This window comes from Nonomuraea sp. NPDC049309 (assembly GCF_043196965.1).
Lineage (GTDB): Bacteria > Actinomycetota > Actinomycetes > Streptosporangiales > Streptosporangiaceae > Nonomuraea > Nonomuraea fastidiosa.
Genome location: NZ_JBICSH010000001.1, coordinates 453,015 through 563,534 on the forward strand (window position 1 = coordinate 453,015; position 110,520 = coordinate 563,534).

The following is a 110,520-nucleotide window of genomic DNA, read 5'->3' on the forward strand; positions in this document are numbered from 1 at the left end:
GGCGCAGCGCCTTGATCGGGTCGAGCAGCCCGGTCTTGCGCGCCGGCTTGGGCTGTGCGCGCACCAGCGTGATCGTGGCGATGAGCGCGATCGCCATGAGCACGGCGACGCCGTAGAAGGGGCCGCGCCAGCTGATGTGGCCGAGCAGGCCGCCGAGCAGCGGGCCGACGGCGATGCCGATGCCGAGCGCGGCCTCGTACAGGATGATGGCGCCGGAGAAGCCGCCGCTGGCGGCGGCCACGATGACGGCCAGCGAGGTCGCGACGAACAGCGAGTTGCCGAGGCCCCAGCCGGCGCGGAAGCCGATGATGCCGCCGATGCTGTCGGAGGATCCGGCCAGCGCGCTGAAGACCACGATCAGCACGAGACCGGTGATGAGCGTCCGCTTGGCGCCGATGCGGCTGGAGACCCAGCCGGTGACGAGCATGGCGACGGCCATGATGACCAGGTAGCTCGTGAAGAGCAGGGTCACCTGGCTGGGCGAGGCGTGCAGGTCTTCTGAGATGGCGGGCAGGATCGGGTCGACCAGCCCGATGCCCATGAACGAGATGATGCAGGCGAAGGCCACCGCCCAGACGGCCTTCGGCTGGCGGAAGGGATTGCCGGCGCTGCCGCCGCTCATAGAGTGCCTCCAATTGCGCGAGTGACCAGTCGGTCGAGTGCGGGCAGTGCGGCGGCGATGGCGGCCTTGTCCGCCTCCGGCAACTCGGCCATCGCATCGGCCAGCCGCTTGGCCAGCGCCGTACGGCGCCTGGCCAGCTCGTCGCGGCCCTGCGGGGTGATCTCGACGAGCACGACGCGGCCGTCCTCGGGGTCGGGACGGCGCACGGCCAGCTCCTCGCGCTCAAGGCGGGAGACGAGCTGGGTCATCGCCGGCTGCGTGACGCCCTCGAGCTCGGCCAGCTCGGTGAGACGGTGCGGGCCACCGCGTTCGAGGTGGCCCAGCGTCGACATCGAGGTGAACGACCGATCCCGCGGAAAGTCGAGCAGCCGCATCATCGTCCTGACCCGCATCAGGCCGGTGGCGAGCTCCAACTCGTCCATCTGTGGAGATGGGGGATCATCTTGCATAAGGAATTTATATCACCTGCTTATGTATGTATGCGCACCTGGGCCCGCCGGGCCGGGCAGGGGAGGCTCTGAGAGGGCCCTGGTGCCGCGGCTCAGGGGCTCGGGGTCAGTGGCCCGGCGCCGGAGCCCGGGAGATCACGATGCCGCGGGGTTCACGAGGTCAAGGGGTCGATCGTGTAGTACGGCCCGATGTCCACCTTGTCGCCCGAGACGAGCAGCCGCCGCGACAGCTTGCCGTCGAAGGCCACCACACGGACCTCGTCCTTGCTCGGGACGTTGTCGTACTCCCAGCAGTACAGATGCTCCTCATCCCACCAGCCGAGGATCTTGTCGCAGTCGGAGGTGAAGCGCTGCAGCCGCGCGCCGGTGGCCACATCCCACACGCAGGTCTCGCCGTCATCGCCGTTCGGGCATTCGGTCACGAGCATCCGGCCCGACGGCGAGAAGATGTCCATCGTGCCGGAGGCCAGCGGCCCGACGCCCGGCAGGTCGCGCACGCGCTCGCCGGAGGTGTCGTAGAAGCGCAGGCCCCGGCCCTTGCCGTACTCGATGACCACGCCCTTCTCCTCGGCGTCCCAGCCGAAGTCGCTCTCGCGGATCTCGTCGTCGTTCACCCGGACGATGTTCGCCTTGGCGGTGGCCACGTCGACGATGACGAACCCGACGGTGTCCCACTTCTTGTCGTCGCCGCTCCCGACCGGCCTGCTGATGTCCAGCAGGAGCCGCGAGCCGTCCCGCGAGAAGTTGCGGATGCCGGAGACCATCGGCTTGTGCACCGTCTTCACACGGAAGCTGGAGCCGTCGCGCCGATCGGTGATGAGGATCGAGTCGTAGCCGTCGGAGGTATAGTCCTCGGGCCTGGTCGCCAGGTAGCGGCCGTCGGGGGAGACCACCGCTTCGAGCGCGCCGGAGTGCTTGTCGAACCCGCCGGTCAGCGACCGCCGGGCGTAGTCGGTGTCGCCCACCACGTACCTGGTCAGCGAGAGCGGATCGGACGGGCTCTCGTACAGGTAGATGTCTCCGCCGGGCAGCTTCAGCCTGGCCGGCGTGGCCGTGGACGCCGGGGTGGCGGAGGAGCTCGACGGCGTGGTCGAGGCGGGGGCCGGCGTGGTGGCGGCCGGGGCGGCCGAGGCCGGCGTCGAGGCCTCGCGCCCCAGGAGGGTCGGTACGGTGATCGCGGCGGTCACGGCGGCCGCCGCGACCAGCGTGCTCGCGATGACCACGACCTTGCGGCGCCGGCGCCCGGACGGGCCGGTGGGCGGCGTGCGCGGCCCGGAGGGCGTCGCGGCGACCGGACCGCCGGGCGCTCCCACGACCGGGGCGCCGGCCGGGTCCGGGGGCGGCGGGACGGTCGGGCCCGCGACCGATCCGGCGGGCGCTCCGGCGGCGGGCACGGCCTGCTTGCTGCCCTCGGCCAGCGGGTTCGCGCCGGGCGCGGGCGAGCGCAGCAGCTGCGTGATCACCTCCATGGCGGTGGGCCGCTTCGCCGGGTCCTTGTCCAGGCAGCGGCGCGCCAGGTCGGCCAGCTTGCCCTCGAGCGCCCCGAGCTGCGGGCTCTCGTTGAGCACCCGGCTCATCACGGCGTGCGTGCCGTCGCTGCCGAACGGCGCCCGCCCGCAGGAGGCGAAGACCATCGTGCCGGCCCAGGAGAACATGTCGGCCGCCGGGCCCACGCCCTGCCCCAGGATCTGCTCCGGCGCCATGTACGCGGGCGTGCCGATCTGCGTGCTGCTCGTCATCATGGCCGGGTCGATCGTGCGGGCGATGCCGAAGTCGATCACCCGCGGGCCGCTGGCGCTCATGATGACGTTGCCCGGCTTGAAGTCGCGGTGCACCACCCCGGCCTCGTGGATCGCGGCCAGCGCGGTGGCGGTGCCGATGGCCAGGCGTTCGAGGTCGCCGCCCGCGAGCGGGCCGTCCTCGCGCACCACCCGGTCCAGCGAGCGGCCCTCGACGTACTCGCTGACGATGTACGGGCGGCCGTGCTCCTTGCCCGTGCTCAGCACCGCGGCCGTACAGAACGCCGCCACCCGCCGCGCGACCTCCGCCTCCCGCAGAAAGCGCGCGACGCTGTCGCCGTCGTCGGACGGGCGCAGCCACTTGACGGCCACCCGCACGTCCATCGGGGTCTTGGCGAGGTAGACGACGCCCTGTCCCCCCTCGCCCAGCCTGCCAAGGAGCTCATAGCCGCCCAGCTGCTGAGGGTCACCGGGCAAAAGCGGCGTGAAGTCGGCCATGCGTCATTGTGATACCACGTTCGGGATCTACCACAACCTTACTTCGCGATAACCGGCGCTTGACTCGCGTGCTGTTGTAGGCGTCCTGGCCGGTCGCGGGGCATGGAATGATCGGCAGGTGACCGATTTCGCGCAGCCGCGGGCGCTCGCCCGCCGCTCCGCCGCCGCGCTCGACGCCGCCGTCGCGGCCGGGCGCGAGCTGGGGCTCACCGTGACCGGCGCCGAGGTGCTGCACGACCTGTTCTCCGTGGTCGTGCACCTCGCGCCCGCACCGGTGGTGGCGAGGGTTCCGGTGGTGTTGCCCGCGTACGTGACCCCCGACGTGCTGGCCCGCCGCCAGCAGGCGGAGCTCGACGTGACCCGCTGGCTCGCCGACCGGGGCGTCCCGGTGATCGCGCCGAGCCCGCTCGTGCCCGCCGCGCCCGTGCGGCGCGACGGGTTCTCGCTGACGTTCTGGCAGTACGCCGAGGAGGACCGCGGCAGGGAGCCCGACTACGCCGCCAATGCCGAGAGCGTCGCCGCGCTTCACGCCGCCATGCGCGACTGCCCCGTGCCGCTGCCGTTCCTGTCGGCGGCCGAGCCCGCGTTCATCGACGACAGCCTCCACCGGCTCGGCGACCGCCCCGATCTCATCGCCCCCGCCGACCTCGACCGGGCCCGCCGCGAATGGCGCGAGCTCGCACCCCTCGTACGCTCCCGCGCCGCCTTCGAGCAGCGCTTCCCCGGCATCGAGGTGCAGCCGGTGCACGGCGACGCACCGGCGGCCAACATCTTCCACGGCGTCGCCGGCGACCTCTACTCCGACTTCGAGCTGGTCACGCTCGGCCCCGTCGAATGGGACCTGGCCGGGCACGGCCCCGAGCTCGCCGCCGCCTACGACCGCGGGGCCGAGCGCCAGGGCCTGCGCCCGCTCGACGCCGATGTGCTGCGCTTCACCGACGCCATCGGCATCCTGCGCGTCATCGCCTGCCTCGACCTGGTGCCGCAGCTACCCGTGCTGCACGACCACCTGAAGCCGGCCCTGGAGCGGTGGCGGGCCGGCTGACCGGCCGTCACGACTGCGTGCGGGTCCACTGCTGGTTGGCGCCGCTGCCGCAGGTGTACTGCTGGATGTCGGCCCCGTCGGCCGTCGATGCGCCCACGACGTCCAGGCACTTGCCGCTGTGCCGGGCTCTCAGCTGGTAGTAGGCGCCGGCCTGGACCCACTGCCACTGCTGGTTGGCCCCGCCCGTGCAGGTGTACTGGATGATGTTCGCGCCGTCCGCCGTCGAGGCGCTCGCCACGTCCAGGCACTTGCCGCTGCCGACGCTGACGATCCGGTGGTAGCCGTCGCCGGCGTCCTCGACGTACCACTTCTGGTTGCCGCCGCCGTTCCACGCATACTGCTTGATCTCGGCGTTGTCCGCCGTGGACGCGCCCACCACGTCCATCACCTTGCCGCTGTGCCGGGCGGTGATCCGGTACGCCGGCCCCGGACCCGAACCGGTGATCTCACCCGTCTCGGCGTCGATCGTCACCTGCGCGTGCCAGCTCAGGCTCATGCTCGTCGCCGACGGGAACGTGATCGGCAGCCACACGTACTGCGAGTCGTTCACCGGCCCGCCCCACGCGCCCGCCCACCGGTCGCCCATATAGAGGTAACTCGTCGTCCTGCTGCCCTGCACCGGCAGCACGAACGCCGGCTGCGAGCCGAACGTCGTGCCGTCGCCCACGTTCGTCCAGCCCGTCCACGGGCCCGAGATGCTGGACGCGGTGGCGTACTTGGCCTGGTTGGGGCTCCACCCGGTGGCGCCGGAGGTCAGCAGGAAGTACGTCGAGCCGCGCTTGAACATCGCCGGAGCCTCCCGGTGCGCGTCGTTCCAGAAGTTGCCCACCAGCGTTGCGACGTTCAGGTAGTCGGGGGTCAGCCGGTAGATGTGCAGGTCGTAGTTGTCGTCCGCGGCCGAGATCATGTACGCGGTGCCGCCGTCGTCGTACAGCGTGATGTCGCGCGACATGTGCTGTCCGAGCGGCCGGAAGCTGCCGTGGTAGGTGTAGTCGCCGTCCACCGTGGCCGACGAGGCGACGGCGGCCCGGGCCTCGCTGTAGTCCCGGCCGTTCTCCTTGTGCATCCACATCACGTACCGGCCGGTGGCGGCGTTGTAGATGACCTTGGGCCGCTCGATGTTGGCGACGTTCAGCTCGGGATGCGACGAGCTGGTGAGCACGTCGCGCCGGAACTCCCAGTTCACCAGGTCCGCCGAGCGGTAGACGGATACGGCGCGGAACGTGTTGTCCGGGTTGCGGTTCTCGCCGAACCAGTAGTAGTAGCCGCCCGCCTTGACCACGCCGCCGCCGTGGGCGTGCAGCACGTTCCCGGCGGTGTCGCGGAACTGGGTGCCGTTGGTGATGGTCAGCGGCGCGGCCTGGGCCGGCGCCGCCGGGGCCACCAGGGCGGCGGCGATCAGCAGGGCGGCGGCCAGCGCCCGCCGCAGGGATCGGAGCATGCGGCATCCTCCTCGTACGTGAGCGGGAAAGTGGCGTCCTCCCGGCCGGCCAGGGCCGAGCCGGAGCCGAGCGTGTCGATGCGCTTCGGTGGTGCTGGGCGAACAAGGGGACCCCATCACGCAGGCGCTGCGGGCGGCGGCTTGGGCGGCCGACGGCGGGGCGAGCGCGAGACCGAGGAGCAGGGCGCACGAGGCGCTGATCACGCGGCGCAGTGACCATCAGACGTCCTTCGCTGGTGGGGCCTTCGCGTGTTAGCGCTAACATCCGGATTGGGCGCGGCCCGCGAGCCGAGGCCGCATGGGGCATGGGCTGACGTTCCCGCCGAGTGTTTACGTGAGCATCACCCCTGTCAACCACCCAGTGCAACTTTTCAGCAACCGGTGACGCAGGGCGGGAAAGCCGGCCATGGCGCTGGGGATGAGGTCTGCCTGCGCGTGCCCGAATACGGACGGGGTAAGGCGGCAGGAGGCTCTTCGTGTACGACTGATTCCGCCGCAGCTCGAAAGGGAACCGTCTTGCGGAATCGGAGGAGAAAGGGTCTCGAATTCACGCCGCGCGGAATCTTCGACCACCTGTACGAGGGGTATGCGTCGAGCGCCCTCTTCGGCGGACGCGGCTGGAGGAGCGGGCCGCCCGCGAGGCGTGGCGGGTCGCCGTCCGGCCTCGCGGGGTCAGCGGTGGCGGCGGACGATGACCAGGGCCACGTCGTCCTCACGGGCGCCGAAGGCGGCGATGAGGTGATCGGCGGCGTCGTTCACGTCGTCGCCGATACGGGAGGCGGCCTGGCGGGCGATCTCGAGGCTGTCGTCGAGGTACTTGTCGCGGTCCTCCACCAGGCCGTCGGTGAACATCAGGACCGCGCCCCCCGGCGGCACGGTGACGTGGTCGATGCGGTAGATCTCGTCGGCCACGCCCAGCAGGAGGTTGCCGAAGCGGTCGTGGTAGCGGGCCGTGCGCACGCCCCCGCCGCCGATGTCCGAACCCGCGCCGTCCGAGCCCCCGGCGCCGGCCGGCCGGCCGTCGTCGTCCAGCAGGAGAGGCGGGATGTGGCCGGCGTTGGCGATCTGGGCTTCGCCGGTGGCGGGGTCGAGGAGCATGAGGCAGACGGTCGCGGTCATCCGCCGGTGGTAGCGGCGCAGCACGTCGTTGAGCAGCGCCAGCGACTGATCCAACTCGATCTTGCCGATGAGCGAGGCCCGCAGCGCGTGCCGCAGCTCCGCCATCACGGTGGCGGCCAGCAGCGAGTGCCCCTGGACGTCGCCGACCGCGAACAGCACCTTGCCGTCCAGCTCCAGCACTTCGTAGAAGTCGCCGCCCACCTCCACGTTGTCGACGGCGGGCTGGTAGCGCCAGGCGATGTCGAGTCCGGGCACCTGCGGGACGCGGGAGGGCAGCAGGCTGCGCTGCAGGGTCAGCGCGATGGCGTGCTCCTCGGCGTACGCGCGCAGCGCCTCCACGGCCAGCGCGACGGCCTGGCCGAGCTGGCGCAGCATGCTCTCCTCGTCCTCGTCGAGCGGCGGGTCGGGCTCGACGCCGAGCAGGATGGGCGGCCGGTTGGGCTTGGTGCGGGACATGACGGCCGTGATGTCGCGCCGCGCGGGGGTGTCGGGCGCGACCTCCGACCAGTAGGCGTGCGGGATGGTCAGCGGCTCGGTGCCGGGCTGCGGGCCGAGCGCCCGCCGGCCGAGGGTCTCCAGGGCGGACGGCGGCGCGGTCCTGAGCGTGGCTTCGCCGTCCGGCGGCCCGGCGGTGAACCTGCGGGTACGCCCGTCCGGTGCGAGCGCCACCACTCCGGCCTGCCGGTTGAGGATCCGGCTGGTGCCGGAGACGGCGGTGGACAGCAGCTCGTCGAAGGTCTGGGCGGCGTTCATGGCGAGCGTGAGGTCGGTGAGCGCGCGCAGCCGCCCGGCCAGCCGCTCGGCCCGCTGCCGCGCCCGGTGGTAGCGCAGGGCCGCCTTGACGGTGGCCACGAACTCGTCGGGCTCGATGGGTTCGGCGAGGTAGCCGTCGGCGCCCCGGTGCAGGCCGAGCGCGCGGTCGGCGGCGGTGATGGCGGCGCCGGAGATCTGGATGACGGGGATGGACGCGGTCGCGGGGTCGCTCTTGATGCGTTCGCACACCTCGTACCCGGAGAGGTCGGGCAGGCGCACGTCGAGCACGACGAGGTCGGGGCGCAGCTCGCTGATGCGCCGCAGCGCCTCGAGACCGCCGGACGCCTCCACGACGGCGTATCCGGCCCGGCGCAGCCAGCTCGACAGGATGTACAGCTTGGCGGGGGTGTCGTCGACGACGAGGATCGTCGCCTCCCACGGCGGCATGTCAGGCATCGTCGCCTCCCAGCACCTGCCGGATCGCGCCCAGCAGCATGTCGCGGCGCAGCCCCTGCTTGGCGAGCACCGCGTCGGCGCCGGAGGGGTGGCGATCGGCCAGCGCCATCGTGATCACGATCACCGGGACGTCGCGCAGCCGCTCGTCGCCGGCCATGCGCTGCAGCACGGCGGCGCCGTCGAGGCCCGGCATCAGCAGGTCGAGCAGGGCGAGGTCGGGCGGCTCTGCGGCCATCGCGGCCAGCGCCGCGCCCCCGTCGGGCGCCTCGTCGATGCGCGCGGCGAACCCGGTCAGCATGCGCCGCAGCCCGGCGCGGAAGTTCTCGTCGTCGTCGGCGATCAGCACGCGTCCCACCACGGGCACGTCGTCCGGCTCGTACGGCAGCCGCAGCACCGCTGTGGTGCCCGTGCCCTCCTCGCTGGTGAGGGTGAGGGTGCCGCCCATCGCCTCGGCCAGCCGCCGCGCGTACGGCAGGCCGAGCCCGGTGCCCTTGACGCGGGTCTGCTCGGGCCCCGGCACCTGGTAGAACTCCTCGAAGACCCGCTCCAGATGCTCGGCGGGGATGCCGATGCCGGTGTCGGCCACGGTGAAGACCGCCTCGCTGGCCGCCGCGTCGTGGGCGACCTCGAGCAGCACCTCGCCCTCCTGGGTGAATTTCAGGCTGTTGGCCAGCAGGTTGCGCAGGATTCTGGTGAGCATCGCCTCGTCGGCGATGATGGCGAACGGCGGTGGCGGCACGCGGACGGCCAGCGTGACCCGCTCGCTGCCCTTGGCCGGCCATATGGTCATGCGCAGCCCCTCGGCGAGGGCGACGAGATCGACCATGGCGGCCTGCGGGTCGAGGCGGCCCGACTCGGCCTTGCCGATGTCGAGCAGCTCGCTGACCAGCGCGAGCAGCGTCTCCGCCGAGGAGCCGATCAGCTCGACCTGGCGGGCCTGCTCGGGGGCGAGCGGGTCGCCGCCGGGCCCGGTGAGCAGCCGTACGAGGCCGATGATGGAGTTGAGCGGGGTGCGCAGCTCGTGGCTGACCGTGGCCCAGAACCGGTTCTTGGCGTCGCTGGCCTGCCGGAGCTGCATCGACTTCTCGTCCAGCTCGGCGTAGAGCGCGACGACGCCGCGGTTGGTCTCCTCCTGCTCGGCCGAGAGCTGGTTGTACAGCGCCATCACGCCCTGGTTGGTCTCCGCCAGCTCGGCGTTGAGCTGGCGGACCTCCTCCAGGGTGGAGGCGAGCTCGTGGTTCTGCTGGCGCAGCTCGTCCATGGCGCTGGCCGGGGCGAGGGCGTCGACCTGGGCGCGCAGCCGGGCGATCGACAGAGGGTGAGCGCCGCGCGGCAGCCGCTTGCGCAGCACGAGCCTGCCGGGGCGTACGCGGTCGACGACGTCCATGAGCCGGCCGGCCAGCGTGACGCCTTCGATGTCGTGGCCGTCCGCCTCCTCGGCGAAGCCGACCTCGACCACCAGCTCGCCGGGGTCGAGGGAGAAGGTGACGACCATGCCGGCGCCCCGCTCCATGGCGATCTCCCTGCCCAGCTCGCTGAGCGCGGTCGCCACCCGGATCTGGTCCTGCTCGGACATCTCCAGCGCGGCCGCGACCTCGCGGCCCAGGCGGCGCATGGCGAAGACGTCCTGGTCGTCGTCCACCCTGATGGTGGTCAGCCGGGAGGTGTTCACGGCGTGGTCCGTACGGCCAGGACGGTCGCGTCGTCCCTGCGCGTGCCCGCGTCCCGGAGCAGGGCGGCGGCCACGACGGCGGGGGAGCGCGCCGACAGGCCGGGGAACGCGGCGACGTCCCAGCGGTCGGTGAGCCCGTCGGAGTGCAGGACGAGCAGGCTGTGCGCGGGGACGGCGTAGTCGTACTCGCGCAGCCTGTCGCGCTGGTGCCCGGCGATGCCGGGGAGGGAGATCATGCCCTGCCTGCCGTCGGGGTGCACGATCCAGCCCGACACGTTGCCGAGCCCGGCGTAGCGGATCACGCCGCCGGCGCGGTCGAGGCGGGCGACGGCCACCGCGCCGCCCCTGGTGCCGCGCAGCGCGCGGTGGATGCGCTCCAGGACGGCCACCGCGGGCAGGTCGTGGTGCTGCTGGAAGACCCGCACCGCCGCGCGGGAGGCGGCCGCCGCGGGTTCGCCGTGGCCGAGGCCGTCGCAGAGCATCGCGGTCACGGTCGTACCGGACTCGACGTAGGCGAAGGCGTCGCCGCAGACGGCCTCCTCGCCGATGGGGCGGGCCAGGCCTGCGGCCAGCGGCTCGGGGGGCTCGGCGCCGGCGGCGGTGAAGCACATGCTGATCACGGTGCCGCGGCCCGGCAGCGAGTAGACCTCGTGCGCGGACGCCATTCTGGCGATGCCGCCCAGGCCGAGGCCGAGCGTTCCGGTGGTGGAGTAGCCGTCGCGCACGGCGCGGGTCAGGTCGCGGATGCCGGGACCCTTGTCCATGGCGATCACCTCGACGGCGGCGTCCGCCTCCGGGTGCGACCTGATCAGCATCATGCCCTCGGCGGCGTGCTTGACCAGGTTGGACGCCGCCTCGCTGACGGCGACGGCCACCTTGCCGCGCTCGTGCTCGTCGAGGCCGCACGACTCGGCCAGCATGATCGCGGTCCTGCGGACCGCGCCGACGGCGCTGGCGTCCTCCACGCGCACCCAGGTCTCGTCCCGCGAGCGGATCATCTGGCCCACTTCACCACCGTCACCTGTGTGCCCTCGCCCGGCTTCGACCGCAGGTCGAACTCGTCGACCAGCCGCCGCGAGCCGCTGAGCCCGAGCCCGAGCCCGCCGCCGGTGCTCCAGCCGTCGGTGAGCGCCTGGTCCAGGTCGGGGATGCCGGGGCCCTCGTCGGTGAACGACAGGCGCAGGCCGTCGCGCAGGCCGTTGCTGACCACCTCGATGCGCACGTGCCCGCCGCCCGCGTACGTGAGCGCGTTGCGGGCGAGCTCGCTGGCCGCGGTCACCAGCTTGGTCTGGTCCACCAGCGACAGCCCCACCTGCTGGGCGCTGGTGCGGACCTGCTGGCGCACGATGACCACGTCGCTGTTGCCCGCGATGGCGAGCTCGACGGCGGTCGTCACTCGGGCACCGCTGCGGCGCCGGCCGCCGGGTCGGTGAGGCCGGCGTCCTTGAGCATCGCGACGCCCTTCTCCAGGTTGAGCGCGGTGCGTACGCCGCCGAGCGAGAGCCCCAGCTCGACGAGCGTGATGGCGACCGCGGGGCGCATGCCCACGACGACGGTCTCGGCGTCCAGCATGCGGGAGATGGAGGCGATGGTCGCGAGCATGCGTCCGATGAAGGAGTCGACGATCTCCACGGCGGTGATGTCGATGATCACGCCGTGGGCCCGGTTCTCCACGATCGCGTCCGCCAGGTCCTCCTGCAGCATCAGGACGCTCTGGTCCTGCAGGTCGATCTGGATGGAGACGATCAGCAGGTCGCCGAGCTTGAGCACGGGGACACGGTCCATCAGGCGCGCTCCAGCCCCACGACGACCTGCTTGTCGGCGCCCTGCTCGAGCTGCACGCCGCTGCGCCGCAGCGTGTAGGCGAGCGCGTCGGCCAGCGTCGCCTTGGTGACGATGTCGCCGAACTCGATCCCGAGCGTGACGATGGTGTGGGCGATCTGTGGCCGGATGCCGGAGATGACGCACTCGGCGCCCATCAGCCGGGCGGCCACGACCGCCTTGAGCAGGTGCTGGGCGACCTGTGTGTCGACGGCGGGCACGCCGGTGATGTCGATGACCGCGTGCTCGGAGCCGGTGTCGACCAGCCCCTGCAGCAGCTTCTCCATGACGACCTGGGTACGGGCGGAGTCGAGGGTGCCGACCAGCGGCACCGCGAGGATGCCGTCCCACAGCTTGACCACCGGGGTGGACAGCTCCAGCAGCTGTTCGGCCTGGTCGGAAATGATCTTCTCGCGGGCGTTGACGAACGTCTCGAACGTGAACAGCCCGAGGTCGTCGATGAGCCGCGACAACCAGATGTAGCCGCGCAGCGCGGTGAAGTCCTCCTCGCTCTCCAGCGGCTCGTACGCGGCCTCCTTGAGCCCGAAGACGACGGAGGCGGTCTCGGACGGCGTGAAGCCCTCCCTGGCCTGCGCCCTGGACAGGTCGGCGAGCAGGCCGCGCAGGTCGGTGGTGTCGCCGTCCCCGGCGAGCGAGACGAGCAGCGACTGGTAGATGTCGCGCAGGCGGCCGGCGAGCACGCCGCGGTCGGCCCGTCCGCCGACGGTGGTCGCCGCGAGGTCGGTCCAGCGTTTGAGAATCGTCTGCTCCTGCTCGCGCAGGAGTTCGGCCATGCGGAGCCGGCCGGCGTCGGTGGAAGCGGTCAAGGTGGTACTCCCCAAGGTGGGCGGATGAATGTCGGCGGCGGGCGGTGAGAGCGGGCAGATGAGGGACGGGTCCGTGGCGCACGCGGGTGCGTCACGTGGAGGACTTACCGCAGGGCGGTGACGGCGTCCTCGACGGTGTCGTGGACGGAGAGCAGCCGGTCCAGGCTCATGATCTTGAAGGCGTGCGCGATGTCGGGCGCCAGCCCGGCGAGCGCGGCCTGTGCGCCCGCCTCCCTGGCCCGCTGGTGGGCGGCGACGAGGATCGAGACGCCGGTGGAGTCGCAGAACGCCAGCGCCGACAGATCGACCACCAGCGCGTCTCCGGGTGCGAGCGCGAGGTCGTCGACGGCCGCCTGCAGGCGGGGTGAGGTGTGGTGGTCGAGGTCGCCGGAGACGGCGAGGACGTGGAGGTGAGCCGAACGCGGCTGATGGGTGACGGTGAGACCGGGTTCGTGCTGCACCAATGCTCCTGGAGGGCGGCGGGGGACGGATGATCCGGACCCGAGTCGTGCGACCCGGCCTGGAGCGATCTGCCCATTCTACGCAGGCCCATACATGCTGTGACCGTTCACGAACCGTTCAGGGACGGTTCACGCGGTGCGCACGCAGAAGGGCCGGACCCGAGGGATCCGGCCCTTTCCGGCTCTTACGAGCCGCGGCGTTCTGGAGAGCTGCTCAGAGGGTGGACTTGGCGGAGGCCTTCCAGGTGTTGCAGGCGGCGGGGGAGCCGCTGTTGTAGCCGCGGGTCATCCAGGCCGCCTGGGTGGGGCCGCGGCCGTGGTCGTTCTGCGGCCAGCCCTTGGCGCCGTTCTTCCTGAACCAGTCCACGGTGTAGTTCCACTCGCGCGCGCCGAAGTTCGGCACGTTGCGCAGCGTGGACATGAAGACCGCGGAGAAGCACTCGGCCTGCAGCTCGGTGCGGCGGGACAGCGCGAGCTGCTGGGACTTGCTCGCACGGGCGCGGGCCGGCCAGTAGTAGCTCCAGATCTTGGAGATCTGCTGCACGTGGTGCCCGTACTCGTGGGCGATCAGCCGGGTGATGCCCAGCGGGAACGGCTGGCGGAGCTGCTGCTTGCTGATCCACATGTACATGGTGCGGTCAGTGGAGCAGTACACGGCCTCGGCGCCGGTGGTCCAGCGGCCGCAAGGCGTGTTCACCTTCTTGGTGACGATGCGCAGCCGTGGCTTGGAGAAGGGCATGCGCACCTTGCGGAACTGGGCGGCCCACGCCTTGTTCAGGCAGTTGGTCACGCGCGTGAGGAACCGCTTGTAGGCGGCGGTGCTGCCGCGGGGCAGGGCGCCGGGGCGGCAGTTCACGTTGACGAAGCGCCCGGAGCGGTAGATCCGGTTGGCGGTCGCCAGCGACTTGTTGGCGAGCGCGCTGCTCTGGGCGGTGCTGCTCTGGCCGCCTGCCGGGGCGGGGACGGCCTGCGCGGGCGCCGGCGCCTGAGGGGCGGCGGAGGCCGAGGCGGAGCCGGCCGTGACGAACACTTGCGAAGCCATGGCCACGGTGAAGGCCATGCCTGCGGCCGCGATGGCCGCGCGTTTGGAATGAGGAAGCTTGTTCATATGTGCCTAAAGACTAGGTCAAGCTTGGGCAGGTTGGGGTGGGATTGACAAAATTGCCACAAACGGACTCCCGAAACGGGTGTGAAAGCCGGGTTTTGATCTTGACCTGGAGTTCCCGCTGGCACGGCCCCTGGCGGGCTCGACGGGCGTGATCTTTACCCAAGGCGAGAGATCGCGCTCCCCGTGGGGGCGGGCTTTCTCGCGAGCTCACGGAGGAAAGCGATGTGGGCTGGAGCCACCGCGAGTCGATCACGTGGGGCCCGTTCCGGGTGAACCTGTCACGCCGCGGTGCCGCCCCTTTGCCGTGCCCGCCGTTTCACCGCCTCGTCACCGGGCAGTCGGCGGCGGGAGGTGACCGCCATGCGGAGATACGGCGACACGGGCGATGACGGCCGCGTGCCCGGAGGCGCTGCGCACCTGGTCGGCGGCGGGCACCCCGGGACGCCCATGCAGGACGACGGGCCGGCGTACGGGCTGGGCGCCGGCGGGCGTCCGCTGTGGAGCGAGCGCGACCGCGACGCCGAGCGCATCCGCGCGCTGCTGCGCAGGGCGGGCTGCGGCGGCTTCATCGTCTCGTCGGACGAGGCGGGCGTGTTCCTGGTGAGGTGCGTGGACCCGTACCCGGTGGCGGTGGGCAGGATCGGCGTCGCCGCGCGGGTGCTGACCAGGGCGGGCATGACCGTCGCGCCGCGCGGGGGAGACACGCGGACGCTGCGGGTACGGGTGACGAGCTGACGCGGGGAACTCGGTGGCGCAAGGGTCAGGAGCCGGAAGAGGCGCGCCAGCGGCGCAGGATGGCCTCGTCGTCGCGGTCGCCGTGCCAGGAGGCCTTCTCGTCGATCGCGTGCGGCAGCCACTCCTGATAGTCGGGCGCCTCGGGGGTGATGTCGCGGGTGCCGTCGACGTGGGTGCCGTCGGGCAGCACGGTGGCCGCGGGGACGCGCAGGACGCCGCCGGCCAGCAGGATCGCGGTCATTGCGTCATCCCCTCCGTCCGCTGCCGCGCGTGTCGATCATCACGGTCTCGTACCCCAGCATAGCCGCCGGACTCCTCGCCGCCTTGAGCCGTCGCTCAGCCGATCCCGTACCGGCTGGCGAACCAGGTGTAGGCGAGGCGGGCGGTGTGCTCGTCGTCGAAGAGCTGGATGAGCCGCCGCGCCCGCCGTACCAGCACGCACGCGAACGCCTCGGCGTACAGTTCGGTCACGGTCTCGCGGTACGGCGGCGCCAGCCACCGCGCGCTCCTGGCGTGCAGCCCCATCCAGAACGGGCTCTGCGACGGCATGCCGTCCATGTCGTCGAGGGCGTGCCCCAGCTCGTGCGCCGCCACGCCCGCCGACGGCGACGGCACGCTACCGACCCCGATGGCGCGCCTGGCCGGGTCGTAGACGCCGGCGCTGCGGTCCCACCAGCCCTGCTGGACCGGCAGCGAGGTGCCGCGTAAGTGCTCGAACCCCGGTAAGTCCGGCACCGACCCAGGGCCCACGATGATGCCGCCGTGCAGGTGATCGGCCAGCCGGTGCCCAAGGACGCGCGGCACGGCCGATAACGTCATGATCGCCAGAAGCGTCTCGGCGGGCGGGAACGCTCCGGGATCCCAGGCCCGGCGGACGCGATCCTCGAGCGCGCCCACATGGAGCCAACCCGGCCGTCCCCTGCTCTGGCTGGCCACTCACGTTCCCTGGTCATCGCTCTTGCACCGGCGCAGGGCGGACCGGCGGGGGAACGCCCCGCCGGCACACCCGGCATTTGATCAAGAACCTTATCCGTACGCGGCCCGCGCCGCATCTCCGGCCTCCGGGGAACCGCGCCGTTCAGCGGGTGACGGAGCAGGCGTCGCGGTTGAGCGTGATCCGGGCGGGCAGCGAGGTGTCACCGGTGTGGCTGACGAGGTAACCCATGGTGACGCTCTTGCCCGGCTCGATGAGGGCGTTGTGGCCGGCGTTCGTCGCGGTCACCATGTCGCCGCCCTGGGTGAGGTCGGTGTTCCAGTCGGAGATGACCGTCTGGCCCTGCGGCAGCGGGAAGCGCAGCGTCCAGCCGTCGATCGGGGTGTCGCCGGTGTTGGTGATCGTGAGGTCCACGGACATGCCGGTGCCCCACGCCTGCTTCGTGTACGTGATGTGGCAGGTCGGCTTGGCCCGCTCGAACGAGACGCGGTGCAGGCCGCCGGGCAGGTCGTTGACCACGTACAGCTCGCCTTCGGGCGTCGCGCCGAACGCGGTCACCTGCGTGGGCGTCTGGCCGATCTCGGCCTGGTCGTAGCCGCCCGAGCCGTTCTCGCGCAGCGCCCACACCGTGGACGAGCAGTAGTCGGTGGCGATGTAGGTGCCGCCCACCAGGTCGGCGTACTGCCGGCCGCGGTACACCTGGCCGCCGATGACCGCGCAGCCGCCGGTGTACGGCGAGTACGTGAAGATCGGCATGGTGTAGGTGACGTCGTCGCGGCACTGCGCCTCGTCGAACACCTCCAGGCCCTCGTAGCAGGACCAGCCCAGGTTCGCCCCGGCCTGCGCGTCCGGCTTGATGTGGTCGATCTCCTCCCAGCGGCCCTGGCCGACGTCGGCGATCCACAGCGAGCCGTCCGCCCGGTCCACCGAGAAGCGCCACGGGTTGCGGCCGCCGTACATCCAGATCTCTCCGCGCGCCCCCGGCACGTCGACGAACGGGTTGTCATCCGGCACGCAGTAGGGCAGGTCGCCGCAGGTCCTGCTGACGTCGATGCGCAGGATCTTGCCGAGCAGCGTGTCCAGGCGCTGGCCGCTGTCGAACGGGTCGCCCGAGCCGCCGCCGTCGCCGATGCTCATGTAGAGCATGCCGTCGGTGCCGAACGTGATGTTGCCGCCGTTGTGGTTGGTGTTCTCGGCGTGCTCCTGGGACAGCAGGGGGACGAGGCTCGCATCGTCCATGTCGTACCTGGCGAGGGTGACCGCGCCGTCCGGCAGCGCCGTGTACGTCAGGTACAGCTCGTGGTCGCCGGCGAAGCCGGGGGAGAGCGCGATGCCGAGCAGGCCGCGCTCGTTTCCCGACTCGTCCACCGACGAGGTGATGTCGATGATCGGGGTGGCCTCGAGGCCGGTGTCGGGGTGGTAGACGCGTACGGTGCCGGGCTTCTCGGTGATGAACAGCCGGCCGGTTCCGTCGTCCGGCGCGGCCAGGGCGGTGGGGCGGCGTAAGCCGAAGGCGACCTGTTCGGTGACCGTGTTGATCTCCTCGAGCGGCACCGTGGCCTTGGCCGGGGCCGGGTGTTCCGGGGCCGGGGCGGCTTGCGCCGGCGGGGCGCCGGCGGCGGCGAGGGACAGGGCGAGCAGAGCGGATGCCGCCCAGCGTTTTCCTGGCATGCGGGCTCCTGAGGCGGTGCTGTCGTGGGGAGCCGGTGGTTCCCCCGGGACCGGGCGCGTGCGGGGCCCGCGACATCGCCGCATCGGCGCGCGATCGTGGCGGGCTGCCTGGCGGGTCGCGCGCTCCGACGTGCCCTGACGGACCGTACAAGGTCATCGGGCGCCGTTACCAGGATCACCATCGAGCGGAGCGGGCCCGCGCGGGCTCTGCCCGCTGACCAGCCGCGATGCGGATCGGCTCGGCGCAGGCCGATGAAACTTACATCGTGGCCTGGCGCGGTCCGGCGAAGTGGCGGCGCTCCGGGGCGTGCGGCTTTCCGGGACGCCGCCCTGCCTTCAGCGACGTGCGGCCGGGTGGCGGCCGGCCGGACGGCGAGACCGCGTTTCGGCCGGCAGGTCGGCCAGGACGGCGGCGGCGGCGCGGCGGCCGGACACCAGGGCCCCCTGGAGCGAGCCGGTGTCGCGGTGGTCGCCGCACACGTACAGGCCCGTGCGCAGGCGTACCGGCTTGCGCAGCGGATAGGGCGGCGGCATCGCGGGCAGCGCCGCCGGGATCCGGTACGTGGCCACGTGTTCCCAGCCGTCCGTACTGCCGTAGATCTCGGCGAGCCGCCGCCGCACGACCGGCTCCTCGGCGTCCAGGCCCAGCACGGAGGTGGACACGAGCGCGCGCCCGTCCATCGAGTACTCCGGGGCCGCGTCGGTGACCACCAGGGTGTCGGTGATGATGCCGGTGGCGTCCACGATCTGGGTCGGCTCGCCCATGGGGGAGCGGGGAGCGGCGTGGTAGAACGTCGTCACCGGCCGCATCGCCGGCACCTCGATCTCGTCGAGCAGCCGCCCTGCCGCCTGCGGGTCCGCGGCCACCACCACGGCGCAGCCGTTGATCTCGGTGCCGTCCGCGAGCCGTACCCGGCCGTCCGCCACCTCGCCGACCTGTGCGCCCAGCGTGATCGTGCCGGGCGGCAGCCGGTCGGCCAGCCGGCGCGGGATCTCGCCCATGCCGAACGCGGGCAGGCCGATGGTGCCGCGCGCGAACGACCGCCACAGCAGGTGGAAGACCCGGCTGGACGTCTCGAGCTCGCGTTCGAGCAGCACGCCCGCCAGGAAGGGGCGCATCAGGCAGTCGATCATCTTCGGCGACATGCCCCAGGCGCGCAGCTCCTCGTCGGTACGCCGCTCGCGGGCGTCGCGCAGCACCTTGCCGGGCATGGCCAGGTCGCGTGCCGTCATGGCGGAGAGCACCGCCTTGTCCTTGAGCGTGCCGAGCCCGGCCATGAGCGCGCTGAAGGCGTGCATGGGGTGCCGCCACGGCAGCATCACCCTGGCGCTCGCCGTGCGGCCGCGCACGATCACCCCCGAGGAGAACGGCCGCAGGTCCAGCGCCTTGATGTCGAGCATGCGGCGGGCCTCGGGGTAGGAGCTGATGAACACCTGGTAGCCGCGGTCCAGGCGGAAGCCGTCCTTGACGTCCGTACGCACCCGGCCGCCGACCCCGTCGGACGCCTCGAGCACCCGTACCGGCACGCCCGCCTCGTGGAGGTGCACGGCGCAGGCGAGCCCGGCCATTCCGGCGCCGACGATGATGACGGGCTCGGCCGTCTCCCGTTCACTGTCCATGCGCAGGCACCTGCCCGGGGAGGACTCGCACTAACGAATCTACAATGCAAAGGAGCCGGGTCTGGTGGCACACCCGTACACCACGAGAAAAACACAGCACCGAAGAGCAAAGGGCTCCTGACCTGCACGATCCTTCCGCGCCGCAGGCAGGCGGGGCTCGGGGAACGCGCCGGATCACCCGGAACCGGTGGAACGGCGGGAGGCTGGGCCGGGCGGCGCTGGGCGGACCAGTGCGGTGGCGATCGCGGAGTTGGCGCGGCGTGCGATTCGGGGGCGGGTGTTCGGGGTGGATCATTCGGCGACGATGGTGCGGATGGCGGCGCGGCGGAACGCGGCGGCGGTGCGTGAGGGGCGGGTCCGGCTGGTGGCGGCGCCTGTGGAGCGGTTGCCGGATTTCGGGGGTCCGCTGGATGTGATCCCCGCGGTGAACAGCGTGGGGTTCCGGCCTGAACCGGTGGATCGGTTGCGTGAGCTGCGGGGGTTGTTGCGGCCTGGTGGGCGGATCGCGCTGGTGAGCCAGCCGCGCTGTCCGGGTGCGAGCCGGGAGACGACGGTGCGTGCGGCGCGGGAGTTGCGGGTGATGCTGGAGCGGGCGGGGTTCGCGGGGTTCCGGGTGGAGACGCTGGAGCTGGATCCGCCGGTGGCGTGCGTGCCGGCGGTCAATCCCGGCTCGTCGGGGTCGTGAGGCCGCGCGGCCCGTGCCGGTGGGTGCGTCGCGAGCCGGCCTTCGCACCGGTCGCAGGTCCGGCGAGGCCGCTGTGCGGTGCCCGGCCTGGCGGGTTCGCCGCAGCCCTCTCGGCCTGGCGGGGCCCGTGGCCTTCTCGGCCTGGCGGGCCCGGATCCCTCGCGCCGGCGGGCCCGGGGCGCTCGCGCCACCGGGGTCGCCCGCGTGCAATCTGCCGGGTCTCGTGGGTGCGGTCAGGCGTGGAGGAGGCGCCAGGCGTTGAGTGCGAGGCGGGCGCGGGTGAGTCCGGCGGGCTGGGTGAGGTCGAGGCCGAGGGTCTTGCCGAGCTGGTCGATGCGGCGGGCGACGCTGCTGTGGTGGAGGTGGAGGAGGTCGGCGGCGCGGCGCAGTGATCCGGTGGTGCAGTAGGCGTCGAGGGTTTCGAGGTCGTCGGGGGTTTCGGCGAGTGCGGCGATGGCGGTGACGTCGGCGTTGTCGCGGATGGCGTCGTGGGGGACGTCGGCGAGGAGCGCGACGACGCCGAGGTCGTCGTAGCGGACGATGGGCTGGCGTGGGGTGGTGAAGCGGAGTGCGGTGCGGGCTTCGCGCCAGGCGCGGCCGGGGTCGGGGGTGGTGCTGAGTCCGGCGCGTACGCCTGGGGGGAAGCGGGTGGGGTCGAGGGTGGTGGCGAGGATGGCGCCGACGCCGGCCAGGGGCGCGGCCTTGACGGGGCGTGCGGGGCAGATGGCGGTGCCGACCTGGTCGAGGGGGAGGGGTGAGTGGACGGCGGCGACGTGGAGGCGCAGGTCGGGTGGGAAGCCGAGGAGGCGTAGCGCGCGGGCTCTGGCGGCGTCGTCGGCGTCGGCGCTGATGGCGAGCTCGACGAGGGCGGGGTCGGCCATGGTGGTGCGCGCGGGGCCGTAGCGTTCGACGGTGGCCGCGGCGGCGATGGCGAGGCGGTCGAGGAGGAGGTCGTCGAGGGTGCGCGGGGTGCCGGGGCGTTCGAGCCAGACGGTGCCGATCTCTTCGTCGTCGAGGAGGATGGGGGCGCTGGTGGAGGGCGTGGGGGGTGTGCCGGCTGCGGGGCGGCCGTCGGTGGTGTAGCGGATGGCCTGGCCGGTGCCGTGGAGCCGGATGCCGGCGGTGCATTCTGCGAGGCCGGCCGAGGCGCGGGCGAGTGCGGGCAGGTCGACGCGGCGGCGCATCAGCGTGTCGTAGAACATGACGACGCGGATGGCGCCGCCTGCTTGGGAGTCGAGTTGTGACAGTCGTACGGCGAGTGCCTCCACGCTTGACAGCGTATGCGCCGATCGGTGCGTGTGGCGGGATGGATGTGCGACGGTTGGCGGATGATCGGGTGGGGCGGGGTGGTGAGGATGGGGGCATGGATCCCGAACTCGAACCATTTCTCGCGTTGTTCCCCCGTGCGGATCTGAGTGATCCGATCGCGCAGCGGGAGAACTTCGCCAAGCTGGCGACCTCGGTGCCCGCGCCGGATCTGGCGGGGGTGGAGGTGGAAGATCGTATGGTGCCGGCGGATCCGGACGTGCCGGTCCGCGTTTACCGTCCGCGTGATGCGCAGGGCGGGATCGTGTGGCTGCACGGCGGCGGGTTCGTCATGGGCGACCTGGAGACGGAGCATCCGTGGGCCGGGCGGCTGGTGCAGGAGTCCGGCGCGGTGGTGATCTCGGTGGGGTACCGGCTGGCGCCGGAGCATCGGTATCCGGCGGCGCTGGAGGATGTGTGGGCGGTGCTGCGGTGGGCTCACGAGCAGGCGGCGGAGCTGGGTTTCGATCCGGAGCGGCTGGCGGTGGGCGGTCACAGTGCGGGTGCGGGGCTTGCGGCGGCGGTGTCGCTGCGGGCGCGTGACGAGCAGGGGCCGCCGATCCGGTTCCAGCTGCTGAACCAGCCGGGGCTGGATGATCGGCAGCAGACGTGGTCGGCGGTGAACTTCACCGATACGCCGTGGATGACCCGGGAGAAGGTGACGCAGATCTGGGGTCACTACCTGGGTGGGAAGCCGGCGACGCCGTACGCGGCGCCGAGTCGTGCCGATGACCTGTCGGGGTTGCCTGCCGCGTACATCGCGACGGCGGAGTTCGACCCGAACAGGGACGAGGCGATCGAGTACGGTCTGCGGTTGCTGCAGGCGGGGGTGCCGGTGGAGCTGCATCAGTGGGCGGGGACGTTCCACGGTTCGCAGGCGCTGTTGTCGGCGGAGGTGTCGCAGCGGCAGATCGCTGAGATCGGCGCGGTGTTGCGGCGGGCGCTGGCCGTCTGACGGGGGGCTCGCGCGGTGATCAGGAAGGAGCCGGTCCGTTGAGGGCCGGCTCCTTCGCTGTCCGGCCGCGGAAGGTGCGGCGGTAGGCGCCGGGTGTGGTGCCGAGTGCGGTGCGGAAGCGGCGGCGCAGGTTGGTGGCGGAGGACAGGCCGGTGCGGCGGGCGATGGCGTCGAGTGGCAGGTCGGTGGTCTCCAGGAGGTCCTGGGCGGCGGCGATGCGCTGGGTGAGGAGCCATTGTCCTGGGGTGGTGCCGAGCTGGTCGAGGAAGCGGCGGGTGAGGGTGCGTGAGGAGACGCCGGCGTGGGCGGCCATGGTTTCGACGGTGATGGGGTGGTCGAGGCGGTCGGTGGTCCAGTCGAGGAGGGGGGCGAGGGTGGTGTCGATCTGGGCGGGGTGGGGTGGTGCGGTGTATTGGAGCTGGCCGCCTTCGCGGTGGGGCGGCATGACCATGTGGCGGGCGATGTGGGCGGCGTAGCGGGCGCCTTGGTCGCGGCGTACGAGGTGGATGCACAGGTCGATGCCGGCTCCTGCGCCTGCGCTGGTGGCGAGGTCGCCGTGGTCGACGTAGAGGACGTCGGGGTCGACGCGGACTTTGGGGAAGCGGGTGGCGAGTTCGCCGGTGAGGGCCCAGTGGGTGGTGGCTTCGCGGCCGTCGAGGAGGCCGGCGTGGGCGAGGGCGAAGGCGCCGGAGCAGATGCTGACGAGGCGGGCGCCGCGTTGGTGGGCGCGGCGGAGGGCGTCGGTGACGGCGGGGGAGGGTGGGTCGGCGGGTGGGAGCCAGCCGGGGATGATCACGGTGTCGGTGTGGTCGAGTGCGTCGAGTCCGTTGGTGACGTGGATGTCGTAGCCGGCGCGGGTGGGGATGGGGCCGGGGTGTTCGGTGCAGACGGCGAAGGTGTAGGCGGGCGGGAGTTCGGGGCGGTGGATGCCGAAGATGTGGGCGGCGCAGGCGAGTTCGAAGGTGGATTGTCCGGGGCGGACGAGTGCGGTGACGCGCTGCATGTCGGAAAAGTAGCGCATGATGTCTTTTCTGACACTCGGCCGGGGTGGGTGCGGGCTGTCAGGGTGGTGGGCATGACGAGGCAGCAGAACATGCCGGGGTACGTGTGGTCTTCCGTTGCGGATGCCCCGGTGCGCGAGGTGTTTCCCGGTATCCGGTTGCGTCCGTTGTGGCGGGGCGATGGCGGGGCCGGTGCGTACGTGCTGGAGATGGATCCCGGTTCGTGCTGGGAGGGGATCGATGTGCACGATCCGGGGCCGGAGGAGGTGTTCGTGGTCTCGGGGGTGTTCAACGACGGTGAGCGCGATTATCCGGCGGGGACGTTCATCCATGCGCCGGCGGGGTCGTCGCATGTGCCGCAGTCGGCGACGGGGTGCACGTTGTTCCTGTTCTATCCGGAGGGCTGAGGAAGCGGGAGGTGCGCGGCGGGCGGGGTGCGCGTTCGGCGCCGCGGTGATGGACGGCCGCGGCCGGGGTGCCTACCGTCGCGTGCATGGCACAGCAGACGCCCCCCGACCGGCACCTCATCCGCTACAGCGGCCACGCCGCGTTCTCGCCCGAGCTGATCGTCCGCGCGAGCGGCACGTCGGTGTTCACCGAGAGCGGCCGCGATCTGCTCGACTTCACCTCCGGCCAGATGAGCGCGATCCTCGGCCACTCCCACCCCGAGATCGTCGCCACTGTGGGCGAGCAGATCGCCCTGCTGGATCACCTGCACAGCGGCATGCTCAGCCCGCCGGTCGTGGAGCTGGCCGAGCGGCTGGCGGCCACGCTGCCGGAGCCGCTGGAGAAGGTGCTGCTGCTGACCACCGGCGCCGAGTCGAACGAGGCGGCGGTGCGGCTGGCCAAGCTCGTCACCGGCCGCCACGAGGTCGTGTCGTTCGCGCGGTCCTGGCACGGCATGACGCAGGCCGCCGCGAACGCCACCTACAGCGCCGGCCGCAAGGGCTACGGGCCGGCCGCGCCGGGCAACTTCGCGCTGCCGGTGCCCGACCGGTTCCGCCCGTCGATCACCGACGCCTCCGGCGAGCTGGACTGGCGCCGCCAGCTCGATCTGGGCTTCGAGCTCATCGACGCCCAGTCGGTGGGCAGCCTGGCGGCGTGCCTGGTGGAGCCGATCCTCAGCTCGGGCGGTGTGATCGAGCCGCCGCCCGGCTACCTGGCCGCGCTGGCGGGCAAGTGCCGCGAGCGCGGCATGCTGCTCATCCTGGACGAGGCGCAGACGGGATTGTGCAGGACCGGCGACTGGTACGCGCTGCAGCATGAGGGGGTCGTGCCCGACATCGTGACGCTGTCGAAGACGCTGGGCGCGGGGCTGCCGCTGGCGGCGGTGGTGACCAGCGCCGAGATCGAGCGGCGCGCCCACGAGCGGGGGTTCCTCTTCTACACCACGCACGTCAGCGACCCGCTGCCGGCCGCGGTCGGCCTGACGGTGCTGCGGGTGCTGGAGCGTGACCGGCTGGCGGAGCGGGCCGGGCATCTGGGCCGGCTGCTGCGCGGCCATCTGGAGAAGTCGGCCGCCCGGCACGAGGTGGTGGGCGACGTGCGCGGGCGCGGCCTGCTGCTCGGCATGGAGCTGGCCGGCGACGACGTGCTGGGTCCCGGCGGTGCGGACCGGCTGGGCGCGGAGGTCACCCGCCGCTGTTACGAGCTGGGCCTGCACATGAACATCGTGCAGTTGCCCGGCATGGGCGGCACGTTCCGCATCGCGCCGCCGCTGACCGCGAGCGAGGACGAGCTGGCCCGGGGCGCGGCCATCCTGGACGAGGCGCTCACCGGGGCCGCGCGTACGCTGTGAGCGGGGCGTAACCGGCGACCGTGCACAGTGCACAGTCGCGGGCGTGCGGCTGTGGAGTTTTCACACTGACAGCGGGGGCCGCCGCTTCTTACCGTGGGCGTCCAACCACTGGTCTCGCTCGGTAAGGGAGGTCGGCATGGCCTCGGCCGTCGGTGTCGACGATTACGCGCTGTCCAGGGTGCCCAGCGGCGCCCGCTACTCCTGGTGGTCGGTGGCCGTGCAGCGGTTCGGCCAGATCTCGGCGCTCAGCCAGTTCCTGCTGGGCGCCACGCTCGGGTTCGGGATGGGGTTCTGGCAGGCGTTCCTGGCGCTGACGCTGGGCGCGGTCATCCTCGAGGTGGTCGCGGTGTTCGTGGGCGTGATCGGCGTGCGGGAGGGGCTGTCGACCTCGATGCTGGCCCGCTGGACGGGGTTCGGCAGGGCGGGTTCGGCGGTGATCGGGCTGGCGATCGGGATCAGCCTCATCGGCTGGTTCGGCATCCAGTCGGCGGTGTCGGCGCAGGGCCTGGCGAGCCTGGTGGGCGTGCTGCCCGAGTGGGGGTGGTCGCTGGTGTTCGGCCTGGTGGTGACCGCGATCGTGCTGTGGGGGTTCGGGTCGATGGCCTGGACCGCGTACGTGACGGTGCCGGCGTTCCTGATCCTGGTCGGCTGGTCGATCGTCAGCGAGCTGTCGCGGCACGACGTGGGGGCGCTGGTGGCCTCGGCGCCGCCGGGCCCGCAGCTGAGCCTGCTGGAGGGCACCACGCTGGTGGCGGGCGGGTTCATCGTGGGGGCGATCGTCACCCCGGACATGACCCGGTTCAACCGGGGCGTGGCCGACGTGGTCAAGCAGACGCTGGTGGGCGTGACGCTGGGCGAGTACGTGATCGGCATGGCCGGGGTGCTGCTGGCGCACGCGGTGGGCAGCAGCGAGATCACCACTATCGTCACCTCGTCGGTGGGCTGGGTCGGCATCCTGGTGATCGTCGCCGGCACCATCAAGATCAACGACTGGAACCTGTACTCCTCCGGGCTGGGCCTGGTCAACTTCGTCGGCACCGTGCTGGGCAAGAAGGTGCACCGGGGGGCGGCGACCGCCGTCATCGGGTTGCTGGGCAGCGTGCTGGCCGCGGCCGGCATCCTCGACCGGTTCGTGGACTTCCTGACGCTGCTCGGCGTGGTCTTCCCGCCGATCGCCGGGATCATGGTGGCCGAGTACTTCGTGGTGCGGCGCTGGCGGGGCGAGCTGGAGGAGGCCAGGGCGCGCGGCGCGGTGCCGGAGCAGGCGCCGGACTGGGTGCCGGCGACGCTGGTGATCTGGCTGGCGGCGGCGCTGGTGGGCCGGTTCGTCGAGGTCGGGCTCGGCAGCATCAACTCGCTGGTGCTGGCGTTCGTGCTGTACGTCGTGGCCGGGAAGCTGGGCTGGGTGCGGGGAGTGGGGGCGCACCGCACGGCCGACGCCGAGCCCCAGCCGGCCGGCGCCTGACGGGCGAGTCCGGCGGCAAGCAATTCACACGCGATAGGGGAGTGGGAGACTCGTGCGCATCGGCATCGACGTGGGCGGCACCAACACCGACGCCGTCGTGCTGGACGGCAGGCAGGTGCTGGCCGCCGTCAAGACCGGCACCACCGCCGACGTCACCTCCGGCATCGTCGCCGCCCTGAGGGGGCTGCAGGAGCAGCGGGCGTTCGACCCGGCGGACGTGCGGGCCGTGATGATCGGCACCACGCACTTCATCAACGCGCTGGTCGAGGCCCGGCGCCTGGCGCCGACCGCGGCGCTGCGGCTCAGCCTGCCGGCGGGGGCGTCACTGCCGCCGATGGTGGACTGGCCGCAGCGGCTCGTCGACGCCGTCGCCGGGCGGGCCTACCTGGTGCACGGCGGGCACGAGTTCGACGGCCGGCACATCGCCGAGCTGGATGAGGCCGAGGTGCGCAAGGCCGCCGACGACATGGGGCAGGCCGGGGTGCGCAGCGTGGCGATCACGTCGGTGTTCTCGCCGGTCAACGCCGAGTTCGAGACGCGCGCCGCGGAGATCATCGCCGAGCGGCTGCCGGGGGTGGCGATCTCGCTGTCGCACGAGATCGGCCGGGTGGGGCTGCTGGAGCGGGAGAACGCCACCATCATCAACGCCGCGCTGCGTGAGCTGGCCGCGCACATCGTGGACGGGCTGGCCGCCTCGATCACCGGCGAGGGCATCACCGCGCCGCTGTATCTGAGCCAGAACGACGGCACGCTCATGGACGTCGGGTTCGCCCGCCGCTATCCGGTGGCGACGTTCGCCTCGGGGCCGACGAACTCGATGCGCGGCGCGGCCGTGCTGTCGGGTCTCGGCACCTGCGCGGTGGTGGACGTGGGCGGCACGACCAGCGACGTGGGGGTGCTGCGGCACGGCTTCCCGCGCGAGGCGACCACCGACGTGACCGTGGCGGGCATCAGGACGAACTTCCGCATGCCGGACGTGCTGTCGATCGGTATCGGCGGCGGCAGCCTGGTCCGCGGCGACGGGCCGGTCACGGTCGGCCCCGACAGCGTCGGCTACGAGCTGACCTCGCGGGCGCTGGTGTTCGGCGGCGACACGCTGACCGCCACCGACATCGCCGTGGCCGCAGGGCGCGCCGAGATCGGCGACCCCGCCAGGGTCGCCCACCTGGACAAGGAGCTGGCCGAGGCGGCGCTGCGGCGCATCGCCTCCGATGTGGCCGACGCCGTGGAGCGCATGCGCACCTCGGCCGAGCCGCTGCCGGTGGTGGCGGTCGGCGGCGGGTCGATGCTGCTGCCCGACGAGCTGCCCGGCTGCGGCGAGGTGCACCGGCCGGAGCACTACGCGGTCGCCAACGCCATCGGCGCGGCCATCGCGCAGATCGGCGGCGAGGTGGACCGCGTCTACGCGGTCGAGCCCGGCCGCCGCGACGCCGTGGTGGACGCCGCCAAGCAGGAGGCCGTGGACCGGGCGGTCGCGGCCGGGGCGGCGCCGTCCAGCGTGCAGATCGTGGACTTCGACGAGGTGCCGATCCCGTACCTGCCGGGCAACGCCACCCGCATCAGAGCCAAGGCGGTCGGTGAGCTGCAGCTGACCGGCGCGAAGGGACGGTGAGGCGGCGATGACGCGCATGATCACCAGCGCCGACCTCGGCGACCTGGCCGCCGGGGCGGCGATCCTCGGCACCGGGGGCGGCGGCGACCCGCACATCGGCCGGCTGCTGGCCTCCGCGGCCGTCGCCCAGCACGGCCCGGTCGAGCTGTGCCCGCTGGAGGAGCTGCCGGACGAGGCGTGCGTGCTGCACGTGGCGATGATGGGCGCCCCGACCGTGATGGTGGAGAAGCCGCCCTCGGCCGAGCAGGTGTCGCTGGCCGTCGAGGCGCTGTCGGGCTACCTGGGGCAGGGCGTGACCCACATCGCCTGCGCCGAGGCGGGCGGCGTCAACTCGCTCATCCCCGTGGTGGCTGCCGCCCGGCTCGGGCTGCCGCTGGTGGACGCCGACGGCATGGGACGCGCCTTCCCCGAGCTGCAGATGGTGCTGCCCACCCTGTACGGCGCCCGCGCCACCCCCATGTCCATCGCCGACGAAAAAGGCAACAAGGTCGTGCTGGACGCGGTGGACAACCACTGGGCCGAGCGGCTGGCCCGTTCGGCCACCGTCGACATGGGCTGCTCGACGATGATCGCCCTGTACGCGATGACCGGGGCGCAGGCGCGCGAGTCGCTGGTGCCGGGCACGCTGAGCCTGTGCGCCGAGCTGGGCGTGCTGGCGCGCACGGCCCGCGCCGGGGACGCCGGCCCGGTCGAGGCGGTCACGGCGCGGCTGGGCGGAAGGCGGCTGTTCACCGGCAAGGTGACCGACGTGGAACGGCGCACCACCACCGGGTTCGCGCGCGGCACCGCCCGGCTTGCGGGCATGGACGGCGACGCCGGCCGCGAGCTGGTGCTGCGCTTTCAGAACGAGTACCTGGTGGCCGAGCTGGACGGCGAGGTGCGCGGCACCGTACCGGATCTGATCTGCACGCTCGACCGCGAGAGCGGCGAGGCCGTCACCACCGAGGCGCTGCGCTTCGGCCAGCGGGTCAGCGTGATCCTCGCCCCCTGCGATCCGCGCTGGCACAGCCCGGAGGGGCTCGCGCTGGCCGGGCCGCGCTACTTCGGCTACGACATCGACCCGGTGGGGGTGGGCCGGTGAGCCGGCTGCTGACCGAGGACGACCTGCCCGACCTGGCGCGCGGCGCGGCGGTGCTGGGCACGGGCGGCGGCGGGGATCCGTACGTGGGGCGGCTGCTGGTGCGGCAGGCGATCCGCGAGCACGGCCCCATCACCGTGCTGGATCCGGACGAGCTCGACGACGAGATGCTCGTCATCCCCACCGCGCAGATGGGCGCGCCGACCGTCGTGCACGAGAAGCTGCCGCGCGGCACCGAGCCGGTCGCCGCGCTGCGCGCCCTGGAACGTCACCTCGGCCGTGCGGCCGGCGCCACGATGCCGATCGAGTGCGGCGGCATCAACTCGATGATCCCGCTGGTGGTGGCGGCGGTGACCGGGTTGCCGGTGGTGGACGCCGACGGCATGGGACGCGCCTTCCCCGAGCTGCAGATGGAGACCTTCGGCGTGTACGGTGTGCCGGGCTCGCCGATGGCGGTGGCCGGGGAGCGGGGCGAGACCACGATCATCGACACCGGCTCCGACAACCGGCGCATGGAGTGGCTGGCGCGCGGGGTGACCGTCCGGCTGGGCGGCGTGGCGCACATCGCCGAGTACGCGATGACCGGGGCCGAGGTCAAGCGGACCGCGGTGCCGCGCACCCTGTCGCTGGCTCTGTCGATCGGCCGCACGATCAGGCAGGCGCGCGAGGCCGGCGCCGACCCGGTGGCCGCCTTGGCCGAGGCGCTGCGCGGCACCCTGTACGGGCATCTGCGGGTGCTGTTCCGCGGCAAGGTGTCGGACGTGGAGCGGCGCACCGAGGCGGGCTTCGCGCGCGGCCGGGCCACGGCGGTGTCGTTCGACGGGCGTCACGAGCTGGAGCTGACGTTCCAGAACGAGCACCTGGTGGCGGTGGTGGACGGGGAGGTCCGGTGCGTGGTGCCGGACCTGGTGTGCGTGCTGGAGTCGGAGCTGGCCGAGCCGATCACCACCGAGAACCTGCGCTACGGCCAGCGCGTGACCGTCGCCGGCATCTCCACGCCCGATCTGATGCGGACGCCGGAGGCGCTGGCGGTGTTCGGTCCGGCCGCGTTCGGGCTGCCGTACCCGTTCACCCCGGTCGAGGAGCGCAACCCCGCACCGGCCGCCGTCAGCTGACCGCGGCCGGTGCGGCAAGCTGGGAAGATGCGCATCGAGCCGCCGGAGGTGCCGGCGCTGGAGCGGGGCGTTGCCGTACTCGGCTCCGGCGGCGGCGGGGACACCCGCATCGCCGCTCTGCTGCTGCGCCGCCGCCTGGCCGCGGGCGCGCGGGTCGCCCTGCACGCCCTGGAGGAGCTGCCGCCGCAGGCCCATGTGGTGCCGGTGGGGGTCGTCGGGGCGACGCCGGTGTTCAACGAGAAGCTGCCGGGCGGGCAGGAGTTCGCCGCCGCCGTGGCCGCCATCGAGCGCTGGACCGGCACCCGCGCGGACGCCGTCGCCTCTCTGGAGATCGGCGGGCTGAACGGGCTGCTGCCGCTGGCCTGGGACCTGGGCCTGCCGGTGGTGGACGCCGACCTGACCGGGCGCGGCGTGCCCCGGCTCGACCAGCTGTCGCTCAATGCCTGCGGCCGGCCGGTCACCCCGGCCGCGCTGGCCGAGCCGGGCGGGCAGGTGCTGGTGCAGGCCACCGGCACGCCGGCCGATCTGGAGCGCACGGTGCGGGCGTTCCTGCCGAGCGCGGGCGGCTGGGCGGCGCTGGCGCTGGCCCCGCTGCCGGCAGGGGAGCTGGCCTGCTGCGGTGTGGCGGGGTCGGTGTCGGCGGCGCTGCACCTGGGCCGCCGGATGCTGGAGCTCGGCGAGTCGCCCGCCCCCGGCCCGCTGGCGCGGGCGACCGGCGGGCGGGTGCTGGCGCTGGGGCGGGTGATCGAGGTGGCCCGCAGGCCGGGGCCGCGCCGGCACGGCCGTGCCGGGTTCTCGCGCGGCCATGTCACGGTGGCCGACCACGCCACGGGCGCGCTGCTGCGGCTGGAGATGGAGAACGAGTACCTGCTCGCGCTGCGCGACGGCCGCCCGGTGGCCTCGACGCCCGATGTGCTGGCGGTGCTCGACCGGCGCACGGTGACGCCGATCTCCGCTGACGCGGTGCGGGCGGGCATGGAGGTGATCGTGCTGCAGGTGCCGATCGCGGCGTTCTGGACGGATCCGGGGCGGATCGGCCTGGTCGCGCCCCGGGCGTACGGGATCGCCTGCGACCCCGTGCTGCTGGGAGGCGGGCGATGACCAGCGTGCGCAGGCTGCTGGGGCTGCCGGAGTGGAGCGGCGCGGTGCGCGTGCTCGCCGGGGAGGCCGGGCTGGACGAGCCGGTCTCGGCCGTACGGCCGCTCCCTGACCTCGCCGCCTGCACCCCTGGCGGTGCGGGGGAGGTGGTCATGGTGGCCGCGCCCGTCGAGCCTGGGGACTGGCGGCTGGACGCGCTGCTGCGCCGCGTGGTGGACGCCGGTGGCGCGGCGGTGCTGGTGGCCGCGCCCGAGGTGGCCGACGGGACGCTGCGGCTGGCCGATCGGCTGCGGCTGCCGCTGCTGGGCGCGCCGGGCGGCGTGCTGGATCTGCTGGTGGCGGCGCGGCTGTTCCTGGCCGAGCCGGAGATCGACCGGGCGCGGCTGGTGCTGGCCGCCCACCGCGCCTTCGACGAGCGCACGCTCGCGCCCGAGGACGTCGTCGCCCGGCTGGGGAGGCTGCTGGAGGCGCCTGCCGCGCTGCTGGACGAGCGCGGGCAGCCGCTGGCGGGGCAGGTGGGCGAGCCCGGCGCGGTGCGGGTGCAGGAGGTGGTGCCGCAGCGCGTCCCGCTGGCCGGCGGGGTGCTGCTGGCGCATCCGGCGCTGCTGCCGGGCGCGGCGGGGCCGTCGTTCTGGCTGGTGGCAGAGTTGCGGGGGACGGCGGCGGCGCGGGCCGACGTGGTGCCGGTGGCGCTGTCGGTGGCGGCCACGGCGGTGCAGCGCTGGCTGCTCAGCCATCGGCTGGAGCTGGAACGTGACGCGCGCTCGCGCACGGCGCTGCTGGGCGACCTGCTCAGGCTGGACGGCGAGCCGTCGGCGCAGTTGCGCAGGCGGGCCGCCGACGCCGGCTGGCAGCTGGCCGGCTGGCACGTGGGCCTGCGCATCGGTGCGCCGGCCGGGCTCGACACGGTCGCCTGGACGGCGCAGGTCGTCCGGGTGCTGCGCGGCGAGGGCGTCGATGCGGTGGTCGTGGAGCACGGCGACGGCTGGACGGGGTGGGCGACGTTCGCTCAAGAGCCCACCGCCGCCCGGGTGCGGGCGCTGGCCGACACCCTGCGCGCGGCGAACCGGGCGCTGCACCGCTCGGTCGGCGCGCACATGGGGGTGGGCCGTCCGCATCCGGGCACCAGCGGCCTGATCAGCACCGTCGCCGAGGCCGCCGACGCCGCCCGGCTGGCCGCGACCCGTCCTGAGGCGGGTTTCTTCCTGCAGGTGGATCAGCTCGGGATGGCGCAGCTGCTGCTGGAGTGGGCGCGTACCGACACCTTCGAACCCGCCGCCCGCGCCCTGCTCGCGCCGCTGCGCGACCAGCCGGGCGACCTGGTGCGCACGCTGTCGGCCTACCTGGACGCCGAGTCGTCGATCGCGGAGACGGCGGCCGTGCTGGGGGTGCATCGCAACACGGTGACCGCGCGCATCCAGCGGGTGGAGCGGCTGCTGGGTGTCGATCTGCGCCACCGCGACGAGCGGTTGGCGCTGCACCTGGCCTGCCGCACGGTCAGCCGGCCGCAGGAGGGCTTTTCCGGGCCATGAGCCTTCCTGTCAGGCGCATCCGGCCCGTGCGGCCGGCTCGGCGCAGGCGGGTGATCGCGGGTGCCGGCTCCGCGCCTGCTCGAGCAGGGCGGGGAAGAAGTGGTCGTCCTCGCTGCGGTGATGGCTGCCCAGCGCGGAGCAGAACGTGTAGCAGAAGGTGCGCGGCTCGGGCTTGAGCGCCTGGGCGCGCTCGCCGCGGTGGATGGCTCCGTGCGCGTCCTAGCCGGCTCCAGCTCGCGCAGGTAAGGCTCGGCCTGCTCGCGCTGGTGCAGCCAGGCCGCCGGCCGGGCCTTGAGCGGGTCCGGCCGGTCACTGATCGCGGCCCGCAGGTCCTCGTCGGCGAGGTCGTCGGTGTAGTGGAGGGCGAGGTCCACCGAGCCGGGCCGCAGGCGGACCTTGCGCAGCGTGCGGTCGCGCAGGGCGATGAAGTCCTCGCGTCCGGCGGGGGTGAGGGCTCACCCTGCTGCTCGAACACGAGTAGTCGGACCTTATTAATCTACAATGTAAAGGCGCCGGAGTTTTGAGGCTCACCCTCCATTTCTTCTAACGAGCGGGCTTCGCCCGCACGCACCCACCGAAAACTCAAGCGTCCCCGTCCCGGTCGCGAACGCCTGCGGGTGGCGGGTGCGCCGCCCGCAGGATGGCCGTCGTCGCCTTCGGTCGCGTGGGGGTGGCGCTGCCGGATCCAGCGGCTTTGGCTGCTCTGCTGGTGCCGCTCACAGAGTCAGCGTGCGCACCCGGCCCGCGCCTCACCGTCCGGCCGCTCGGCGGCGAGTCCCTGCTGACGGCCTCGCAGGCCGGTCGCGTCGGAGCCGGGCCGTACGTACGGACGTCCCTGCCGGTGGGCGGTTTCGGTGGGTGCGCCTGGGGCGAGGCGGCGCCGAAGGGCGGGTTTATCGGCGGGTGATGGCCTGTTCGAGCAGCCGGTGGAGGGTGCGCTGCTGTTCGGGTGTGAGGGTGGCCAGGGGTGAGTCCTCGGTGAGGAGTTGCAAGAGGCGCTCGCGTAGGACGGTGCCTTCAGGGGTGAGGACGAGGTGCTTGGCGCGGCGGTCGGTGGGGTGGGGGCGGCGTTCGATGAGGCCCTGTTTTTCGAGCTTGTCGACGATGAAGGTGGCGTTGGAGGGCTCGCAGCTCATGCGTTCGGCGAGCTCTCGCATGGTCATGGGGCCGGTCATCTCCCGCAGGGCGGTGGCCTGGGCGGCGGTGAGGCCGAGGGTGGTGGCGCGTCGGCGTACGTGGTCGGCGATCTGCTGGGCGAGGCCGTTGACCAGGCCGCAGAGCTCGCGTTCGGCGGCGGCCTGCGGTTCTGGGGAGATGGTCATGGCCTTCATGCTACCAAGGTGCTTTAAGGCAGTATTTTTCTAGCTTCACTCTTTCAAGTCGTGATATTTCAAGAATTACTGGTTCAAGCTTGATGCTTATGGTGCGCCGGTCGGCCCGCTGGGGCGCGGTGCGTGGAAGCGTGAGGAGGGAGTGCCGGTATGGCGATCGGTGTGGTCGATCCGGGTGAGCGGTTTCGGCGGCCGGGTGAGGTCCGGTCGTTGTGGCTGGGCGAGGTGCGGGTGTCGTTCGTTCCTGACGGGGTCATTCAGGGGGTGCCGCGCGCGTGGTTGCCGGACTCGACGGATGAGTTCTGGGCCGCTCATCCGGAGTATCTGGATGGTTCGGGGCATCTGGTTGCGAGCATCGGCGGCCTGCTGGTGGAGAGCGGTGGCCGGGCGTTGCTGATCGATGCGGGGTGGGGGCCGGTGTCGTTGCCGGCCGTGCCGGGGCGGCCGAACGGTGCCGTGCGGGGTGGTGCGTTGCCGGCCGGTCTGCGGGTGTTGGGGTGTGGGCCGGAGGAGATCGAGGCGGTGGCGTTCACGCATCTGCACGTCGATCACTATGGCTGGGCCTGGCGTCCGGGGGCGGTGTTCGGGCGGGCGGAGTATGTGGTGGCCGAGGCGGAGTGGGCGGAGTCCGATGTGGGCGTGCCTGAGGGGGTGCGGGTGCGGACGGTGGCCGATGGGGAGGAGGTGTTTCCGGGTGTGCGGGTGCGGGTCACCGGTGGTCATACGGCCGGGCATGCGGAGTACGTCATCACCGGGGGTGGGCGGCGGTTGATCGCGTTCGGGGATGCCATGCATGCGCCGGTGCAGGCCGATCGTCCTGAGTGGTCGTGTGTGTACGACGTGGATGGGGTTCGGTCGGCCGGGCATCGGCGGCGGTTGCTGGCGGAGCTGGAGCGGCCGGACACGATCGGTTTCGGGGTGCATTTCGCCGATGTGGTCTTTGGGCGGGTGGCCCGGGACGGTGCGGGTCCCGCGTGGCGGCCGGTGGATGGGTGAGTGCGTCAGGGGCGGGTGGCCAGGCGGCGGGCGGCGTGGACGACGGCGGCGCGGCGGCGGGTGGTCTCGTCGGTGTCGCCGTCGTCGTGGCCGGTGAGCATGCGGGCGATCTGGGGTGCGGCCGACCAGTAGCTGGCGAGGGAGATGATGAGGAACATCAGGTGGGCGGGGTCGAGGGTGTCGTCGATGTGGCCTGCCTGCTGGGCGGCGGCGATGGTGGCGGCTTTGGCTTGGTAGAGGCCGGTGCGGGTGAGCTCGTCGGGGATGGCGCCGTGGTTGGAGAGTCCTTCCCAGAGGACGAGGCGGGCGAGGTCGGGGTGGGTGCGCTGGTAGTCGTAGGCGCGGCCGGCGAAGTCGCCGATGTCGTCGGGGCCGGTGATGTGGAGGGGGACGGCGGCGGCGAGGGCGTCGACTTCGGTGCGGATGACGGTGGAGAAGAGGGCGGTTTTGTCGCCGTAGTAGTTGTAGACGCGTTCGCGGTTGACTTTGGCGCGTTTGGCGATGCGGTCGATGGTGGTGCCGTCGGGGCCGTGGGCGGCGAATTCGGTGAGTGCTGCCTGGTAGATGCGGGTTTTGGTGCCTTCGACGTCCCATGCCATGGCAGCCATCCTATTCCAACACGCGTGTTGCAATTGGCGGCCGGGCGGGGTTAGGGTCGGCCTGAAGCCAACACGAGTGTTGGAGTTCGTTGCTCAGGGGGCTGACAGATCATGACCGTGAAGACCGTACTGATCACCGGCGCCACCAGCGGCGTCGGCGCCGAGGCCGCGCGGCTGCTGCTGGAGCGCGGCCACCAGGTGGCCGTCACCGGCCGCGACGAGGCGAAGCTGAAGGCGTTCGCCGAGGAGGCCGGGCATCCCGACCGGCTGCTCGGCGTGATCGCCGACGCCGCGGACTGGCAGGACACCCAGCGGGCGGTGGCGCAGACCGTGGAGCGGTTCGGCGCGCTGCACGCGGCGGTGGCCAACGCCGGGGTCACCTCCCGCGATCACGTGCACACCGTGGGTTCGACGCTGGCCGACGGCGACCCGGAGCTGTGGCCGTCGATGGTGCTGACCAACGTGCTCGGCCCCGCCCTGCTGGCCAGGGCGACGCTGGCGCACCTGGAGGCGACCGGCGGGCGGCTGGTGTTCGTCGGCAGCGTGGTCGGGGTGAAGAACAGCCCCGGCAACCTGTACTCGGCGACGAAGTGGGCGGTGACCGGGCTGGCGGAGAACCTGCGCATGCTCGCCACCGGCCGCGGGGTCGGCGTGACGCTGGTCAATCCGGGTGTCATCGACACGCCGTTCTGGCATGACGCGGGCGCGCCGACGGTGTCGCTGCAGCCGGGTGCGATCGCCGAGGCGATCTGCTACGCCCTGGACCAGCCGGCCGGGGTGGACCTCAACACGATCACGATCCGGCCGATCGGCCAGCAGATGTGACGAGTCCCGCCCCGGGCAGGCGCCAGGTCAGCAGACCGGGTCACGCCACGTTGCCCTCTTCTCGGCGGTCGAGGGCACGGTCGAGGGCGGCGGGCCGGTCCACGCCACCGGTGCGGCCGGCGGTGACGGCCAGGGCCGCGGGAAGGCGCCGGGGCCGAGTCGCGGCGGGGTGCCCAGGTCGTGGCCGAGGGCGCCGGCGGCGAATGCGCCGCCGGTGACGATGACGATCGCGCCGGCCAGGACGTCGGGCCGGGAGCGGTGTGCCCGCATGGTCAGGAGGCCTTGATGCCGGCGTCGGCGATGACCTTGCCCCAGGTGCCGAGCTGTTCTTGCAGCTTGGCTTTGTGGGCTTCGGGGGTGGCCTGGCCGGCGGGGACGGGGGCGGTGCCGAGCTTGGCCATCTGGTCGATGACCTTCTGGTCGGCCAGTGCCGTCTTCAGTGCCTCCGACAGCTTGGTCACCACGTCGGGCGGGGTGCCGTGGGGGACGTAGAGGCCGTGCCAGACGCTGACCTGGAGCTGGGGCAGGCCGGCTTCGGCGGTGGTGGGGACGTCGGGCAGGCTTGTGACGCGTTCGGGGGTGGTAACGGCGTAGACCTTGACCTCGTGGGCGGCGATCTGGCCGCTGGTGCTGGTGGTCTGGTCGCACATGACGTCGACCTTGCCGCCGACGAGGTCGGTGAGGGCGGGTCCGGTGCCTTCGTAGGGGACTTCCTGGAGTTCGACGCCGGCGGCGGTCTGGAAGAGCAGTCCGCACAGGTGGGAGGCGGCGCCGATGCCGGCGTTGGCGAGGGTGACCTTGTCGGCGTTGGCTTTGACGTAGGAGACGAGGTCCTGCAGTGTGGCGGGGCCGAAGTCCTTGCGCGAGACGATCGTCATGGGGACTTCGGTGACCAGGCCGACGGTTTCGAAGCTCTCCAGCGGCCGGTAGCCGAGGTCCTTGTAGAGGGCGGGGGCGGTGGACATGCCGATGTGGTGCATGAGCACGGTGTAGCCGTCGGGCTGGGCGCGGGCGACCTCGCCGGCGCCGACGGTGCCGCCTGCGCCTTCGACGTTCTGCACGACGATCTTGCCGCCGAGTTTCGCGGCCATGGGGTCGGCGATCATGCGGGTGAGGGTGTCGGTGGGGCCGCCGGCGCTGAACGGTACGACGAAGGTGATGGTGCGGTCGGGGTAGCCGTCGTCCGGGCCGTCTGTGGTGCCGTCCGTGGTGACGGTGCCGCCGGTGCCGGAGCAGGCGGCGAGCAGCGCCGCCGCGGCGATGAGGACGATGATGCGGGTGGCGGCCCGGTACCTGGTGGCCGGTGTCATGTCGCGACCTCCTCGTCGGCGGGTGCCCGTGTGGTGCGTGCGCGGCCTCGAATGGTGCTGTGGAAGACGCGGTTTCGAAGGGTGGGGAAGGGTGTCGAGGAGATGGGGCCGGTCGGGGAAAGAATCGCAGGATTGCCGGGGCAACACAAGCGCTTGATTCGGGCGGGCCTTTCCTGCGGGGGTGTCCGTCCGCGCGGTGTGCCGGGTGTGCGGGAAAATGCGTTGCCGCCGGTCAGGGGCGCGGCATAGGCTGCTGCGCTCGTGGTCTCAGTGATGGAACGCGTGCTGCCCGCCCGGCTGGGGACGGGTTTCCGGTGGTTGCTGGCCTCGAGCTGGCTGACGAACCTCGGCGACGGGCTGGCTGCGGCGGCGGGGCCGCTGCTGATCGCCACGCTCACCCGTGACCCGCTGCTGATCTCGCTGTCGGCCTTGGTGGGCTGGGCGCCGCCGCTGATGTTCGGCCTGTATGCGGGTGTGCTGTCGGACCGGCACAACCGGCGCACGATCGTGCTGGTGGCCAACGCCGCCCGCGCGGTGGTGCTGGCGGTGCTGGTGGTGATGCTGCTGACCGGCACGCTCACGGTGGCCACCGCGCTGGTGGCGCTGACGCTGCGGTCGGTGGCCGAGGTGTTCGCCGACAACGCCACCTCTACGCTGACGCCCATGCTGGTCGGGCGGGATGATCTGCTCGTGGCCAACGCCCGGCTGGGCACCGGGTTCATCACGCTCAACCAGCTGGCCGGGCCGCCGGTGGGTGCGGCGCTGATCGGGCTCGGGCTGCTGTGGCCGTTCGCGGCTCAGCTGCTGCTGGTGCTGGCCGGGATGGTGCTGGTGTCGCGGGTCGCGCTGCCGCCCCGCTCGGGCCGTGCGGCGGACGCGGCCGCCGTCGAGCAGCGGGGCTCGGGGATGGTGCACGAGCTGCTGGACGCCTTCCGCTGGACGGTCAGGCACGCGGCCGTGCGCACGCTGGTCCTCACCATCTTGATCTTCAACTTCACGTTCGGGGCCGCCTGGTCGGTGCTGGTGCTCTACACCCAGGAGCAGCTGGGCCTGGGTGCCGTCGGGTTCGGCCTGGTGACGACCATTCAGGGCGTCGGCGGGCTGGTCGGCACCGGCCTGTACGGGGCGATCACCCGGAAGGTGAGCCTGGGGGTGCTGATGCGGATCGGGCTCATCATCGAGACCTTCACCCATCTGGGGCTGGCGTTGACGCACTCGCCGTGGGTGGCCGGCGCGATCTTCCTGGTGTTCGGCGCGCACGCCTTCATCTGGGGCACCACGTCGGTGACCGTGCGGCAGCGGGCGGTGCCGCACGAGCTGCAGGGCCGGGTCGGCAGCGTCAACACCATCTGTGTCTACGCCGGGCTGGTGGTCGGCTCGGTCATCGGCGGCCTGCTGGCCGCGCACTGGGGGGTCGCGGCGCCGTTCTGGTTCGCCTTCGCCGGGTCGGCGGCGTTCGTGGTGCTGCTGTGGCGGCAGCTGCTGCACATCGCCCACGACGAGTAGCGGGAGGGGTCAGGCGGGGGTGCGGAACAGCGCCACCGCCCGGGTGCCGATCTTGAAGGAGGCGTCGGGGCGGTGGCCGTCCACGACGACCTTGCGTCCGCGTACGGTGACCGCGAGCACCCCGCCCCGGGGCAGGACCGTCGTCAGGGCCTCGACCATGCCGGTGACGCCTGCGGCGGCCGAGGGGCCGCGCCAGTGGGCCTGCTCGCCGTAGGGGACGTCGGTGATCGCGATGTCCGGGACGTGGCCGGCGATGGCCTGCCGGAGCTGGGCGGGGTCGAACACGTCGGCCTGGCGGGCGGCGTGCGGCAGGTCGCCGCCGGCGGCCTGTAGTGCGTCGGCCAGGCGGCGGGCGGCGTGGGCGGCGTCGGTGTAGGCGGGTTTGCCGAAGCGTGCGGCGCGTTCGCGCAGGTCGGCGGCGCGGGCGTGGAGGCCGGCGCGGGTGAGCAGGGCGAGGTTGCGTCCGGCGAGGCCGACGGCGTCGGGGTCGAGGTCGCAGGCCAGCACTGCGGCGATGCGGGTGCGGTGCAGCAGCGCGGTGACGGTCAGCAGGTAGCCGCTGCCGCAGCAGGGGTCCCATAGTGTCGCCGGATGGTCTCCGCCGCGCAGGGCCAGGGCGCGCTGGAAGATCTCGCTGGCCAGCCGGACGGGGAAGGCGGGGAAGCCGGGTGCGGAGTGCAGCACCGAGCCGCTGGCCAGGTCCTGGTGGTCGCGGGCGGTGACGGCGTGGCGGTAGGTCATGCGGGGCCGCCGGCGGTCGCGCGGCGCTGGCGGGCGGCTTCGTACAGGGTGACGGTGGCGGCGCTGGCGGCGTTCAGTGAGCTGGCCGCGCCGGCCATGGGGATGCGGGCCATGACGTCGCACGCCTGGCGCCATGCGGCGCTCATGCCGGTGGTCTCGTTGCCGATGACCAGCAGGGTCGGGCCGGTCAGGTCGAGCTCGGAGATGTCGAGGTCGCCTTTTTCGTCGGTGCCGACGATCGTCAGCGGCAGCCCTCGGGTGCGCAGGCCGTCCGCCCAGGCCAGCACCTCGCGGTGTGAGGGGCAGCGCACGACGGGCAGTGCCAGTAGCGAGCCGGTGGAGGCCCGTACCGAGCGGGGGTCGTAGGGGTCGGCGGCGTGGCCGGTGACGATGAGGCCGGTGCCGCCGAAGGCGTCCAGCGAGCGGGCCATGGTGCCGATGTTGCCGGGCATGTTGGGCCGGTCGAACACCGCGCCGAGGAACGCGGGCCCCGCCTGGATGCGGGACAGGTCGTCGTCGGGCAGTGCGGCGACGGCGACGAGCTCGGGCACGTCTTCGTCTTTCTCGCCGAGCAGGCGCAGCAGGTCGGGGGCCAGGGCCACGGGCTCGGCGCCGGAGGCCTGGAGCATCTGCCGGGCCCAGCTCGACAGGGTGCGCTCGGCGTCGTACAGGAGGGTTTTGATGGGGTGGCCGAATTCGACGGCGAGGCTGATCGGGCGTACGCCCTGGACGATGAACTCCTTGGCGCGCTGCCGCTTGGTGCGGTTGCCGAGCAGGGCCTGCCACTGCTGGAAGCGGGCGTTGGCCCGTGTGATGCGCGTGTGCGTCGTCGCCGGTCGCCCCCGATGTGTCACGCGGTCCAGGATAGGAGGGGATCGGCCGGCGACCGCAATTGAATTTCGGGCGTCAGCTCAGCAGGGTGCGCAGCTCGTCGAGCACGTCCTTGATGATGACGGTGAGCGGGCGCTGCTCGCCGTCGGCGATCCAGCGCAGGAACGCGACTTCGAAGGCGGCGATGCCCGAGCGTGCGGCGAGCGTGGCGGTGGGGGAGGCGACGCCGCGCGCGGTCATGGCGTCGGCGATGGTGGCGGCGAGCATCGCCATTTTGTGCTGCTCGCGTTCTTGCAGGGCGGGGTTGCGGTCGATGACCTGCTGGCGGGTGCGTGACCAGGGGCGGCGTTCGTCGGAGAAGGCCGAGGTGATCGACTGCAGGGCGCAGGCGACGATCTCCATGGGGGTGGCCTGCTGGGGTGCGGCCTGTACGCCCTCGAGGGCGGCGTTGACGAGGTGGTCCTGGCCGCGGAAGAGGACTTCGCGCTTGTCTTTGAAGTGCCGGAAGAAGGTGCGTTCGGTCAGCCCGACCGCTTGGGCGATCTCGGCGGCGGTCGTCTCTTCGTAGCCGCGGGTGGAGAACAGTTCCAGGGCCGCCTGCTGGAGCCGATCGGGGGCTCCGGGTTCCCAACGCACCATGGTCCCGAGTCTAGTGATGACAGCAACTGACATGCGAGCTAAGCTATGTCAGTAACTGACGTCAGTTGCTGACATCGCCTGGATTCCGCCCCTCCCGAAGGGGCGCGTGAGGAGATCCCGCCATGCACGTGTTCGTCACCGGAGCCTCCGGATGGATCGGCTCCGCCGTCGTCGACGACCTCATCGCCGCCGGCCACAAGGTCACGGGCCTGGCCCGCTCCGACGCCTCCGCCGCCAAGCTGGAGGCCAAGGGCGCCGCCGTCCACCGCGGCGACCTCGACGACCTCGCCGGCATCCGCGCCGCCGCCGAGGCGGCCGAAGCCGTCATCCACCTGGCCAACAAGCACGACTGGGACGACATGGCCGGCACCAACGCCGCGGAACGCGCCGCCGTCCAGACCATCGGCGACGCCCTCGCCGGCAGCGACCGGCCGTTCCTGCTCGCCTCCGGCCTCGCCGGCTTCGGCGATGCCGTCATCACCGAGGCCACCCCCTCGCCCTTCCACGGCCCCGACGCCCCGCGCGGCGGCAGCGAGAACCTCGCCCTGTCCTACGCCGAGCGCGGCGTGCGCGCCGTCGCCCTGCGCTTCCCGCCCACCGTCCACGGCACCGGCGACCACGGGTTCATCTCCGTCATCGCCGGCATCGCCCGCGACAAGGGCGTCTCCGGCTACCCCGGAGACGGCGCCAACCGGTGGTCGGCCGTGCACGTCTCCGACGCCGCCCGCCTGGTCACCCTCGCCCTCGGCAAGGCGCCGGCCGGCAGCCGTGTGCACGCCGTCGCCGAGCAGGGCGTGCCCACCCGCGAGATCGCCGAGGCCATCGGCCGGGTGCTCGGCCTGCCCACCGCCTCCATCGACCCCGCCGACGTGCCCGGGCACTTCGGCTGGATCGGGCGGTTCTTCTCCGCCGACTGCCACGCCGGCAGCACGGTCACCCAGGAGCTGCTCGGCTGGACGCCCACCGGGCCGGCCCTCATCGCCGACATCGACGCCGGCGCCTACGGCCGCCGCTGAACCCTGCCCTTCGCGAGGGCCGGGCGGGGCCGCGGGGCCGGCCGCCGCCGGCGGCATGGCGACGCGGGCGTGCCGGGGTGGCCGCGCCCCCGGCGGCCGGCCGGCTCAGGAGCCGTCCGGGGCGTCTCGGCGGGCGGCGGGCCGGACGATCCACAGGCCCGCGCCGTAGATGGCCAGGCCGAGCAGGACGAAGCCGAAGGCCACCGGATAGCGCAGCTGCTGCGGCATGTACGTGGCCACGAACCAGGTGTGGCGCAGCATGCCGTTGGCCACGAAGACGGCGGCCACGATGCCCTGCGGCACCAGCGGGATGGCGCCGAAGCCGAAGCAGTACCAGGCGAGGGTCTTACGGCGCCGCGACAGCCCGTCGACGCGGGAGGACACCGCCGGCTCGGGCCTGCGGCCGGTCCGCATGACGTCCAGCAGCTCCGGTCCGTGCGAGCGCAGCCGCCGCTCGGCCAGCAGGCCGAACCCCCACCAGCACGCGGCCCCGCTCACCACGCCGGCCGCGACGCCGGCCCAGCCCCACCACAGCGCCGCCGCCGCGGGCGCGCCGGTGACGACGACCAGGACCAGCATCAGGTAGGCCAGCCCGGTCAGGCCGCCGTCGTCCTCGCTGGTGCGCAGCGGGTTGCCGGCGCGGCGGTGCGGGTCGGTGCCGGGCACCAGCAGGTACACCGACACCAGCGGCACCAGCCCGGCCGCGCCGCCCAGCAGCGCGGCCGTGAGCGCCAGCACCAGCGGCCACGGCCCGCCCGTCACGGCCGTGCCCGCCCCGGCGAGGGCGAGCGCCACCGGCGCGTGCGCCGCCAGCCAGGCCAGCTGGCGGCCGCGCACGTCGCTCGCGCCGGGCATCATCAGCGTCAGCCACAGCGCGGTGCCGTCGACGCCGTAGACGTTGGCGGTCATCGCCGCCGCCATCACGATGAAGATCGGGCCGGTGTACGGCAGCATGCCGTTCCAGCCGAGCAGCAGCGGGCTGGCGGTGAAGCAGACGGCGTAGGCCAGGGCGAAGGTGAGCTGGTGGTTGCGCACCAGGTCGCGCGACCAGGTGCGCAGCTCCTTGGCCACGACCGCGCCGTCGGCGGTCGCGGCGGTCATCGGCCGCCTGGCCCGGCCCGAGCGGCGGGTCGCGCCGGAGCGCTCGCCGAGCAGCGCCGCCCAGACCGCCAGCAGCAGCACCAGCAGGGCGGCCAGCGCGGCCAGCGCCCACCACCGGCCCTGGACGGCCAGCAGTCCCCACGCGGAGGGCAGGTAGTGCACCACGGCGGGCACGCCGGTCTGCCCGAGGGCCACCAGGAACACCCAGATCTGCGCGAGCCCGGCCAGGAGCACGCCGTTGAGCAGGCCGGAGGCGACCGCGCCCGGCCGGGTGCGCACGGCCAGGCCGACCAGCGCCACGGCCACCTTCGACAGCAGCACGAACACCGCGAGCTGCAGCACCATCGCCGGCAGCGCCACCAGCGCGGCCACCGCGCCCAGCCGCGTCCCCGCCACCACGAGCCCGCCCAGCGCGACCAGCGTGACCAGCGGCGCCAGGCCCACGAAGGCGGCCACCAGCAGGCCGCCGGCCAGGCGGCGCGGCGGCAGCCCCAGCAGGGCGAAGTACTCCGGGCGCAGCGTCTCGTCGCCGCCGCCCATGAAGATCGGGCCCAGCACCCAGCCGAGCAGCCACACCGCGTAGGCGGCGGCCAGCAGGTCGAGGTCGGTGACGGCCAGATACAGCGTGCCCGCCGCGCACAGCAGCCCCAGTGTCACGCCGGTGCCGGCCGTCTGCGCCCGCCTGCCGTGCAGGGCGTGCCGCAGCAGCGCGAGCTTCATCCGGGCCATGGTCAGCTCGACAGCCACGACAGCTCCTTGATGCCGTCGCCGGGGTCGCCGACGAGCTCGACGAAGGCGTCCTCCAGCGACCGGGCGCCGCGTACCTCCTCCAGGGCGCCGGCCGCCGCCACGCGCCCGTCGTCGATCACGGCGACGCGGTCGCACAGCTGCTCGACCAGCGCCATCACGTGGCTGGACAGCACGATCGAGCCGCCGCCTGCGACGAAGCCGCGCAGGATCGTCTTGATGGTCGCGGCCGAGACCGGGTCGACGGCCTCGAACGGCTCATCCAGCACCAGCAGGCGGGGCGCGTGCAGCAGCGCGGTGGCCAGGCCGATCTTCTTGCGCATGCCGGTCGAGTACTCGATGACGAGGGTCTTGCCGGCGCCGTCCAGCTCCAGCACGCCCAGCAGGTCGTCGGCGCGCTCGGCCACCACGTCCTTGTCCAGGCCGCGCAGCAGGCCGAGATAGGTCAGCACCTCCCGCCCGGTGAGCCGTTCCGGCATGGCCAGCCCGTCGGGCAGCACCCCCACCAGCGCCTTGGCGCGGTCGGGCGCGGACCAGACGTCCTGGCCGAAGATGCGCGCGGTGCCCGCGTCGGGGCGCAGCAGACCGACCGCCATGGACAGGGTGGTGGTCTTGCCCGCGCCGTTCTGGCCGACGAGGCCGAAGAACGAGCCCGGGGGGACGGTGAGGTCGATGCCGTCGACGGCGAGGGTGTCGCCGAAACGTTTGGTCAGCCCTTCGATTTCAAGAGCCGGCGTCATAAGGGTCTCCGGGGGCGAGGGGACACGTGGCCCGCCGCGGGCCGCGTGGGGGACTCGGCCATCGACGCCTGCCGGCGGCCCGGGGGATCGCACAGCGTACGCGACACGCGAACGCGCAGTCACCCGATGGCACCATCACGATCTTATGCGGTCGGACCCGGCGAACTCGATGACGTTCTCGGCCACCTGAGTGTCGTTTCCGGCCACGAAACCCTCCCGGCGCGCTCGCCCGGGAGAATCGGTGCGCGGTCTCGTCGGGCCGGCTGCCGGGGGGGCCGGACCTGTCGGACATTCGGCCGAGGCGGCGGGCCGGGATCCGTCATTGGGCCGATGCCCGCACCAGGCCGCCGGGCGCAGGATCGGGCGTCATGTCCACTGGTGAACGGTCCCGCATCGCCGCGCTCGACGTCGTGCGCGGTTTCGCGCTGTGCGGCGTGCTCCTGGCCAACGTGCAGCCGATCGCCGCCGCGGGCGCCCCGCCCGTCGCGGCCCCGCAGGACGGCCTGTCCTGGCATGACCTGCTCGTCGGGCAGCGTTTTTACCCGATCTTCTCGGTGCTGTTCGGCGTCGGGTTCGCGCTGCTGGCGCGGTCGGCGGGGGAGCGCGCCGCCCGTCCCCGGCTCGTGCTGCTGCGCCGGCTGCTGGCGCTGCTGGCCGTCGGGCTGGCGCACCACGTGCTGCTGTGGCAGGGCGACATCCTCGCCGTCTACGCCGTGGCCGGGCTGGTGGTGCTGCTGCCGTCCACCTGGCTGCCGGTCAAGGCGGTGGCCTGGTCGTCGGCGGCGTTGCTGGTCGCGGCGCTCGCCCTGGGCGGCGGGCCGTTCGCGATGGTGCCCGGGCTGTTCCTGCTGGGCGCGGCGCTCACCCGGTACGGGGTCATCGACCGCGTCGAGGACGGCGTGCGCGTGCCGGCGCTGGTCGGGCTGAGCTGTGCCGCGCTGGCGGTGCCGGTGGTCGCGCTGCAGGCCCAGCAGGTGCGGCCGGACCTGACCGTGACGCTGGGCGGGCTGCTGATCGCGGGCGTGTACGTGTGCCTGCTGCTGGTGCTGCTGCGGACCCCGCTGCGCCGGGCGTTGCAGGCGGTGTTCGCGCCGCTGGGCCGGATGGCGCTGACCAACTACGTGAGCGCCACCGTGCTCGTGCTGGCCGTGGCGCCCCTGGTGGACGGGCCGCCGCACGCCTGGCCCGGCGGCGCGGTGCTCGGCATCGCCGGCGGCATCCTGCTGGTGCAGTGGTGCTGGTCGGTGCTGTGGCTGCGGCGCTTGGGCCAGGGGCCGCTGGAGTGGCTGTGGCGCTGGGCGACGTGGGCGCGCCGCCCCGCGCTCACCGCGCACCCGCGGCGGCGGGAGGCGGCCCGTCAGCGCCAGCCGAGCTCGGGGGCGACGTAGTTGAGCACCGAGGAGATCAGGTGGGCGTTGTAGTCCACGCCGAGCTGGCTGGGCACGGTCAGCAGCAGCGTGTCGGCCGCGGCGATCGCCTCGTCGGCGGCCAGCTCCTTGACCAGCACCTCGGGCTCGGCGGCGTACGTGCGGCCGAAGACGGCCCTGGTGGTGGCGTCGATGAAGCCGATCTGGTCGGTGCTGGTGCGCTCGTGACCGAAGTAGGCGCGGTCGGTGTCGTTCACGATCGGCATGATGGAGCGGCTCACCGACACGCGGGGCTCGCCCTCGTGCCCGGCCTCCTTCCACGCCTCGCGGTAGGCGGCGATCTGCTCGGCCTGCTGCACGTGGAACGGCTTGCCGTTCTCGTCGTCCTTGAGCGTGGAGCTCATCAGGTGCATGCCGAGCCCGGCGGCCCAGCGGGCGGTGGCGTTGGAGCCGGAGCCCCACCAGATGCGCTTGCGCAGGCCCGGCGAGTGCGGTTCGATGCGCAGCAGGCCCGGCGGGTTGGGGAACATCGGCCGCGGGTTGGGCTCGGCGAACCCCTCGCCCTGCAGCACCTTGAGGAAGACCTCGGCGTGCCGGCGGGCCATGTCGGCGTCGCTCTCGCCTTCGGCGGGCGCGTAGCCGAAGTAGCGCCAGCCGTCGATGACCTGCTCGGGTGAGCCGCGGCTGATGCCGAGCTGCAGCCGCCCGCCGGCGATGAGGTCGGCCGCGCCGGCGTCCTCGGCCATGTAGAGGGGGTTCTCATAGCGCATGTCGATGACGGCCGTGCCGATCTCGATGCGGCTGGTGCGCGCTCCGACGGCGGCCAGCAGCGGGAAGGGGCTGGCGAGCTGGCGGGCGAAGTGGTGCACGCGGAAGTAGGCGCCGTCGGCACCGAGCTCCTCGGCGGCCACCGCCAGCTCGATCGACTGCAGCAGGGTGTCGGACGCGCTGCGCGCCTTCGAATACGGCGACGACGACCAATGCCCGAAGCTCAGGAAACCGATCTTTTTCATGCAGCCTTCAACCTTCCTCTTGTCAAGAACATTCCGGCGCGCCGGGCGCCCCGGACCGGGATTTTGGAACGCCCGATCCAGACGGGGTGTGCAGGACGGGCTCTATGGCGCCGCGCTGGAGCGCTGTCGCACCACGTACGCGACCGCGGCCCTGCGCACCCTCGAGCGCGAGGGCGACGCCCGCGCCGCCGCTGCTGGAGCGGGTGCGCATCGCCGCCGAGGGCGGCCGCGGCCGCCTGCTGATCAACGCCGCGACCGAGCGCCTTCCGCAGGAGCGGCCGCGCCGCCGTCGAACGAGCGCAGCCGCCCCGACAGCGCCACCCCCGACGCCGTCGAGGAGTACGTGCGCTGCTCCTCGATGCCCGGCGGCATCCGCGCGATGCTGTCGATCTACCGGAACATGCTCGTCGGCGCCGAGCGGAACCGGCAGGCCGCCGAGCGCAAGCTCACCATCCCCGTGCTGGCGGACGGGGAGCCTCGGTTCGGCGAGGTGCAGCGCCGGCGGGCGGGTCCTCATCGCTCCAGGATCGCCGCGAGCCTGCCCAGAGCCTCGGTGATCCGCTTCGGGCTGAGGCCGAGCACCGTGCGCTGGTGGCTGTAGACGTCGGGGGCCAGCGGCGCGAGCAGCACCTCGACCAGGGCGTCGGGGTCCGGGGCCTGGGCGGCGACCAGCAGGGAGCGCACGTGGGCGCGCCAGAAGCCGTATGCGCCGGTCTCGAAGCGCGAGCGGCCCAGCTCCGAGCCGAGCACCAGGTGGGAGTGGTCCTCCAGAAGGTCCACCATGGCGGCGTAGAAGGCGGCCAGCCGCTCGGCGGGCGGGGCCCCGGGGCCCAGGGGCGGTTCGCCGCGCAGCAGGCGTTCCTGCAGGTCGCGCTCGTGCTCGTCGAGCAGCGCGACGGCGATCGACGCCCGGTCGGGGTAGCGGCGGTAGAGGGTGCCCCGGCCCACGCCGGCTCTCTTGGCGATGTCGTCCATCGTCACCTCGTGCGGCGGCCGCTCGGCGAAAAGCTGCGCGGCCGCCTGGAGGATCCGTGCCCGGTTGCGTGCGGCGTCGGCTCTTTCCATGCCCCCGATTGTATGTGGACGCGATGTCCGCTTATAGTCAAGTGGACACCGTGTCCGCATAGCGTGGTGAGGAGAGACCATGCTGCTGCACCTGGACGCCAGCGCCCGCCGCACGTCGCTGTCGCGGAGGCTGTCCGGCCTGTACGCCGAGACCTGGCGCACCGCGCACCCCCAGGCCGGCTACGCCTACCGCGACCTGGCCGCGAACCCCGTCCCGCACATCGGCCAGGCGTGGACCGAGATCTGCGACCACATCCTCGAACACGAGATCACCGACATCGCGCGCTACCGCGAGGCCGTGCGCACCCCGGCGCAGCGCGCGGCCTGGGCCGTCGTGGAGCCGCTGCTGCAGGAGGTGGTCGCGGCCGAGGTGATCCTCATCGGCACGCCGATGTACAACTACTCGATCCCGTCCGCGCTCAAGGCCTGGCTCGACCAGATCACCTTCCCGAAGATGTCGCTGCGCGGGCGCTCGTTCGTGGTGACGAGCGCCCGCGGCGGCGCGTACGGGCCGGGCACGCCGCGCGAGCCCTGCGACCACCAGGAGCGCTACCTGCGCGACTTCTTCACGGGCCACTTCGGCGTGGACGACGTCACCTTCATCCACGCCGAGCTGGCCAACGCCCGCCTCGACCCCGCGCTCGCCCACCTGCGCGAGCAGCACGAGCGGTCGCTGGCGGCGGCCGAGGCGGCCGTGGCCAAGGAGGCGGCACGATGAGCTGGCTGACCCTGCTGCTGGCCGGGCTCGTCGAGGTGGCCTGGTCGCAGAGCATCAAACCGACGCACAACTTCACCCGGCCGCTGCCCACGCTGATCTGCCTGGCCCTCATGGCCGCCGCCGTCTGGCTGCTGTCCCAGGCCATGAACACGCTGCCGGTCGGCACCGCGTACGCGGTCTTCACCGGCATCGGCGCCGCCGGCGCGATCACGCTGGGCATCGTGCTCAACGACGATCCCGTCTCGATCGGCAGGATCGCCGCGCTCGGGCTCATCGTCGGGGGCATCGTGCTGGCCAGGGTCACCACCTGACATCCGGCCGCGGCCTCGGGCCGGCCCATGGGGGCCGGGCGCGCAGGGGGAGCGCCGGTCAGCGCCAGTGCGCGTCGCCGATCAGCGCGGCCTCCGCGCCGCCGTCGGCGAAGATCACCTGCCCGGTGACGAACCGGTTGCCCGCCCCGGCCAGCCAGCACAAAAGCTCGGCCACCCACTCCGGCCGCCCGGGAAAGCCGCCGAACGGCTGCGGCGAGACCGACTCCACCGCGCGGCGCACCTCCTCGTCGCCGAGGATGTACGTGGCGGCGGGCGTGTCCACGACGCCGGGCGCGACCGCGTTGAGCGCGATGCCGGCCCCCGCCCACTCCGGCGTCGGCGCGGCCCTGCGCACCCACCGGTTCAGCGCCCGCTTGGCCAGGCCGTAGGCGCCGGTGGTGGTGGCCTCGATGCCGGGATCGGCGCGCATGAGGGCGAGCGCGGCCTGCTCGTCGCCGTCCAGGCACGCCGTGATGACCCGCTCGTCGGCCGGTTCCAGCGAGGAGGTGGACGACACGGCCACGGCGCGGGGCGCGTCGCTTGCCGCCAGCAGCGGGCGCAGCCCTTCGAGGGTGGCGACCGCGCCGAAGAAGTTCGTCTCCAGCAGTCCCGTCGTGCCGCCGCCCGCCACGGCGAGCACGGCGTCGATGGGGCCGCGCGCGGCCACCTGCTCGACCAGCGACCGCCGCCCCTCGGGGGCGGACAGGTCGGCCAGGACGTCGGCTCCGGCGAGGTCGCAGCCGATGACCGTGCCGCCGCGCTCGCGCAGCATGGCCGCGGTCGCCGCGCCGATGCCCGACGCCGAGCCGGTCACGACGTAGGTGCGCCCTGCGTGGTCGCCGCTCATCGCATCTCCTTTCCCCGCGGTACGTCGCGGGTGCTGCGGTCGAAGTGCTCCACCAGTTCCTCCGCGCAGAGCTCGGGATCGACGCCGGCCGCGATGAGCGGGGCCACGGCGTCGATCGAGGCCCGCAGCGCCGCCGCCATGACCCGCTCGTCGAACGGGCGGAACTCGCCGGTGCGCCGACCCTCGCGAAGCAGGCGGGCCAGCCGCTCGCGCGAGCTCACGTCGTGGCGCTCGTAGTCGGGCAGGCCGCCGTTGATGAGGATCTGCCGCAGCGCCGCCACCTCGCGCGGGTGCTCGGCGATGAAGCGCACGTTCGCCCGGATGACGGCGGCCAGCAGCGCGCGCGGGCCGGTCACGCCGTCGAGCGCGGCCCGCATGTACTGCTCGCTGTCGGCGACGATCTGCTCGGCCACGGCCGCGAACAGCTCGTCCTTGCTGGAGAAGTGGTACGTGATCAGCCGCTTGCTGCTGAGCCCGGCCCGGGTACAGATGGCCTCGAACGTCGTGGCCTGGTAGCCGCGCTCGGCCAGCAGGGCGATGGCGGTGCGGGTGATCTGCTCCTTGCGGGCCGCCGTGGCCGCCTCGCGGCTGATCGGCCCCTTGTTATCCATGCGGATAAACATTATCCGCATGGATAACAGGTGTCAATCGGCGGGCGGGCAGTCCGCGGGATCCATGCGCGCATCGGCGCCGGCGACCGAGACGTCCTGGGCGGCGCCCGGCAGCATGGCCGACACCGTGCACACGATCTGCCCGACGGCCCGCTGCGACAGCTCGCCGGCCGCGCCCGACGGGGTGATCACCAGGCGGCCGCCCTGCTCGGAGGCCACCGTGAACGGCTCCGCATCGCGCGGCACCTGCGAGGTGTAGCCCTGCCCGCGTTCGGCCGCCGTCGGGCCGGCCGCCAGCAGCGCCAGCGCGTCGGCCGGATACAACCGGCCGCGCGGGCGCGGCACCGGGTGCAGCCTGCCGTCCTTGACGAGGTAGATGACGGTCGCCCTGGGCGATGCGACGGGGCCGCTCGGCGGCGGGCCGACCGGGATCACGTCGCTCGGCCGCACCCCGCAGCCCGCCACCGCGGCCAGCGCCAGCCCCGCCGCCACGAGAACCCGCCGCATCCGCCGCCCGCTCATGCGCGGCCCCCGTCAGGGTCGCGGGACGCGGGGGAGCCGTCTCGGGGCTCGGCGCTCTCGTCAGGCGTGCGGGAGGCGGGGGAGGCGTCCGGGGTGCGGGGGAGGCGGAGGGTGAAGACGGCGCCGCCGCCCGGCGCGTTGGCGGCGGTCAGGTCGCCCCCGTGCAGGCGGGCGTTCTCGCGGGCGATGGCCAGGCCGAGACCGCTGCCCTCGGATCTCGCCCTGGCCGAGCTCGCCTTGTAGAAGCGGTCGAACACGTGCGGCAGCACCTCCTCGTCCAGGCCGGGCCCGTGGTCGCGGACGTCGAGGGTGACCGAGGCGGGATCGGCGGTCAGCCGTACCGACACCGGGGGCTCGCCGTGCCGCAAGGCGTTGCCGACCAGGTTGGCGAGCACGATGTCCACCCGGCGCGGATCCAGCCGGGCGGTCACCCCGGCGGGCAGCTCGGTCCGCACCGCGTCCGACCAGCCCCGCGTCCGCAGCGTCGCGCGGACCAGCTCGGCCACGTCCACGTCGTTCAGCGCGAGCGCCGCCACGCCGGAGTCGAACCGGCTGATCTCGATGAGGTCGTTGACGAGCTGGGTCAGGTTCAGCGTCTCCTGGCTGACCAGCCGCGCCGCCCGCCCGGCGGTCTCGGGCAGGCCGGCCGCCTCCTCCTCCAGCACGTCGGCGACCGCCGCCAGCGCGGCGAGCGGGGTGCGCAGCTCGTGGGAGACGTCGGCCACGAACCTGCGCGCGTCGGCCTCCATCGCGCGCAGCTGCGCGACGTGCCGCTCCAGCTCGGCGGCGGTGTCGTTGAACGTACGGGCCACGTCGGCCAGCTCGTCGGAGCCGCGTACCGCGATCCTGGTGTGCAGCCGGCCCTCGCCCAGCAGCCGCGCCGCCCGCCCCAGCTCGCGGACCGGGCGCAGCACCCCGCGGGTGGCGGCCAGGCCGAGCAGCACCGCGAACACCAGCGCCGCGCCGCCGTACAGCCAGGCCCACAGCGCGAGCTCGTCGACGCTGCGCTGCTCGGACTGCAGGCTGTGCACGGTGTAGACCTCGATGCCGGAGTTGCGGGTCGTCCCGTCCGGCTCGGCGATCACCAGCGGCGCGCCGATGACGAGCACGGGCAGGCCCTGCCAGGTCACCCGCTGCCAGGCCATGGTGCCGCCGGCGACCGTCTGGCGCAGCTTCGGGGGGATGTCCACCTTGTCCAGGTCCGGCCTCGGTGAGGGACGGCCGGGCCGCCACCGTCCCGGCGGGTCGGCGGGACGGCCCGGCGAGCGCTGCCCGCGGAAGAACGCGACCGCCCTGGAGTTGGTGTCGGTCAGGCCGGCGGCGATCCGTTCCAGCTCGTCCTGGTCGGGTGCGTCGGTGCGCAGCGGATACAGCGCCGCCAGCCGGTCGCGCATCGCCTCCACCGCGGCGTCCTGGGCCCGCTGCAGGATCTCGTTGCGCGCCTTGACGTAGGAGACGCCGGCCACCGCCGCCGCCGTGACCACGCACAGCAGCACGAACGCCGACAGCAGCCGGGCGCGCAGCCCCAGGGACGCCACCAGCCGCTTCACACCGGCCCGAACCGGTAGCCGAACCCGCGTACGGTCTGCACGTAGACGGGCGATGCCGAGTCGTCCTCGATCTTGGCGCGCAGCCGCTGCACGCACGCGTCCACCAGCCGCGAGTCGCCGAAGTAGCCGTGCTCCCACACCGACTCCAGCAGCTGCTGGCGGGTGTGCACCCGGCCGGGCGTGCCGGACAGCTCCAGCAGCATGCGCAGCTCGGTCGGGGCGAGGCTGACCGGCACGCCGCGCTTGGTGACCACCAGGCTCGCCCGGTCGATGGTCAGATCGCGGTAGTGCTCCAGCTCGGCCTGCTCGCGGCCGACGCGGCGCAGCACCGCCCGCATGCGGGCCTCCAGCACCCGGGGCTGCACCGGCTTGACCACGTAGTCGTCGGCGCCCGCCTCCAGCCCGGCCACCACGTCGAAGTCGTCGCCGCGCGCGGTCAGCATGATGATCGGCACGTCGCCGGCGGCGCGGATGCGGCGGCACACCTCGAAACCGTCGATGCCGGGCAGCATCAGGTCGAGCACGACCACGTCGGGCGGGTCCGCGCGCAGCTGCTCGAGCCCCCGCTCGCCGGACTCCACCGCGCGCACGCGGTGGCCGTGGCGGCTCAGGGCCAGCTCCAGGCCCTCGCGCACGGCGGGATCATCCTCGATCAACAACACTCGCGACACGCCGCCGAGTTTCACTGGCTCGCTCCGTCACATCACCCTTGCCGGTCAACCGCTCCACTATCGGCCGGCCGTGTCCGCGTACCGTGCCCGCCATGTCATGGTCGTGTCACGGACGAGCCGTCGACGAACCATGACATACGGCGCACAGCGCGCGCACATACGCCGCCCATGGTAAGTCGCCATGGACGAACCACACACCATTCCACCTCGGCTGCGCGACCGCGTGTACGCCCTGGTCACGCTGGTGCTGGCGGTGCTGCTGCTGCCGGTGGCCTTCGCCCGCCGTCCCGGCCGGGCGCGGGAGCTGGCCTGCACCTGGGCGCTGGGGCTGCGCTTTCCCGCCGAGGACCTGACGGGGCTCACCGACGGCGCCAGGGCGGCGTTCACGGCGGCGCGCACCGAGGCGCTGTGGCGGCACGGCCGGCTCATCGGCCTCACGTCCGGCTACCGCGACCCGGCCGCGCAGCAGCGGTTGTTCGACGAGGAGGTACGCCGCTGCGGCTCCCCGGCCCTGGCGCGCATGCTGGTGCTGCCGCCCGAGGAGTCGCGCCACGTCCAGGGCGTCGCCCTCGACATCCGCCCGCGCGAGGGCGCGCGCTGGCTGGAGGAGCACGGCGCCCGCTACGACCTCTACCGCATCTACGACAACGAGTGGTGGCACTTCGAGTACCGCCCGGAGGCCGGCGGCGTTCCGCCGCGCCGCCTGCCGCACTCGGGCGTGCCCCAGGCCACGGCCGACGATCGTCCGGGTACGTCCCGGTAGGGTGAGCGGCATGCCCCTGCGACTCCCTCAGGTGAACCTCAAGGCGCGCGACGAGGTGGCGCTCGGCCGTTTCTGGGCCGGCGCGCTCGGCTGGGAGATGGACAGTGAGGCCCCCGGGGTGACGAACCTCATGCCGGCCGGCTTCACCTGGCCCGACCCCTCCGCCGTCTGCATCGACCTCGTCCGGGTCCCCGACCCCGAGACGGTGCGCTACCGCGTCCACCTCGACCTGGCCACCACCTCCGCCGGGCATCAGGCGGAGCTGGTCGCCCGCCTGACGGAGCTCGGCGCGACCCCCGCCGACATCGGGCAGGGCGAGGTGCCGTGGACGGTGCTCGCCGACCCGGAGGGCAACGTCTTCTGCGTCCTGGAGCCCCGCGAGATCTACCGCGACACCGGGCCGATCGCCGCCGTGGTCGTCGACTGCGCCGACCCCAGGGCCATGGCCGGCTGGTGGGGCGAGGTCATCGGCTGGAGCGTGCACGAGGTGACCGGCGACTTCGCCAGGCTGCGCGCGCCCGGAGGCGTCGGGCCGTACCTGGAGTTCATCCGCGCCTCCGGCGAGCCGGCGGTGTGGCACCGCTTCCACCTCGACGTGCTGCCCGACCCGGTCGACGACAAGCCGGCGCAGGTGGCGCGGCTGCAGCGGCTCGGCGCGCGCTTCGCCGACGTGGGGCAGGGCGAGGTGCCGTGGACGGTGATGGCCGACATCGAGGGCAACGAGTTCTGCGTGCTCGGCCGCGCCGCCTCCGCGTGAAGCGCCCTGCCTCCGGGTGAAAGCGTCATGAGGACGTCATGAGGAGCGCAGCCTGGCCGCCTGCCGGATGAGGTGGTCGCGCTCGGGCAGGCTCGGCGCCGACCGGGCGGCCTCGGCGTACAGCCGGGCCGCCGTCTCGCGGTCGCCGTCGCGTTCGTGCAGGTACGCCGCGACGGCGGCGTAGCGGGGCAGGGCGGGATCCAGCTCCGCCAGGGCGGCGAGCCCGGCGCGCGGCCCGTCCGCCTCCCCGACCGCGACGGCCCGGTTCAGCCTGGCCACCGGGCTGCCGGTGATGCGGACCAGTTCGTCGTACCACTCGACGATCTGCACCCAGTCGGTCTCCTCGGCCGTCTGCGCGTCGGCGTGCAGGGCGGCGATGGCCGCCTGCGCCTGGTACTCGCCCAGCCGGTCGCGGGCCAGCGCCGCCTGCAGCACCCGCACGCCCTCGGCGATCATGCGGGTGTCCCACAGGCTCCGGTCCTGCTCGGCGAGCGGGATGAGCCGGCCGTCGGGGCCGGTCCTGGCCGCGCGCCGCGCGTGATGCAGCAGCATGAGCGCGAGCAGGCCCGCCACCTCCTCGTGGCCGATCATCGCGGCGAGCCGGCGGGTGAGCCTGATCGCCTCCTCGGCGAGGTCCACGTCGCCGGAGTAGCCCTCGTTGAAGACCAGGTAGAGCACGCGCAGCACGGTGGCGACGTCGCCCGGCCGGTCGAAGCGGACGTTCCCGACGGTCCGCTTGGCCCTGCTGATGCGCTGCGCCATCGTCGCCTCCGGCACCATGTACGCCTGCGCGATCTGCCGCGTGGTCAGCCCGCCGACCGCGCGCAGCGTGAGCGCCACGGCCGAGGACGGCGACAGCGACGGATGCGCGCACAGGAAGTACAGCCACAGCGTGTCGTCCACCGCCGCGCCGGGGCCGGGCGGCGGCTCGGCCCCGGCGCGGGCCTCGCGGCCCCGGCGCGCGGTGTCGGCGCGGGCGGCGTCGAGGAACTTGCGCCAGGCCACGGTGACCAGCCAGCCCTGCGGGTCGCGCGGCGGGCCGTCCCGCCAGCCGCGCACGGCCTCGACCAGCGCCTCCTGGACGGCGTCCTCGGCCGCCGCGAAATCCGCTCCGCGGCGGACGAGGACGCCGATCACGACGGGGGTGAGGCTGCGCAGCAGGGCCTCGTCCACCATCCGCCTACTCCGTGACGGTCTCGGGCTCGTGGAGGAACGGCCGCACCTCCAGCCATTCGTGGATCGGCCGGCCGCCCGCGCCCGGCGCCGCCGACAGCTCGGCGGCCAGCTCCAGCGCCCGCTCCTGGCTGTCGACGTCGATCACCATCCAGCCGGCGATCAGGTCCTTGGTCTCGGGGAACGGGCCGTCGGTGACCGGGGGCCGGCCCTCGCCGCCGTACCGCACCCACAGGCCCTCCGGTGCGAGCGCCTGGGCGTCGACGAACTCGCCGGTCTCCTCCAGCCGCTTGGCGAAGTCGCGCATGTACCGGATGTGCGCCGAGACCTCCTCGGGCGTCCACTGGTCCATCGGCGCGTCGTTGACCGGCGCGGGCGCGCCCCGGTAGTGCTTGAGCAGCAGGTACTTGGCCATCGCGTTCTCCTTCGTACGGTCGGTCGTCATCGCGGTGTGCATACCGGGGACGGAGCCGCCGCCGCGTTCTCGACATCTTCGCCGAAATTTTTTTCCGGAGGGCGCGATCAGGCCCTGGACCTGCGCCGCCGCCACCACGGCGGCCGCACGGCGCGGGCGGTGGTGCCGTGCGGCGGATCGCCCGTCCGGGCGAAGGCGAAGAACGCCGCGAGATCGTGGGAGGCGCCCTGGCGGATGCGCTTGGCGACCTTGTTGTGCGGGTAGCCGCGCAGCCCATCGGGGCTGTCCACCGCGGCGGCCCGCTCGTCGGTGCAGTACGCCCACGACCAGCCGCAGTTCCTGACGATCATCTCGCCCAGATACGCGCCCGCCCCCATGATCACCTCGTGCGCGTCCTCGGGGGCGGGCTCGGTGGCCGCGAACGCGGCGCAGTAGTTGTCGAGGTGGTGCAGGAACGCCGGGTCCCAGTCGAGCGCGAACCCCTCGGCCCGCGCCCGCTCCACGAACGCCTCGGCCAGGGCGCGCATGCGCTCGGCGGTCTCGATGTCGCTCGGCGGCTTGCGCCGCGGCCCCCTGCCCAGCCTCATGGCAGCTCCTCGCGGACGGCAGCAGCGCATGCCGGGCACACCCGCTCCGCCTCGCCCGTCGCGGGGCGGGGCCGCTGGTACGGGGCGCGGCACGGCAAGCAGGCGAACGACGTCTTCCCATGGCCCATGCGCCTACCTTAGGCCCTTGATCGACTTCCGCGGAGCGGCTGCCGGGCCGTGACGCTTTCCGGAGCGAGGGCGGGGCCGAAGGACGCGGCGCCGCCGCGTTACAGAGCGGCGGTCTGGCGCTGCTGCTGGTGACGTCCGGCACCGCGGGGCTGGCGGCCGTCGCCACCGCGCGTGCCGAGGCGCTGTCGGCGGCGGCGACGCCCGTGCTCGCCACGCTGGGGCGGGCTTCACGCGGCGACGCGCGCGGCGGGCGCCGTCTGCCTGGCCGGGGCGGTCCTCGCCGTCATGCTCCTCGGCGGGACGGCTCAGACACGCCCGTCGGCGGGCGACCGTTGAGCCTGGACGAGCCGCATGGAGATGTAGTAGCGGATGCCGGTCCTGCGGGTGTGGCGCACCCGGATGCGCTGGAACTCGCGGAAGCCGAGCTTCTCGTACAGGCGCAGGGCCGGGGTGTTGGTGTCGGCGATGTCCGCCAGCACGTACTCGTCGTACTGGGGGAGGGCGAGCAGGTGGGTCAGCAGCGCCGTGGCGACGCCCCGGCCCCGGTAGCGGAGTGCGGTGGCGACGAACTCCAGGGAGGCCAGCCCGTCCCTGGCGTAGGGGAGGGGCTTGGCGAACTCGCGCCGGAAGCCGATGTCGGCGATGGTCCCCTTGTAGAACCCCAGGTGCCTGCGCAGCTCGCGCCGGTCGTGCCGGAACGACGGCCGCCTGCCGTCCGTGCAGGCGGTGATCCCGGCGGGACGCCCCTCGAGCAGGGCCACGTAGAACACGTCGAGGACCAGCGCGTGCTCCAAGGCGTCGGCGAGCTCGGCGGGGTCGTCGGAGAAGTAGGAGAAGTCGGGGCCGAACCCGTCGACGAAGACCTCGGCGACGGCTCGGCGATGGCGCTCGCCCAGGTCCGCGGCGGGTACCACTTCGATGGCGTCGGGCAATGCTCACCTCGGAAAGTCGTTGTACGGTGTACGAACCGAGACGGTAGCCCGCCCAGATGGGCGGCGCGCGCCGCGGAAAGCGGTGTGCTAGCGCAGCTCATCCGCCTTCACCAGGGGCGGGCGCGCTCCTGCGGCCGGTGCGCCGCTGCACTAGTACAGGAAGAGGATGCGATCGGTCATGCGGACGAGCGTTCCGCCCTATCTGCGGATCGTGCGGGAGATCGAGCGGCGCATCGACTCGGGCGCGCTGCGGCCCGGTGACCGCGTCCCCTCCATCAGGCAGGCCGCCGCGCAGTGGGGCGTGGCCACCGCGACCGCCGCCAAGGCGCTCGACACGCTGCGCAGGCGCGGCCGGGTCGTGGCCGTCCCGCGCGTCGGCACCGTCGTCGCGGAACCCGCCCCGAAGCCGCGGGCGCGCCGCCGCGCGGTGGCGTCAGGCTCGGACGACGAGCGGCTGCGGGCCGTGCGGGCCGCGATCGCGCTCGCCGACGAGCAGGGCTTCGACGCGGTGTCCATGCGCGGCGTCGCGGCCAGGCTCGGCATGCCCACCATGTCCCTGTACGGCCTCGTGGACGGCAAGGAGGAGCTGGCCGCGCTCATGGCCGACGCCGCGTTCGGCGAGCTGGAGCTGCCCCAGGAGCCGCCGCCGGGCTGGCGGGCGCACCTGGAGCTCGCCGCGCGCCTGCAGTGGGACCTCTACCTGCGTCACCCCTGGCTGCCCCGGGTCATGTCGCTCACCCACCCGCAGCCGCTGCCCAACATGCTCAGGTTCGGCACCTGGGGCATGAACGCCATGGTCGGGCTCGGCCTCGACCCCGAGACCGCGAGGATCGTGTGGTGGGCGGTCGCCAACCACGTCAGGGGGACCGCCACCAACCTGGAGGCGCAGCGCGACGCCGAGCAGCACACCGGGCTGTCGCCCGACCAGTGGTACACCGCCCACCTGCCGTCCCTGCACGCCGCGCTCTCCACGCCCGCGGCGCCCATCGACGACACCTTGGGGTTCGACCTGACGGTGTTCTTCGACGCCGGGCTGCAACTGCTGCTGGACGGGGCCGCGGTGCTGATCGGGCGTCGGCACCGTACGTGAAGAGCGCTCGACGCGCAGCGGGCGCTGGGTGAAGCCGGCCGTTCACGTGATCTTCCAATGCCGGAAACGGCATCGCGCAGACGGCCGCGCTGATGAAGCGGCTGGGCGCGGTGCAGGCGCAACCTCGACGGCGGCGGATCCCAGCGTCATGGCCACCGCCCGTTCCGGCATCGTCAACCGCCCGTCCGACGCCACCGGGCAGCGGGCTCTGGGGAATGTGTTCCTCATCCGCAAGGACAGGTGATCGCGGGCGGCAGTCGGCTTCCTGGACGGGAACGGCCTCCTCAGGCGACGGGGCCGCCGCCCCGAGGGGCGGGGCCGTCCGGGAGGCTGCGGGGACGATGAGCGGGCGCACTCTGGGCCGACGGCGGAGCGCTTCTGCGGGTCTCGTTCTTGGGACGGTGGGGCGTTTTTGTCGGACGCGTTCGGAAGAATGGCGGCATGCTCTCCCTCCGCCGGCTCAACCGCTCCACCCTCGCCCGCCAGTTCCTGCTCGGCCGGGAGGCCGTCGATGTGGGCGAGGCGGTCCGCCGGGTGGTGGGGCTGCAGGCGCAGCATCCGGCCTCGCCATACCTGGCGTTATGGACCCGTATCGCGGGATTCGACCCGGCCGACCTGGACGCGGCGTTCGCCGAACGCAAGATCGTCAAGGCCACGCTCATGCGGATCACGCTGCACGCCGTGCACGCCGACGACCATCCCTGCTTCCACGAGGCGATGCAGCCCACGCTGCGCGGCTCCCGGCTCGGTGACCGGCGCTTCACCGGCAGCGGCCTCACCGTGGCCGACGCCGACGCGCTGGTCGGTGACCTGCTGGCGTTCGCCGACAGGCCGCGTTCGACCGCCGAGCTGCGTGCGTGGATCGAGCAGCGGCTCGGCGTTCCGCCAGAGGGCGTGTGGTGGGCGCTGAAGAGCTTCGCGCCGCTGGTGCACGCGCCCACGGGCCCGCCGTGGTCGTTCGGCCTGCGCCCCGCCTATGTCGCCTCCGGCCTGCCGCCCACGCGCGGAGCGGGCGCGGAGCAGGCCCTGCAGACGCTCGTCCTGCGCTATCTGGAGGGGTACGGCCCGGCGTCGGCGCTCGACGTCGCCCAGTTCGCGCTGGTGCCCAGGAAGCGTGCCCGCGCCGCGCTGGACGCGGTCGCCGACCGGCTCGAGCGGCTGACAGGACCGGACGGTTCGGAGCTGTTCGACCTGCCCGGCGCGCCCCGCCCGGCCGAGGACACGCCCGCGCCCGCCCGGCTGCTGCCGATGTGGGACAACGTCCTGCTCGCCTACGCCGACCGCAGCCGGGTCATCCCGCCCGAGTATCGCCCGATCGTCATCCGCCGCAATGGCGATGTCCTGCCGACGCTGCTGGTCGACGGTCACGTGGCCGGTGTCTGGCGAGTGGCGGACGGCCGGATCGAGGCCACCGCGTTCCACCCGCTGCCCGGCAGGGCTTGGGACGAGCTGGCCGCCGAGGCGGAGGCGCTGACGGCGCTCCTGGCCGGCCGCGACCCGGCCGCCTACCGCCGCTACGACCACTGGTGGTCCGACATGCCGGCCGCGGAGGTCCGCATGCTTCCGTAGTCCGGATGCCGGAGCCGGAGGTGGGGGAGGGCGCGGCCGGGCCCTGCGGGCAGGGCGGAGATCACGCGGGCTCCTTGGGCCAGGCCCCACACGCCGAGGCGGGAGGCGGGGACGAGAGCGCGCGGCGCCCAGTGCGACGTCGCGGCTGCGGCATACGTACTCGGCCATCGCGCGCTCGTACGCGGGAAAGGCGCGCGTGGTCGCCGCCGGCCCGCGCCGGCTCACCGGCGAGCACGAACGCGCCGACGACGGCCAGGCTGGTGCTGCCGCCGACGGCCGGGCCGGGGCAGTAGCCGGCGTCGCCGGCGAGCGCCTCCATCCCGCTCAGCCCGGCGCCGGCCGGCCGGCGGGTGTTCGGCGCTCAGGGGCGGTGCAGGCGGGGCTCGCGGCCGGGCGGCTGGCGTACCTCCTGCTCAGGCTCATGGCGCGGCGGGTTGGGCCGGGTGACCTCCTCGGCGCCCAGCTCGAACTCCTCGCCGTGATGCTGCAGCGTGATCTGCGGGCCGTCCATCAGCCGGTACGTCGTCGCCTCCGGCGTCGCGCTGACGCGCAGCCGGCTGCCGCGATAGCGCAGCCGGAAGGAGAGCCGGGTGATCCGGGACGGCAGGCACGGCGCGAAGCGCAGCCGCCCGCCGCCCGCGCGCATCCCGCCGAACCCCGACACCAGCGCGATCCACGCCCCCGCGAGCGAGGCCATGTGCACGCCGTCCACGGTGTTCTTCTCCAGGTCGTCGAGGTCCATCAAGGCGGCCTCGCCCAGGTAGCGGTAGGCCAGCTCCAGGTGGCCGACCTCGGCGGCGATCACCGCCTGCGTGCAGGCCGACAGCGACGAGTCGCGCACGGTCAGCGCCTCGTAGTAGGCGAAGTTCCTGGCCTTCTGCTCGGGCGTGAACGCCTCGGAGCGCAGGTGCATGGCGAGCACGACGTCGGCCTGCTTGACCACCTGGCGGCGGTAGAGGTCGAAGTAGGGGAAGTGCAGCAGCAGCGGGTACTTGTCGGGGCCGGTCGCGGCGAAGTCCCACAGGGCGTGCTGGGTGAAGCCCTCGCTCTGCTGGTGCACGCCGAGCCGCTCGTCGTAGGGGAGGGTCATGGCCTCCGCGCCCGCGCGCCAGCGGCGGATCTCGTCCTCGGTGACGCCCAGCGCCGCCGCCTGCTCCGGATACCGCTCGGCGGCGCCGGCGGCCTCGCGGAGGTTCTGCTGGGCCAGCAGGTTCGTGTAGAGGTTGTTGTCGGCGACGGCGGTGTACTCGTCGGGACCGGTCACGCCGTCGATGCGGTAGCGCCCGGTCGCGTCGTGGTGGCCGAGCGAGCACCACAGCCGGGCGGTCTCGACCAGCAGCGGCAGGCCGGTGTCGCGGTCGAAGTCCGCGTCCTGGCGGGCGTCCACGTACTGGGTGACCGCGTGCGCGATGTCGGCGTTGACGTGGAAGGCGGCGGTCCCGGCCGGCCAGTAGCCGGAGCACTCCTCGCCGTGGATGGTCCGCCAGGGGAACGCGGCGCCGGCCAGGCCGAGCTGCCGCGCCCGCTCCCTGGCCAGGGGCAGCGTGGAGTATCGCCAGCACAGCGCGTCCGCCACGGCGCGGGGATAGGTGTAGGTGAGCACCGGCATGACGAAGATCTCGATGTCCCAGAACGTGTGGCCGTCGTATCCGGAGCCGGTCAGGCCCTTGGCCGGGATCGGCCGCTTCTCCAGCCGCGCGGACGACTGCAGCAGGTGGAACATGCCGAACCGGACCGCCTGCTGCACCTCGTCGTCACCCTCCACCTCCACGTCCGCGCCGTCCCAGAAGGCGTCGAGGAAGCGCCGCTGGTCCGCGCAGAGCCCGTCCCAGCCGGTCAGGCGGGCCGCCGCCAGCGCCGCGGCCACCTGGTCGTGCAGGGCGGGCCGTGAGCGGCGGCGCGACCAGCCGTACGAGAAGAGCTTCACCACCCGCAGCGTCTGGCCGGGCGACAGGCGCGTGGCCACGGTCATCCGGCTGACGTCGTCGCCGCCCCGCTCCTCGGCCAGCGTCTCGTCAGGACCGTCGATCTCGTGCCACATCCCGGCGGCCAGGCGCAGGCCGCTGTCGCGGGTGCGGTGCACCATGATCGCCAGGCCGTCGTCGCCGGTGACGTTCTCCTCCTCGATCAGCGGGGAACGCAGCGGCGCGGCGGCGCGCGGGTCGTCGGATGCCGGCGTGCCCATCTCGTTGGCGACCAGCTCCGACTGGACGACGACGCGGATCGGGCGGTCGACGGCCTGCACCTCGTACCGGATGGCGGCGATCGCGCGATGGGTGAACGACACCAGCCGCGTCGATCGGATGCGCACCGGCGTGCCGGTCGGCGAGCTCCAGTGCGCGGTGCGGGTGAGCGTGCCCGCCCGCAGGTCGAGGACCCGCTCGTGCTCGTGCAGCGTGCCGTAGCGCAGGTCGAACGGCTCGTCCTCGACCAGCAGCCGGATCACCTTGCCGTTGGTGACGTTGACCACCGTCTGGCCGGACTCGGGGTAGCCGTAGCCGGCCTCCGCGTACGGCAGCGGGCGCAGCTCGTAGAACCCGTTGAGGTACGTGCCCGGCTCGGCGTGCGGCTCGCCCTCGTCGAGGTTGCCGCGCAGCCCGATGTGGCCGTTGGACAGGGCGAACACGGACTCGGTCTGGGCCAGCACGTCCAGGTCCAGCCGCCGCTCGCGCAGGGCCCACGGTTCGATGGTGAACGCCGGATGCCGGATCATCGCGCGTCCTCGTGTGCGAGCAGCTCGTGCAGGTCGCCCACGACGACGTCGGCGCCGTTCGCGCGCAGCGCGTCCGCCTGGCCGGCGCGGTCGACGCCGACCACGAATCCGAACCCGCCCGCGCGGCCGGCCGCCACTCCCGCCAGCGCGTCCTCGAACACCGCCGACTCGGCCGGTGTCAGCCCCAGCGCCTCGGCCGCCGCCACGTACATGTCGGGCGCCGGCTTGCCGGCCAGCCGCCGCTCCTTCGCCACGACGCCGTCGATCCTGGCCTCGAACCGGTCGGCGATCCCGGCCGCCGCCAGCACCTGCGCGGTGTTGGCGCTCGACGACACCACCGCCGTGCGCAGCCCGGCCCGCCTGACCTCGTCCACGTACCTAACAGAGCCGGGGAACACCTGCACGCCGTCGCGCTCGATGACGGCCTGGACGAGCTCGTTCTTGCGGTTGCTCAGCCCATGCACGGTCATCGCGCCCGGCGGGTCGCCGGGCGTGCCCTCGGGCAGGTCGATGCCGCGCGAGCGCAGGAAGCTCCGCGCGCCGTCCTCGCGCTTCTTGCCGTCCACGTAGCGGTCGTAGTCGCCGACCTCGTCGAACGGCACGAACGGCGTGCCCGTCTTGTCCGCCCACGCGCGGAGGAACTCGTCGAACATCGCCTTCCACGCGGCGGCGTGGACGGTGGCCGTGCGCGTCAGCACGCCGTCCATGTCGAACAGGCATCCGCGAATTCCCTCAGGCAACCCCAGCATGCGCTCCTCCGACCCCCGCACCTACCCACCCGACCTGCGAATATCCGCCCGGGGCCGCTGAACGGCACCCTCGGGCGCATGGCGCGCCGTCCTCGTGGCGGTGACGGGGGTGATCACCGCCCTGGTGCTCTACTCCAGGGCCGGCCTCGTCGGGTAGGGGCTCCGACCGGCCGGGGGCCGCTGAGAGGCGGCTGGTCTTCAGGGACAGCAAGCGGGTGGCCCGCGTCCGGCTGTGAGCGGTCTTCCCCGCCAGGGCGTCGTTCGGGAGAATGCTCGGGGTGACGTTCGAGGCCGGAGGTGGCCCGTGGATGCCGAGCCCAGGATGATCCTGCTGTGCGGGCTGCCCGGCTCGGGCAAGACGACGCTGGCCAAGCGGCTGGCGCGCGAGCTCCCCGCCGTGCGGCTGTCGCCGGACGAGTGGCTGGCGGACCTCGGCATCGACCTGTTCGACGAGCCCACGCGGGCCCGGCTGGAGCGGCGGTTCACCGTTCACGCCCAGGATCTGCTCCGGCTCGGACAGAGCGTGGTGCTGGAGTCCGGGTTCTGGACGCGGGCCGAGCGCGACGAGATGCTGGCGGTCGGGCGCGCCCTCGGCGTTCGCACCGAGTTGCGTTACCTCACCGCGCCGTTCGAGGAGCTGTGGCGGCGCGTCGACGCCAGGAACCGGGAGCGAGTGCCGGGGACGGCGCCGATCAGCCGCGAGGCGATGGAGAGGTACGCGAAGATCTTCCAGGCTCCCGGCGATGACGAGCTCGCGCTCTTCGACGACCCGCCCCGCGAGACGGCGCGCCGTGGTGATACGGCCTGCTAACGGCTCGCGAGCGCCTTGCCCGCGCTGATGATGCCGGTCAGCGCCGACCGCACGTCGCGCAGCTCGGCGATCTGCGTGTCGATGCGCCGGCGCTCGCGTTCGAACGCGGCGATGAGGTCCTCGCACGCCGGTGCCAGGAACTCGCCGTCGTCCACCATGCAGGGCAGGATCTCGCGGACCATGTCGCTGTTGAGCCCCGCCGCCAGCAGGAGCCGGATGCGGCGCACCGTCTCGATGTGCTCCTCGGTGTAGACGCGGTAGCCGGCGGACGTACGTTCAGGGACCAGCAGCCCCTTCTCCTCGTAGTAGCGCAGCGCACGGGCGCTCACCCCTGTACGCCGGGCCAGAGCACCGATCCGCACCTGCCGCCGCCCCTCAGCTTGACCTTCACGCCGACGTGAACGTTTAGCGTAGCCGCGAACGTCGGCGTCAACGAATGACGGGGGATCACCACCATGACTCAGCAGCTTGCGCACGCCCCGGTCTCCGTGCTCGGCATGGGGCCGATGGGACGGGCGATCGCCGGGGCGTTCCTCGCCGCCGGCCACCCGACCACCGTGTGGAACAGGTCGGCGGGCAAGGCGGGCGAGCTCGTCGCCCGCGGCGCGGTACTCGCCGGCGGCCCGCTGGCCGCGTTCGAGGCCGCCGACCTGGCCGTCGTCTGCGTCATCGACGCGAACGCCGTGGAGGCCATTCTCGACCAGGCGCGGGCCGAGTCCGGCGGGCGGCTGCCCGCGACCACGCTGGTGAACCTCACCTCGGACGGGCCGGGACGTACGCGCGAGCTGGCCGCCAAGGCGAACGCGTTCGGCCTGCGCTATCTCGACGGCGCCATCATGACGCCGGCCGCGGCCATCGGCACGGAGGGGACCCGCGTCCTCTACAGCGGTCCCGAAGGCCTCTTCGAGCGCCACCGGCGCGCGCTGGCGGCGCTGGGCGGCACGGCCGTGCATCTCGGGGACGACCCCGGCACGGCGGCGGGCTTCGACGTGGCCCTGCTGAACCTGTTCTGGACCTCGATCGCCGGGCTGATGCACTCGTTCGCGCTCGCCGCCCGGCAGAACGTGCCGGCCACCGCGCTCGCGCCGCACGCCCAGCAGATGGCGGGCCTGGTCGCCGAGCTGCTGCCCGGGCTCGCCGCCGACATCGACGCGGGGCGCTTCTCCGGGGCGGACTCGGCCTCGCTGACCTCGGCCGCCGCGAGCCTCGGCCACATCGTTCACGTCCTGGAGGAGTCCGGGGTCCCGGCGGCGCTCACCCGTACCGCCAAGGAGACCGTGGAGGCCGCCGTCTGGGCCGGTCACGGCGCCGACGCCCCGGTCCGCCTCGCCGAGTTCCTGAGCAGGACCTGACGACCGGAGGAGCGGCGCGGTCGGTGGGGGTGCGGCCGGACGGGGACGTCACCGGCTCGGTGCGCGCTGACCACGGACGCGGCCCGGCGCGCATGGACATTCTGCGAGGAATCTCGTTATCGTCCGCGGGTCCGTCCCCGCCCGAGCCGCCGCGTCCCCGGAGGTTTCGCATGGTCTCCTCGCCTGCCCGTGACAGACGGCAGGTGCGGCGAAGGATCTCCGGTCTCGCCGGTCGCCTGTTCGTGGCCGGGTCGCTGAACTTCGCCGCTCAGCTCGGCGTCATCGCCGTTCTCGGGCGCATGGGGGGGAGAGGCGATCTACGTACGCTCCCTGTACCAGCCGGTCAGCCTCATCGTCCTCGCCTTGAGCATGGGCTTCGCGGTCAGCGACCAGGTCGCCGCCGCGATCGGCAAGGGGGGGACGTTCCCCAGGACGTCATGGCGAACGCGGCCGGCCTAGCCCGCGTGTGGCTCGTCCTCGCGGTCGCCGCGCCCGCCCTGCCCGGGCTGCTGGACGTGGACGCCGGGCTGCGTGAGACGTTCGTCTCCTTCCTGCGCTGGACCAGCGCCGCGGGGCTGCTGATCGCGGGGGAGGAGCTGTGCGCGTCCAGCCTGCGCGGCTACGGGTACGTACGGCAGGCCACCGTCCTGGTCGCCTGCACGGCGGGGTGCGGGTCGGCCTCGTGGCCGGGCTCGGGCTCGGCACCGGCAGGAGACCGCCGTCGCCGGGTTCACGGTCGTCGCGACCATCCAGAACGTCGTGCTGCTGCCAGGCATGGCCCTGGGCACGGCCACGGCGATCGTCATCAACCAGCAGCGCGGCGCGGGCGAACGGCGGCGCCTGGGTGCCTCGCTGCGCGGCGGCATCGAGGCCACCGTCGTGACGTACGTGGCGATCGCGGCCCTGGTGTGGTCGCTGCACGACCCGCTGGCCCGGTTGATCGGTGGTGACGCGGGGGTGGCCGCGGAGGCGGGCGCCTACCTGGGGGCCGTGGCGCTCACGTACGCCGTCCAAGGGCCCGTGCTCGCCGCGCTGACCGTCATGGAGGAGACCGGCGGCGGCTTCCTGGCCATCGCGCTCAACGCGATCTACTTCGGCCTGATCGTCGCGACCGGCGCGGCGGCGGCACGCGCCACGGGCGGCGCGGGCGGCTTCTACGCGGCGGTGGCGTGGTGCAACCTGATCGGCGTGACGGTGCCGCTCGTGGCCGTACGCCACGTACGGCGGCTGGCGGTGGTGAACCGCGCCGGTCCCCGGTGTACGCCATGACCACCGGCGCGTTCACGTGGAGCTCGGCGGCTGAGCGGGGCCGAGGACGGCGGGGGTGACCAGGGCGCGGGCGGCGGCGGCGAAGTAGTCGGCGGAGGCGTTCTCGGCGAGGCCGAGGATGACGCCCTGGATCAGGCCGACGAGCAGCGCGCGCAGGGCGATGGCCAGCCGGTGCGCCTGGTCCGGGGTGAGGGCGTGCCCGTCGTGGGGCCTGCCGGACAGCAGCGCGGTCAGGCGTTCCTCGTGTGCCCGTACGGAGGCGGCGAGCTTGGACCGTAGCCCGGGGTCGCGCAGCGCCAGGTCCTGCAGGCTGATCTCGAACGACAGCCGGCGCAGCGCGTCGGGGTCGTCGCAGGTTCGGCGGTAGTGGCGGGCGAAGACCTCCACCGTCTCGGCCACGCCCATCTCGGGGGAGACCGCCTGTTCGATGCCGTCGTAGTGCGGGGCGAGGTAGTCCGTGACCAGGGCGATGAGCAGGTCGTTCTTGCTGCCGAAGAGCGAGTAGACGGCGCCGGTGGTCAGGCCGGCCTGTTCGGCGATCTCGTCCAGGCGGGCGCGGTGGCCGCGTTCCCGAGGAGCGCGTGCGCGTCCTGTTGGACCAGGTCAGGCCCTTCACGCTGCGTTTCTTCGGCGCGAAGCTCGACGGGGTGCGGCTGTGCGCCGACGACCTCGACTGGTCGTACGGTGACGGCGTCCCGGTGTTCGGCTCGGCGCAGGACCTGCTCCTGCTCACGTACGGCAGGAAGCTGCCGCCCGGCCACCTGCGGGGAGAGGCGAGCGATCGTTACGTCGCCGCCTGAGGCGGGCGCAGGCGATGGTCAGGCGTGGTGCTCGACCAGGCGGGTGAGGAGGTCGGTCAGGGTGCGCCGGTCGGCGGGGGAGAGCGGGGCGAGGTATGCGTCCTGGGCGGCGGCGAGCAGCCGGTCGAGGTCGGCGAGGCGCTTCCGGCCCGCCGGGGTGATGGTGATGATGTTGCGGCGGCGGTCGTCCGGGTCGGGTGCGCGTTCGAGCAGGCCCTGGGCGGCGAGCTCGTTGACGGCGGCGACCACGTCGCTGCGGTCGATGCCGGTGCGGCGGCCGAGCGCGGCCTGGCTGGCCGGGCCGTACTCCTCCAGGGTGGCGAGCAGGGCGTAGTGGTAGCGGCGGGCGCCGGCCTGGGCGAGCGCCTGGTCCACGATCCGGTTGGCGATGAGCGCCGCGCCGTTGGTCAGCCTGCTCGGCAGCGTGCGCAGCCGCTCGGGCGGCGGCCCCTCGGGAGTGTTCACGGACCGAATCTAGCAAAAACGTTGGCCGCACCCACGAACGGTGTTATTGTTGGTTGAGCCAATGTTGGCCATGCCAACGTTAAGGAGCCCGCATGACCACCCTCAGCACCAAAGTCATCGGCCAGACCGAAAAAGCGCTCAACGCCCTCCTCGAGCGGCTGCTGGCCGGCACCGGCATCACCGAACCCCAGTGGGTCACGCTCGCCCTCGCGGCGACCAGCGGCGAAACCCTCTCCGCTGACGCCCTCGCCGAGAAGGCGGCCCACTCGCTGAAGGTCGACCACGCCACGGCGCACCGCCGCATCGCCGAGCTGGCCGGCCACGGCCTGCTCCGCATCGGCCAGGACGGCACCGTCGAGATCACCGAGCGCGGTCAGGCCCAGTGGACCGAGGTCCGCGCCGCCGTCACCCGCATCACCGGCGAGCTGTGGGGCGACCTGCCGGAGGAGGACCTGGCCACCGCCGGCCGCGTGCTCGCCACCGTCCTGTCCCGCGCGAACGCGCTGCTCGCCGCCGATTGAGCGGGGGTTCAACCCTCACGCCGCGTCAGGCGGCACAGTGTGCGCATGACCGCACGCGAGCACACCGTCGGCGTCATCGCCGACCTGACCGGCGTCTCCGTACGCACGCTGCACCACTACGACGAGATCGGCCTGCTGACGCCGAGCGCGCCCGTCAGGGCTGACGGCTCAGGCGTCCAGCGCGTACGAGCGGTCGATCAGCTCCTCCATCGCCCGCTGGAAGTCGCGGCGGCGCTGCTCGCTCCAGCCCCCGTCAGCCGTTCGAAGACCTGCTCCTGCCATTCGTGGGCCTGGTCGAGCAGGGTGTGACCGAGGGGCGTGAGCGCGGCCTCGCGCCGGCGGCCGTCCGCCTCAGACGCGCGCAGCGTGAGGTACCCGGCCGCCACCGCGCTCTTGACCAGCCGGGACGCGCCGCTCTGTCGGTGGCCGCCATCTCGCGGCGGATGTAGGCCGGCTCCAGCGCCTGCCGCAGATCGGGCAGCCGGAGAGCGGCCGTCACCTTGCCCCCGGCCACCCGGAAGACGGTCGCCACGCGTACCGGCTCCTGGCTCTGCGGCCAGGTGGCGTCCTGCTCCACGACCATGAGGCGCTCGTCGACCGGATGCCACGCGTTGACGGCCGCTTCCAGCGCCGCCTCATCCGCCGCCTCCACGGCCCTCTCCGCTGTCGGCTCCACGCCGAATTAGTTTCACCGATCTGATGACAGTGCACCGTTGACCCACGAGTTGCAGTGTGACATTGTACTCATTCAAGACAGGTCGCTACCTGCGGAAACATACGCACCATGAAGTAGAGGTGCCTGTGAAATCACTGTCCAACCCCCAACGTAGACTGGTGATCGCGGCCTCCGCGCTTGTCAGCCTGACCCTCGCGGGCTGCAACTCCGACGTCTCCCAGGTCTACTCCTCCGCCGACGCCGCCCCCAGCGGCAAGACGGGCCAGGTGCGCATCGCCCTGCTCGCCTCCTCCAGCCAGAACGGCTTCAACAAGGCCGTGTACGACGGCGCCGTGGCCAAGGCCAAGGAGTACGGCGACGTCGAGGTGACGATCTTCGACGGCAAGTTCGACAGCCAGACCCAGTTCAACCAGGTGCAGAACGTCGCAAGCCAGGGCACCTACGACGGCATCGTGCTGGTGCCCAACGACAACGTCGGCATCGCGGCCGCCATCCCGGCGGCGGCCCAGGCCAAGATCCCCGTGGTGACCACGCTCTTCCCCGTCGGCCCTGACCTGACGGAGTTGAAGCCGCAGGTCGAAGGCATCGTCTCCACCGTGGCGGCCAACACGGAGGAGAACTCCAAGAAACTCGCGGAAGGCGTCGTCGAGTACTGCGAGGACAAGGACCCGTGCCGGGTCGCGATCCTCATCGGCCAGCTTCAGTTCCCGTTCGACAACCTGCGCAACAAGGCGTACCGGTCGGTGCTCGACGGGCATCCCAACATCAAGGTCGTCGCCACCGGCCAGGGCAATTACGACCGCGACACCTCGCTGAAGGCCATGCAGAACATCCTGCAGGCCAACCCCAAGCTCGACGTAGTGCTGTCCAACGCCGACCAGCAGACCATCGGCGCCCAGGTCGCGCTGGAGAGCGCCGGATACGACCTGAGCAAGATGTACGTGACGGGCGGCGGCGGCAACCAGGAGGCCATCAAGCAGGTACGCGCCGGCACATGGGCCGCCGACCAGGTGGACTTCCCCAACAGCATGGGCAGGGCCGCGCTGGAGCAGGTGGTCAACGCGGTGCGCGGCAAGCCGGTCACCCCGGTGATCGACGCCAACACGCTGGGCCCCGTACCGGTGATCGTCACCAAGGAGATCCTGGACGAGCACCCCGACTTCGCCGGCGAGTGGGCCGATTGATGGGCGGACCGGCACCGGCGGTGGCCGCCACCGTACGCGAGCTGTCCGTCCGCTTCGGCTCCACGCAGGCGCTCGACTCGGTGTCGCTGTCCCTCTTCGAGGGCGAGGTGCACGGCCTGGTCGGCGAGAACGGCGCGGGCAAGTCCACGCTCGGCAAGGTCATCGGCGGGCTCTACCAGCCGGACTCGGGCGAGCTCGAGGTGTTCGGCCGGGCGGTGCAGCGCTGGGACACCAGGCGGGCGCAGGACGCCGGCGTCGTGATCATCGCGCAGGAGCTGTGCCTGGTCCCGGCGATGACCGTGGCGGAGAACGTGTTCCTCGGCCGCGAGCACCGCACGTTCGGCGTCCTGCACCGGGACCTGGCCGCCCGCTACCGGGAGCTGGAGAAGATCTGCGGTTTCGGGCTGCCCGCCGACGCGCCGGTCCAGAGCCTGCCGATCGCCGACCAGCAGAAGGTCGAGATCATGCGGGCCCTGGCCCGGGACGCGCGGATCATCGTCATGGACGAGCCCACGTCGTCGCTGACCGCCGACGAGAGCGAGCGGCTGCACGAGATCATGCGCCGGCTGCGCGAGCGCGGCACCACCGTCGTCTACGTCACCCACTTCCTCGACGACGTGCTCGCCAACTGCGACCGCGTCACGGTCATGCGGGACGGCCGGGTGATCAGGACGGCGCCCGCCGCGCAGGAGACCAAGGCCGGCCTGGTCGAGGCCATGCTCGGCGAGCCCGCCGACATGCTGCTGCCCGAACGCCCGCCCGCGCCGCCCCCGGACACGCCGCCGGTGGCCGAGATGCGCGACGTGCACGCGGGCATGGTCAGCGGCGTGTCGCTGCGGGTGCGCCCCGGCGAGATCGTCGGGCTGGCCGGGCTGGTCGGCAGCGGCCGTACGGAGATCGCCCGCGCGCTGTTCGGCTGCGACCGCATCGACTCCGGTGAGGTGCTGTTCCGCGGGGAGCCGGTCACGGACGCCTCGCCGCGCGCGTCGATCGCCCGCGGCATGGCCATGATCCCCGAGGACCGCCGCGCCCAGGGCCTGGTCCTGCTCCGCCCGGTCATGGAGAACGTGACGCTGCCGCACCTGCGCCGCTTCACCCGCGCGGGGGTGCTGTCGCGCGGCGGCGAGCGGGCGGCGGTGCGCGAGCTGATCGAGCGCCTCGGCGTGCGTCCTGCCGCGCTCGACGGCGACATCGCCGTCTACTCCGGCGGCAACCAGCAGAAAGTGCTGTTCGCCAAGTGGCTGCTCGGCCACCCCGAGCTGCTGATCCTCGACGAGCCCACCCGAGGCGTGGACGTCGGCGCCAAGTCCCGCATCTACCAGCTCATCGTGGAGATCGCCGCGGCCGGCACCGGCATCCTGCTCATCTCCTCCGAGCTGGAGGAGGTCGCCGGGCTCAGCCACCGGGTCCACCTCGTACGCGGCGGCTCGATCGTCGGCGAGGTCCCCGGCCCCGGCACGTCCGTCGACGAGATCCTGCAGCGCCTCTTCGAGGTGGACGAGCCCGTACAGACCCCCAGGGAGGGAAGGCCATGACCGCCACCGCACCGGCGCGCGCGGGAACCACCGGCGTCAACGTGCCGGCCCTCGTGCGCCACTACGCCGTCCTCATCATGCTCGTGGCGCTCTTCGTGGTGCTGAGCGTGTCGACATCGTCGTTCCTCACGCTCACGAACCTGCTGAACATCCTCAACCAGAACGCCCCGCTGGCGATCATCGCGGTGGCCGGGACCCTCGTCGTCATCTGCGGCGGCTTCGACCTGTCCACCGGGGCGATCTTCAGCGTCGCCAACGTGGTGGCCGCCTGGGTCGCGGTGCACCTGGGCAGCCCCGTGCTCGGCCTGCTCGCCGCGCCGCTCGCCGGGGCCGCGCTCGGCCTGGTGAACGGGGTGGCGATCACCCGGCTGCGCATCCACTCGTTCCTGGCGACGCTGGCCTCCAGCCTCGTGTACGGCGGGCTGGCCGTGCTGATCACCGGCGGTTTCCTCATCAGCGTCCCGGCCGCCGGGTTCACCGCGCTCGGGCGGGGCGGCATCGGCCCGGTCTACTACGCGATCGTCATCCTCGCGGTCTTCGCCCTGCTGTCGGGGTTCCTGCTGAACCGCACCGCGTTCGGCAGGTACGTGCTGTCCGTCGGCGGCAACGCCGAGGCCGCCGAGCTGTCCGGCATCCGGGTGAACCGGATCAGGCTGTACACGTTCCTCTACAGCGGCCTGGCCGCCGGCATCGCGGCCGCCATCGGGGTGTCGCGGATCGGCACCGGGCAGCCGCAGGCGGGCGACGGCCTGCAACTCCTGGCCATCGCGGCGGTCATCCTCGGCGGCACCAGCATCTACGGCGGAGTCGGCGCGATCTGGCGCTCGGTCTGCGGCGTGTACCTGCTGGCGCTGATCGACAACGGCTTCGACATCCTCAACGCCAACCCGTTCTTCAAGGACCTGACGACCGGCGTGGTCATCCTGGCCGCCGTCGCGCTGAGCGTGGCGAGCAGACGACGATGACCGGCCCGCCGGCCCCATCGCTCGCGGCCAGGCACGAACTACCCAGAAAGGCGGAACGATGAGCAGGCTTGCGATCGACGTCGGTGGAACGTTCACCGACGTGGTGGAGCTGAACCCGGAGACGGGCGCGCTCAGCTTCGGCAAGGTCCCCACCACGCCGGACGCGCCGGCGCGCGGCGTCATGAACGCCTTCGCGCTGGCCGAGTCCGGCACGCCGGCCATCACGATGTTCACGCACGGCACCACACTCGGCCTCAACGCGCTGCTCACCAGGACGGGAGCGCGCACCGCGGTCATCGCGACGAAGGGCTTCCGTGACGTCTACCTGCTCGGCCGTACCGACCGCAGGACCAACTACGACATCACCTACCGCAAACCGCCCGCGCTGCTGGAGCGCTACGACACCTTCGAGGTGCGCGAGCGGTGTCTGTTCGACGGGAGCGTGCACACGCCGTTCGACGAGGAGGACGCCCGCCGGGTGGCCGCCGTCATCGCCGAGCGCGGCTATGGCTCCGTCGCGGTGGCGTTCCTGCACTCGTACGCCAACCCCGAGCACGAGCTGCGCATGCGCGACGTGCTCGCCGAGGTCGCGCCCGGCGTCGCGGTCACGCTGTCGCACGAGCTGTCCAGGGAGTACCGCGAGTACGAGCGGACCAGCACCGCCGTGCTGGACGCCTACGTCAAGCCGATCGTCCACCGCTACCTGCGCGAGCTGGAGGGCGAGCTGGCGGGCGACGGCTTCCGCGGCCGGTTCCTGATGACCCGCTCCGGCGGCGGCGCGATGACCGCGCAGGCGGCCCGCGAACAGCCGGTCAGCCTCATCCTGTCCGGCCCCGCCGGCGGCGTCATCGGCGCGGCGGCGCTGTCGCGGCTGCTGGACCAGCCCAACCTCATCACCATCGACATGGGCGGCACCAGCCTCGACGCCTCGCTCATCCTCGACCACGAGCCGGTCCTCTACCAGGGCGCGGAGTTCGAGGGGCTGCCGATCAACACGCCGTCGCTCTACATCCACACCATCGGCGCGGGCGGCGGCTCCATCGCCTGGCTGGACGAGGCCGATGCGCTGCAGGTCGGCCCGCAGAGCGCGGGCGCGGCGCCGGGCCCCGCCTCGTACGGCAAGGGCGGCACCGCCCCCACCTTCACCGACGCCGCGCTGGTGCTCGGCCACCTCGGCGCCGACAGCCCGCTCGGCGGCAAGCTCACCCTCGACCGTGACCTGGCCGACAAGGCGCTGCAGCCCATCGCCGCCCGGCTCGGTCTGTCGACCCAGGCGCTGGCGCGCGGCATCGTGCAGATCTCCACCATGAAGATCATGGGCGCGGTCCGCGCGATCACCGTGGAGCTGGGGCGCGACCCGAAGGACTTCGCGCTGCTGTCGTTCGGCGGGGGAGGGGGCCTGGTGGCCGTCGAGGTGGCCAGGGAGCTGGGCATCTCGACCGTGATCGTGCCACCGGGTCAGGGCGCGTTCTCCGCGTTCGGCATGCTGCTCGCGGACGTGCAGCACGACTATGCCCGCACCCTCGTCACCCCGCTGTCCTCCCTCGACGCGGCCGCCGCCGACGCCGTCTACCGGGAGATGGAGGCGGCGGCGGCCGAGCAGCTCGAAGCGGAGGGCTTCGGCCCCGACCGGCGCGTGCTTGCGCGTACGCTCGACGTCCGCTACCAGGGGCAGGAGCACTCGGTCACGGTCGCCTGTCCCGACGACCCCGAGACGTTCGGCGCGGCCGTCGCGTCCGCCTTCGCCGAGCTGCACGAGCGGCAGTACGGCCACACGATGGATGACCCCGTCGAGGTCACCACGCTGCGGCTGCGCGCCACCGGCACCGTCGACAAGCCAGAACTGCCCACCATGCCCGAACGCGCGTCGGGCGAGCCGCGGCCGGCCGGCACCCGCCGGGTCTACCTGTCGGAGGACGAGCCGGCCGCCGAATACCGGGTCTACGTCCGCGAGGACCTGCTGGCGGGCGACGTCATCGCCGGGCCCGCGGTGATCACCGAGCACACGGCCACGTCCGTCATCCACGCCGGCGACAGCCTGCGCGTCGGCCGTTACGGCGAGCTGGTCATTTCCGTCAACGACAGGACCGGGAGGCAGCAGTGAGCACCACCACCACGACGGACTCCATCACCACGGAGATCATCCGGCACGGCCTGCTCGCCGCCGCCGACGAGATGGCGCGCAACCTGTGCCGCACCGCGTACAACACGGTGGTCTACGAGATCCACGACTACGGCATCGGCATCCATGACGCAGGCGGCGACGTGGTGGCCGACGCGCCCGGCATCGCGGTGTTCACCCGGGGCAACGACCACGGCATCAAGCGGGCGATCGAGTTCCTGGGCCGCGACGCGATGGAGCCCGGCGACGTGTTCATCCTGAACTATCCGTACTGGGCCTCCGCGCACACCCTCGACCCGCTGGTCTTCGCGCCCATCCACCACGACGGCGAGCTGATCGGATTCGCCTCCTGCCGGATCCACGTGCTCGACCTGAAGCAGAAGGACCCCGGCTACGTCCTGGACTCCACCGACATGTACCAGGAGGGCCTGTTCTTCCCCTGCTCCCGGCTCTACCGGCGCGGGGTGCAGAACGACGACGTGTTCAACATCATCCGCTTCAACAGCCGGATGCCCGAGCGGACCATCGGCGACATCCAGGCGCAGGTGTCGGCGTGTGTGACCGGCGTACGCAGAACCCAGCAGATCGCCGCCAAGTACGGCGCGGGCGTGCTCACCGCCGCCATGGACGCCATCAACGACCACGGCGAACGGCTGGCCAGGCTGGCCCTGGCCAAGCTGCCCAAGGGCACCTGGTCCGCGCACGACTTCGTGGACAGCGACGGCATCGACACCGACCGCCTGATCAAGCTCAACGTCACCGTCACCATCAGCGACGACGAGATGGTCATCGACTGGACCGGAAGCGAGCGCGACGTCAAAGGCCCGATCAACCTGCCGCTCGGTCAGACGGAGGCGTTCTGCAGCCTCATCTTCAAGGCGCTCACCACGCCGGACACCCCCGTCGTCGCCGGCAACTTCCGCCCGCTGCGGGTGGTCACCGAACCCGGCTCGGTGATGCACGCGGTGCCGCCGATGCCGACGTTCACGCTGTGGACCGGGCTGCTCGGCGGCGAGGTCGTGCTCAAGGCGCTGGCCCAGGGCATGCCGGACCGCGTGCCCGCCTGCTCGGGCGGCGACGTGTGCTCGATGATGGGACTCGGCGTCAACCCGCGCACCGGCGAGGCGTGGCTGGAGGCCACCAACGAGGCCGTCGGCTTCGGCGGCCACGCCGGCGGCGACGGCGAGGACGGCATCATGCACCTGTCGGAGCCCGGCTGCCGCAACAACCCGGTGGAGGTGCTGGAGACCAAGTCGCCGATGTTCATCGAGTGGTACGGCTACCGCCCCGACAGCGGCGGCCCAGGCCGGCACCGGGGCGGCGTCGGCGTCGGCCGCACCTACCGCTTCACCGCGCCCTCCACCGGCATCTGCCTGGTCTACAAGACCAAGACCCGGCCGTGGGCCATCGGCGGCGGCAGGCCCGGCGAGAGCAACCACGTCATACTCAACCCCGGCACCGACCGCGAGGTGGTGCAGGGCGGCAGCTACAACCGGCTGGAGGCGGGCGAGGTGCTCGTCAACAACACCGGCGGCGGAGGCGGCTACGGCGACCCGTTCGAACGCGAGCCCGCCCGGGTGGCGGCCGACGTCCGCAACGGGTTCGTCAGCGTGGAGTCGGCGGCCCGCGACTACGGCGTCTCGGTGGACCCGGTCACGTTCGAGGTGGACGAGGAGGCCACCGCCCGGCTGCGCGCCGCGGGTCCCGCCCCGCGAGAATGAGCCAGAGGTGCGGCAGCGCCGGCAGTGCCACCCGCAGGCGCGACGGCGGAGACCGCGAAGTGACGCCCGAGCAGGTCGCGGCGGAGGTGGCCGAACTCCTCGGCCACGCCGAAGATGATCTGCTGCACCCCGAGCAGCTGGACGCGTGCGTCGCCGTCTCCGACGCGTGGCGGCGCCCGCACGACTCGCTCGCCTCGGCCGCCGGCGGAGATTCAGCCTGCCTCTCGATTGATCGGGCCGGGCCGCTGGGCAGAGAAGCCCCCGCTCGTCTCTGGAGATGGGGGCTTTCCGTCGTGGGGGCTTCCGGGACTGCTTCAGGCGAAGGCGAGCGTGCAGAAGGCGTTGCGGACGGCCGCGATGGGCTCGCGGGCCCGGCTGAAGAAGAGCTTGTTCGTGAGCAGGACGGCCCACCGGGCCTGTTCGAGGGAGATCCACAACGCGGTGCCGGTGAAGCCGTAGTGGACGTAGACGTCGTCGCTGGTGGGGTGCCAGAACAGGCCGCGCCGGGGCGCGAGGTCACCGGTCTGGATCTGCAGCGACTCCGTGACCCAGGCGTCCCCGAAGCCGGCCCCAGGGACGGGATGCAGGAGATGCTGCTGGAATCGCGCCAGGTCGTTCAGGGTGGAGAAGACACCGGCGATACCGCAGACGCCGCCGAGCAGGCGGGCCGAGAAATCGTGCACCACACCCTTCAGGTGGGTGTCGGTATCCGGGTCGAGCTCAGTCGGAGCGCACCGTGCCCGCTCGATCCCCGGTAGCGGCCCGAACCTCGTGTCGTCCATGCCCAGCGGCCGCCAGATCCGCTCTGCGGCGAGCCGGTCGAGCGTGCTGCCGGCGAGGTATTCGGCGAGGTAGCCGAGGATGAGGGCGGCGCGGTCGGTGTACTCGACGGCCTCGCCGGGCGGCCGGTGGAGTGCTTCACGGAGCACTCCCTCCCGGACGGCGCGGGGGTCGGTGCCGTACGACGCCTTGAGCCTGGCCCGCAGCGGCACGCCGGCGGTGTGGGTGAGGAGGTGACGCGCGGTGACCAGGCCGAGCGGACGGCCCGAAACCTCGGGCCAGAATGCGGCCAGCGGCTCATCCAGCGGCAGCCGCTGATCCTCCCACAGGCTGCCGATGACGGACCACACAGCGACGATCTTCGTCAGGCTGGCGAGGTCGAAGATCGTGTCGGGTTGCATCGCCGAGCCGGGGTCGCGAGGGTCGGCCAGCCCGTACGCTCCACAGTCCAGCATGCCTGCGGCGTCGCCGATCGCCCAGACCGCGCCTGGGAACACCTGCTTGCGCACTCCCTGCTCAAGCAACCGCATGACTGAACCGTAGGTGTCTTCCATGATGGGTCCTTGCGCGGAGGCGGGTGTTCACTGGCCAGCGTAGTGATCGGTCCGTGCTCGCGAGCAGCGATCGTCACATGTCGCGGCCGAGCCGCCAAAGCCCGGCCGCGGTGGCCGACAGTGGGTGGCGGGCGGCGTTGCGTCGGCCGGCTTCGCACAGCTCATGCAGGATCGCCGGGTCGGCCCGCAAGCCGCGCAGCGCCCTGCTCAAGGCGTCGGCCATGTCGAGGCGAAGCGCGGAAGCGCTCAGCGCTTCCTTCAGGCCGAGCACGGGCAGGCCGCACGCCTGCGCTTCCAGCGGAGGGAGGCCGACGGCTTCCAGGGTGGTGGACGGCACGATCAGCACGTCGTGGCCGGGGAGGAACTTCCGGCGCCGGGCGGTTCTCCGCACGCACCGCTGATGCGAGCCCGGCCAGGACAGGGGGCCGCGCGCGGCGGGCCCGGTATCCACGTGCACGTGTGCCGCACACACCCGGAGCGAGGCGAAAGTGTGGCGGGCGGCGCTGGAACCTGCGGCGGGATGCGGTGACGATAGCGGGCGATCTCCGGGGTCGCCCGGCGGTCGCCGGATGCCTGTGACAGGAGGCCCGATGCGTTATCTGTGGACGGTCGCGGTGCTGCTCGCCGCGCTGCTGGTGCCGGGCACCGCCCATGCCGCGCCCCCGTCGTACCTCACCTTGGAAGCCACGTACACCAGTGTCGCCAACGGCTGGGCCAAGGTCGAGCGGTACCTGGACACCACCCCCGGCTTCACGCAGGAGGACTACCCGCCGGACGGGCGCGGCGACCAGGACGGCCAGCGGCTGACGTTCTTCGGCGGCGTCAAGCGGCCGTTCTCCGGCCGGTTCCTGCTCTACTACGCGCCCGGCTGGAACACCAACCCCAAGATCACCCCGGTCCTGCTGGTGCACGGCGCCAACGACAACCCCGACCGGGCCTGGGCGAACCCCGGCGAGTCCGGCGGGTTCGGCTGCGGCGCGCTCACCTGCCCGCGCACCGGGCTCATGCAGCACCTGGTGGACGCCGGTCACCGGGTGTTCGCGATCGGGTTCGCCCACAAGGAGGGCGACAACCTCATGCAGGCCCAGCAGGTCGGCGACGCGATCGCGATCATCAAGGACCGGCTCGGCGTCTCGTCCGTGGATCTGGTGGGCTGGAGCAAGGGCATGATGTCCACCCGCATGTACGTCTCCTCGGTCAAGCCGAGCTGGGGCCGCTCGTACGCGGGCGACGTGCGCAGGCTCATCACGATCGGCGGGCCGAACGCCGGCTACGACTACCCGTTCGCGCACGGCTGGGCGCACGACCTGTCGATCTGGCCCGAGTGCGGCGGCCGGATCAACTCGCCGTCGCCGCACACCCACATGACCTGCTACGGCGTCTACGCCTACCATCCGGAGTTCTCGTTCGTGCCGACCGGCGGGCACGACGCCTACCCGGGGCAGCGGCAGATGCTGGCCCGCTTCGACGGCACGTACGGGATCGACCAGACCCAGCAGGACTGGTACACCACGTACTACGGCGGCCAGGGCTTCTTCACGGCCGGCCCCGGCATCCAGGCGGCGATCGACGCCGGGTCGCTGATCTCGCGCATCCGGCAGGCCGGGGTGCCGTCCTCGGTGAAGACGTACCTGCTGGCCGGTGGGTCGCCGACCGTCGTGGGCATCTACAACGAGAACCGCGGGCCGAGTGACGGCGTGGTGTTCGTCAGCAGCGCGCTGTCCACGACCGGCATCGGCACCGTCTCGGGCACCGCGCTCATCGCCACCGCCAACCATCTCACGCTCGGCTGGCACTCCCAGGTCGCGTCGCAGGTGACGAGCTGGCTCGCCTGACATCGGGGCGGCGGCCGCCGCGGGCCGGACACGACGGGCTCGGCCCCGCGCCGCCGCCATGAGGAGGGTCGCGGCCCCTGATCGGCGGGGCGGAAGCACGGTGTCCGCGCCCGGTCGCCGTCCCGGGGGCTGCGAACCCGCTACGCGGTCAGGTAGTCGCCGTGCTCGATGTCCTCGAGCAGCGTTGGGTGCTCGGGCGACCAGCCGAGGAGTTCGCGGGTGTACGCGCTGGAGGCGGGCCCGTCGAAGGCGTACACCTTGGCCAGGAACGGGTTGAGGTAGTGCGCGGCGGCCTGCTCCGGGGTCAGCGAGATCGCGGGCAGGCCGAGGCGGCGGCCGATCAGCTCGGCGATGCTCTTGAAGACGACGGCGCTTTCGGCCACGCCGTGCAGCACGCTGCCCGCCGGGGCCTTCTCCAGCGCCAGGCGGAACAGGACGGCCGCGTCCTGCCGGTGCACGGCGGGCCAGCGGTTGGCGCCGTCGCCCACGTACGCCGAGACGCCCTTCTCGCGCGCGGTGGCGATCAGCATCGCGATGAAGCCGTGGTCCTGCGGCCCGTGCACGGTCGGGGCCAGGCGCACCACCATGGCGCGCACCCCGCGACCGGCGAAGGCGAGGGCGGCGTCCTCGCTGGGGACGCGGTAGGCGGCCAGGCCGTTCCTGTCGGGCTCGTCCTTCTCGGTGCTCTCGCGGCCCTCGGGCATGACGGCCGTGCCCGAGGTGATGACGAACGGCTTGCCCGTGCCCTCGAGCGGCCGGCCCAGAGCCTCGATCGCGGCGAGGTCGATCCGCTTCATGCGGTCGGGGTCGGCGAAGTCGACGACGTACGCCATGTGCAGCACCCCGTCGGCGGCCTCCGCGCCCTTGCGCAGGACGTCGAGGTCCTCCACGGAGCCGCGCAGCGGCGTGGCGCCCAGCGACTCCAGCTTGGCGGCGGCGGCGTCCGAGCGGGCGAGGCCGGTGACCCGGTGACCGGCCCTGACGAGCTCGGCGACGACGGTGGGTCCGGTCTGGCCGGTACCGCCGGTGACGAAGACGTGCATGGAACTCTCCCCACATAAAGTCAGTGACTGGCGTTAAGAAATGCCAGTCACTGACCATAAGTAGTGTCAGTCACTGGCGTCAAGAAGCGCCAGTGACTGACATTCAGCTATCCTGCGGACCGTGCCACGAAGCGGAGCAGAAGCGCGCCGCCGCCTGCAGCAGGCGGCTCTGGAGCTGTACCGGGAGCGCGGGTTCGACCAGACCACCACGGCCGAGATCGCCGCGCGGGCGGGCGTCAACGAGCGCACGTTCTTCCGGCACTTCCCGGACAAGCGCGAGGTGCTCTTCAGCGGGGAGGCCGAGCTGCGCGCGGCGCTCGAGCAGGCGGTGGCCGCGGCGCCCGACGGCCTGCCGGTGCTCGACGTGCTGCTGCACGCGTTCCGCGAGGTGAAGCACCTGCCCGAGAGCAACCGGCCGTTCGCCGAGCCGCGCCTTGAGGTCATCGCGGCGACGCCCGCGCTGCGCGAGCGGGAGCTGGCCAAGGCCGCGGCCATCACCGAGGCGGTGGCCGCGGCGCTGCGCAAGCGCGGCGTCGCCGAACGGCAGGCCGTGCTGGCCGCCCAGGCCGGGTGGGCCGCCTTCCACGAGGCGATCGCGGCCTGGATCGCCGACTCCTCGCGGAGCCTGGACGACTACCTGCTCCAGGCGTTCGACGACCTGCGCGCGCTGACCGGCCGGTGACCCTACGAGACCACGCCCGGCCGTGGAGGCTTCTTCTCGGCGGCGACGGCCGGGGCCGCCCAGCCGCCGCCAGTGCGCGGAGGCGTTCTTCGCTGACGCCTGGAACGGCGTCGCCGCCCGGCTCGCCGCCGGCCTGCGGCTGAAGAACGACCTGCCGGCCGCCGTCCTGCGCTGATCGGCGGCGAGCCGCGTGGCGGGGATGCGGGAGAGCAAGGGGACATCGGCTCGCGGCCGCCGTGACGGTCACTCGATCGGTACGTCGGGCACGGAGCCGAGGCCCTCGACCTCCAGCGTGATCGACGTGACCGAGTCGGCGGGCGCCGGGTAGTAGACGTAGCTCCTGTTGACCTCGCCCTTGTCGAGACCGGCGACGAAGTTCTCCACGAACTCCTTGTCCATCTTCAGCGGCAGGTACCGCGCCTTGGTGGCCGGGTCGACGAGGGTGAACCTGGCGTAGTCGGCGTTCGCGGAGAACGGGTTCGAGCCGTTGGAGAACGGCGCAGGGACCGCGACGTACTGCCGGTCGCCCTCCGAGACGACGTCGAAGGTCGCCAGCAGGTAGGCGCCGTCGCGGCGGAACGGATGCACATCGATGCGCAGCACGTCCTGGTGGAGCCGCCGGCGGAGCGATCCCACGACCGGCCGGGGGTCGGGAAGGAAGGGGGCCGGTTCCCTGACGGACCCGCGCACCTTGCCCGCCGGCGGGCTCGACGTGCCGGCCGTGCCCGGGTTCTCCTGCTTGAGCTGGTACGAGATCTCGACGCGGCGGTTGCGGGCCCGGCCCTCGGGGTTGTCGCTGCCGTCCGGTTTGGTGTTCTCGGCGACCGGCTCGCTCTCGCCCTTGCCGGTGGCCTCGTACCGGTACTCATCGCCCAGCTTGCCGGCGAGGTAGCGGCGCACCGCCTCGGCCCGCCGCACCGACAGCTTCTGGTTGTAGGCGTCATCGCCCTTGCTGTCGGTGTGCCCCTCGATGACGATCGGCGGCCTGGCCGGGTCGGCGCGTTCGCGGGTCTCCTCGGCCACCTCGTCGAGCACGGCCGTGGCCTTGGGCGACAGGTCGGCCTTGTCGAAGGAGAACAGCACGTCCGTGCGGAGCCCGATCGTCTCTTCGGTGCCTTCTCGCCGCGTCGTCTTCTGCGGGGTCTCGATCAGCTCGTGCACGTCCGAGACCGCCGACCAGATCTTGCCCGACGGCGGCACCACCTGCCACTGGACCGTCGCGCCTGGCGAGGGCGACGCTTCCGGCTCGCGCTCGCGCGCGACGGGCGGCTCGGCGCCGTCGGTGACCGGAATGCCGGTGAACGGCGCGAACGCCAGGTCGGGCACGACCGAGACCTGCCGCACCTCGGCGGGCAGCGGCGGGAAGTACACCTCGACGGGGTAGCGGACGCCCGGCTGGAAGTACTCGGGCAGGCGGTTCCGTTCCGGCAGGCCGTGGCGGGTGCCGAACGCCCGGCTCGTGCCGTCGTCCTCCCGCAGCGTGAAGTACACCTTCTTGCCGACCGGGTCGAACAGCCGGAACCTGCCGAACGTCACCGTCTGGAGGGGGAGCCCGTCGTATCCGAAGTCGCCGGAGGAGATCTTGTCCTCCAGGTTGGTGATCTCCATCTTGAGCGCGGTCAGGTCACGGTGCCGTTCCACAGCCTTCACCTCGATGCGGAACTTGTCCGCGCCGTGGAATCCGGCCAGCCCTTCCCGTACGTACGGCCCGCCCGATGCGGCGGCAGACGGCGAGGCCGGGAGAGAGGAGGCGCCGGCCCGGGGCGGAGCGGGCGTCGGAGGAGGGCTGCTCGGGGTGCTGGGGCCGGCGCCGCAGCCGCACAGTGACAGGGCCGCGAGGACCACGGCCGCCTTCCTGAGGACATGCATCGGCATCACATCCCACAAGTCGGTCAGGTGTGATCGCTGGCATAGCTTAGGGATCACAAGCGACGCCGGTGAGCCGTTCGCGCGGTTCCCAGAGCCGGGTGGCGGCGGGCCGGGACGACCGGACGGGCGCGGCCCCGCTAGCTCCGTGACGGGGATCGCTGGAAGGCGAGGGCGGCGGCCAGGCAGGCGACGGGGATGACGGGCAGCACGTAACGGTGGTCGAAGTCGAGGACCGCGACCGGGCCGACCAGCAGCGCCGACGCCACGACCTGCGGCAGCAGCGCCACGCGCGGCCGGCGGATCGCGGCCACCGTTCCGAGCAGCAGGATCGCGGCCAGGAACGGGCCGCGCAGGTAGGCGACGTACTGGTAGGCGATGAGGAAGTCCGCGTACGGCGAGACCGACGACAGGCCCCGGATGTCCGGGTCGTACTCGCGTTTCACCTTGTCGATCAGCGGCTGCGCGGGCAGCTCCCAGTGCCCCTTCCTGAAGCCGAACGCGGGCGTGGTGCGTTCGGGATGCGGGATCGGGGTCCAGGAGAAGGCGATGGCGGTGTCGCGGGCCACGTCTCGCAGGTAGTCGAGCGGCTGGGCCAGGATCGCCCGTACGGCGAACTCGCGGGCCAGGTCGTTGTGCGTGAACCGGTCGCCGGGCAGCAGGTTGAGCGAGGCCTGAGGGGCCCAGACGTACTCCGATGCCGCGTCCAGCTCCGTGCCGTTCGGGCACAGGCGGGCCAGGTGGGGCGGCGGCTGGATGCGGGCGCAGTCGGCGAAGGTCATGGTGCGCGCCCACAGGGCGACGCCGTCCGCGCCGCTGATGGCGAAACGGCCGTGGTGCTGGGCGTACCAGGCGGCGTACCCGGTCAGAGGCAGCGCACCCGCCAGCGCCAGCGCGCCCAGCGGCCGCCACCCCACCCGCCGCACGGCCAGCACCAGCACGACGAGCAGCAGCAGCGGCAGCGCGATCGTCCTGGTCAGCGCCGCCGCGGCGAACAGCAGGCCCGCGCCCGCGGCCGCCCGTACCGAGACCTCCGGCGACCACATCAGGACGGCCAGGGCGGCCACGATGAGGAAGATGAACTGCGTGTCGGACAGGATCCCGGTCTCCAGCCGCAGGAATGAGGCGTCGAACAGCAGCGGCACCGTCGCGGCCGCCGCCGCCCAGCCGGGCACCGACCTGCGCCGCAGCACCGCGTAGAGCAGCAGCCCGGTGGCCAGGCCCATCGCGTGCTGGACGGCGACGATCAGCTCCACGCTGTGGAACGGCAGCAGCGCCCGCAGCAGCAGCGAGTACCCGATCGGATGGAAGGACGCCGACGGCGCCGGGTGCACCGCCATGTCGAGGTAGGTGAAGGAGTCGTACCAGTAGAGGGTGGCGGGGCGGTAGCCGAGCATCGTCACCACCCGCAGCGCGGCGGCCAGCGCCAGCAGGACGGCGAAGAGACGGTGGTCCGCGAGGGCGGCGGAGCGGCGCGGCGAGGGCAGCGCCACGCGAGTGTCTACGAGCACGGTGGATCCGATCGTGTACGGGCATGGCGAACCGCACCCATGGCGGTCGCCTGGATGGCATGCGGGGATCAGGTGGCGGGCAAGGCGCCGGCCGGCCTGCGGCGTGCGGTGCCGCCTGCCGGCTGTGTCAGGGGACGTTCCGCGTGCGGCGTACGCCGGCCGACGCCGGGCCCGCCTGCCGCGGGCGGAGCGTCAGCAGCCTTTCTGGGGCCGGCTGACGCCGGGCTCGCCGGGCCCGTCGTAGTCGCGGGGCTTGCCGGGCTTGTCGGCGACGAGCAGGAGGGCCTCGTGGTCGGCGCTCATCACGCCGTCGAGCACGTACCAGCCGCCGGGGGGCGTGAAGCCGCGCGGCTTGCCGTACGCGGTGTACGACGGGGTGACGCCGCGCTCGCGCAGCAGGGCCGCGACCTCGGAGACGGTCCTGTTGACGAAGCCGACGCAGTGCAGCGGCTCGCCGGGCATCGCGATGCCGGGCGGCATGCCGTAACGCTCGCCGGGGGCGGCGCGGCGGCCGAGGATGACGCTTGCCTTCTTGGTGTAGCCGACCGGCACCTTCAGGCCGATGGGGCAGCCGCCGAAGCGGTCGCAGGGCCCGGGACGGTCGATGGCGCGGATCGGGCCCTGCGCGGGCACCGTCTCGCCCGCCCGCAACCGGTCCGTGTCGTGGAGCACGAAGAGCCGCCCGGCCATGCTCGCGGAGGTCGGCACGAGCTTGAGGGTGATGTTGATGCCTCTGGCGCGCAGCTCCCGCTCGTACACCTCGGGCGCGGCCATGAGGTCCTTGACGGTGATCACGTAGTGGCCGTCCACGACCTTGATGTCCAGCGCGGCCGACGCGGGCGCCTGCGCGACGCCGAACGACATCAGCGCGGTCAGCACGGCCAGCACCGGCACCGCCGCCCACCTGCGGAACCGCGAGGTGCGGCGGGTGGGGCGGCGCTCGGGGACGGGGACGGAGGCGATCTTCTCCAGCAGCTCATGGGCGGCCGGCGTCATGCCGGGGCCGGGATCGGGCGCGATGCCGGCGACGAGACGATCGATGTCGTGCATCACAGTGGTGCCCCTTGTCATGGCGTCCCCTTGGTCATGGCGACGGCGCGCAGGCCGATGCGGGTGATGTCGACGTTCTCCGCGAGCAGCTGTCTCGCCAGCCGTTTTCGAGCCCGGTGCAGCCGCAGGCGGGCGTTGGCGCGGGAACATCCGAGCACGGTGGCGATCTCGTCGGAGCCGAGCCGTTCCCATCCGGCCAGCGCGAGGATCTCGCGGTCGCCGGGGCTCAGCCGGGCGAACGCCTCCTTCACGCCGCGCAGGTGATCGCCGGGCTCGGCGTGCTCCGCCGCCCACAGGGCGAGCTCGTGACCGAGCCGTTCGACCAGCTCGCCGCGGCGCGACTCGGCGCGGCGGCCGTTGGCCAGCACCCGGCGGGCCACGCCGAACAGCCACAGGCGGGCGTCCCGCCCCTCGGGGATGTCGTCCAGGCGGCGCCAGGCGGTGGCGAACGTCTCGGCGACGGCGTCGGCGGCGTCCTCGTGGGATGCGGTGCGCCGCCGTACGTAGGCCAGGATGTCGGCATAGTTGGCGACGTAGATCACCTCGAAGCGCTGCTTACGGTCCTGGTGCGTCACGTCGCCTGCTTCCCTCCGTTGGGTCCGACATCTCGTACCTGTCCGGACCCGCCGGATCGTTTCACCCCTATCTTCGGCCGCTCGGAGACAGTAAGCCCGACATTCCCTACTGAATGTCCGGGTTATAGTGCATGATCGAGAAAGGCGGCCCGAACGGAAACCGCAGATCGCCGGGTCCGCCATGCGTCAGGGGTCCGTCGTGAGGAAGCGGTTCGTCGTGGAGCAAAGGACGCGTCGGTGATAACCGGAAGCACCCGGCTTGGGCATGACAACACCCGTGAGCTGTCGGCCGCGTTCCAGGAGCGTATGCCATGAGACTCGGATTCTTCACCCGGCTGCTGGACGACGTGCCGCCCGGCGAGCGCTACCGGCTGGCCGCCGAGCAGATCAGGCACGCCGAGGCGTGCGGCTTCGACACCGCGTGGGTGGCCCAGCACCACTTCGACGGCGAGGAGGGCGGCCTGCCCGCGCCGCTGGTGTTCCTGGCCCACGTCGCGGCCGAGACCAGCCGCATCAGGCTCGGCACCGGGATCATCACGCTGCCGCTCGAACATCCGCTGCGGGTGGCCGAGGACACCGCCGTGCTCGACCTGCTGTGCGGCGGGCGGCTTGAGGTGGGCGTCGGCGGGGGCGGCACGCCGTCGGCGTTCGTGCCGTTCGGGCGCGATCCCGCCGACCGCGCCGCCCTGTACGCCGAGCATCTGTGGGTGCTGCGCCGCGCCTGGGCGGGGGAGCGGCTCGGCGGCGGCAACCGGCTCTACCCGCCCGCGCCCCGGCTGCTCGACGCCGTGTGGGAGGCCACGTTCTCGGTCTCCGGCGGCGCCCGCGCGGGCCGGGCGGGTCACGGGCTGATGCTCTCGCGTACCCAGCCCAGGCCCGCGGAGGACCCGCAGGCCACCCTCGCCGACCTGCAGCTCCCGATCATCGCGGCCTACCGCGAGGCCCTCCCCCCGGGCGCCGAGCCGCGCATCCTCGCCTCGCGGACCGCGTTCGTCGCCGACAGCAGGGCCGAGGCGCTGCGCTACGCCGAGCTGGGCCTGGGCCGCCGCAGGCTGCCGTACGAGCTGCCGCAGCGCGATCTCCACAGCAAGATCGCGGCCTTCGACGTGCATCTCGGCACGCCGCAGGACGTCATCGAGAGCCTGCGCGCCGACCCCACGCTCGAGCAGGTGACCGACGTGGCCTTCCAAGTGCACTCGGTGGACCCGCCCCACCCGCTCATCCTGCGCTCCATCGAGCTGCTGGCGACCGAGGTCGCGCCCGCGCTCGGCTGGCAGCCCTCAGCGGAGGCCGGCGCGAGGCGGGCATGACCCGCCGTCTCAGAAGCCGATCTCCTCGCGTACGAGCACGACCGTGGTCCGCTCCGGGAAGGCCTCGCGCTCGACGATGAGGATCTTGCCGATGAACGACGACTGCCCGACCTCCTGTAGCCGCTGGTGCTCGCGCGGCAGGCTGTACGTGCGGACCCGCCGCAGCCCCGTCTCAAGGTCCGGCACCACCTTCTGCGCGCCCACCACCCAGATGACCTTACGGGCGCCCGCCGCGTACGGCCCGAGCTGGCTGCCGCTGGCCGAGGCGACGACCACACGGCCATCCTCGGTCACCGCGTGCACGCTGCCCACGACGTACTCGGCGGTCGCGCCGAGGCGGAGCACCGCCTGCACGTCGTTCTCCGGCAGCTCGGCGCCCGCGCGGACGGAGGTGTACGTGCCGGACTCGTCGAGGTCGGCGGCGATGCCCGACAGCCGGAGCGTCTCGCTGGAGGTGGTGAAGACGCTCTGGTCGCCGGGGACCAGCTCGCCGACGAGCTTGCGGGCGTCGGCGACGCTGTCCACGACGTGCACGACGAAGCCGTTCTCGCGCAGCGCGGCGGCCGCGCGGTCCAGCCGGCCGTCCAGGACGGGGGCGGCGAAGGTCTGGTCGGGCACGAGAGTTTCCACGGACATGATGAATCCCCTGAATATGGCGACGGTTTCGACTGGTAACCGGCACCATTCTGAGTAACGCTTAATTCCTACCGGAAGTAGGCACTTTTAACTGCCTCGGTGAAACGGAGGGAACCCTTGCACGTCGACAGCCCAGCGGCCCGCGTGAATTCCGTGCTGAAAGCGCGCGACGAACTGACCTGCCAGGTCCGCGACGTCCTCAACAGGGTGGGGGACAAATGGACCCTGGCGGTCGTCAACGAGCTGGGCGCCGGGCCGCGCCGCTTCAACGAGGTGCGGCGCGGGGTCCCCGGCATCAGCCAGCGCATGCTCACCAGGACCCTGCGCGTGCTCGAACGCGACGGGCTGGTGGTCCGCAGCATCTACGCCGAGGTGCCGCCCAGGGTCGAGTACGAGCTGACGCCGCTCGGCCGCACGCTGCTCGAACGCGTCTCCGGGCTGATCGACTGGGCCGTGGAGCACCACGAGGACGTCGAGAGCGCGCGCGGCCGCTACGACACCCGCCACACCGATCTCCCGGACTAGCGCCGGCCGAGCGGTGCGGCCGCGCCGTTCCGCGAGCTCACCGCCCGCGCGCAGGCTGCTCGCGGTAATGGGCGACAGGTCGAGCACCGACAGCGGGATCGCATTCGCGCCGCTCATGAGGCCAGCCAGGCGTCGTGCAGGCGCAGCCGTACGGACGGATCCAGCGTCAGCCCGTGCACCGCCTCGTCGCCGAGCAGCGGCCGGAACGTGCTGGGGTACAGCGCGTAGGGCAGGCTCGGGTTGTAGCGGCTCAGCACCTCGAACCGGCGCTGGCGGAACTGCCGTTCGGTCACCGGCTGCATGTCGGTGATCGTGTGCACCTGGCCCGAGGTGAGCACCCCTGTACGCACGCCCTGCTCGGGCACGATGCGGAACTCCACCGCCTCCAGGTACGCCTCGCCCTGGTGGGCGGCCAGCGACGAGGGCCAGGAATACCCGGCCCGCCGCTTCACCGTGACGCTGTGGTCGGTCTGCAGCCTGTCCAGCACGAACGCGCCGGAGCCGATCGGCGCGCGGCAGCGTCGGCCGGCGGCTTGGCGAGCGAGGCGGGGGAGCTGAGCCCTAGCGAGGTGGTCGCGGTGGCCTGGAGGAACTGGGCGTTGGGGGCGTCGAACTCGACCTTGGCGGTGTGCTCGTCCACCACGGTCGTGCCCTTGTAGCCGGACGGACAGGTACGTGGAGGCGAACAGCGACTTTGCGCCCAGCCTGACGATCTCGTCGAGGTTGGCCTTGACCGCGGCCGCGTTCACCGGCGCGCCGTCGCTGAACGTCACGCCCTCGCGCAGGTGGAAGGTGAACGTGGTGGCCTCGGATCGACCTCCCAGGACGTGGCCGGCCACGGCTTGATCTCACCGGTACGCGGGTCCTGGTCGGTCGAAGAGCCGGCGCATGACGTTGACGGCCGAGGAGAGGCTGGCCTGCGGCGGATGCAGGCAGAAGGCTTGGCGATCCGGCAGTGATCCACGTGGCGGCGCGAGACGAGACGCAACGGGAAAGGCATGACGACCTCTCTTCCGCAGAGCGGCGATACCGATCACCGTACCGGAGTGGAGTGCTCCGTTCTATGCTAGTCTCGGGATGTGAGAGGGAACACCGCTGGAAAAGGGCCGCGCCGGTCCGACGCCAGCCGCAACGACCAGCGCATCCTCGCCGCCGCCCGCGCCGTGTTCGTCGAGATGGGGCCGGAGGCTCCGGTCTCGGTCATCGCCGAACGGGCCGGCGTCGGCATGGGCACGCTGTATCGCCGCTATCCGAGCAAGGAAGACCTCATGCGCGCCCTGTCGCTGGCGCACATGGAGCAGACCTGGGAGGAGGCCGAGCGGGGCCTCGCCGCCGAGGACGCCTGGGAGGGGTTCGAGGGCTTCGTCACCGCCTGCGTCGAGGCGGGCGTCGACGGCTCGCCCAGGCTGGCCGGTACGTTCGAGATCACCGAGGACGTGCTGGCCGCGAGCAAGCGGGCCCGCGAGGCCATCCAGACGCTCGTGGACCGCGCGCAGGCGGCCGGGGTCCTCCGTCCCGACGTCAACGCCGACGACATCATCACCCTGCTGCACGCGCTGCGCGAGCGGCGCGCGGAGAAGGGCGAGACGGCGGCGGCGCTGAGCCGCCGCTTCCTCGGCATCGTGCTCGACGGCCTGCGCCCGGAGGGGGCCCATCGGCTGGGCGCGCCGGCCACCGACTGGCAGGAGATCGAGGAGGCGATGAAGGGCCGTTCCAAGGAGCCCGGCTCAGGCTGAGGCGCTCCCTCTCATATCGCGCACGACCGGGCCGCGCAGCGCCGCGCCGCCCGCTGTCCCGCATCCCCGCACCGCCCGGGCGCACCGGGCGGTCCGCGGCATGTCCTCAAGGAGGTCTCAGGTGCCTGTTGCCATCGCGTTCTCCGAGTACGGTCCCCCTTCGGTGCTCCACCCCATCGACATCGACGAGCCAGAGCCCGGCGAGGGGGAGGTCCGGGTCAGGGTCCGGGCCGCGGGCGTGACGCCGTTCGACGCCAAGCTCCGCGCCGGGGAGTTCCGCGACTTCTTCCCCGCGTCGTTCCCGCAGCGGCTCGGCAACGAGTTCGCCGGGGTGATCGACGCGACCGGCGGCGGCGTGACCGGCTTCGCCGCGGGCGACGAGGTGCTCGGCTGGACGCTGGCGGCCGCGTACGCGGAGGTGATCGTCGTCCCCGCCGCCCAGCTCGCCGCCAAGCCGGCGGACCTGCCGTGGGAGGTCGCCGGCGCGCTGTCGGTCGTGGGCCAGGGCGCGTACGGCTTCGTGGACGAGCTGGGCGTGAAGGAGGGGGAGACGTTCCTCATCCACGCGGCGGCGGGCGGGGTCGGCACGGTCGCCGCCCAGCTCGCGGTGGCGCGCGGCGCGACGGTGATCGGCACGGCGAGCGAGGGCAACCACGACTATCTCCGCTCGCTGGGCGTCACCCCCGTCGCCTACGGCCCCGGCCTGGCCGACCGGATCCGCGCGGCCGCGCCCGGCGGCGTGGACGCGGCGCTCGACGCGATCGGCGGCGAGGCGACCGAGGTCTCGGTCGAGCTCGTCTCCGACCGCCGGCGGGTCGGCACGCTGGTGGACGCGGAGGCGGCCATCGCGAAACACGGCATCAAGCAGCTCACCGGGGCCCGCTCCGCCGAGGTGCTCGCCCACCTGGCCGGGCTGGCCGCACGCAAGGAACTGATCCTGCCGACGACGCCGTTCCCGCTGGCGGACGCCGTACGCGCGCACGAGCGGGTCGATCACGGCCACGGGCGCGGCAAGGTCGTGCTGACCGTGGGCTGACCTCCCCGGGTGCGGTCGAGCCGCGCTCGACGCGTCAAGGTCAGATACTGCACCGCGATCGGCCGGTCGAGCCCGAGCTCGTGCCGGAGTGCGGCCTCCTGCTCGGGGTCGCCTGCAGGCCGCCGAGGTTCCCGTTGCGCATCAGCTCCACCGGGTCGCCGGGCAGCAGGTGCACGAGGACAGCGTCACCGCGACCTGCAGGACCAGGACCAGGGAGAGCAGGCGCCGGAGAAGGCACCGGCTCACGGATGCAGCTCTACCTGGACCTGCTCAAGAAGATCCTGACCAACACCATCTATCAGGACCCCACCTTCCCCGACCCCGCCGCGGAGCACGGCATCTCGGGCTACCGGGACGACATCCGGGAGATCGGGCTCGACTGGCCCACCGTGGCCCACACCATGGTGGGCCGCAAGCGCCTGGACAACGTGCACTGGGCGGTGGAGACGGTGCTCAAGGACGGGGTGCCGGGCGACTTCATCGAGACCGGCGTGTGGCGCGGCGGCGTGTGCATCCTGATCCGCGCGATCCTGCAGGCGTACGGGGTGACCGACCGTACGGTGTGGCTGGCCGACTCGTTCGAGGGCATGCAGGTGACGGGAGTACGCCCGGCGAATGCTGATGCTGCGGACGTGAGGCGGCTCGGCGGAGGCCGGCTTCCAAGACGCGTGAGAGTGGGCGCTCCCGGTGAGCGCTGGCTCGGCAGACGTGGGGGCGAGCGCCCCGGTGACCGCCCGGCTCAGCAGACGTAGGGGCGGGCCGCCCGCGCCGACCGCAGCGCCTCGCCCCACCAGCCGAGCTGGTCGAGCAGGAGCTTGGCGGCGGCGGAGACGCTCTCGGCGTCGCGCGGCCTGCCGGCCTCGTCGAACTGCGCGTACGCCATGTGGAAGCTGACCGTCTCGCGGATCGTGGTGGCGTGCAGCTCGGCGAAGACGAGCCGGAGCTGCTCGACGGCGCGCAGGCCGCCCGCGTAGCCGCCGTAGGAGACGAAGCCCACGGGCTTGGCCCGCCACTCGGGGCTGACGGAGTCGATGGCGAGCTTGAGCGAGGCGGGATAGCCGTGGTTGTACTCCGGGGTGACGACGACGAAGGCGTCGGCGGCGCCGATGCGGGCGGCGAAGTCGCGTACCTGCCTGTCGGGGTACTCGCCGGTGCTGACCGGGTGTTTCTGCTGGACGATCGGCAGGGGCACCTCGGCCAGGTCGATGATGTCGAGCTCGAAGCCGCCGTGATCGCGGACCCGCTCGACGACCCAGTTGCCGACGATGGAGCCGAAGCGGCCCTCGCGGGTGCTGCCGATGATCACGGCCAGGTTCAGAGGAGCGCCGGACAATGAGAGATCCCTTCTGCGCTGCGGATTGAGGGCATCGTAACACCGAAACGGAGCGGTGCGCTCCGTTCAGAGCGCTCCGCTCCGCTTCGAGTCGGTTCAGTGGCCCGTGTAGCCGGAACGAGCGGGCCCGCCGAAGGTGGCGGCATGACCGACACCACTGCACGGCCGCGCCGCTGGGTCGTCACCGGCGCCTTGCTCGACACCGGGGAACAGCCCGCACAGCCCGAAGCCGGAGGCGGCCATCTCCTCCCGGCAGCGTTCGTGGGCCAGGATGAGCGAGTCCGCCTGATCCTGCACCTGGGCGGGCTGCGGGCCGAGCTGATCCACCCGCCGGTGCCCGCCCACACCACGAACGACACCGTGGTGTGGGTGCCGGAGCGTCGCGTGCTGGTCACCGGCGACGTGGTGATGTCGGCGACGTGGTGATGTCGGGGGTGACGCCGTTCTGCCTGATGGGCTCGATCGACGGATCGCTGCGCGCGCTGGAGTGGCTGCGCACGCTCGACGCCGCCGTCATCGTGGCCGGTCACGGTCAGGTGGCCGGGCCTGAGGTGCTGGACGAGGCGGAGGCGTATCTGCGGTGGGTGCGCGAGGTGGCGGCGGAGGGCGTACGCGCCGGCCTGCCGCCGCTGCCGGCCGCCAAGGAGGCCGGGTACGGGCGCTTCGGCGCGCTGCGCGACCCGGAACGGCTGACGGCCAACCTGCACCGCGCCTACGCCGAACACCTCGGCGCCGCCCCCGGCGCCCCGCTGGACGTGCTGGAGATCTTCGAGGAGATGGTCGCCTTCAACGGCGGCACCCTCACCTGCCACGCCTGACCGGGAATCCCAGGTCTCGTGGGCGGTCACCTGGGTGATGATCAGTAGGCTCGGCCCGTGGAAAAGGACGTGACGTCGTCGAGCGCCTCGCGCGCAGGCCGTTCAGCGCGGAGAGTCGCCTGGGGTGCTTTCGCGGTGTTCCTGGCGGTGTTCGCCGTCTTCGAGAGCGTGAAGTACGGCCTGCCGACCACCGCCGCCGGGTTGGGGTTCTTCCTGCTGCCCGACCTCGTTCGGCGGGCGGGGGTCCGCCCGGGAAGTGCGGCGTATCAGGTCGTGCATCGGGTGTGGATTCCGCTGGTGGTGCTCGTCGGCTACGCGGCGGCGCAGCTGGAGTGGCCGCCGCTGTTCACGGCCGGGCTGGGCTGGCTCACCCGGATCGCCATCGACCGGACGCTCGGACGCGGGCCCACCGGCTGATCGGCCACATCGAGCGGGGGCGGTCCGGTCTCAGCCGGTGATCGTGTCGCGCAGTGCTGGGCTCGTCGCTCGCACACGCGATCCGCGGCGTGAGCCCGCAGGGCGGCCGAAAAGGCGGTCGAGAGGCCGCCGGATCCGGTGCTCGCCGCGCGCGGTGATGATCGCCCCGCCGGCCGGTTTCGATGTCCACGGGCCGGCCGGTGATCGGGAGGCGTGCCGAGCCCCACGCGAGGCCACGTACAGGTCGACGTCCCGGGCGCGCGGGCGGCGCGCAGGCCGCCGGCCGGCATCTCGTGGAGGCCGGCCTCGGTGCGCGGGGCGCTCCTGTCACAAGACGAAGCACAAGGACATGGCAATGATGGCTGATTTCAAGTCCGTGCGACAATTTCGGTAAGTGACATTCCGTAAGCAAATTTGAAAATGAGTGATTATAACCTTCATGGGGCGCTCTTAAAAGGGGTGATTTGGGGTTTACATAAAGGATTTCGATTCGTAATATCCATCGCATGGGAGCGCTCCCAAAAGCCGATTCGGCGATGAGACCGCAGCTTAAGGACGACGTACGGTTCGTCGAATGCCCCGACGGCGCCTACGTCCACAGCGACTACGGTGCGTGCACCCTGCGCGGGCGGCAGGCGTACGCATGGCTCACCCGGCTGGCCCCCGCGTTGACCGGCCGCCACACCCTCGCCGAGCTCACCGCCGACCTTCCCGGCGACCGGAAGGCCATGGTCGAGCGGCTGGTGGGGCAGCTCGCCGAGCAGCGGTTCGTGGTGGACGCCCGGCAGGCCCGGCCCCACGGGCTGACCGAGGCGGAGCTGCGGGCGTACGCGGAGGAGATCGCCTTCATCGGCTACGCGCTCGACTCGCCGGAGGAGCGCTTCGAACGGATCCGCACCGCCCGGCTGGTGCTGACCGGCGCGGGGCCGCTGCTGGAGGCGCTGGCCGGGGCGTGCGTCGGTTCGGGGTGGCGGCACGTCACGGTGATCAGCCCCGACCCCGAGCGGGTTCACCGGGTCGCGGACGCCGCACGCCGTGACAGCGCCCAAGAGTTCCGTACGCTCCCCTTCTCCCGCGACTTGCCGACGAACGCCGACGTCGTGCTCCAGGTGAGCGAGGACCCCGGCGAGCTGGTGACGACGGCCCGCGCCTGCGAGGCGGCCGGAATCGTGCTCGGACAGGCGCTCGTCGGCCCGGCGGAGGTCTGGATCAGCCAGGTGGGGCGGCCTTCGGAGACGGCGGCCGAGTCGGGCTGGCTCCGGCTCGCCGGGCTGCCCGCCGCGACCCCGGCACCGCCCGGAGAGGACCTGATGATCGGGCCGGTGCCCACGGTGGTCGCCGCGATCCTCGCCCTCGCCTGCTTCAGCCGCGTGACCGGGCTCGACCAGGGTCCGGAACGCGAGCTTGTACGCGTGGACCTGCGCTCGCTCGACACGCTTACACACCGGTTCCTGGCCCACCCGCGCGCCGCCACCGCCGCCCCTCGGCCTCAGATCCTTGGGTCTGTCGAAGAGCTGACGGAGGCGCTGGCAGCCCTGAAGGCAGCCGCGCCCGCCCACGCCGCCACACGCGCCCAGGAAAGCTCGCCCGCCCAGCAAGGCTCGCTCGCTCACGACGCGGTGCCCGCCCGGGATGTGGCCTCTGCCGATGCCGGGAGTGCCGTCGCGGAGAAGGCGGTGGCGGCCGTCGAGGCGGACGAGCTGCTCGCCCTCATATCCGAGCTGGTCGACCCCCGGCTGGGTGTGCTCGGGCTGCTCGACGAGCAGGCGCTGGCGCAGTCGCCGCTGGCGGTGTGCCGGGCGGTCGTGTCCGATCCATTCGGAGTGCAGCCCGGCTGGGCGCCGGCGCGGCAGGCGTTCGGCTGGGGCCCCGATCAGCGGACGGCCCGGCTGCGCTGCCTGCTCGCCGCCCTCGCCACGTACGGCGTACCCGCCCGGAACGAACAGGGCGTGGAGCTGCCGGACGGCCGGCCGCGCACCGTGCGGGCCGCCGACCTCGGTCTTCCGAGCCGGCCGAGCGGAACCGCCGCCGGCCTCGGCGCCCCCACGGACCCGCACCCCGCCCCGAGCACCCAGCACCCACCGGTCGGAACCGGTGCCGGGCTGAGCTGGACGGAGGCGCTGGCTGCCGGCCTGCGGTCCCACTGCGAGCGGCTTCTGCGCGACCACCTCTCGAACGACTCCCCGTCCTCGCCGATCGATCCCCCGCAGGACCCGGAGGCCGCGGCGTTACTGCGGCAGCTCACGCTCGCAGGGGAGACCCCGGACATCCACGACAGCACCGCCGTCCTCGGCGTACCCGCCGTGACCCTGACGGTCCCCGGCCAGGAGGCGCTCGTGTCCGCCGCCCCCACGCTCACCGACGCGATCCGCGACGGCCTGGAACGGCTGCTGCTCCGCTGGCAGTCCAGGGCTCCCGGGCAGCACGCGTACGGGCGGCTCCACCCTCTCTGGCCACCGGGCGGCGACCCGGCGCAGGCCGTGAGCACGATGACCGCCGCGCTGCGGCGCCTGGGCAAGACGCCGGTGGCGGTGCCGCTGCACGGCGACTCCGAGGTGTCCAGGCGGCTGCCGTTCGTCGCCCGAATCGTCCTCCTCGATGACTGAGGCCCCCATCGCCACGGTCCCGCCCGCCGCGGACCCGGACCTGGTGACCGTCCTGGGCGAGGGACGCCTGCACACGGCGATCAGGCAGGCGCTCGCGGCCGAGCCGTCCGGCGGGGCGATCGTGGTGGCGAGCGACGCCGACGACGTGCGGCCGTACCCGGCGGTGGCCAGGCGGGCGGCGGAGCGGGGCGTGCCGTGGCTGCCGGTACGTGTCGAGGCCGGCTGGGCGCTGATAGGCCCGTCCGTGCGTCCAGGACGGCCCGGCTGCCCGACCTGCGTGGCGCGCCGGCGCGCGGGCAACCGGCCGGACGCCCTGGCCCGCGACGCCCTGCGCGCGAAGTGGGCCGCCGACCTCGACTCCCGGCCGACGACGCTGCTCACCCCGCTGGTGTCGCGCACGATCGCCGCGCTGGTCGCCGACGAGGTACGCAGGCTGCGGCACGACCCCGGTGCGGCGCGCACGGCAGGAGCCTTGCTGAAGGTGCGCCTGCCGACCGGCGCGGTGCGCCGCCATGCGTTCCTGCCCGACCCGCTGTGCCCCGACTGCGGCACGCGCACGGACGACGGCCCGCACGCAGGACGGTACGTCCCGCGCCCCGCCCCCAAGCCGGACCCGAACACGTTCCGGGTCGGCGACATCACCGGCAGAGGAGACGAGCTGGAACGGCTCTTCGTGGACGCGGAGACCGGCATCGTGCAGGCGGTCGTGACCCAGGAGCGCGGCGGCGGCCCGATGGCGGTGGCCAGGCTCAGCCCGTCCCGCACCGAGCACGAGAGCCACCACGGCTACGGCCGCAGCGACGACTTCGCCTCCGCGCGGGCCACCGCCATCGCCGAGGCGCTGGAGCGCATCGCCGGCATCCATCCGCGCGGCAGGCGCACCACCGTGCGCGCCGCGTACGCCGACATCGCCGGCCACGCGCTCGACCCGCGCACGCTCGGCCTCTACCCGGACGGCTGGTACGGCCGGCCCGGCTTCCTGTTCACCCGCTTCGACCCGGAACGCCCGACGACCTGGGTGTGGGCGTACTCGTTCGGCAGGGACGAGCCCATCCTCGTCCCCGAGAGCTACGCCTTCTTCGGCCCGCGCCCGCGCGACGACCTCGGCTTCGCCTACGAGTGCTCCAACGGCTGCGCGCTCGGCGGCCACCCGGCGGAGGCCATCCTGTACGGGCTGCTGGAGGTGGCCGAGCGCGACGCGGCCCTGGCCACCTGGTACGCCCGCCTGCCCATCCCGCGGGTGGACCTCGGCTCGGCGGCCGACCGCCGCATCCCGATGCTCGCCCAGCGGGTACGGGACCGGCTCGGCTACGACGTGCACGCGTTCGCCGCGCTGATGGAGCAGCGGGTGCCGGTGTTCTGGGTGATGGCCGTGGACGCGGTGGGCGGGCCCGACCGGCCGTACGCGCTGTGCGGCTCCGCCTCGCATCTCGACCCGGAACGGGCGCTGCGCCGGGCGCTCGAGGACCTGAGCCCCATGCTGGCCGGCCACCTCGAACGCTACGACCCCGCGACGTCGGCGCGGCTGGTCGCCGACTCCGAGCAGGTGCGGCTGCTGGAGGATCACCCGCTCACCTACGCACACCCGGACGCGTTCGGCAGGCTGGCGTTCCTGCCGCTTGACGGGCCCGCGCTCTCGCTGCGGGAGGTGGCGGAACGCGCCGCCTGGCCCCGGCACGACGACCTCTGCGCGGACGTGGCCGAACTGGCCGGACGCTACCTGGCGACCGGCCTCGACGTGATCGCCGTGGACATCACCTCGCCCGAGGCGCGGGCGGCCGGCATGTACGCGGCGAAGGTCATCGTGCCGGGGACGGTCTCCATGACGTTCGGGCACCGCTACCGGCGCGTCCACGACCTGCCGCGGCTGCTGGCCCTGCCCCGGCTGCTCGGCCACCGGGACCGCGACCTGCGTCCGGACGAGCTGAACCCGTACCCGCACCCGTTCCCATGACCGGCCACGACAGCAAGGAAGGCAGAGCCCGCGTGCACACGACCACGGCGGCCGGGGCGGCCACGAGCCGGTACCTGGACGCCATGCGGAACAGAGGCCCGCTCGACATCGACTGGTCCTCCGCCCCGACCCGGCACAAGCGCTACCCGGGCGCGGAACGCGTGCGGCTTCCCTGGGCCGCCGCCCCCTCGACGTCCGGCCCCGGCCTGCTGGGCGAGCTGCTGCGGGACCTGCTCGGCGTGACCAGGGTCGTCTGGTCCCATCACCTCGGCGACGGCGGCGAGCCGCTGGGGCGGCCTCCGATGCTGCTCACGGGGCGTCCCGCGCCGTCGGGGGGAGGGCTCCATCCGATCGAGGCGTACGTGGCCGCCCGCGAGCCGCACCTGCCCGCCGCCCTGTACCACTACGACCCGGTCCGCCACGTGCTGGAGCGCGTCCGGGACGGCGACCACGTCCCGGCGCTCACCGGTCTCCTCGGCGGCGCGCCGTCCGACGTGGTGATCGTGCTGTCGGCGGTGTTCTGGCGGTCGATGTTCAAGTACGGCGACTTCGCCTACCGGCTCATCTGCCAGGAGACCGGCGTGCTCATCGCGCAGGCGCTGGCTCTGGGGGAGCGGCTGGGCGTGACCGGCGGGGCGCAGCTGTGCTTCCCCGACGGCGAGGTGAATCGGCTGCTCGGCCTGGACGGCACCCGCGAATCGGCCATGGCCGCCCTCACCCTGTCCCTTCCGGAAACATCGCTCGAGGAAACGCGATCCCACCGCCCCGCATCGGCGTCTCCGGAGGGGGCCGGTGTCACACAGCCGCCGGGTTCCGCGCGGTCGTCCCCCTCCCGCGCCGCCGAGCCACTGACGCCGGAACAGCTCATCGCGCGACCGGTGGCGAGCGAGAACCGGCCCCTTCCCCGTGCCATGCCCTCCGGCGGCCTGGCCGCGACCCTGCACCGGGCCTGCACGCGCATGCCCTCGCAGGCCGCCGCCCCGGACCGGCCGCAGCCGCCGGCGAGCACGGCCCGCACCATCGCGGCCCCAGAGCCCGCACCCCTGCTCCACCTGACCGCGGGTGTCGCGCGCCGCGCCTCGCCGCTCGCCGGGTACCGCCCGGTCCCGATGCCGGGGGGCGCGCTCGGCGCGGTGCTGGCGGCGGCCTGCGCCGGTTACCCGTCCGACCTGCCGGGCACGGAGAAGAGCCCGGCGGCGACGGCCCTGTACGTCCTGTCTCTCCGGGTGGACGGCCTGCCCCGCGCCGCGTACTGGTACGACCCGGCGAACCACGCCCTGCACCGGCCGTTCACCGAAGCCCCGATCGACGCCGTGACCACCGGCCGCCTGCTGCCCAACACGCGGGTGGCGCTGCGCGGAGCCGCCGCCGTGCTGATCCCCGTGGGCGACCCGCTGGCGGGCGCGCCCGCGTTCGGCGACCGCTGGTACCGCATGCAGCAGATGGAGGCGGGCCTGATCGCCCAGCGGGCCACGCTGGCCGCCACCGCGCTGGGCCTGGCCGCCCGCATCCACTCCGACGGCGCGAACGAGACCACCGACGAGGTGCTCGGCCTGGGGGACGGCCCGCTGCGGAGCCTGTCCTTCCTGGTCATGGGCACCCCACCGACCGGCGGGCCCCTGGTGACCCGCCCGATTCCCGGCCCGGTCGACGAGGAGGTGATGCCCTGCCCGACGACGGCGTGACCTGTTCAGACGCACCCGAAAGATCACAGACAGGAGATGCACATGTCCGAGAACCTCAAGCTCGACCTGCGTGGCCTGGAGGTCGACTCGATCGACGTCGTGTCGGCCGACTCCATCGTGGCCGAGGGCCACGGCACCGTCGAGACCGGTGCCTCCTCCTCGCCGGGCTACTGCTCGTCGTACCTGACGGCCATGAGCTGCTGGGCTCCCGAGTTCTAAGAGCCGCATCGGCCGACCGGTGGAGCCCGAAGCGGCCACCGGGACGATGAGCAAGGCCGAGGGCGCTCGTGCCGTGGGCGCCCTCGGCCCCTGACGAACCCTTCCGAGGAGCGCGTTTCATTGACCCAGATAGCGCACGCCGTCCCCGTCGTGGGGGACGGCGCCCCTTCCGAGCTCGCCGTCCCCGATTATGCACTGTCGCCGATTTTCGCCGTCCGCGTCGCCGGACTGCCGGTGGCGGGCCTCGACCGGATGCGGTGCACCCGTACGTGGCGGCTGGTGGACGAGCTGACGGACGTCACCGCCCGGCTGCGGCGGGAGGGCGCTGAGCTGTCCGATCCGCTGCACGAGGTGATCGGCGGCACCGCTCCAGGCCCGCTGCGTGCCGCGCTGGTGGCGCTGCGCCGCGCGGTGTTCGCGGGACGTCACCCGAGCGGGCGGGCCGCGTCGGCGGAGGTGCTCGCCGCGCTGCCGGCGGGCCTGGCCGCCAGGGTCGGCGCGTGGACGGCCCTGCGCCGGCGCGCCGATGAGCTGCGCGCCGCGCTCCCCGACGTCATCACCGAGGAGACGCGCGAGAAGACGGCCGTGCTGCGCGAGGCGGTGTCGGACGCCGGGTTCCGCCACAGCCTCGCCCAGGGCAGCGCCGTGCTCTCGGAACGACTCGAAGCCTGGCTCGCCGGGCCCGCCGAGCGGCCGCCGCAGCGGCAGGAGCTGCTGCGGCTGGCCCGCTACCTGGCGAGGGCGAGCGTCAAGACGAGCCCGTACGCGACGTTCACGCTCAGCGGGCTGGGCCGGTGGGAAACGGACGGGCCGGCCGTGGCCACGGACGGCGAGCCGTCCTGGCTGCTCATGGCCGAGCTCGACCGGGCGGTCCTGCGCCCGCTGTGGGCTGTGCTGACCCGGCATCGGCGGGTACGCCTGCGGGCCAGGCTCCGAGTCAACCCCTCCGCCGCCGACGACGGCGAACGCATCTGGTTCCTCAGCCCCGGGCATGGCGAGCCGCTGTCGTCGGTGCCCGCGACCCCGCAGGTGCGCCAGGCGCTGCAGTGGGTGCGCGAGCGGTCCGACGCCACCCTCGCCGCCGCTCCCGGCATCGAGCCGCTGGCCGAGGCGGGGCTGCTGGAGTACGTGCCGCCGTACGACGAGCAGGGCTCAGACCCGCTGGGGGAGCTGGCGTCGTGGCTGGCGGCCGACGATCCCGCGCCGTACACGCTCGCCGTGACCCGCGTCGCCGAAGCCCTGCGCGCAGCTCGTCCATCCGACGAGAGGACCGCCGAGACCGTACGGGCCGCGCTCCGCGAGGTGCTGCCCCCGGGGCCGTCCCTGCCCGAGAAGAACCTGCTCTGGCACAGCGCCGTCATCCCCGGCGTGGCCGGGCGGCTCAACGCCACCGCCTGGCGCGGCGTCTGCGACGACCTCAACGCGCTGCGCGGGCTGCTCGGCCTGTTCGACCCCGACCTGCCCGTCAAGATCGCCGCCGCCGCGTACTTCGCGGACCGGTACGGCGCCACGAGCCGCCTGCACGCCATGGCCCTCTACCGCGACATCCACAGCGGCGCGCCGGGCGCGGGCGGCGAGCTGCTGCGCAGCATGCTGCGCGACCCGGTCGCCGGCACCCGCGCCCTGCCGGACACCGACCCGCCGCCCGGCCTGACCCGCCTCACCGAGCTGCGGCGCGGCTTCTGGGAACGCCTCGGCGCGGGCCCCGCCGCCGAGGAGACGAGCCCGGTGGTCGATCTGACGGCCGCCCGCCTGGCGGGCCTGGCGGAGACCTGGCCGAGCTTCGTCCGGCCGCCCGGCTCCATCTGCTGTTACGTGCAGGCGGTGCCCGGCCCGGACGGCGTGCGCGCCGTCGTCAACTCGATCTCCGCCGGGTACGGGCGCGGCCTGTCCCGGCTGCACCGCCTGGTCACGCTGGCCGGCGGCGACGCGCCGCCCGTCGCGGACCTGCGGGCCGCGCAGGGCGACGTCATGGTGGCCGAGTGCCGCGGCCTCGTCGGCGGCGGGCTCAACGTCCGGCCCGCCACGGCCGACCTCGCGCTCGACCACCCGTTCACCGCCCCGGACGCGCACCTCCCTGCGGTCACCCCGGCCGAGCTCACCGTCGCCTACGACCGCGAGCACGACCGCCTGACCCTGCTGGACGGCGCCGGACGCCCGGTCAGGCCCGTGCACCTGGGCATGACCGCCCAGTACTGGCTGCCGCCGTGGCTGCAGTTCCTCATCCGCGTGTTCGGCGAGCCGTCCACGGCGATGGTGCCCGGCTGGGTGTTCCGCACCGGCGGCGAGCCGCCGGAGGAGGGCACGGTGGAGCGCTGGCCCCGCATGGACGTCGGCCGCGTCACGGTCGCGCGGGCGACCTGGCGGATGCGGGCCGGGGCGTTCCCGGTGCCGGCCAAGGGGGAGAGCGAGGCCGCCTACCTGCCCAGGCTGGCCGGATGGCTGGCCGGGCACGGGCTGCCGCGCCGCTTCTTCGCCAGAGTCGTCGATCTGGGTCAGGGCCTGCTCGCGGGGCTGCTCAGCAAGGATCGCAAGCCCATGTACGTGGACGTCACCGACCTGCTGCTGCTGACCGGCTTCCTCCGCACGCTGCGCGACCCCCGCGCGCTGCTGGTGCTCGAAGAGGCCCTGCCCGACCCCGCGCAGGCGCCCCGCTACGGCGATGACGCCCGCGTCACCGAGTACATCATCCAGCTCTCCTCCAGGCCGGCGTCATGACCGCGGTCCAGCAGCACGCGAGCGACCCGGGCAACCGCATCGAGAACCGCTGGGTCAGCGCGCACCTGTTCCACTTCGGCGACCTCGACCCGCTGATCACCGGCGTGGTCGATCCGGTGACGCGGGAGCTGGTGGCCGACGGCACCATCCGCCGCGCCTTCTTCCTGCGGTATTGGGAGGGCGGCCAGCACGTACGGCTGCGCCTGGAGGTGCCCGACCCCGCCCGGCACCAGCGCGTCCGCGATCTCGTACGCGCGCGGGCGGAGGCGTACTTCGCCCGCCATCCGTCCCCCGAGGTGGACCCCGGCACCTACCGCGCGTTCGCCGCCGCCATGGCCAGCGGCGAGCGGCGTACGGACTACGACGACCGGCTCCACCCGCCGGGCACGGTGGCGTTCATCGGCTACCGGCCCGAGTACGAGGCGTACGGCGGCCCCGCCTGCGTGGCCGCCGCGGAACGGCACTTCGCCGTGTCGAGCAGCCTCGCACTCGACGTGCTGCGCGCCGGCACCGACATGGGCCGCCGCACGGCGATCGGGCTGGCCGCGCTGACCATGGCGATCGCCGCCTACGAGCCCGACCTGCCCTCCGCCGCCCACCGCCTCGCCACCGCCGCCAGCGGCCGGGCGCCCTCCTCGGGCGAGCGCCCTTCTTCCTCCGAGCGCCCGGCCGTCACGCCCTCCCGCGCCGGGCCGTCGATGGAGGCCATGGAGGAGGACTGGCGGCGGCGGGAAAAGGCGCTGGTCAGCCAGACCCGGAGGCTGTGGCACGACCCGGAGTCGGCAGGCGGCCTGCTGGCGGCGTGGGCGTCGTCGGTGCGCGCCCTGCGCGACGAGCTCGACGTGCTCCACGCGGAGGGCCACTGCAACCCCGCCGACCCGGGCTCGCCGCACGCGTCCCTCGCCGTGGCCGCGCCGCCGGATCGGCGCACGGTCGCGCTGATCCTGATGCGCTGCGTCCACCTGTTCCACAACCGGCTGGGGCTGCGCGCCGGAGCCGAGCAGCACACGACGTTCCTGGCGGGCCGCGCGGTCGCCGCGCTCGCCGACTCCCGGAGGTGGTCACCATGAGCAGCACGCCCGCCTGGCACTGCGTCCACGTCTACTACCACGATTCCGCCAAGGACGGCCTGCTGCTGGACGCGGTGCGCCCGCTGCTCGACGGCCTGCGCGGCGAGATCGAGGCGGCGTACGTGCTGCGTCACTGGCGGCAGGGCCCGCACCTGCGGATCAACGTCAAGGCGGCGCCCGCCGTCTGGCGGGAGGTGGTGCGCCCGCGCGTGGACGAGGTCATCGGCGCGTACCTGCGCGAACACCCCTCCACGGCCGCGCTCGACCCGCAGGAGAGCCTGCCCAGGCACCGGCTGCTCGCCATGCGGGAGCAGGAGCGCGGCCCGCTCACGCCGTGGCCGCCGGACAACTCCATCCGCGAGGAGCCGTACGACTCCCGCCGCCACGTACTGAACACCGATGAGGAGGCGGAGCTGCTCGCCGCCTTCTACGTGGACGCCACGCCGCTGCTGTTCGACATGCTGGAGCACGTCCGCGCGGGTCACGACGGCAAGACCGGGCTGGCGCTGAGCCTGATGCTGACGATCGCGCACACCTCCCAGCGCATCGACCGCAGCTACCTGTCGTTCCGGATGCACGCCGAGGGCTACCTCACGTGGGCGGCCGACCCCGGCGCCGCCCGCGCGTCGTTCGACCGCGCCTTCCAGGAGCGGCGCGAGGCGCTGACGCGGCGCGTGCGCGACGTCGTCGCCTGCCTCGACGACCCGGCAGCGCCGCCGGTGCCGTTCGTGCGGGAGTGGGCGGCGCTGCTGGACCGCTACCGGCCGGTGATCGCGGAGATGCTGGAGGACGGGCGGCTGGTCCAGCCGGTGCTGGAGCCGGGGCAGGCGTTCACGTCCCGGCCAGGCGAGCCGACCGCGCCGCAGCGCGAGCCGACCGAGCTGCAGCGCCTGGTCTTCGACAACCCGGCCTATCATGCGGAGATCTTCGCCAGCCCGGCGTTCCGGCGGTATCGGGTGCTGCTCAACTACACGTACCTGCACCTGACCCGGCTCGGGCTCACCCCGCTCGACCGCTTCAGAACCTGCCACCTGCTGGCCAACGCGGTGGAGGACGTCTACGGCCTGTCGGGCCTGGACGCGCTGCGCCGCTTCGCCTCGGCCGCGACGTAAGCCGGGCGGAAACACCGCTGTCCGGCCGGGACGATGCCCGGCCGGACAGCGGATGTCGCCGGCGGGGTTCGAGGCGCCCGGGTCGGAGTCCGACCGGGCGGCGGCCGAGCCGGCCGCACGCTTCGGCACCGGCGGCCCCGACATGATCTTCCTGGTGACGGCCAGGACCGGCACCGTCGACGACGACGTGGCCGCTGACGGCCGCGCTGGCCGAGCGGGTGGCGCGATGACGGTGCTGCTCCTCCTGCTCGCCGGTCGCGCCGAAGCCGTGACCGCCGTGCTCCTCCACCCGCAGCGGCACCGGCAGGCCGGAGGACGTGGTCGCCTGCAGGCGGGCGGCCATCTTCCCCGGCTGCCACGGCGGCACCCGCGGGTTGCGCCGCCCGGTGGTCAGCAGCACGGCCGGATAGGGCACGCCGTCCTCGACGCGGAGGTAGGCGTCGGCGGCCAGCAGCCCGCGCAGGCCCTCCTCGGTGGCGACGCTGCCGTACTCCGGCACGTTGACCGGCCCGTTCTCGCTGAACTCGATCCGCGCGGTGTCGACCGCCGGCACCTGCAGCACCATGGCGGCCCACAGGTCCGGCCTGCGCACCAGCGCGCCGCCGGCGGGGATGCCGCCCGCGCTGACCCCCTGGCCCGCCAGCCGTCCAGGGCGGGTGTAGCCGAGCGCGATGAGGTGCTCGGGCACGAACCAGTCGATGGCGTGGTGCGCCGCACCGGGCACGGTGTCCGGGTCGAACAGCACCCTGGTGGTCCCGCCGGGCTCGCGCACCGCCGGCGCCGCCACCCGGGCGTCCGGTTCGCGTACCAGGGAGAAGACGCTGTCGCCCACCGGTGTGAAGCCCGAATACCGCGCGAGCGCGCCGCCCAGCTCGCGGATCCTGGCCAGCAGCTCCTCCCGGCCCGGCAGGGCGTCCAGGTGCGCGCGGGCATGGGCGGCCTGGCCGTCGAGCCGGCCGTGGAACTCCTCGCCCTCGGCCTCCATCCACCGGTAGGGGTCGCCGATCGTGACGCCGTGGAGAACGTCGCGCACCACGTCGACGCGGGCGCTCGGGATTCCGGTCATCACATGATCTTGGGCGGCGCCGAGCAGCGCGAACCATGCGAGGTCGGCTGCGACGGCGAGCTCCGCGTTCGAGCTCGGAGACCGTGACGGCCGCCGCCGGCCACCGGAGGAACACCTACCGGAACATGGCGGGCGGCCCGTTCGTCATCAGAGTGTGACCGCATTCCGGGAACTCGACGAGCAACTTCGCGAAGCGTCCGCCCGCATGCACCGCGCCGACCACGTCCGGCGCCTGCGCGCGAGCATCGGGCAGCAGATCACGGACGTCCGCGCCACCCTGAAGGACCTGGAGCTCTCGCTGGCCAAGGAGGAGCGGGACGTCGCCCGGCTGGAAGGCGGGCTGTCCTCCGTCCTCGCCCGCCTGCTGGGCAACCGCGAGGAGCGCCTGGAACGCGAGCGCGCCGAGGCGCTGGTGGCCAGGGAACGCGTGGACGGCCACCGGGCCCGGCTCGCACAGCTCGAGGCCGACGCGGCGGCGGCCGCCGCGGAGCTGGCCGCGCTCGCCTCCGCCTCCCGCGACCGCGCCCGGCTGCTGGCGGAGAAGGAGCGCCAACTCATCCGGAGCGGCGATCCGATCGCGCGGGAGCTGGCCGACCTCGGCGCCGCGCTCGACAAGGTGGAAGCGGACCTGCGCGAGTGCGAGGAGGCCCGCCATGCCGGTCGCGGCGCCCACCAGGCCCTCGACGTCGTGCTCGGCCACCTCGACTCCGCGAAGAACGCCTCCACCTTCGACGTGCTCGGCGGCGGCCTGCTCTTCGACGCCTACGAACACGGCAAGCTCAGCAGCGCCGACAAGGCCGCCTGGCAGGCGCAGCGGGCCCTCGACGTGTTCGCCCGCGAACTGGCCGATGTCGGCGTCACGGCCCGGCCGGTGATGCCCAAGGTGGACAAGAGCTGGTTCGTGGACGTCTTCCTGGACAACATCATCTTCGACCTGATCAAGCATCAGCGCATCGAGAAGACCAGGACCGGGGTGAAGCAGCTGCTGGCGTGGACCCGCGACACCATGGCGTACCTGGAGCAGCGCCGTACCGAGCTGGCGGCCGAGCGCTCCCGGTTACTGACCCGTCGCAGAGAGCTCCTGAGCCCCGCCTGACCCCTCACCGAAGACGGCACCAAGGTCGATCCGGCCGCCATCGCAATGAGCCTGCCCTGCGTCCGCGCGCTCCGGGCCGTCGCCGTTTACCCCTGCGGCTTGCGCCAGATGATGCTGTAACGGAACAGAACGTGACGGCGGTACTCGGAGCCGGGCAGCACCTCGGCGGCCAACGCCCGCATCTGCGCGAAGGTCACCGGCGGCGGCCACACCGTGGGCGACGGATGCTCCCACTCGCCTTTCAGAGCGCGATGGACCCTGCCGACGACGACCCCGGCGAGGTCGCGCGGCAGATCCTTCGGCATGGTGCTCCGTGCCACCCCGACGATGGCCAGGACACCGCCGGGGCGGAGGAGATCCCGCATGCGGGCCAACCCGGTCGCGGCGTCCATGTGGTGCAACGTGGCCACGGACGCGATGAAGTCGAATGAGGCGGGCTCGAAGGGATACGTGAGGAGATCGCCGACGATGTAGTCGACGTCGTCCGGGTGCTCGCGGGCTTGCTCGATACTGTGTTCGTGCAGGTCGATGCCTGTGACGTGCGGCACGGCCCGGCGGAGCTCGCGGGCGAGCATGCCCTCGCCGCAACCGACGTCGAGGGCATGTTTGGCACCATCGGGGACCGCGCCCAGAATGCGGGGGTGGTAGTGGATATTGTGATTCCACCGCCTGCTGGTCTTCTCCGTCATGTGATCAGTCTGCGGGACCTGCCACGCGCCCGCGGGCACGAACGTGAACCTCGTCGTCCCGGCCGCGATCGTCAGCTCGGACCCGCAACGCGGTAATCGCCACGGGGGCGAACGCCCACCCGCGTCACTCTCGCCGGCCGGCCTGCGCATGCGCGAAGGCCTCCAGGCCGGCGCTCTCGACTTGCCGATGCCCGTGCTCATCGCGCTTGGCCCGCAACCTCCCTCTCGCACTTGCGAGGAAGAATCGGTGACAGGCTACGTTTCCTCGCCCTCGAATCCACGAGCCCCAGGTGCCGGTGCGTGGTGGCTCTGGTACGTGCGCAGCCGGGCTTCAGCGTGCTTGCGGAAGGCGGTGACCAGGCGATTGCGGTCGCCGGCGCGGGTGGCAAGGACGACGACCTGGCTCGGCTCGACGCCGCGCAGCGTGCCTTCCGCACCCGCTCCCGGATGCTCTCCCGCCACAGCCTCCTGAGCAGCCACCCGCACCGGATCCCCGTTCGGGCTCGACAGCTCCGCCTTCACCGGCCGCAACTCCTCCGGATCCATCCGCGACATCAAACTCCAGTGTGGTCTTCCTGTTCGGCGGCATCTGGGCTTCCTCCGTCTCGTCCGGCTGGAGCGCCCGCTT

The 110,520-nt window shown here is 72.9% G+C and carries 109 protein-coding genes and 1 pseudogene (1 of these 110 cut by a window edge); 54 read left to right on the plus strand and 56 right to left on the minus strand.

Going from position 1 to position 110,520, the window contains the following annotated elements:
• The 3 genes from ACGFIM_RS02105 to ACGFIM_RS02115 all read right to left on the minus strand — a co-directional run.
• A protein-coding gene (locus tag ACGFIM_RS02105) for an MFS transporter (RefSeq protein WP_393193146.1) crosses the window boundary here: on the minus strand, positions 1-622 show its 5' end (the start). The gene continues 641 nt to the left of window position 1, outside the view; the window shows 622 of its 1,263 coding nt (coding positions 1-622); it begins with the start codon at positions 620-622; its stop codon lies off the left edge, out of view.
• Positions 619-1,044, minus strand: a complete 426-nt coding sequence (locus ACGFIM_RS02110) for a MarR family winged helix-turn-helix transcriptional regulator (protein WP_393193149.1) — start codon at positions 1,042-1,044, stop codon at positions 619-621. The genes ACGFIM_RS02105 and ACGFIM_RS02110 overlap by 4 nt, the downstream gene beginning before the upstream one ends.
• Before the next feature lie 179 nt (positions 1,045-1,223).
• Positions 1,224-3,308, minus strand: coding sequence for a protein kinase (locus ACGFIM_RS02115; RefSeq protein ID WP_393193152.1), 2,085 nt, complete (start codon positions 3,306-3,308; stop codon positions 1,224-1,226).
• Positions 3,309-3,426: 118 nt separating this feature from the next.
• Between ACGFIM_RS02115 and ACGFIM_RS02120 the strand changes: the two genes are divergently transcribed.
• Positions 3,427-4,353 carry an aminoglycoside phosphotransferase family protein gene (locus tag ACGFIM_RS02120; RefSeq protein ID WP_393193155.1) on the plus strand — a complete coding sequence of 309 codons (927 nt, stop codon included), beginning with the start codon at positions 3,427-3,429 and terminating at the stop codon, positions 4,351-4,353.
• Between the two features lie 7 nt (positions 4,354-4,360).
• On the opposite strand, the gene ACGFIM_RS02125 is transcribed toward ACGFIM_RS02120, so the two are convergent.
• The 9 genes from ACGFIM_RS02125 to ACGFIM_RS02165 form a co-directional block, all read right to left on the minus strand.
• Positions 4,361-5,794: an RICIN domain-containing protein gene (locus ACGFIM_RS02125; RefSeq protein WP_393193158.1), complete on the minus strand. Its 1,434-nt coding sequence runs from the start codon at positions 5,792-5,794 to the stop codon at positions 4,361-4,363.
• A gap of 672 nt (positions 5,795-6,466) precedes the next feature.
• Positions 6,467-8,122, minus strand: a complete 1,656-nt coding sequence (locus ACGFIM_RS02130; RefSeq protein ID WP_393193161.1) for a SpoIIE family protein phosphatase — start codon at positions 8,120-8,122, stop codon at positions 6,467-6,469.
• Positions 8,115-9,794 carry an ATP-binding protein gene (locus tag ACGFIM_RS02135; RefSeq protein WP_393193164.1) on the minus strand — a complete coding sequence of 560 codons (1,680 nt, stop codon included), beginning with the start codon at positions 9,792-9,794 and terminating at the stop codon, positions 8,115-8,117. Before ACGFIM_RS02135 ends, ACGFIM_RS02130 begins: the two co-directional genes overlap by 8 nt.
• Complete coding sequence (locus ACGFIM_RS02140) at positions 9,791-10,792, minus strand: SpoIIE family protein phosphatase (RefSeq protein ID WP_393193167.1); 1,002 nt, start codon at positions 10,790-10,792, stop codon at positions 9,791-9,793. The genes ACGFIM_RS02135 and ACGFIM_RS02140 overlap by 4 nt, the downstream gene beginning before the upstream one ends.
• Complete coding sequence (locus tag ACGFIM_RS02145) at positions 10,789-11,190, minus strand: anti-sigma regulatory factor (protein ID WP_393193170.1); 402 nt, start codon at positions 11,188-11,190, stop codon at positions 10,789-10,791. The genes ACGFIM_RS02140 and ACGFIM_RS02145 overlap by 4 nt, the downstream gene beginning before the upstream one ends.
• On the minus strand, positions 11,187-11,579 hold the full coding sequence (locus ACGFIM_RS02150) for an STAS domain-containing protein (protein ID WP_393193173.1): 393 nt from the start codon (positions 11,577-11,579) through the stop codon (positions 11,187-11,189). Before ACGFIM_RS02150 ends, ACGFIM_RS02145 begins: the two co-directional genes overlap by 4 nt.
• Positions 11,579-12,442 carry an STAS domain-containing protein gene (locus ACGFIM_RS02155; protein ID WP_393193176.1) on the minus strand — a complete coding sequence of 288 codons (864 nt, stop codon included), beginning with the start codon at positions 12,440-12,442 and terminating at the stop codon, positions 11,579-11,581. The genes ACGFIM_RS02150 and ACGFIM_RS02155 overlap by 1 nt, the downstream gene beginning before the upstream one ends.
• 104 nt (positions 12,443-12,546) lie before the next feature.
• Positions 12,547-12,903, minus strand: coding sequence for an STAS domain-containing protein (locus ACGFIM_RS02160; protein WP_393193179.1), 357 nt, complete (start codon positions 12,901-12,903; stop codon positions 12,547-12,549).
• A gap of 214 nt (positions 12,904-13,117) precedes the next feature.
• Positions 13,118-14,011: a neutral zinc metallopeptidase gene (locus ACGFIM_RS02165; protein ID WP_393193182.1), complete on the minus strand. Its 894-nt coding sequence runs from the start codon at positions 14,009-14,011 to the stop codon at positions 13,118-13,120.
• A 360-nt stretch (positions 14,012-14,371) separates the two neighbouring features.
• On the opposite strand from ACGFIM_RS02165, the gene ACGFIM_RS02170 reads away from it, so the two are divergent.
• Complete coding sequence (locus tag ACGFIM_RS02170; RefSeq protein ID WP_393193185.1) at positions 14,372-14,746, plus strand: hypothetical protein; 375 nt, start codon at positions 14,372-14,374, stop codon at positions 14,744-14,746.
• A gap of 25 nt (positions 14,747-14,771) precedes the next feature.
• Here ACGFIM_RS02170 and ACGFIM_RS02175 read toward each other — a convergent pair whose 3' ends face one another.
• From ACGFIM_RS02175 to ACGFIM_RS02190, 4 genes are all read right to left on the minus strand, one after another.
• On the minus strand, positions 14,772-14,987 hold the full coding sequence (locus ACGFIM_RS02175) for a hypothetical protein (RefSeq protein WP_393193188.1): 216 nt from the start codon (positions 14,985-14,987) through the stop codon (positions 14,772-14,774).
• Between the two features lie 95 nt (positions 14,988-15,082).
• Positions 15,083-15,550 (minus strand): hypothetical protein, encoded by a 468-nt coding sequence (locus ACGFIM_RS02180; RefSeq protein ID WP_393193191.1) that lies wholly within the window; start codon positions 15,548-15,550, stop codon positions 15,083-15,085.
• A gap of 274 nt (positions 15,551-15,824) precedes the next feature.
• Positions 15,825-17,351 (minus strand): PQQ-dependent sugar dehydrogenase, encoded by a 1,527-nt coding sequence (locus tag ACGFIM_RS02185; RefSeq protein WP_393193194.1) that lies wholly within the window; start codon positions 17,349-17,351, stop codon positions 15,825-15,827.
• A gap of 336 nt (positions 17,352-17,687) precedes the next feature.
• Entirely contained in the window at positions 17,688-18,971 is a 1,284-nt protein-coding gene (locus ACGFIM_RS02190) for an NAD(P)/FAD-dependent oxidoreductase (RefSeq protein ID WP_393193197.1), read from the minus strand.
• Between the two features lie 235 nt (positions 18,972-19,206).
• Between ACGFIM_RS02190 and ACGFIM_RS02195 the strand changes: the two genes are divergently transcribed.
• Positions 19,207-19,656, plus strand: coding sequence for a methyltransferase domain-containing protein (locus ACGFIM_RS02195; protein ID WP_393193200.1), 450 nt, complete (start codon positions 19,207-19,209; stop codon positions 19,654-19,656).
• A 233-nt stretch (positions 19,657-19,889) separates the two neighbouring features.
• Here ACGFIM_RS02195 and ACGFIM_RS02200 read toward each other — a convergent pair whose 3' ends face one another.
• Positions 19,890-20,924, minus strand: coding sequence for a PucR family transcriptional regulator (locus tag ACGFIM_RS02200; protein WP_393193203.1), 1,035 nt, complete (start codon positions 20,922-20,924; stop codon positions 19,890-19,892).
• Between the two features lie 95 nt (positions 20,925-21,019).
• On the opposite strand from ACGFIM_RS02200, the gene ACGFIM_RS02205 reads away from it, so the two are divergent.
• Positions 21,020-21,916, plus strand: a complete 897-nt coding sequence (locus ACGFIM_RS02205) for an alpha/beta hydrolase (RefSeq protein ID WP_393193206.1) — start codon at positions 21,020-21,022, stop codon at positions 21,914-21,916.
• Positions 21,917-21,935: 19 nt separating this feature from the next.
• Here the strand turns inward: ACGFIM_RS02205 and ACGFIM_RS02210 are convergent, their stop codons facing one another.
• Positions 21,936-22,937, minus strand: coding sequence for a GlxA family transcriptional regulator (locus ACGFIM_RS02210; RefSeq protein ID WP_393193209.1), 1,002 nt, complete (start codon positions 22,935-22,937; stop codon positions 21,936-21,938).
• Positions 22,938-22,991: 54 nt separating this feature from the next.
• On the opposite strand from ACGFIM_RS02210, the gene ACGFIM_RS02215 reads away from it, so the two are divergent.
• The 8 genes from ACGFIM_RS02215 to ACGFIM_RS02250 all read left to right on the plus strand — a co-directional run bounded on the left by ACGFIM_RS02215 (position 22,992) and on the right by ACGFIM_RS02250 (position 32,615).
• On the plus strand, positions 22,992-23,324 hold the full coding sequence (locus ACGFIM_RS02215; protein ID WP_393193212.1) for a cupin domain-containing protein: 333 nt from the start codon (positions 22,992-22,994) through the stop codon (positions 23,322-23,324).
• A gap of 86 nt (positions 23,325-23,410) precedes the next feature.
• Entirely contained in the window at positions 23,411-24,715 is a 1,305-nt protein-coding gene (locus ACGFIM_RS02220; protein ID WP_393193215.1) for an aspartate aminotransferase family protein, read from the plus strand.
• Between the two features lie 136 nt (positions 24,716-24,851).
• Positions 24,852-26,180 carry a purine-cytosine permease family protein gene (locus ACGFIM_RS02225; protein ID WP_393193218.1) on the plus strand — a complete coding sequence of 443 codons (1,329 nt, stop codon included), beginning with the start codon at positions 24,852-24,854 and terminating at the stop codon, positions 26,178-26,180.
• A 52-nt stretch (positions 26,181-26,232) separates the two neighbouring features.
• On the plus strand, positions 26,233-27,792 hold the full coding sequence (locus ACGFIM_RS02230; RefSeq protein ID WP_393193221.1) for a hydantoinase/oxoprolinase N-terminal domain-containing protein: 1,560 nt from the start codon (positions 26,233-26,235) through the stop codon (positions 27,790-27,792).
• A gap of 7 nt (positions 27,793-27,799) precedes the next feature.
• Positions 27,800-28,873, plus strand: a complete 1,074-nt coding sequence (locus ACGFIM_RS02235; RefSeq protein WP_393193224.1) for a DUF917 domain-containing protein — start codon at positions 27,800-27,802, stop codon at positions 28,871-28,873.
• Positions 28,870-29,985, plus strand: a complete 1,116-nt coding sequence (locus ACGFIM_RS02240; RefSeq protein WP_393193227.1) for a DUF917 domain-containing protein — start codon at positions 28,870-28,872, stop codon at positions 29,983-29,985. The genes ACGFIM_RS02235 and ACGFIM_RS02240 overlap by 4 nt, the downstream gene beginning before the upstream one ends.
• A gap of 27 nt (positions 29,986-30,012) precedes the next feature.
• Positions 30,013-31,086 (plus strand): DUF917 domain-containing protein, encoded by a 1,074-nt coding sequence (locus ACGFIM_RS02245; protein ID WP_393193230.1) that lies wholly within the window; start codon positions 30,013-30,015, stop codon positions 31,084-31,086.
• Positions 31,083-32,615, plus strand: coding sequence for a PucR family transcriptional regulator (locus tag ACGFIM_RS02250; RefSeq protein ID WP_393193233.1), 1,533 nt, complete (start codon positions 31,083-31,085; stop codon positions 32,613-32,615). Before ACGFIM_RS02245 ends, ACGFIM_RS02250 begins: the two co-directional genes overlap by 4 nt.
• An 893-nt stretch (positions 32,616-33,508) precedes the next feature.
• Here ACGFIM_RS02250 and ACGFIM_RS02255 read toward each other — a convergent pair.
• Positions 33,509-33,937 carry a MarR family winged helix-turn-helix transcriptional regulator gene (locus ACGFIM_RS02255; protein ID WP_393193236.1) on the minus strand — a complete coding sequence of 143 codons (429 nt, stop codon included), beginning with the start codon at positions 33,935-33,937 and terminating at the stop codon, positions 33,509-33,511.
• Between the two features lie 159 nt (positions 33,938-34,096).
• On the opposite strand from ACGFIM_RS02255, the gene ACGFIM_RS02260 reads away from it, so the two are divergent.
• Positions 34,097-34,942: an MBL fold metallo-hydrolase gene (locus tag ACGFIM_RS02260; RefSeq protein WP_393193239.1), complete on the plus strand. Its 846-nt coding sequence runs from the start codon at positions 34,097-34,099 to the stop codon at positions 34,940-34,942.
• 5 nt (positions 34,943-34,947) lie between these two features.
• Here the strand turns inward: ACGFIM_RS02260 and ACGFIM_RS02265 are convergent, their stop codons facing one another.
• The gene (locus tag ACGFIM_RS02265; protein ID WP_393193242.1) at positions 34,948-35,541 is read right to left on the minus strand and encodes a TetR family transcriptional regulator; all 594 of its coding nucleotides are present in this window, start codon (positions 35,539-35,541) and stop codon (positions 34,948-34,950) included.
• 111 nt (positions 35,542-35,652) lie between these two features.
• Between ACGFIM_RS02265 and ACGFIM_RS02270 the strand changes: the two genes are divergently transcribed.
• Complete coding sequence (locus ACGFIM_RS02270; protein ID WP_393193244.1) at positions 35,653-36,366, plus strand: SDR family oxidoreductase; 714 nt, start codon at positions 35,653-35,655, stop codon at positions 36,364-36,366.
• Positions 36,367-36,393: 27 nt separating this feature from the next.
• On the opposite strand, the gene ACGFIM_RS02275 is transcribed toward ACGFIM_RS02270, so the two are convergent.
• Both ACGFIM_RS02275 and ACGFIM_RS02280 read right to left on the minus strand, forming a co-directional pair.
• Positions 36,394-36,636: a hypothetical protein gene (locus ACGFIM_RS02275; RefSeq protein WP_393193247.1), complete on the minus strand. Its 243-nt coding sequence runs from the start codon at positions 36,634-36,636 to the stop codon at positions 36,394-36,396.
• A 2-nt stretch (positions 36,637-36,638) separates the two neighbouring features.
• Complete coding sequence (locus ACGFIM_RS02280; RefSeq protein WP_393193250.1) at positions 36,639-37,676, minus strand: tripartite tricarboxylate transporter substrate-binding protein; 1,038 nt, start codon at positions 37,674-37,676, stop codon at positions 36,639-36,641.
• Between the two features lie 261 nt (positions 37,677-37,937).
• On the opposite strand from ACGFIM_RS02280, the gene ACGFIM_RS02285 reads away from it, so the two are divergent.
• Positions 37,938-39,182: an MFS transporter gene (locus ACGFIM_RS02285; RefSeq protein WP_393193253.1), complete on the plus strand. Its 1,245-nt coding sequence runs from the start codon at positions 37,938-37,940 to the stop codon at positions 39,180-39,182.
• A 9-nt stretch (positions 39,183-39,191) separates the two neighbouring features.
• Here ACGFIM_RS02285 and ACGFIM_RS02290 read toward each other — a convergent pair whose 3' ends face one another.
• From ACGFIM_RS02290 to ACGFIM_RS02300, 3 genes are read right to left on the minus strand one after another with little or no spacing between them, the layout of a single operon-like run.
• Positions 39,192-39,923 (minus strand): rRNA methyltransferase, encoded by a 732-nt coding sequence (locus ACGFIM_RS02290; protein ID WP_393193256.1) that lies wholly within the window; start codon positions 39,921-39,923, stop codon positions 39,192-39,194.
• Positions 39,920-40,777, minus strand: a complete 858-nt coding sequence (locus tag ACGFIM_RS02295; protein ID WP_393193258.1) for a TrmH family RNA methyltransferase — start codon at positions 40,775-40,777, stop codon at positions 39,920-39,922. Before ACGFIM_RS02295 ends, ACGFIM_RS02290 begins: the two co-directional genes overlap by 4 nt.
• Before the next feature lie 52 nt (positions 40,778-40,829).
• A complete protein-coding gene (locus ACGFIM_RS02300) occupies positions 40,830-41,393 on the minus strand; it encodes a TetR/AcrR family transcriptional regulator (RefSeq protein WP_393193261.1) in 564 nt (187 codons plus the stop codon).
• Positions 41,394-41,515: 122 nt separating this feature from the next.
• On the opposite strand from ACGFIM_RS02300, the gene ACGFIM_RS02305 reads away from it, so the two are divergent.
• A complete protein-coding gene (locus ACGFIM_RS02305; protein ID WP_393193264.1) occupies positions 41,516-42,409 on the plus strand; it encodes an SDR family oxidoreductase in 894 nt (297 codons plus the stop codon).
• Positions 42,410-42,514: 105 nt separating this feature from the next.
• Here the strand turns inward: ACGFIM_RS02305 and ACGFIM_RS02310 are convergent, their stop codons facing one another.
• A complete protein-coding gene (locus ACGFIM_RS02310; RefSeq protein WP_393193267.1) occupies positions 42,515-44,257 on the minus strand; it encodes a hypothetical protein in 1,743 nt (580 codons plus the stop codon).
• Positions 44,242-44,997 (minus strand): ABC transporter ATP-binding protein, encoded by a 756-nt coding sequence (locus tag ACGFIM_RS02315; protein WP_393193270.1) that lies wholly within the window; start codon positions 44,995-44,997, stop codon positions 44,242-44,244. The genes ACGFIM_RS02310 and ACGFIM_RS02315 overlap by 16 nt, the downstream gene beginning before the upstream one ends.
• A 368-nt stretch (positions 44,998-45,365) precedes the next feature.
• Between ACGFIM_RS02315 and ACGFIM_RS02320 the strand changes: the two genes are divergently transcribed.
• On the plus strand, positions 45,366-46,385 hold the full coding sequence (locus tag ACGFIM_RS02320; protein ID WP_393193272.1) for a DUF418 domain-containing protein: 1,020 nt from the start codon (positions 45,366-45,368) through the stop codon (positions 46,383-46,385).
• Here the strand turns inward: ACGFIM_RS02320 and ACGFIM_RS02325 are convergent.
• On the minus strand, positions 46,355-47,377 hold the full coding sequence (locus tag ACGFIM_RS02325; protein ID WP_393193275.1) for an LLM class flavin-dependent oxidoreductase: 1,023 nt from the start codon (positions 47,375-47,377) through the stop codon (positions 46,355-46,357). The genes ACGFIM_RS02320 and ACGFIM_RS02325 overlap by 31 nt on opposite strands.
• An 88-nt stretch (positions 47,378-47,465) precedes the next feature.
• On the opposite strand from ACGFIM_RS02325, the gene ACGFIM_RS02330 reads away from it, so the two are divergent.
• A complete protein-coding gene (locus ACGFIM_RS02330; protein ID WP_393193278.1) occupies positions 47,466-47,978 on the plus strand; it encodes a hypothetical protein in 513 nt (170 codons plus the stop codon).
• On the opposite strand, the gene ACGFIM_RS02335 is transcribed toward ACGFIM_RS02330, so the two are convergent.
• On the minus strand, positions 47,891-48,442 hold the full coding sequence (locus ACGFIM_RS02335) for a TetR/AcrR family transcriptional regulator (protein ID WP_393193281.1): 552 nt from the start codon (positions 48,440-48,442) through the stop codon (positions 47,891-47,893). The two genes, ACGFIM_RS02330 and ACGFIM_RS02335, sit on opposite strands and share 88 nt — an antisense overlap.
• A gap of 79 nt (positions 48,443-48,521) precedes the next feature.
• Here ACGFIM_RS02335 and ACGFIM_RS02340 point away from each other — a divergent pair, with 79 nt between their 5' ends.
• Together ACGFIM_RS02340 and ACGFIM_RS02345 are read left to right on the plus strand one after the other, a co-directional pair.
• On the plus strand, positions 48,522-49,160 hold the full coding sequence (locus ACGFIM_RS02340; RefSeq protein ID WP_393193284.1) for an FMN-dependent NADH-azoreductase: 639 nt from the start codon (positions 48,522-48,524) through the stop codon (positions 49,158-49,160).
• Positions 49,157-49,471 carry a DMT family transporter gene (locus tag ACGFIM_RS02345; RefSeq protein ID WP_393193287.1) on the plus strand — a complete coding sequence of 105 codons (315 nt, stop codon included), beginning with the start codon at positions 49,157-49,159 and terminating at the stop codon, positions 49,469-49,471. The genes ACGFIM_RS02340 and ACGFIM_RS02345 overlap by 4 nt, the downstream gene beginning before the upstream one ends.
• 58 nt (positions 49,472-49,529) lie before the next feature.
• Here ACGFIM_RS02345 and ACGFIM_RS02350 read toward each other — a convergent pair whose 3' ends face one another.
• From ACGFIM_RS02350 to ACGFIM_RS02370, 5 genes are read right to left on the minus strand one after another with little or no spacing between them, the layout of a single operon-like run.
• A complete protein-coding gene (locus tag ACGFIM_RS02350) occupies positions 49,530-50,318 on the minus strand; it encodes an SDR family oxidoreductase (RefSeq protein ID WP_393193290.1) in 789 nt (262 codons plus the stop codon).
• Positions 50,315-50,929, minus strand: a complete 615-nt coding sequence (locus tag ACGFIM_RS02355) for a TetR/AcrR family transcriptional regulator (protein WP_393193292.1) — start codon at positions 50,927-50,929, stop codon at positions 50,315-50,317. The genes ACGFIM_RS02350 and ACGFIM_RS02355 overlap by 4 nt, the downstream gene beginning before the upstream one ends.
• 33 nt (positions 50,930-50,962) lie before the next feature.
• Positions 50,963-51,451, minus strand: coding sequence for a hypothetical protein (locus ACGFIM_RS02360; RefSeq protein ID WP_393193295.1), 489 nt, complete (start codon positions 51,449-51,451; stop codon positions 50,963-50,965).
• Positions 51,448-52,989 (minus strand): ATP-binding protein, encoded by a 1,542-nt coding sequence (locus ACGFIM_RS02365; protein WP_393193298.1) that lies wholly within the window; start codon positions 52,987-52,989, stop codon positions 51,448-51,450. Before ACGFIM_RS02365 ends, ACGFIM_RS02360 begins: the two co-directional genes overlap by 4 nt.
• Positions 52,990-52,997: 8 nt before the next feature.
• Positions 52,998-53,672 (minus strand): response regulator, encoded by a 675-nt coding sequence (locus tag ACGFIM_RS02370; protein ID WP_393193301.1) that lies wholly within the window; start codon positions 53,670-53,672, stop codon positions 52,998-53,000.
• Positions 53,673-53,853: 181 nt separating this feature from the next.
• Here ACGFIM_RS02370 and vanY-N point away from each other — a divergent pair, with 181 nt between their 5' ends.
• Both vanY-N and ACGFIM_RS02380 read left to right on the plus strand, forming a co-directional pair.
• Positions 53,854-54,435, plus strand: coding sequence for a D,D-peptidase/D,D-carboxypeptidase VanY-N (gene vanY-N, locus ACGFIM_RS02375; RefSeq protein ID WP_393193304.1), 582 nt, complete (start codon positions 53,854-53,856; stop codon positions 54,433-54,435).
• Positions 54,436-54,445: 10 nt separating this feature from the next.
• The gene (locus ACGFIM_RS02380) at positions 54,446-55,192 is read left to right on the plus strand and encodes a VOC family protein (RefSeq protein ID WP_393193307.1); all 747 of its coding nucleotides are present in this window, start codon (positions 54,446-54,448) and stop codon (positions 55,190-55,192) included.
• 36 nt (positions 55,193-55,228) lie between these two features.
• Here ACGFIM_RS02380 and ACGFIM_RS02385 read toward each other — a convergent pair whose 3' ends face one another.
• From ACGFIM_RS02385 to ACGFIM_RS02400, 4 genes are all read right to left on the minus strand, one after another.
• Positions 55,229-56,365 carry an RNA polymerase sigma factor gene (locus tag ACGFIM_RS02385; protein ID WP_393199592.1) on the minus strand — a complete coding sequence of 379 codons (1,137 nt, stop codon included), beginning with the start codon at positions 56,363-56,365 and terminating at the stop codon, positions 55,229-55,231.
• Positions 56,366-56,372: 7 nt separating this feature from the next.
• A complete protein-coding gene (locus tag ACGFIM_RS02390) occupies positions 56,373-56,780 on the minus strand; it encodes a YciI family protein (RefSeq protein WP_393199595.1) in 408 nt (135 codons plus the stop codon).
• Positions 56,781-56,887: 107 nt separating this feature from the next.
• Positions 56,888-57,367: a hypothetical protein gene (locus ACGFIM_RS02395; RefSeq protein ID WP_393193310.1), complete on the minus strand. Its 480-nt coding sequence runs from the start codon at positions 57,365-57,367 to the stop codon at positions 56,888-56,890.
• Between the two features lie 434 nt (positions 57,368-57,801).
• Positions 57,802-58,428 (minus strand): GNAT family N-acetyltransferase, encoded by a 627-nt coding sequence (locus tag ACGFIM_RS02400; RefSeq protein ID WP_393193313.1) that lies wholly within the window; start codon positions 58,426-58,428, stop codon positions 57,802-57,804.
• A 178-nt stretch (positions 58,429-58,606) separates the two neighbouring features.
• Between ACGFIM_RS02400 and ACGFIM_RS02405 the strand changes: the two genes are divergently transcribed.
• Together ACGFIM_RS02405 and ACGFIM_RS02410 are read left to right on the plus strand one after the other, a co-directional pair.
• Positions 58,607-59,518 (plus strand): GntR family transcriptional regulator, encoded by a 912-nt coding sequence (locus tag ACGFIM_RS02405; protein WP_393193316.1) that lies wholly within the window; start codon positions 58,607-58,609, stop codon positions 59,516-59,518.
• Between the two features lie 441 nt (positions 59,519-59,959).
• A complete protein-coding gene (locus tag ACGFIM_RS02410) occupies positions 59,960-61,087 on the plus strand; it encodes a winged helix DNA-binding domain-containing protein (protein ID WP_393193319.1) in 1,128 nt (375 codons plus the stop codon).
• A gap of 361 nt (positions 61,088-61,448) precedes the next feature.
• On the opposite strand, the gene ACGFIM_RS02415 is transcribed toward ACGFIM_RS02410, so the two are convergent.
• Together ACGFIM_RS02415 and ACGFIM_RS02420 are read right to left on the minus strand one after the other, a co-directional pair.
• On the minus strand, positions 61,449-63,800 hold the full coding sequence (locus tag ACGFIM_RS02415; protein WP_393193322.1) for a glycoside hydrolase family 65 protein: 2,352 nt from the start codon (positions 63,798-63,800) through the stop codon (positions 61,449-61,451).
• Complete coding sequence (locus tag ACGFIM_RS02420) at positions 63,797-64,549, minus strand: beta-phosphoglucomutase family hydrolase (RefSeq protein ID WP_393193325.1); 753 nt, start codon at positions 64,547-64,549, stop codon at positions 63,797-63,799. The genes ACGFIM_RS02415 and ACGFIM_RS02420 overlap by 4 nt, the downstream gene beginning before the upstream one ends.
• A gap of 304 nt (positions 64,550-64,853) precedes the next feature.
• Between ACGFIM_RS02420 and ACGFIM_RS02425 the strand changes: the two genes are divergently transcribed.
• Positions 64,854-65,360: an AAA family ATPase gene (locus tag ACGFIM_RS02425; protein ID WP_393193328.1), complete on the plus strand. Its 507-nt coding sequence runs from the start codon at positions 64,854-64,856 to the stop codon at positions 65,358-65,360.
• Here ACGFIM_RS02425 and ACGFIM_RS02430 read toward each other — a convergent pair.
• Complete coding sequence (locus ACGFIM_RS02430) at positions 65,357-65,722, minus strand: MerR family transcriptional regulator (protein WP_393193331.1); 366 nt, start codon at positions 65,720-65,722, stop codon at positions 65,357-65,359. The genes ACGFIM_RS02425 and ACGFIM_RS02430 overlap by 4 nt on opposite strands.
• Positions 65,723-65,815: 93 nt before the next feature.
• On the opposite strand from ACGFIM_RS02430, the gene ACGFIM_RS02435 reads away from it, so the two are divergent.
• Together ACGFIM_RS02435 and ACGFIM_RS02440 are read left to right on the plus strand one after the other, a co-directional pair.
• On the plus strand, positions 65,816-66,712 hold the full coding sequence (locus tag ACGFIM_RS02435) for an NAD(P)-dependent oxidoreductase (RefSeq protein WP_393193334.1): 897 nt from the start codon (positions 65,816-65,818) through the stop codon (positions 66,710-66,712).
• Between the two features lie 723 nt (positions 66,713-67,435).
• A pseudogene (locus ACGFIM_RS02440) lies at positions 67,436-67,981 on the plus strand (MATE family efflux transporter); the annotation flags it as partial.
• Positions 67,982-67,993: 12 nt separating this feature from the next.
• Here ACGFIM_RS02440 and ACGFIM_RS02445 read toward each other — a convergent pair.
• Entirely contained in the window at positions 67,994-68,380 is a 387-nt protein-coding gene (locus ACGFIM_RS02445; protein ID WP_393193337.1) for a hypothetical protein, read from the minus strand.
• 182 nt (positions 68,381-68,562) lie between these two features.
• Here ACGFIM_RS02445 and ACGFIM_RS02450 point away from each other — a divergent pair, with 182 nt between their 5' ends.
• Positions 68,563-68,781 (plus strand): hypothetical protein, encoded by a 219-nt coding sequence (locus ACGFIM_RS02450; protein ID WP_393193340.1) that lies wholly within the window; start codon positions 68,563-68,565, stop codon positions 68,779-68,781.
• Positions 68,782-68,799: 18 nt separating this feature from the next.
• Here the strand turns inward: ACGFIM_RS02450 and ACGFIM_RS02455 are convergent, their stop codons facing one another.
• Positions 68,800-69,246 carry a MarR family winged helix-turn-helix transcriptional regulator gene (locus ACGFIM_RS02455; protein WP_393193343.1) on the minus strand — a complete coding sequence of 149 codons (447 nt, stop codon included), beginning with the start codon at positions 69,244-69,246 and terminating at the stop codon, positions 68,800-68,802.
• A 92-nt stretch (positions 69,247-69,338) separates the two neighbouring features.
• Here ACGFIM_RS02455 and ACGFIM_RS02460 point away from each other — a divergent pair, with 92 nt between their 5' ends.
• The 7 genes from ACGFIM_RS02460 to ACGFIM_RS02490 all read left to right on the plus strand — a co-directional run bounded on the left by ACGFIM_RS02460 (position 69,339) and on the right by ACGFIM_RS02490 (position 77,970).
• Positions 69,339-69,767: a MarR family winged helix-turn-helix transcriptional regulator gene (locus tag ACGFIM_RS02460; protein ID WP_393193345.1), complete on the plus strand. Its 429-nt coding sequence runs from the start codon at positions 69,339-69,341 to the stop codon at positions 69,765-69,767.
• A gap of 45 nt (positions 69,768-69,812) precedes the next feature.
• Positions 69,813-70,076: a MerR family DNA-binding transcriptional regulator gene (locus ACGFIM_RS02465; RefSeq protein WP_393193348.1), complete on the plus strand. Its 264-nt coding sequence runs from the start codon at positions 69,813-69,815 to the stop codon at positions 70,074-70,076.
• Between the two features lie 525 nt (positions 70,077-70,601).
• Positions 70,602-71,627, plus strand: coding sequence for a sugar ABC transporter substrate-binding protein (locus tag ACGFIM_RS02470; RefSeq protein ID WP_393193351.1), 1,026 nt, complete (start codon positions 70,602-70,604; stop codon positions 71,625-71,627).
• Positions 71,627-73,162: a sugar ABC transporter ATP-binding protein gene (locus ACGFIM_RS02475; protein WP_393193354.1), complete on the plus strand. Its 1,536-nt coding sequence runs from the start codon at positions 71,627-71,629 to the stop codon at positions 73,160-73,162. The genes ACGFIM_RS02470 and ACGFIM_RS02475 overlap by 1 nt, the downstream gene beginning before the upstream one ends.
• Complete coding sequence (locus ACGFIM_RS02480; protein WP_393193357.1) at positions 73,159-74,127, plus strand: ABC transporter permease; 969 nt, start codon at positions 73,159-73,161, stop codon at positions 74,125-74,127. Before ACGFIM_RS02475 ends, ACGFIM_RS02480 begins: the two co-directional genes overlap by 4 nt.
• A gap of 58 nt (positions 74,128-74,185) precedes the next feature.
• Entirely contained in the window at positions 74,186-76,231 is a 2,046-nt protein-coding gene (locus ACGFIM_RS02485; RefSeq protein ID WP_393193360.1) for a hydantoinase/oxoprolinase family protein, read from the plus strand.
• On the plus strand, positions 76,228-77,970 hold the full coding sequence (locus ACGFIM_RS02490) for a hydantoinase B/oxoprolinase family protein (protein ID WP_393193362.1): 1,743 nt from the start codon (positions 76,228-76,230) through the stop codon (positions 77,968-77,970). The genes ACGFIM_RS02485 and ACGFIM_RS02490 overlap by 4 nt, the downstream gene beginning before the upstream one ends.
• A gap of 314 nt (positions 77,971-78,284) precedes the next feature.
• Here the strand turns inward: ACGFIM_RS02490 and ACGFIM_RS02495 are convergent, their stop codons facing one another.
• Together ACGFIM_RS02495 and ACGFIM_RS02500 are read right to left on the minus strand one after the other, a co-directional pair.
• Entirely contained in the window at positions 78,285-79,280 is a 996-nt protein-coding gene (locus tag ACGFIM_RS02495) for a serine hydrolase domain-containing protein (protein WP_393193365.1), read from the minus strand.
• 97 nt (positions 79,281-79,377) lie between these two features.
• Entirely contained in the window at positions 79,378-79,695 is a 318-nt protein-coding gene (locus ACGFIM_RS02500) for a glycosyltransferase (RefSeq protein ID WP_393193368.1), read from the minus strand.
• A 199-nt stretch (positions 79,696-79,894) separates the two neighbouring features.
• On the opposite strand from ACGFIM_RS02500, the gene ACGFIM_RS02505 reads away from it, so the two are divergent.
• Positions 79,895-81,139: an esterase/lipase family protein gene (locus ACGFIM_RS02505; protein ID WP_393193370.1), complete on the plus strand. Its 1,245-nt coding sequence runs from the start codon at positions 79,895-79,897 to the stop codon at positions 81,137-81,139.
• 140 nt (positions 81,140-81,279) lie between these two features.
• Here ACGFIM_RS02505 and ACGFIM_RS02510 read toward each other — a convergent pair whose 3' ends face one another.
• Positions 81,280-82,182 (minus strand): SDR family oxidoreductase, encoded by a 903-nt coding sequence (locus tag ACGFIM_RS02510; protein WP_393193373.1) that lies wholly within the window; start codon positions 82,180-82,182, stop codon positions 81,280-81,282.
• Positions 82,183-82,303: 121 nt separating this feature from the next.
• Here ACGFIM_RS02510 and ACGFIM_RS02515 point away from each other — a divergent pair, with 121 nt between their 5' ends.
• Positions 82,304-82,864 (plus strand): TetR family transcriptional regulator, encoded by a 561-nt coding sequence (locus ACGFIM_RS02515; protein WP_393193376.1) that lies wholly within the window; start codon positions 82,304-82,306, stop codon positions 82,862-82,864.
• A gap of 22 nt (positions 82,865-82,886) precedes the next feature.
• Positions 82,887-83,039, plus strand: coding sequence for a hypothetical protein (locus ACGFIM_RS02520; protein WP_393193378.1), 153 nt, complete (start codon positions 82,887-82,889; stop codon positions 83,037-83,039).
• 68 nt (positions 83,040-83,107) lie between these two features.
• On the opposite strand, the gene ACGFIM_RS02525 is transcribed toward ACGFIM_RS02520, so the two are convergent.
• From ACGFIM_RS02525 to ACGFIM_RS02540, 4 genes are all read right to left on the minus strand, one after another.
• Positions 83,108-84,505, minus strand: a complete 1,398-nt coding sequence (locus ACGFIM_RS02525) for an OmpA family protein (protein ID WP_393193380.1) — start codon at positions 84,503-84,505, stop codon at positions 83,108-83,110.
• 365 nt (positions 84,506-84,870) lie between these two features.
• Positions 84,871-86,241, minus strand: coding sequence for a hypothetical protein (locus ACGFIM_RS02530; protein WP_393193383.1), 1,371 nt, complete (start codon positions 86,239-86,241; stop codon positions 84,871-84,873).
• Between the two features lie 192 nt (positions 86,242-86,433).
• Entirely contained in the window at positions 86,434-87,312 is an 879-nt protein-coding gene (locus tag ACGFIM_RS02535; protein ID WP_393193386.1) for a hypothetical protein, read from the minus strand.
• The gene (locus tag ACGFIM_RS02540; protein ID WP_393193389.1) at positions 87,309-87,866 is read right to left on the minus strand and encodes an RNA polymerase sigma factor; all 558 of its coding nucleotides are present in this window, start codon (positions 87,864-87,866) and stop codon (positions 87,309-87,311) included. The genes ACGFIM_RS02535 and ACGFIM_RS02540 overlap by 4 nt, the downstream gene beginning before the upstream one ends.
• Positions 87,867-88,177: 311 nt before the next feature.
• Here ACGFIM_RS02540 and ACGFIM_RS02545 point away from each other — a divergent pair, with 311 nt between their 5' ends.
• Positions 88,178-89,176 carry a putative FMN-dependent luciferase-like monooxygenase gene (locus ACGFIM_RS02545; RefSeq protein ID WP_393193392.1) on the plus strand — a complete coding sequence of 333 codons (999 nt, stop codon included), beginning with the start codon at positions 88,178-88,180 and terminating at the stop codon, positions 89,174-89,176.
• A 9-nt stretch (positions 89,177-89,185) separates the two neighbouring features.
• Here ACGFIM_RS02545 and ACGFIM_RS02550 read toward each other — a convergent pair whose 3' ends face one another.
• Positions 89,186-89,812 (minus strand): lactate utilization protein, encoded by a 627-nt coding sequence (locus ACGFIM_RS02550; RefSeq protein ID WP_393193395.1) that lies wholly within the window; start codon positions 89,810-89,812, stop codon positions 89,186-89,188.
• 153 nt (positions 89,813-89,965) lie between these two features.
• Between ACGFIM_RS02550 and ACGFIM_RS02555 the strand changes: the two genes are divergently transcribed.
• Positions 89,966-90,337 carry a winged helix-turn-helix transcriptional regulator gene (locus ACGFIM_RS02555; protein WP_393193398.1) on the plus strand — a complete coding sequence of 124 codons (372 nt, stop codon included), beginning with the start codon at positions 89,966-89,968 and terminating at the stop codon, positions 90,335-90,337.
• A gap of 113 nt (positions 90,338-90,450) precedes the next feature.
• On the opposite strand, the gene ACGFIM_RS02560 is transcribed toward ACGFIM_RS02555, so the two are convergent.
• Positions 90,451-91,176 carry an ABC transporter substrate-binding protein gene (locus tag ACGFIM_RS02560; RefSeq protein WP_393193401.1) on the minus strand — a complete coding sequence of 242 codons (726 nt, stop codon included), beginning with the start codon at positions 91,174-91,176 and terminating at the stop codon, positions 90,451-90,453.
• Positions 91,177-91,416: 240 nt separating this feature from the next.
• Here ACGFIM_RS02560 and ACGFIM_RS02565 point away from each other — a divergent pair, with 240 nt between their 5' ends.
• From ACGFIM_RS02565 to ACGFIM_RS02575, 3 genes are all read left to right on the plus strand, one after another.
• A complete protein-coding gene (locus ACGFIM_RS02565) occupies positions 91,417-92,073 on the plus strand; it encodes a TetR/AcrR family transcriptional regulator (RefSeq protein ID WP_393193404.1) in 657 nt (218 codons plus the stop codon).
• 121 nt (positions 92,074-92,194) lie between these two features.
• On the plus strand, positions 92,195-93,109 hold the full coding sequence (locus ACGFIM_RS02570; RefSeq protein WP_393193407.1) for an NADP-dependent oxidoreductase: 915 nt from the start codon (positions 92,195-92,197) through the stop codon (positions 93,107-93,109).
• A 248-nt stretch (positions 93,110-93,357) separates the two neighbouring features.
• On the plus strand, positions 93,358-93,861 hold the full coding sequence (locus ACGFIM_RS02575) for a TylF/MycF/NovP-related O-methyltransferase (RefSeq protein WP_393193410.1): 504 nt from the start codon (positions 93,358-93,360) through the stop codon (positions 93,859-93,861).
• On the opposite strand, the gene ACGFIM_RS02580 is transcribed toward ACGFIM_RS02575, so the two are convergent.
• Complete coding sequence (locus ACGFIM_RS02580) at positions 93,849-94,442, minus strand: NADPH-dependent FMN reductase (RefSeq protein WP_393193413.1); 594 nt, start codon at positions 94,440-94,442, stop codon at positions 93,849-93,851. The two genes, ACGFIM_RS02575 and ACGFIM_RS02580, sit on opposite strands and share 13 nt — an antisense overlap.
• A 144-nt stretch (positions 94,443-94,586) precedes the next feature.
• On the opposite strand from ACGFIM_RS02580, the gene ACGFIM_RS02585 reads away from it, so the two are divergent.
• The 10 genes from ACGFIM_RS02585 (at position 94,587) to ACGFIM_RS02630 (ending at position 107,041) form a co-directional block, all read left to right on the plus strand.
• Entirely contained in the window at positions 94,587-94,868 is a 282-nt protein-coding gene (locus tag ACGFIM_RS02585; RefSeq protein ID WP_393193416.1) for a hypothetical protein, read from the plus strand.
• Positions 94,862-95,260, plus strand: coding sequence for a hypothetical protein (locus tag ACGFIM_RS02590; RefSeq protein WP_393193419.1), 399 nt, complete (start codon positions 94,862-94,864; stop codon positions 95,258-95,260). The genes ACGFIM_RS02585 and ACGFIM_RS02590 overlap by 7 nt, the downstream gene beginning before the upstream one ends.
• A 57-nt stretch (positions 95,261-95,317) precedes the next feature.
• Positions 95,318-95,677 carry a DUF4260 family protein gene (locus tag ACGFIM_RS02595; protein WP_393193421.1) on the plus strand — a complete coding sequence of 120 codons (360 nt, stop codon included), beginning with the start codon at positions 95,318-95,320 and terminating at the stop codon, positions 95,675-95,677.
• A gap of 536 nt (positions 95,678-96,213) precedes the next feature.
• Positions 96,214-98,283 carry a hypothetical protein gene (locus ACGFIM_RS02600; RefSeq protein WP_393193423.1) on the plus strand — a complete coding sequence of 690 codons (2,070 nt, stop codon included), beginning with the start codon at positions 96,214-96,216 and terminating at the stop codon, positions 98,281-98,283.
• Complete coding sequence (locus ACGFIM_RS02605) at positions 98,276-100,237, plus strand: TOMM precursor leader peptide-binding protein (RefSeq protein WP_393193426.1); 1,962 nt, start codon at positions 98,276-98,278, stop codon at positions 100,235-100,237. Before ACGFIM_RS02600 ends, ACGFIM_RS02605 begins: the two co-directional genes overlap by 8 nt.
• Positions 100,238-100,269: 32 nt before the next feature.
• A complete protein-coding gene (locus ACGFIM_RS02610; RefSeq protein ID WP_393193429.1) occupies positions 100,270-101,922 on the plus strand; it encodes a SagB family peptide dehydrogenase in 1,653 nt (550 codons plus the stop codon).
• Between the two features lie 42 nt (positions 101,923-101,964).
• A complete protein-coding gene (locus tag ACGFIM_RS02615) occupies positions 101,965-102,141 on the plus strand; it encodes a hypothetical protein (protein ID WP_393193431.1) in 177 nt (58 codons plus the stop codon).
• Positions 102,142-102,261: 120 nt separating this feature from the next.
• Positions 102,262-104,859, plus strand: coding sequence for a lantibiotic dehydratase (locus ACGFIM_RS02620; RefSeq protein WP_393193434.1), 2,598 nt, complete (start codon positions 102,262-102,264; stop codon positions 104,857-104,859).
• Entirely contained in the window at positions 104,856-105,929 is a 1,074-nt protein-coding gene (locus ACGFIM_RS02625; RefSeq protein ID WP_393193437.1) for a lantibiotic dehydratase C-terminal domain-containing protein, read from the plus strand. The genes ACGFIM_RS02620 and ACGFIM_RS02625 overlap by 4 nt, the downstream gene beginning before the upstream one ends.
• A complete protein-coding gene (locus ACGFIM_RS02630; protein WP_393193440.1) occupies positions 105,926-107,041 on the plus strand; it encodes a thiopeptide maturation pyridine synthase in 1,116 nt (371 codons plus the stop codon). The genes ACGFIM_RS02625 and ACGFIM_RS02630 overlap by 4 nt, the downstream gene beginning before the upstream one ends.
• Here the strand turns inward: ACGFIM_RS02630 and ACGFIM_RS02635 are convergent.
• Positions 106,947-108,107: a prolyl oligopeptidase family serine peptidase gene (locus tag ACGFIM_RS02635; protein ID WP_393193443.1), complete on the minus strand. Its 1,161-nt coding sequence runs from the start codon at positions 108,105-108,107 to the stop codon at positions 106,947-106,949. The two genes, ACGFIM_RS02630 and ACGFIM_RS02635, sit on opposite strands and share 95 nt — an antisense overlap.
• Positions 108,108-108,261: 154 nt before the next feature.
• Between ACGFIM_RS02635 and ACGFIM_RS02640 the strand changes: the two genes are divergently transcribed.
• Entirely contained in the window at positions 108,262-109,203 is a 942-nt protein-coding gene (locus ACGFIM_RS02640; RefSeq protein ID WP_393193446.1) for a hypothetical protein, read from the plus strand.
• 86 nt (positions 109,204-109,289) lie between these two features.
• Here ACGFIM_RS02640 and ACGFIM_RS02645 read toward each other — a convergent pair whose 3' ends face one another.
• Both ACGFIM_RS02645 and ACGFIM_RS02650 read right to left on the minus strand, forming a co-directional pair.
• Positions 109,290-109,892 (minus strand): class I SAM-dependent methyltransferase, encoded by a 603-nt coding sequence (locus ACGFIM_RS02645; protein WP_393193449.1) that lies wholly within the window; start codon positions 109,890-109,892, stop codon positions 109,290-109,292.
• A gap of 255 nt (positions 109,893-110,147) precedes the next feature.
• Entirely contained in the window at positions 110,148-110,438 is a 291-nt protein-coding gene (locus ACGFIM_RS02650; RefSeq protein WP_393193452.1) for a hypothetical protein, read from the minus strand.
• Between the last annotated feature and the right edge of the window lie 82 nt (positions 110,439-110,520).

Excerpts from the sequence above, each read along its gene's own strand:
- ACGFIM_RS02245 (WP_393193230.1), top strand. The coding sequence starts at position 30,013 with ATGCGCATCGAGCCGCCGGAGGTGCCGGCGCTGGAGCGGGGCGTTGCC.
- ACGFIM_RS02405 (WP_393193316.1), top strand. The coding sequence starts at position 58,607 with ATGCGGACGAGCGTTCCGCCCTATCTGCGGATCGTGCGGGAGATCGAG.
- ACGFIM_RS02340 (WP_393193284.1), top strand. The coding sequence starts at position 48,522 with ATGCTGCTGCACCTGGACGCCAGCGCCCGCCGCACGTCGCTGTCGCGG.
- ACGFIM_RS02650 (WP_393193452.1), bottom strand. The coding sequence starts at position 110,438 with ATGGATCCGGAGGAGTTGCGGCCGGTGAAGGCGGAGCTGTCGAGCCCG.
- ACGFIM_RS02290 (WP_393193256.1), bottom strand. The coding sequence starts at position 39,923 with ATGACCTACCGCCACGCCGTCACCGCCCGCGACCACCAGGACCTGGCC.
- ACGFIM_RS02480 (WP_393193357.1), top strand. The coding sequence starts at position 73,159 with ATGACCGCCACCGCACCGGCGCGCGCGGGAACCACCGGCGTCAACGTG.
- ACGFIM_RS02110 (WP_393193149.1), bottom strand. The coding sequence starts at position 1,044 with ATGGACGAGTTGGAGCTCGCCACCGGCCTGATGCGGGTCAGGACGATG.
- ACGFIM_RS02175 (WP_393193188.1), bottom strand. The coding sequence starts at position 14,987 with ATGACCGCGATCCTGCTGGCCGGCGGCGTCCTGCGCGTCCCCGCGGCC.
- ACGFIM_RS02395 (WP_393193310.1), bottom strand. The coding sequence starts at position 57,367 with ATGAGGCTGGGCAGGGGGCCGCGGCGCAAGCCGCCGAGCGACATCGAG.
- ACGFIM_RS02170 (WP_393193185.1), top strand. The coding sequence starts at position 14,372 with ATGCGGAGATACGGCGACACGGGCGATGACGGCCGCGTGCCCGGAGGC.
- ACGFIM_RS02150 (WP_393193173.1), bottom strand. The coding sequence starts at position 11,579 with ATGGACCGTGTCCCCGTGCTCAAGCTCGGCGACCTGCTGATCGTCTCC.
- ACGFIM_RS02380 (WP_393193307.1), top strand. The coding sequence starts at position 54,446 with ATGCCCCTGCGACTCCCTCAGGTGAACCTCAAGGCGCGCGACGAGGTG.
- ACGFIM_RS02280 (WP_393193250.1), bottom strand. The coding sequence starts at position 37,676 with ATGACACCGGCCACCAGGTACCGGGCCGCCACCCGCATCATCGTCCTC.
- ACGFIM_RS02355 (WP_393193292.1), bottom strand. The coding sequence starts at position 50,929 with ATGGATAACAAGGGGCCGATCAGCCGCGAGGCGGCCACGGCGGCCCGC.
- ACGFIM_RS02460 (WP_393193345.1), top strand. The coding sequence starts at position 69,339 with ATGACCACCCTCAGCACCAAAGTCATCGGCCAGACCGAAAAAGCGCTC.
- ACGFIM_RS02205 (WP_393193206.1), top strand. The coding sequence starts at position 21,020 with ATGGATCCCGAACTCGAACCATTTCTCGCGTTGTTCCCCCGTGCGGAT.
- ACGFIM_RS02265 (WP_393193242.1), bottom strand. The coding sequence starts at position 35,541 with ATGGCATGGGACGTCGAAGGCACCAAAACCCGCATCTACCAGGCAGCA.
- ACGFIM_RS02270 (WP_393193244.1), top strand. The coding sequence starts at position 35,653 with ATGACCGTGAAGACCGTACTGATCACCGGCGCCACCAGCGGCGTCGGC.
- ACGFIM_RS02275 (WP_393193247.1), bottom strand. The coding sequence starts at position 36,636 with ATGCGGGCACACCGCTCCCGGCCCGACGTCCTGGCCGGCGCGATCGTC.
- ACGFIM_RS02360 (WP_393193295.1), bottom strand. The coding sequence starts at position 51,451 with ATGAGCGGGCGGCGGATGCGGCGGGTTCTCGTGGCGGCGGGGCTGGCG.
- ACGFIM_RS02190 (WP_393193197.1), bottom strand. The coding sequence starts at position 18,971 with ATGGACAGTGAACGGGAGACGGCCGAGCCCGTCATCATCGTCGGCGCC.
- vanY-N (WP_393193304.1), top strand. The coding sequence starts at position 53,854 with ATGGACGAACCACACACCATTCCACCTCGGCTGCGCGACCGCGTGTAC.
- ACGFIM_RS02465 (WP_393193348.1), top strand. The coding sequence starts at position 69,813 with ATGACCGCACGCGAGCACACCGTCGGCGTCATCGCCGACCTGACCGGC.
- ACGFIM_RS02315 (WP_393193270.1), bottom strand. The coding sequence starts at position 44,997 with ATGACGCCGGCTCTTGAAATCGAAGGGCTGACCAAACGTTTCGGCGAC.
- ACGFIM_RS02215 (WP_393193212.1), top strand. The coding sequence starts at position 22,992 with ATGACGAGGCAGCAGAACATGCCGGGGTACGTGTGGTCTTCCGTTGCG.
- ACGFIM_RS02605 (WP_393193426.1), top strand. The coding sequence starts at position 98,276 with ATGACTGAGGCCCCCATCGCCACGGTCCCGCCCGCCGCGGACCCGGAC.
- ACGFIM_RS02320 (WP_393193272.1), top strand. The coding sequence starts at position 45,366 with ATGTCCACTGGTGAACGGTCCCGCATCGCCGCGCTCGACGTCGTGCGC.
- ACGFIM_RS02535 (WP_393193386.1), bottom strand. The coding sequence starts at position 87,312 with ATGACAAGGGGCACCACTGTGATGCACGACATCGATCGTCTCGTCGCC.
- ACGFIM_RS02300 (WP_393193261.1), bottom strand. The coding sequence starts at position 41,393 with ATGGTGCGTTGGGAACCCGGAGCCCCCGATCGGCTCCAGCAGGCGGCC.
- ACGFIM_RS02485 (WP_393193360.1), top strand. The coding sequence starts at position 74,186 with ATGAGCAGGCTTGCGATCGACGTCGGTGGAACGTTCACCGACGTGGTG.
- ACGFIM_RS02630 (WP_393193440.1), top strand. The coding sequence starts at position 105,926 with ATGAGCAGCACGCCCGCCTGGCACTGCGTCCACGTCTACTACCACGAT.
- ACGFIM_RS02575 (WP_393193410.1), top strand. The coding sequence starts at position 93,358 with ATGCAGCTCTACCTGGACCTGCTCAAGAAGATCCTGACCAACACCATC.
- ACGFIM_RS02305 (WP_393193264.1), top strand. The coding sequence starts at position 41,516 with ATGCACGTGTTCGTCACCGGAGCCTCCGGATGGATCGGCTCCGCCGTC.
- ACGFIM_RS02325 (WP_393193275.1), bottom strand. The coding sequence starts at position 47,377 with ATGAAAAAGATCGGTTTCCTGAGCTTCGGGCATTGGTCGTCGTCGCCG.
- ACGFIM_RS02350 (WP_393193290.1), bottom strand. The coding sequence starts at position 50,318 with ATGAGCGGCGACCACGCAGGGCGCACCTACGTCGTGACCGGCTCGGCG.
- ACGFIM_RS02335 (WP_393193281.1), bottom strand. The coding sequence starts at position 48,442 with ATGGAAAGAGCCGACGCCGCACGCAACCGGGCACGGATCCTCCAGGCG.
- ACGFIM_RS02115 (WP_393193152.1), bottom strand. The coding sequence starts at position 3,308 with ATGGCCGACTTCACGCCGCTTTTGCCCGGTGACCCTCAGCAGCTGGGC.
- ACGFIM_RS02220 (WP_393193215.1), top strand. The coding sequence starts at position 23,411 with ATGGCACAGCAGACGCCCCCCGACCGGCACCTCATCCGCTACAGCGGC.
- ACGFIM_RS02600 (WP_393193423.1), top strand. The coding sequence starts at position 96,214 with ATGAGACCGCAGCTTAAGGACGACGTACGGTTCGTCGAATGCCCCGAC.
- ACGFIM_RS02250 (WP_393193233.1), top strand. The coding sequence starts at position 31,083 with ATGACCAGCGTGCGCAGGCTGCTGGGGCTGCCGGAGTGGAGCGGCGCG.
- ACGFIM_RS02510 (WP_393193373.1), bottom strand. The coding sequence starts at position 82,182 with ATGCACGTCTTCGTCACCGGCGGTACCGGCCAGACCGGACCCACCGTC.
- ACGFIM_RS02225 (WP_393193218.1), top strand. The coding sequence starts at position 24,852 with ATGGCCTCGGCCGTCGGTGTCGACGATTACGCGCTGTCCAGGGTGCCC.
- ACGFIM_RS02390 (WP_393199595.1), bottom strand. The coding sequence starts at position 56,780 with ATGGCCAAGTACCTGCTGCTCAAGCACTACCGGGGCGCGCCCGCGCCG.
- ACGFIM_RS02545 (WP_393193392.1), top strand. The coding sequence starts at position 88,178 with ATGAGACTCGGATTCTTCACCCGGCTGCTGGACGACGTGCCGCCCGGC.
- ACGFIM_RS02495 (WP_393193365.1), bottom strand. The coding sequence starts at position 79,280 with ATGCGGTTGCTTGAGCAGGGAGTGCGCAAGCAGGTGTTCCCAGGCGCG.
- ACGFIM_RS02345 (WP_393193287.1), top strand. The coding sequence starts at position 49,157 with ATGAGCTGGCTGACCCTGCTGCTGGCCGGGCTCGTCGAGGTGGCCTGG.
- ACGFIM_RS02615 (WP_393193431.1), top strand. The coding sequence starts at position 101,965 with ATGTCCGAGAACCTCAAGCTCGACCTGCGTGGCCTGGAGGTCGACTCG.
- ACGFIM_RS02420 (WP_393193325.1), bottom strand. The coding sequence starts at position 64,549 with ATGCTGGGGTTGCCTGAGGGAATTCGCGGATGCCTGTTCGACATGGAC.
- ACGFIM_RS02185 (WP_393193194.1), bottom strand. The coding sequence starts at position 17,351 with ATGCCAGGAAAACGCTGGGCGGCATCCGCTCTGCTCGCCCTGTCCCTC.
- ACGFIM_RS02235 (WP_393193224.1), top strand. The coding sequence starts at position 27,800 with ATGACGCGCATGATCACCAGCGCCGACCTCGGCGACCTGGCCGCCGGG.
- ACGFIM_RS02255 (WP_393193236.1), bottom strand. The coding sequence starts at position 33,937 with ATGACCATCTCCCCAGAACCGCAGGCCGCCGCCGAACGCGAGCTCTGC.
- ACGFIM_RS02165 (WP_393193182.1), bottom strand. The coding sequence starts at position 14,011 with ATGAACAAGCTTCCTCATTCCAAACGCGCGGCCATCGCGGCCGCAGGC.
- ACGFIM_RS02140 (WP_393193167.1), bottom strand. The coding sequence starts at position 10,792 with ATGATCCGCTCGCGGGACGAGACCTGGGTGCGCGTGGAGGACGCCAGC.
- ACGFIM_RS02585 (WP_393193416.1), top strand. The coding sequence starts at position 94,587 with ATGACCGACACCACTGCACGGCCGCGCCGCTGGGTCGTCACCGGCGCC.
- ACGFIM_RS02415 (WP_393193322.1), bottom strand. The coding sequence starts at position 63,800 with ATGATCCGGCATCCGGCGTTCACCATCGAACCGTGGGCCCTGCGCGAG.
- ACGFIM_RS02130 (WP_393193161.1), bottom strand. The coding sequence starts at position 8,122 with ATGCCTGACATGCCGCCGTGGGAGGCGACGATCCTCGTCGTCGACGAC.
- ACGFIM_RS02435 (WP_393193334.1), top strand. The coding sequence starts at position 65,816 with ATGACTCAGCAGCTTGCGCACGCCCCGGTCTCCGTGCTCGGCATGGGG.
- ACGFIM_RS02210 (WP_393193209.1), bottom strand. The coding sequence starts at position 22,937 with ATGCGCTACTTTTCCGACATGCAGCGCGTCACCGCACTCGTCCGCCCC.
- ACGFIM_RS02625 (WP_393193437.1), top strand. The coding sequence starts at position 104,856 with ATGACCGCGGTCCAGCAGCACGCGAGCGACCCGGGCAACCGCATCGAG.
- ACGFIM_RS02550 (WP_393193395.1), bottom strand. The coding sequence starts at position 89,812 with ATGTCCGTGGAAACTCTCGTGCCCGACCAGACCTTCGCCGCCCCCGTC.
- ACGFIM_RS02260 (WP_393193239.1), top strand. The coding sequence starts at position 34,097 with ATGGCGATCGGTGTGGTCGATCCGGGTGAGCGGTTTCGGCGGCCGGGT.
- ACGFIM_RS02125 (WP_393193158.1), bottom strand. The coding sequence starts at position 5,794 with ATGCTCCGATCCCTGCGGCGGGCGCTGGCCGCCGCCCTGCTGATCGCC.
- ACGFIM_RS02505 (WP_393193370.1), top strand. The coding sequence starts at position 79,895 with ATGCGTTATCTGTGGACGGTCGCGGTGCTGCTCGCCGCGCTGCTGGTG.
- ACGFIM_RS02645 (WP_393193449.1), bottom strand. The coding sequence starts at position 109,892 with ATGACGGAGAAGACCAGCAGGCGGTGGAATCACAATATCCACTACCAC.
- ACGFIM_RS02475 (WP_393193354.1), top strand. The coding sequence starts at position 71,627 with ATGGGCGGACCGGCACCGGCGGTGGCCGCCACCGTACGCGAGCTGTCC.
- ACGFIM_RS02410 (WP_393193319.1), top strand. The coding sequence starts at position 59,960 with ATGCTCTCCCTCCGCCGGCTCAACCGCTCCACCCTCGCCCGCCAGTTC.
- ACGFIM_RS02635 (WP_393193443.1), bottom strand. The coding sequence starts at position 108,107 with ATGACCGGAATCCCGAGCGCCCGCGTCGACGTGGTGCGCGACGTTCTC.